Genomic DNA, 113164 nt, shown 5'->3' on the forward strand with positions numbered 1-113164 from the left:
AGAGCGGAGAGGCCGGAAGGCCCCGCACCCCTCAAGCAGTGAACACCTCCCATCTCCACCACGATCCGATGTCTTCATCGGTCTCCGAAGTGGTAGCATGGGACGTCCAGCCCGAGGGCGGCGTGTCGAGTCGAGATGCCGTGCGGACTGGGTATGATTGGGAAGTTGCCCTGCGCGATGGATTTTGTCCGGGTTGTGGGTGCGTCCGGTCTTTGAGAACTCAACAGCGTGCACTTGTCAAATGCCAAATTTTATCCTCGTCGGTTGACCATTTGTTTGGTCGGCTGGTGAGATTCCTTTGGATCAATTTATGGATTGTCAGTGATGGCATTTCTGTTGGTCATGGTTGAACTCGCTGCAGCGTCTGCCGTTTTCCCGGTGGTGTTGTGGCATCGTTTTTTTACGGAGAGTTTGATCCTGGCTCAGGATGAACGCTGGCGGCGTGCTTAACACATGCAAGTCGAACGGTGAACCAGGTGCTTGCACTTGGGGATCAGTGGCGAACGGGTGAGTAACACGTGAGCAACCTGCCCTGGACTCTGGGATAAGCGCTGGAAACGGTGTCTAATACTGGATATGAGCTGTGGCCGCATGGTCTGCAGTTGGAAAGATTTTTCGGTCTGGGATGGGCTCGCGGCCTATCAGCTTGTTGGTGAGGTAGTGGCTCACCAAGGCGTCGACGGGTAGCCGGCCTGAGAGGGTGACCGGCCACACTGGGACTGAGACACGGCCCAGACTCCTACGGGAGGCAGCAGTGGGGAATATTGCACAATGGGCGGAAGCCTGATGCAGCAACGCCGCGTGGGGGACGACGGCCTTCGGGTTGTAAACCTCTTTTAGCAGGGAAGAAGCGGAAGTGACGGTACCTGCAGAAAAAGCACCGGCTAACTACGTGCCAGCAGCCGCGGTAATACGTAGGGTGCAAGCGTTATCCGGAATTATTGGGCGTAAAGAGCTCGTAGGCGGTTTGTCGCGTCTGCTGTGAAATCCCGAGGCTCAACCTCGGGCCTGCAGTGGGTACGGGCAGACTAGAGTGCGGTAGGGGAGATTGGAATTCCTGGTGTAGCGGTGGAATGCGCAGATATCAGGAGGAACACCGATGGCGAAGGCAGATCTCTGGGCCGTAACTGACGCTGAGGAGCGAAAGGGTGGGGAGCAAACAGGCTTAGATACCCTGGTAGTCCACCCCGTAAACGTTGGGAACTAGTTGTGGGGTCCTTTCCACGGATTCCGTGACGCAGCTAACGCATTAAGTTCCCCGCCTGGGGAGTACGGCCGCAAGGCTAAAACTCAAAGGAATTGACGGGGACCCGCACAAGCGGCGGAGCATGCGGATTAATTCGATGCAACGCGAAGAACCTTACCAAGGCTTGACATATATGGGAACGGGCCAGAAATGGTCAACTCTTTGGACACTCGTATACAGGTGGTGCATGGTTGTCGTCAGCTCGTGTCGTGAGATGTTGGGTTAAGTCCCGCAACGAGCGCAACCCTCGTTCTATGTTGCCAGCACGTTATGGTGGGAACTCATGGGATACTGCCGGGGTCAACTCGGAGGAAGGTGGGGATGACGTCAAATCATCATGCCCCTTATGTCTTGGGCTTCACGCATGCTACAATGGCCGGTACAATGGGCTGCGATACCGTGAGGTGGAGCGAATCCCAAAAAGCCGGTCCCAGTTCGGATCGTAGTCTGCAACTCGACTACGTGAAGTCGGAGTCGCTAGTAATCGCAGATCAGCAACGCTGCGGTGAATACGTTCCCGGGTCTTGTACACACCGCCCGTCAAGTCATGAAAGTCGGTAACACCTGAAGCCGGTGGCCCAACCCTTGTGGAGGGAGCCGTCGAAGGTGGGATCGGTAATTAGGACTAAGTCGTAACAAGGTAGCCGTACCGGAAGGTGCGGCTGGATCACCTCCTTTCTAAGGAGCATCTGGAGATCTTCGGGTCTTCCAGGCGCCAGGTCATCACCGGATGTGTGGTGCTGGTTAGCTCATGGGTGGAACATTTGACATGGCATCAGCGCAGCTGATTCTTGCTAGTACGCCGTTTTCGGATGGTTGGAAGGTGGGGGTTGGGGAGCGGGGTGTCTGCACGTTGTTGGGTCCTGAGGGACTGGCCGTGGCTGCCTTTCGGGGTGGTTGGTGGTTTCCTCGTGGGCTCGTTCCTGTCGCCGGTTGGTGGTGGGGGCGGGTGCCGCCCGTACTTTGAGAACTACACAGTGGACGCGAGCATCTTAAAGAAATAATTTGGCCGACCCTTTTTGGGGGTTGGTCTGCTCATGTGATTTCAAGTCTTTAAGAGCGAACGGTGGATGCCTTGGCATCTGGAGCCGAAGAAGGACGTAGCAATCTGCGATAAGCCTCGGGGAACTGATAAGCAAGTTTTGATCCGAGGGTGTCCGAATGGGGAAACCCCGCCAGGCGGCGTGCCGACCTGGTGACTCCCGCCTGAATGTATAGGGCGGGTAGAGGGAACGTGGGGAAGTGAAACATCTCAGTACCCACAGGAAGAGAAAACAACCGTGATTCCGTGAGTAGTGGCGAGCGAAATCGGAAGAGGCTAAACCGTGCACGTGTGATATCCGGCGGGAGTTGCGTGTGCGGGGTTGTGGGACTTTCCTGGCTGTTCTGCCGAGCAGCCGGCGTGACAAGAGAGTATAGGCGAATCGTCTGGGAAGGCGAGCCATAGCAGGTGAGAGCCCTGTAGCCGAAATGCTTGTTCTTGGCGCGGAGAGTATCCCAAGTAGCACGGGGCCCGAGAAATCCCGTGTGAATCTGTCAGGACCACCTGATAAGCCTAAATACTCCCAGATGACCGATAGCGGACAAGTACCGTGAGGGAAAGGTGAAAAGTACCCCGGGAGGGGAGTGAAATAGTACCTGAAACCGTTTGCTTACAAACCGTTGGAGCAGCCTTGGTAGCTGTGACAGCGTGCCTTTTGAAGAATGAGCCTGCGAGTTAGCGATATGTGGCGAGGTTAACCCGTGTGGGGTAGCCGTAGCGAAAGCGAGTCTGAACAGGGCGTTCAGTCGCATGTCCTAGACCCGAAGCGAAGTGATCTATCCATGGCCAGGCTGAAGCGACGGTAAGACGTCGTGGAGGGCCGAACCCACTTAGGTTGAAAACTGAGGGGATGAGCTGTGGATAGGGGTGAAAGGCCAATCAAACTTCGTGATAGCTGGTTCTCTCCGAAATGCATTTAGGTGCAGCGTTGCGTGTTTCTTGCCGGAGGTAGAGCTACTGGATGGCCGATGGGCCTCAACAGGTTACTGACGTCAGCCAAACTCCGAATGCCGGTAAGTGAGAGCGCAGCAGTGAGACGGTGGGGGATAAGCTTCATCGTCGAGAGGGAAACAACCCAGACCACCATCTAAGGTCCCTAAGCGCGTGCTAAGTGGGAAAGGATGTGGAGTTGCTTTGACAACCAGGAGGTTGGCTTAGAAGCAGCCACCCTTGAAAGAGTGCGTAATAGCTCACTGGTCAAGTGATTCCGCGCCGACAATGTAACGGGGCTCAAGCACGCCACCGAAGATGTGGCATTGACACTTGTGGTAGGCCTTCGTGGTCCAGCCGTGTTGATGGGTAGGAGAGCGTCGTGTGGCCGGTGAAGCGGCGGGGTGACCCAGCCGTGGAGGCCACACGAGTGAGAATGCAGGCATGAGTAGCGAAAGACGTGTGAGAAACACGTCCTCCGAAAGACCAAGGGTTCCAGGGTCAAGCTAATCTTCCCTGGGTAAGTCGGGACCTAAGGCGAGGCCGACAGGCGTAGTCGATGGACAACGGGTTGATATTCCCGTACCGGCGAAGAACCGCCCCAGTCAATCCAGTGGTGCTAAGAGTCCTAGCGTGGCGTTGCCGGATCCCTTCGGGGTGATGGTTGCTGCGTGAACGCTCGACCCCATGCTGGTGCGGCTAGCGTATTAACAGGTGTGACGCAGGAAGGTAGCCCAAGCCAGGCGATGGTTGTCCTGGTGCAAGTGCGTAGCCCGAACGGTAGGCAAATCCGCCGTTCATGAAGGGTGAGACACGATGCGGATGAAAAGTGGGTGATCCTATGCTGCCAAGAAAAGCATCGACGCGAGGTTCCAGCCGCCCGTACCCCAAACCGACTCAGGTGGTCAGGTAGAGAATACCGAGGAGATCGAGATAATCGTGGTTAAGGAACTCGGCAAAATACCCCCGTAACTTCGGGAGAAGGGGGGCCATCCACTTATACCGCCTTGCGTGGGAAAGGGTGTGGTGGCCGCAGAGACCAGTGGGTAGCGACTGTTTACTAAAAACACAGGTCCGTGCCAAGTCGCAAGACGATGTATACGGACTGACGCCTGCCCGGTGCTGGAAGGTTAAGAGGAGCGGTCAGCCGCAAGGCGAAGCTGCGAATTTAAGCCCCAGTAAACGGCGGTGGTAACTATAACCATCCTAAGGTAGCGAAATTCCTTGTCGGGTAAGTTCCGACCTGCACGAATGGCGTAACGACTTCCCAACTGTCTCAACCACGAACTCGGCGAAATTGCATTACGAGTAAAGATGCTCGTTACGCGCAGCAGGACGGAAAGACCCCGTGACCTTTACTATAGCTTGGTATTGGTATTCGGTGTGGCTTGTGTAGGATAGGTGGGAGACGGTGAAGCCCGGACGCTAGTTCGGGTGGAGTCATTGTTGAAATACCACTCTGGTCACTCTGGATGCCTAACTTCGAACCGTGATCCGGTTCAGGGACAGTGCCTGGTGGGTAGTTTAACTGGGGCGGTTGCCTCCCAAAGAGTAACGGAGGCGCCCAAAGGTTCCCTCAACCTGGTTGGCAATCAGGTGTCGAGTGTAAGTGCACAAGGGAGCTTGACTGTGAGACTGACAGGTCGAGCAGGGACGAAAGTCGGGACTAGTGATCCGGCAGTGGCTTGTGGAAGCGCTGTCGCTCAACGGATAAAAGGTACCTCGGGGATAACAGGCTGATCTTGCCCAAGAGTCCATATCGACGGCATGGTTTGGCACCTCGATGTCGGCTCGTCGCATCCTGGGGCTGGAGTAGGTCCCAAGGGTTGGGCTGTTCGCCCATTAAAGCGGTACGCGAGCTGGGTTTAGAACGTCGTGAGACAGTTCGGTCCCTATCCGCTGCGCGCGTAGGAAGTTTGAGAGGATCTGACCCTAGTACGAGAGGACCGGGTTGGACGAACCTCTGGTGTGTCAGTTGTTCCGCCAGGAGCACCGCTGATTAGCTACGTTCGGGATGGATAACCGCTGAAAGCATCTAAGCGGGAAGCCGGCCTCAAGATGAGACTTCCATACCTTCGGGTGAGAGGCTCCCAGCCAGATTACTGGGTTGATAGGCCGGATGTGGAAGCGCAGTAATGCGTGCAGCTGACCGGTACTAATAAGCCGATGACTTGATAACACACGCCCTTTTTCCTGCGGGTGCTTGCGTCCACTTTGTGGTTCTCGACGTACGGTCGGGCACCGCACACCAGAACAAGACTTTTGTTGTGCAGACTGAAACGTCAATAGTGTTTCGGCGGCCATAGCGAGAGGGAAACGCCCGGTCCCATTCCGAACCCGGAAGCTAAGCCTCTCAGCGCCGATGGTACTGCAGGGGCGACCCTGTGGGAGAGTAGGACACCGCCGGACTTCCATTCCAGAAATGGCCACCCATCTTGGGTGGCCATTTCTGCGTTACGGGGTCCACAATGGCAGGGCAAGGGAGAGATATGGCTGATCGAGAGGACCGTCACGACGAGCGTCGGGATGGTGGACGACCGTCCTTTGACGTTCCCCGCCGGGATGGCGCGGGGGCCGGCAAGGACAGGAATCCGACGCAGCGGAGCAAGCCGGCGCATGGCGACCGCGCACCTCGCGGCGATTCCGCGGGCGAGCGCCCCTATCGGGGACGCGACGAACGTCCGCACCGCGACACCGGATCCCGGCCCCAGCGCTCGAACGAGGGCGGTGACCGCCCGTATCGCGGTGGTGGTTCGACTGGTGGGGATCGTCCGTATCGCGGTGGTGGTTCTTCTGGTGGGGATCGTCCGTATCGCGGTGGTGGTTCTTCTGGTGGGGATCGTCCGTATCGCGGTGGTGGTTCTTCTGGTGGGGATCGTCCGTATCGCGGTGGTGGTTCTTCTGGTGGGGATCGTCCGTATCGCGGTGGTGGTTCTTCTGGTGGGGATCGTCCGTATCGCGGTGGTGGTTCTTCTGGTGGGGATCGTCCGTATCGGGGTGGTGGCTCGTCTGGTGGGGATCGTCCGTACCGGGGTGGTGGCTCGTCTGGTGGGGATCGTCCGTACCGGGGTGGTGGCTCGTCTGGTGGGGATCGTCCGTACCGGGGTGGTGGCTCGTCTGGTGGGGATCGTCCGTACCGGGGTGGTGGCTCGTCTGGTGGCGATCGTCCGTACCGTGGCGGCGGCTCGTCTGGTGGCGATCGTCCGTACCGTGGCGGCACCTCGGGAAGCGGTGACCGGCCGAATCGGGCCGGCTCCGAGCGCAGCGGCCGACCGTATCAGGGCGGTTCTGCACGTGATGATCGGCCGGCTCGGGGAAGCGCCGGCGATCGTCCGTACCGCGACCGCGGCTCTGATCGACGTGATCGCCCGTACAGCGGGGCGGGTTCCGACCGGAGCGACCGCACCGACAGAGAGCACCGGCCCTATCGGGATGACCGACCCCAGCGGGACGATCGGCCCCGTCGGGACGATCGACCCTATCGAGACGATCGGCGCCGACCCGACAGCCATCGTGGACAAGACTCGGACCGTCGCTCTTCGCGTCCCCCGCAGGACGTGCGCGAGGATCGCCCGCGCGATCCCCAGCTGCCGGACGAGATCACGCCGAAGGACCTCGCCCCGGCAGCCCGCAATGAGCTGAAGACGCTGAGCAAGGAGAATGCGGAGCGCGTCGCGCGGCATCTCGCGATGGCGGCGCAGCTCATCGACGACGATCCGGCGCTGGCGCACGAGCATGCGCTGGCCGCATCGCGGCATGCCGGACGCATCCCCGTCGCACGGGAGACCGTGGCGATCACGGCCTACGCGCTCGGCGACTACGCGCTGGCGCTGCGCGAACTGCGCACGTACCGGCGGCTGTCCGGCCGCGAAGACCAGATCGCTCTCATGGTCGACAGCGAGCGCGGGGTCGGTCGGCCGGAACGTGCTCTCGAGGTCGGGCGGTCGGTCGAGCGGTCCACGCTGCCCGCCGATGTGCGCGTGCAGCTGGCGATCGCGATGTCCGGGGCATGGCTCGACCAGGGGGACGCGAGCCGTGCCCTCCAGGAGCTCGAGATCCCCGAGGCCGATCCCGACCACGCCTACGAATGGAGCCCGGCGCTGTTCGCCGCGCGGGCCACGGTCCTCGAAGAGCTCGGCCGGACGGATGAGGCCACCCGCTGGCAGCGACTCGCCGATGTCGCGGCCGACGCGCTGGACGAGGCATCCGGTGTCGGACAGGACGAGACCGTGTACGTCGAAGATCTCGAAGAGGATCTCGACGAGGCGGGAGAAGACCCGCCTGCGGATGCCGCGGATGCCGACGACCAGGCGGTGCCCGACGACCAGGCGGATGCCGGCGACCGAGAGGATGCCGACGACCAGACTGAGGTCGAGCCTCAGGATGACGACCTCGCGGCCGACGAAACCGAGGACGGGGCCGGCACAATCTCGGCGGACCGAGGACAATCTCGGCGGACCGAGGACAATCTCGGCGGACCGACAACAACAACCTCCGCGGACGGAGGACAACCTCGGCGGACGGAGGACAACCTCGGCGGACCGGGGACAACCTCGGCGGAGGGGGACGGGGAGTGAAGGGCGTGTTCGCGCGGCTGCGCGGGGAGGCGCCCGCGGAGAGCACGGCGACGCCGCTCGACGGGATCGACACGGTGCTGGCCGACCTCGACGGCGTCGTGTACACCGGCGCAGGGGCGCTCGCGCATGCCGTGGACAGCCTGAACCGGGCGGCATCCGAGGGGCGCAGGCTCGGCTACATCACCAACAACGCCTCGCGCACCGACGCGAACGTGGCCGCGCATCTGCGCGACCTGGGCCTGAATCGCACGGTGCCCGAAGACATCGTGACCAGCCCCCAGGCCGCCGTGCGGCTGCTGCGCACGAAGATCGCCCCGCCGGCGACGATCCTGGTCGTCGGCGGCGAAGGGCTTGTCACCGAGGTCGCCCGCGCCGGCTACACCGTCACCGCGAGCGCGGAGGACGCGCCGGCGGCGGTGCTGCAGGGGTTCTCTCCCGACATCGCCTGGACCCAGCTGGCGGAGGCCGCGTACGCGCTGCAGACGCCCGAGGAGGAGGGCGGCATCCCCTGGATCGCGACCAACACCGACTGGACGCTGCCGCAGGAGCGCGGGATCGCTCCCGGCAACGGCACCCTCGTCTCGGCTGTGCACACCGCGGTGGGACGACTGGCCACCGTGGCCGGCAAGCCGGAGACGCCGATCTTCCACGAGGCGGTGGCGCGCTTCGAGGCACGTCGGCCGCTGTTCATCGGCGACCGTCTCGACACCGACATCGCCGGGGCGCAGGCCGCCGGCATCCCGTCCGCGTTCGTGCTGACCGGAGTCGACCGCCCCAAGCACCTGTTGGCCGCGCCGCCCACCAGCCGCCCGGACTACATCGTCGCGGACCTGCGCCAGCTGTTCGAGCCGTATCCGACCACCCGCACCGAGGGCGACCGTACGCAGGTCGGCGACGCCGTGGTGCAGATCGACGGTGCCGAGCTGCGCGTGGTGCAGGCGGGTCCGCATCCCATCGATCTGGTCCGCGCAGGCGCGGCAGCCGTGTGGGACTCGGGGCGGGCCATCTTCGGCTTCCACGTGCAGGAGGAGTTGTACGCCGACCCGTTCCGCCCCTGAGCACGGCGGGGTGCCCGGCGCTAGCATGGGGACCATGGAGGACGTGGAGCACGACGAGCTGATCAGCCGCCTGCGGGTGATCGAGGGCCAGCCGCTCGCCGAACGGGCCGACGCCTACGCGGCGCTGCACGAAGAGCTCGCACGCGTGCTGGACAGCGGCCCGGCGACCCCTCCGACCGCATGACGCAGCGGCTCGATCAGGCGCTGGCCGCCCGGGGACTGGCCCGCTCGCGCACGCACGCCCAGACCCTCATCGCGCAGGGACTGGTCACCGTCGACGGGCGCGCCGTGGTCAAGGCATCCGCCCCCGTCGACGACGCGGCCGAGATCGGCCTGGCCGGCGCCGACCATTACGTGAGCCGCGCTGCGCACAAGCTCCTCGCCGGACTGGATGCCTTCGCCGTGCCGGTCGCCGGACGTCTCGCGCTGGACATGGGCGCCTCCACCGGCGGATTCACCCAAGTGCTGCGCGAGCGCGGCGCCGCTCCGGTGATCGCCGTCGACGTCGGCCACGACCAGCTGGCGGCCGAGATCGCCGCGGACCCCGGCGTGATAGCGATCGAGGGGTTCAACGTCCGGTACATGACCGCCGCATCCCTGCGCGAGGCGTCGGGGATCGAGGCCGCGCCGCAGCTGATCTGCGGCGACCTGTCGTTCATCTCGCTGCACCACGTGCTCCCGGCCGTCGCGGCGGTCGCCGCACCCGCCGCCGATGTCGTCCTGCTGGTCAAGCCGCAGTTCGAGGTGGGGCGCACCGCGGTCCGGGGCGGCCTGGTGACCGATCCGGCGCTGCGGTCCGAGGCGGTCGCCGACGTGCTGTGGGCCGCCTGGGACGTCGGCCTCGGCACCCACGGGGTCATCCCGTCGCCGGTGGTCGGCACCCACGGCAACCGGGAGTACGTGGTCCACCTGATATCGGGATCCGAGGGGAATCCGACAGAATGGACGGGCATCGTGAACGCGGCGACGGGAAGCACATGACGACGGATCAGCGCAGCATCCTGGTCGTCGCGCACGCCCAGCGCGAGGACACGGTCGAGGCGGCGGCGCACGTCATCGACGCGCTGCACACCGCCGGTGCGCGGCCCGTGCTGGCCGCCGACGACCGGGAAGAGCTGATCGGCCTGCGGCCGGAGCTGCGCCGGACCTCGACGCTCGGCACGGACGTGGCCGTCTCCGACATCGAGCTGGCGATCGTGCTCGGCGGCGACGGCACGATCCTGCGGGCCGCCGAGCTCGTGCGCGGCGGGACGGCGCCCGTCCTCGGGATCAACATGGGGCATGTCGGCTTCCTCGCCGAGATCGAGCGCGACGACATGGACAACGCCGTCCGGCGCGTCATCGACCGCGACTACCGCGTCGAGGAGCGGCTCGCACTGTCGGTGCGCGTCAAGGACGTCAGCGGCGCGGTCATCTACTCGACCTGGGCGCTGAACGAAGCCACCGTGGAGAAGGCGAGCCGGGAGCGGATGCTGGAGGTCGTCGTCGAGATCGACGGCAGGCCGCTGTCGAGCTTCGGGTGCGACGGCATGGTCGTGTCCACCCCGACCGGCTCCACCGCCTACAACTTCTCGGCCGGCGGCCCCGTCATCTGGCCCACCGTGGCCGCGATCGCGGTGGTGCCCCTGTCGGCGCATGCGCTGTTCGCGAAGCCGCTGGTGCTGGGGCCCGAGACGGCGGTGGCGATCGAGGTGCTGGAGCGGACGAACGGCACCGGCATCCTCTGGTGCGACGGCCGACGCTCGCACGAGCTCCCTCCGGGAGCCCGGGTGGTCGTGCGGCGCTCCGAGGAGCCGGTGCGCCTGGCGCGACTGCACCCGGCGGCGTTCACCGACCGGCTGGTGCGGAAGTTCCAGCTTCCGGTCGCCGGGTGGCGGGGGAACGGGGACGGGCCGGGAGCCCGGCCGTGATCGAGCACATGCAGCTGCGCGACCTCGGTGTGATCGCCGAGGCGACCCTGCCCATGGGTCCGGGCTTCACCGCCATCACCGGCGAGACCGGGGCGGGAAAGACCATGGTGGTCACCGGCCTCGGACTGCTGCTGGGCCAGCGCGCCGACTCCGGGGCCGTTCGCGCCGGGGCCGCGCAGGCGTCGGTGGACGGAGTGTGGATCGTGCCCGATGCCGGCCCGGTCGCCGAGCGGGTGCGCGACGCGGGCGGCGAGGTCGAGCCGATCGGCGACGGGCGGGCCGAGCTCTATCTGGGACGGACGCTGTCGGCCGAGGGCCGCAGCCGGGCCACCGTCGGCGGCCGGACCGCCCCGGCCGGGGTCCTGGCCGATCTCGCGGACCGGCTCGTCGTGGTGCACGGGCAGTCCGAGCAGCTGCGGCTGCGGTCATCCGCCGCGCAGCGCGATGCGCTGGACCGGTTCGGCGGCGACCCGGTCGCCGGCGCTCTGCGGGAGTATCAGCAGCGCTACGATCACTGGCGCACGCTGGATGCCGAGCTGACCGCCCTGATCACGGACCGGGATGCTCGGGCCGCCGAGGCCGAGGCGCTGCGCGCCGCCCTCGCCGAGATCGAGCAGGCCGACCCGCAGCCGGGCGAGGACGTCGAGCTGAACCGTCGGGCCGAGCGGCTGGCGAACGCCGAAGCACTGCGCGAGGCCGCCGCGACCGCGCACGCCGCCCTGTCGTCCGAGGATGACGAGCCCGACGTGACCGCGCTGGTGGCGCACGCTCGGCGTGCGCTGGAGCGGGCCGCGGAGGACGATTCCACGCTGCGGGCGCTGGCCGAGCAGGCCGCCGACATCGGCTACCGGGCGGCCGATCTGGCAGCCGGCATCTCCGGGTACCTCGCCGACCTCGACGAGTCCGGCCCGCACGAGCTGGCCGCCGTTGAAGAGCGGCGTGCGGTGCTCGGCGGGCTGGTGCGCACCCATGGGACGCTCGAGGCTGCGCTCGAGCTGCTGCAGACCGGCTCGGCGCGGCTGGCCGAGCTCGATGACGACGACGACCGCATCGAGCGGCTGACCGCCGAGGGCCGGGCCGCGGCATCCGACCTCGATGCGGCGGCCGCGACGCTGACCGAAGCGCGCCGCGGGGCCGCGCAGCAGCTCGGCGACGCCGTGACCGAAGAGCTGCACGCGCTCGCGATGCCCGACGCCCGCGTCGAGGTCGCGGTGAGCGACGCGCCCGCCTCGACGCACGGCCGGGACGAGATCGCGATCCTGCTGGCCCCGCACCCCGGCGCCCCGGCACGACCGGTCTCACGCAGCGCATCCGGCGGAGAGCTGAGCCGGGTCATGCTCGCGATCGAGGTGGTGATCGCCGCGACCGACCCCGTCCCCACGTTCGTCTTCGACGAGGTCGACGCCGGCATCGGCGGCGCCGCGGCCATCGAGGTGGGGCGCCGGCTCGGCCGGCTCGCGCGGTCGGCGCAGGTCATCGCCGTCACCCATCTCGCCCAGGTCGCCGCGTTCGCCACGAACCACCTGAGCGTGGTGAAGTCGAACGACGGGACGGTCACGTCCTCGAGCGTGCGGCGGCTGGAGGGCGCCGACCGCGAGGCCGAGATGGCGCGGCTGCTGTCCGGGCTCACCGACTCGGATGCCGCGCTCACGCACGCCCGGGAGCTGCTGGACACGGCTCGCGGGGCCGCGTGAGCTCCGACGACCCCGGCGGCGGCCTGCCCGACGCTCCTGTGCCCGACGGACCCATGCCCGACGGCGCCGTCCGGGTGGAGCAGCGCCGTCCCACCCCGCTGTACCGGTGGCTCTCGGCGCGCCTGCTGCGCCTGGAGGCATGGGTGCGCTCGCACGGCTCGGCGAACATCCGCTGGGCCACCCGGGTCGGCTGGGCGCTGGTGATCGGCATCGGCATCCTGCTGCTGGCGGGTCCCGTGATCAACAGACCGATCGGCTTCGACGACATCACCGCCTCGGCCGAAGGCGCCACCGACACCTGGATCGCCCGCTCCTTCGCCGCCGACTGCACCCTCGCCCGGTCGGCGGACGGTCGCCTGCACGTCGAGGTCACCGAGCGGATCACCGCCTTCTTCCCGGATGATGTGGACGAGGATGCCGTCGAGCGCGTCATCCCGTCGCAGTACGAATCGCACGACCTGGACCCGACCCTGGTCTCGGCCACGTTCGACGGGGCCGAGACCGGCGTGGACACCGTGCGCGCGCCCACGCGCACGACGTTCCGCATCCAGCGCGATGCGCCGCTGACCGGCGACCACGAGCTCGTGCTGCGGTACACGCTGCGCGATCTGGCGTACCCGGCAGAGAACGTTTCCACCGGGCGGATCGAGGACCTCCTGGAGTGGAACGTCTTCGGCCCGGACTTCCCGCACGGCGTGGCGCACTCGGCGCTGACCGTCACCGTGCCGCGCGCACTGGTGGCGGACTACTCCCGGCAGCCGCACGGCGGCATCTCCTGGCTGCTGCTGAGCGACTCCTCACAGCTCGAGCCCGACACCCAGACCGCCGCCGCCGTCACCTACTCGCTGGTCAACGACCAGAACATCCCGCCGTACGCGACGTTCTGGTTCCGGTTGCCCTTCCAGCAGGGGACGTTCACCATGCCGGCCCCCTCGTTCCTGTACTGGGTGCAGGTGATCGGCCCGTTCGTGCCCCTGCTCCTGCTGGCCGCGACGCTGCTGTTCGCCCTGGCCGCACGGGCGGTCGCGTGGGCGGATGCCCGGGGTCGGGCCTGGTACGTCTACCAGGAGCAGCCGCCGCCCGGCGTCGAGCCGGCTCTCGCCGCCCGGCTCTGGCGGGCCGTGCTCACCTCGGGTCTGGCCGGGGCCGTGGCCGACCATCGCGCCGCGCCGAAGTCGGCGGCAGCGCGGCGGGCCCTGGGGCGCGCCGCGGCGCGCACCGGCCGGATCGGAAACCTCTTCACCGCGTGGTCGCGCTACCTGTCTGCGCCGGCGTGGCGTGAGCAGTTCACGCGGGGTCTGCGGCGGGTGCCCACCGGCTTCGTGCGCGACTCGTTCATCGGTGCGGCCCTGGCCTGGACCATGCTGCAGTGGGGACTGGTGCGTCAGCTGTCATACCAGGTGCCGCTGTCCGTGTACTGGTGGCCGCTCGCGATCGTGGTCGTCACCACGGCCCTGGCCGTCGTCATCCTCGTCCTCGCGCTCAGCGCGCGACCGCTCACTCGACAGGGCGCGCTGGTCAAGGAGCACCTGCTGGGTCTGCGCCTGTTCGTGCAGCGCACCCGCGGCGACGAGCGCACGTCGCTGTCCGATCCGCTGCTGCCGTATGCGGTGATGTTCTCGCCCTCCCGGCGCGCCGGGCGGCTGGTGCGGCGCCTGCTCGCCGACGAGGGCATGCGGGCCAAGGCCGAGGCCGATCCGCAGTTCGTCACCGGTGGACGACTCGTCGTCCGGACGGCGGCGGTGGTCGCGGTGATGGCGGCGATCGCCATCGCGGTGTGGGTTCCGGCATCCACCGCCCGTCCGCCCGACGACGCCGTCTACGACGGCGACCTGCCCGGCGACTACGGCGTGTTCGTCACCGACTTCTCCTCCGATGCGACGGCGACCGTCGGCCCCGGCGAGCGGGTCCGCCTCGACGTGCAGGAGACGATGACCGCGACGGTCGGGGGCGACTACCAGGACGTGCCGCAGGTGCTGCGGCAGTGGCACGACGACGTCGCCGGTCACCGGATGGCGCTGACCGTGGCATCCGTCACCGTCGACGGGGCCGCCGTCCCGTTCACCCAGCGCCGGATGCAGGGCCAGGCGCTGCTGCAGACGAAGATCCCGGACGACTGGCCGGGGGAGCATGCGATCGTCATCCGCTACCGCATCGATGATCCGGTCGCCACCGTCTGGGAGGACGGGGAGTGGCGCCAGCAGCTGCGCTGGACGGCGCTGAATCCGGGGTGGGACTTCGGCTGGGCCGGCACGGATGCCGCCCCCGCGCACATCGCGGTCGGTCTCACCGTGCCCGCCTCGATGAGCAGCGCCGCGTCAGGCGCGTCGGGATGGCTCGGCGACCAGTCGTGGCCGGACACCGGGCTGCGCGCGGTCGGCACGACGGCGGGGCCGGGCGGCACGGTGCGGTATCAGCAGGAGTACGCCGTCGACGAGGACGGGATGTGGCAGGCCGTCGAGGACGAGAACGGGCCGTTCCTGCCGGACGACGACTTCCAGGGCGTCCAGCTGCAGTTCGCCGACGGCACGTACGCGGCCGGATCGCCGATGGTCTACGTGGGCGACGCTCTGGCGCGCGCGCTGCCGATGATCCTCGCCGTCGCGCTGACCCTGGGGACGCTGGTGTGCGCGGCGATCGGAGTCGTGCGCGCACGTCGCGGGCCGGTGCAGGGGCTCGCACGGGATGTCGCGCGGTGGCTGCCCGTCGGGTTCACGCTCGCCCAGGGCATCCTGTTCGTCTGGATGACGCAGGACCTGTACGGCGACGAGGCGACGTTCCTGGTGCCGCTGCTCCTGCTCGGCATCAGCGTCGCCGCCACGGTGCTCGTCCTGGTGTGGACCCGCACGCGCCGTCGGCATTCGCACAGCGGACCCGGCCGAGTCACTGATAGGATTAAAGCCCGTGATGCATAGTTCAGACGCAGGCAGTTTCGATCCCGTCTCCGACACCACGAAGTCCGACACCACGGAATCCGACGACACCACCAAGCACATCTTCGTGACCGGTGGTGTCGTCTCGTCTCTGGGCAAGGGACTGACCGCCGCGAGCCTGGGGAATCTGCTCACGGCGCGCGGACTGCGCGTGGTCATGCAGAAGCTCGACCCGTACCTGAACGTCGACCCCGGGACCATGAACCCGTTCCAGCACGGCGAGGTGTTCGTCACCGACGACGGCGCCGAGACCGACCTGGACATCGGGCACTACGAGCGCTTCCTCGACGTGAACCTGAATCAGGCCGCCAACGTCACCACCGGGCAGATCTACTCGCGGGTGATCGCGCGCGAGCGCGCCGGGGAGTACCTCGGCGACACGGTGCAGGTGATCCCGCACATCACCGACGAGATCAAGCGCCGCATGCGTCTGCAGGCCGACGCCGTTCCCAAGCCGGACGTCATCATCACCGAGGTCGGCGGAACGATCGGCGACATCGAGTCGCAGCCGTTCATCGAATCGGCCCGGCAGATCCGGCACGAGCTGGGGCGCGACAACGTGTTCTTCGTGCACGTGTCGCTGCTGCCCTACATGGGCGCGTCCGGTGAGCAGAAGACCAAGCCCACCCAGCACTCCGTGGCCGCGCTGCGCTCGATCGGCATCCAGCCCGACGCGCTGGTGCTGCGCAGCGACCGGCCCGTCACCGACGCGAACAAGCGCAAGATCGCGCTGATGTGCGACGTGGACGAGCGCGCGGTCGTGAACGCGGTGGACGTGCCGAGCATCTATGACATCCCGTCGATGCTCAACGACCAGGGCCTGGACGCCTACATCGTGCGGGCGCTGGGGCTGACCCGCGCCGCCGAGGTCGACTGGTCGCGCTGGCAGAAGGTGCTCAACGCGGTGCACAACCCCAAGCACGAGGTGACGATCGGGCTGGTCGGCAAGTACATCGACCTGCCGGACGCCTACCTGTCGGTCACCGAGGCGCTGCGCGCCGGCGGGTTCGCACAGGAGACGCACGTGAAGATCCGCTGGATCCCCTCCGACACGTGCGAGACGCCGGAGGGCGCGCAGGCGGCGCTGGCCAGCGTCGACGGCATCATCGTGCCCGGCGGCTTCGGCATCCGCGGCATCGAGGGCAAGCTGGGCGCGCTGCGCTTCGCGCGCGAGCAGGGCATCCCGACCCTCGGGATCTGCCTCGGACTGCAGTGCATGGTCATCGAGTACGCCCGCCACGTCGCGGGGATCGCCGGGGCGTCCTCGAGCGAGTTCGACCCGGACTCGTCCGATCCGGTCATCGCCACGATGGCCGAGCAGGTGGACATCCTGGCCGCCGGCGATCTGGGCGGCACCATGCGACTCGGGCTGTACCCGGCCGATCTGGCCGAGGGGTCGCTGGCTGCCGAGCTGTACGGCTCGACCAGCGCATCCGAACGGCACCGCCACCGCTACGAGGTCAACAACGCGTACCGGGATCGGCTCAGCGAGGCCGGGCTGGTGTTCTCGGGGCTGTCGCCGGATCGCAACCTGGTCGAGTACGTCGAGCTGCCGCGCGACGTGCACCCGTATTACATCGCCACCCAGGCCCACCCCGAGCTGCGCTCGCGTCCCACCCATGCGCATCCGCTGTTCCGCGGTCTGATCGAGGCGGCCGTGGAGCGTCACCGCGCCAGCGAACTGTTCGACGTCGACAATGGCGACTGATCCGGCGGCGCTGCGGGACGAGCCGTTCACCCCGGAAGCCGTCTCGAGCGAACTCGTCTTCGACGGCAAGGTGTGGGACGTGCGCCGCGACACGTTCGGCTACAACGGCGACGAGCTGGTGCGCGAGTACGTCGCCCACACCGGAGCGGCGGCGGTCGTGGCGATGGACGAGGACGACCGGGTGCTGCTGATCCAGCAGTACCGCCATCCCATCCGGTACCGGGACTGGGAGATCCCCGCCGGACTGCTGGATGTCTCCGGCGAGCCGCCCGAGCACGCGGCGCGCCGCGAGCTCGCCGAGGAAGCCGACATCGCCGCGACCGAATGGTCCGCGCTGGCCAGCGTCTTCACCACTCCCGGGGGCAACGACGAGGTCGTGCACATCTTCCTGGCGCGCGGGCTCAGCCCGGTGCCGGGCGGGTACGTGCGCGGCGCGGAAGAGGCCGACATCCGGGTCGAGTGGGTTCCGATCGCGGATGTCGTGACCGCCGTCCTGCAGGGGCGGATGCGCAACGGCATCCTGTCGGTGGGGGTCCTGGCGGCGGCCGAGCATCTGCGGCGGGCCGCCTCCGGGGTGTGACATGCGCCTGGATCGGGCGGTGGACGCGTACCTGCGGCACGTCACGGTCGAGCGCGGGCTGTCGGCGCACACCGTCGCCGCCTACCGTCGGGACCTCGCCGGCTATGCCGAGTGGCTGACGGCGCGGGGCATCGACGACACCGCGGCGATCACGACGGAGCTGGTGACCGGGTTCATCGCCGATCGATCCGGCGCGCGGCCGCTGCCGGCGGCATCCTCTCTGGCACGCCTGCAGTCCTCGGTGCGCGGGCTGCACCGCTTCCTGGTGCGGGAGGGGCTGGACGAGGCCGATCCGACCGGACGGATGCGGCCGCCCAAGCTGCCGCAGCGTCTGCCGAAGGCGCTGACGATCGACCAGGTCGAACGGCTTCTGGCCGCGCCCGACCCGACCGAGCCGCTGGGGCTGCGCGACCGGGCGCTGCTCGAGCTGCTCTACGCGACCGGCGCGCGGGTCTCGGAGGTCGTGCAGCTGGATGTCGACGACCTCGCGCACGGAGACGTGCTGCGCGTGCGCGGCAAGGGGTCGAAGGAGCGCATCGTGCCGATCGGCGATTATGCCCGCGACGCCGTCGACGCCTACCTGACCCGGGTGCGGCCCACGCTGTCGGCCCGGGGCAGGGCGACGCCGCGGCTGTTCCTGGGCGCGCGCGGGGCTCCGCTGTCGCGGCAGAGCGTGTGGCTGGTGATCCAGGCGGCCGCCGAGCGCGCCCAGCTGAGCGCGCACGTGTCGCCGCACACGCTGCGGCACTCGTTCGCGACGCACCTGCTGCAGGGCGGCGCCGACGTGCGCGTGGTGCAGGAGCTTCTCGGCCACGCCTCGGTGGCCACCACCCAGATCTACACGCACGTGAGCGTGGATGCGCTGCGGGACGTGTACGCGACATCGCATCCGCGGGCGCGGTAGAGACGGGGATGCTGCCCCCGCGGGCTCCGGCTCACTCCGGCGGGGAGACGAGCACGTAGCCGCACGGCGGATGCGATCAGTATCCGATCGCGACGACGCCGTCCAGCCGCAGCTGTTCGTATTGCAGCCGGCGCGCCTCGGCGCTGTTGGCCCACAGGTTCGCGACCCGTCCATCGGTGATGGCCGCGGCACTCACGCCGGCCGTGCCCCAGTTCACGAGTTGGTACTCGGGCACTCTCGACCCGGTGCCCGCCGTGTGCGTGGTGACGGCGCCGGCCGGAGGGATCGTCAGCGTGGTGCCGTCGGGCAGCCGCATCGACGAACCGGCGAAGTCGCAGTCCGGTTCTCCCGCGGTGGGGGTGGGTTCAGAAGGGTGGGGGGTCGGCGGGGGTGAAGTGGACTGTCGGGGTGGGGTGGTCGTGGTAGATGCGGCCGGTGGGGCTGGTCCATTCCAGGATTCCGCGGGGTAGTTGTCGGACGGTCCACCGGGTGTGGTGTTTGAGGACGTGGTGTCGGCGGCAGAGGTGTTCGAGGTTGTCGTGCGCGGTGGTTCCGCCGAGGGCGTGGTCGTGGGTGTGGTCCAGGTCGCACCGGTGGACGGGTTGTCGGCAGCCGGGGAAGCGGCAGTGCTGGTCGCGGGCGTCCAGGAGTCGGGCCAGGGCGGGGTGGGGTCGGTACCGGTCGGCGCTGATGGGGATGCCGGTGTGCGGGTCGGTGAAGATCCGGGTCCAGCTGGTGGTGGCGGCGGCGAGGATGCGGGCGGTGTGGGTGTCGATCGGCCCGTACCCGGTCAGGATCGCGGGGGCTGGGTTGCTGGTGTCGTCGGGGGAGTCGGGGTGGAGCAGGGTGGCGGGGATGGTGACCTGGAGCTGCGCGGTGATGCCGGCGAACGCGTCGGCGGGGCCGTGGCCGGTGGGTGCCGCTGTCAGGAGCAGGTCGGTGAGCACGTCCGCGCGCAGCTGGTCCAGGGTGCGATCATCGCCCACGGGGAGCCCGTCCTCGTGTTCGGGGGTGGTCGTCGCGTCCGGGTCGGGGCCGGTGGCGGCCTGTTGCACGGTGCGGGCCATCTGGGTGGCGCGGTCGAAGATCGCGTGGATCAGGGTCGCCGGTCCGTCCAGCAGCAGCCGGGACATGTCATCGTCCAGATCGATCACCCGGGTGGTGCGCGACTGCCGGGCTTGCTTGTGCCGGGTGCTGATCGAGTCCGGGTGGACCCGGTCCGCGACCGTCCGGCACACCGGGCGCAACCGGCCCGGGGTCAGTTCCGCCGCCCGTGGAAGCACGGTCTGCTCGTAGACGGTACGGGTCTGGGCATCGGGCAGGGTGGCGCCGACCTCCACGATCACCCGCACCCGGGACTGGTCCAGCAGTCCGTCCGCCCAGGCGGTGTGCGTGGCCGGGAACCGGGTCACCAGCACGGCCGCCTCCCCGAGCCGGGCCTGCACGGTCCGATCGCTCATCCGCAGCGCGGCACCGATCTCGGCCGAGACCTCCCGCCAGGGCAGCTCCCGGTCATCATCGACCCCGCGGGCCGCGGCACACGTGGCCACGACATCCACCGTCGAAGACAGCAGCGACGCCTCGAACGCCTGCAACCGCGCGATCGCCCGCCGCGTCTCCACCAGCCCCGTGACCAGCGCGTCGATCCCCGGCAGATCCAGGTCCTCCGCGCTCAGCTCGTCCATACCTCCATCATGCCCACCACCACCGACACTCTCGAAGAAAAATACGCGGTTCCGGGTGACGATGGCAATTCTCTCATCTCCGGATTCTGAGATCTCTCGCGTCCCGTCGCGAGCACCGTCACAGAGACATTCGCGAGCACGCGGCTCGCCACGGAACGACCGCTCGGCGAGGCGCGGGCGAGCATGCCGCGCGGCCGGTCCGCGACATCCCCGGCCGGCGCCCCGTGCCGCGGCCGCGAGATCGCTAGAATCGACCGGACAGCATGGACGAGAGCAGGAGACCGGTGGCGGGCAGCGCGACGAAGAAGACGACCAAGGCGAAGGGTCTCAACGACGTCCCCATGGGCCCGACCGGCCGTCCGTACCACGGCTTCCCCACCCCTGCGCCGCTGAAGGGCCACGGCCCCGGACGCATCATCGCCCTGTGCAATCAGAAGGGCGGCGTCGGCAAGACGACGACCACGATCAACCTCGCCGCCGCGCTGGCCAGCTACGGCCGCCGCGTGCTCGCCGTCGACTTCGACCCGCAGGGCGCGCTGTCGGCCGGTCTCGGGATCGCGACGCACGAGATCCCCACGATCTACGACCTGCTGCTGGACTCCAAGCGCGACCCGCACGAGGTCATCGTGCACACCTCCGTCGAGAACCTGGACGTCATCCCCGCCAACATCGACCTGTCGGCCGCCGAGGTGCACCTGGTCAACGAGGTCGCCCGCGAGCAGATCCTCTCTCGTGCACTGCGCGGCGTCGCCGGCGAGTACGACGTCATCCTGATCGACTGCCAGCCGTCGCTCGGACTGCTGACCGTCAACGCGCTCACCGCCAGCCACGGCGTGCTCGTCCCGCTGGAATGCGAGTTCTTCGCGCTGCGCGGCGTCGCGCTGCTGATCGAGACGATCGACAAGGTCCGGGACCGGCTCAATCCCGCCATCACCCTGGACGGCGTGCTCGCCACCATGTACGACCCGCGCACGCTGCACTCGCGCGAGGTGCTGGAGCGCGTGGTCGAGGCGTTCGGCGACGACGTGCTCGAGACCGTCATCGGTCGCACGGTGAAGTTCCCGGACGCATCGGTGTCGGGGATGCCGATCACCGAGTTCGCGCCGGAGCATGCGGCCGCACAGGCCTACCTGCGGCTCGCGCGGGAGCTGGTCGCCCGTGGCGCCGTGGCCTGACGACGAAGCGCGCTCGTCTGAGGAGGATGTCGCAGACGACGGCCCTTCGTCTCGGTCGCTGCGCTCCCTCGCTCAGGGACCTGACGGGGCGGACGGCCCTTCGTCTCGGTCGCTGCGCTCCCTCGCTCAGGGACCTGACGGAGAGCCGGAGGGCGAGGCCCAGGATGCCGGATTCCGCGTCTCGCTGGGAGTGTTCGACGGACCGTTCGACCTGCTCCTGACGCTTCTGGGCAAGCACGAGCTGGACATCACCGAAGTCTCGCTCTCGCGCGTCACGGGCGAATTCATCGCCTACCTGCGCGAGCTGCAGTCCGACGACCAGCTGGACGAGGCATCCGAGTTCCTGGTCGTGGCCGCGACCCTGCTCGACATGAAGGTCGCCGGCCTGCTGCCGCAGGGCGAGCTGGTCGACGCCGAGTCGGTCGCGCTGCTCGAGGCGCGCGACCTGCTGTTCGCCCGCCTGCTGCAGTACCGGGCGTTCAAAGAGGTCTCGGTGTGGTTCGCCCGCTGCCTGCAGCGTGAGGACCACCGGCAGGCGCGGGCCGTGCGGCTGGACGAGAAGTACCGGCGCGCCGCCCCGGAGCTGGTCTGGACGCTGTCGGCCGACGACTTCGCCGCGATCGCAATGCTGGCCTTCGCGCCCAAGGAGATCCCCGTCGTCGGGCTGGACCACCTGCATGCGCCGCTGGTGAGCATCCGCGAGCAGGCCGCCGTGGTGGTGACGCTGCTGCGCTCCTCCGGAACGCTGTCGTTCCGCGAGCTCGTCTCGGGCGTCACCCAGACCGGCATCGTGGTGGCACGGTTCCTGTCCGTCCTGGAGCTGTACCGTCATTCCGCCATCTCGTTCGAGCAGCTCGAGCCGCTCGGCGAGCTGACCCTGCGGTGGACCGCCGAGCGCTGGTCCGAAGAGAATCTCGCGTCCCTGGGAGCCGACTATGACCGATGAGCCGACCGCGACCGCCGGGCCGAACGTCGCCCGCCAACTCGAGGCGATCCTGATGATCGTCGAGGAGCCGCAGAGCCTGGTGGCGCTGGCCACCGCCGTCGGTGCGCCGGTGCCGGCCGTGCGGCAGGCGATCGAAGGACTCGTCGCCGACTACGACGGCGAGACCGGCGGGCCGCGTCGCGGGTTCGAGCTGCGCGAGGTCGGCGGCGGCTGGCGGCTCTACGTGCGCGAGGACTACGACGACCTGGTCGCCGAGTTCGTCAACACCCAGGCGCCGTCGCGCCTGTCGCAGGCGGCGCTGGAGACCCTCGCGGTGATCGCCTACAAGCAGCCCGTCTCGCGCGGGCAGGTCGCCGCGATCCGTGCGGTGAACGTCGACTCGGTGGTGCGGACGCTGCTGGCGCGGGGCCTGGTCACCGAGGTCGGCAACGACGCCGAGACCGGCGCGATCCTCTACGGCACCACCGACGCGCTGCTGGTGAACCTCGGCATCAACTCGATCGACGAGCTGCCGCACATCTCGCCGCTGCTGGATGACGTCGACACCGTCGGCAGCGTCGTGGACGAAGGGATCGGACGATGACGGATGCCGAGGGCGTGCGGCTGCAGAAGGTGCTGGCCGCCGCGGGGGTCGCATCGCGGCGGGTCGCCGAGGACATGATCGTGGCCGGACGGGTGCGGGTCAACGGCGCCGTGGTCGACCAACTCGGCTCGCGGATCTTCCCCGAGACCGACCTGGTCGACGTGGACGGCGTGGCCGTGCAGCTGGACGCGACCAAGCGCTACGTGATGCTGAACAAGCCCACCGGCGTGGTCAGCTCGATGCGTGACGACCGCGGCCGCCGCGACCTGCGCGGGTTCACCGATGCCTGGCCGGAGCGGCTGTTCAACGTCGGGCGATTGGATGCCGAGACCAGCGGCCTGCTCGTGCTCACGAACGACGGCGAGCTCGCGCACGTCCTGGCCCATCCCTCGTTCGGGGTGACGAAGGTGTACATCGCGAAGGTCTCCGGACGCGTCTCGCCGCAGACGATCGGGCGGCTCACGCGCGGCGTCGAACTGGAGGACGGACCGATCGCCGCCGACCGCGCGCGACTGCTGGACACCTCGCAGGACACGAGCCTGGTCGAGCTGACCCTGCACTCGGGGCGCAACCGCATCGTGCGCCGGATGATGGCCGAGGTGGGGCATCCCGTCGACGAGCTCGTCCGGCGTCGATTCGGGCCGCTCCACCTGGGAAGTCTCCCGGCGGGGGAGGCCCGTGAGTTGACTACAGTGGAGCGTGGCGCGCTGCTGACTCTGTCGCGCCGCGCGCCGGGGGAGACGACACCGCCGGGAGCCGATCAGGAGACCCCGTGAGCCAGAACACGACCGTGCCCGCACGCGCGGCCGCGCGCACCTCGGGGACGGTCCGGGTCGTGGGCACAGGCCTGCTCGGCGCCAGCATCGGCCACGCCCTGACCGCACTGGGTGTGGACGTCGCCCTGTTCGACACCTCGCCGGCGCAGCTGCGGCTGGCGATCGACTACGGCGCCGGCCGTGCGCCCCGCGACGACGACGCCCCGCGACTGGTCGTGGTGGCGGTGCCGCCGGATGTCACGGCCGACGTGATCGCGCATGAGCTGGCCGCCTACCCGGACGCAGTGGTGACGGATGTCGCCAGCGTCAAGCTCGAGCCGCTGCGCGCGCTGCAGGACCGGGGCATCGACCTCACGCACTACATCGGCTCGCACCCGCTGGCCGGGCGCGAGCGCGGCGGCGCCGTCTCAGCGCGCGCCGACATCTTCATCGGTCGCCCCTGGGTGGTCTGCCGCGACGACGAGACCAGCCCCGCCGACCTCGCGGTCATCGAGGGGCTGGCACTGGACCTCGGCGCGATGCCGCTGGAGATGGACCCGGCCGAGCACGACCGCTCGGTGGCCCTCGTCTCGCACGTGCCCCAGCTGGTCGCGAGCCTCCTCGCCGGCCGCTTCGTGACCGCACCCGAGGGCTCGCTGCGACTCGCCGGCCAGGGGGTGCGCGACACCACGCGGATCGCGGCATCCGCCCCCGAGCTGTGGGTGCAGATCCTCGGATCCAACGCGGCACCGGTGGTGGACGTGCTCGACCAGCTGGCATCCGACCTGACCGGGGTCGCCGACGCGCTGCGCCAGCCCGACGCACCCGGCGCACGCCGCACGGTCGCCGATGCCATCCGCCGTGGCAACGAAGGCGTCGAGCGCCTGCCGGGCAAGCACGGGCAGAACCGCCGGTTCGCGCAGGTGGTCGTCATGGTCGACGACACCCCGGGCCAGCTGGGCCGGCTGTTCGGCGAGCTCGGCGAGCTGGATGTGAACGTCGAAGACCTGCGCCTGGAGCACTCGCCCGGCGCCCAGTTCGGCCTGGCCGAGATCAGCATCGACCCGGGCGCCGTGCGCCGTGCGGTCGACGGCCTGGTCTCGCGCGGCTGGCGGATGGCGAGCACCCCGAATGACTGACGTGACCATCATCGCCATCGACGGACCGGCCGGTTCCGGCAAATCGAGCGTGTCCAAGCAGACCGCCCGCGCGCTCGGCTACGGCTACCTCGACACCGGCGCGGCCTACCGGGCCCTGGCCTGGCACGTGCTCGACCGGGGTGCCGACACCGCCGACGCCGATGCCGTGCTGGCCGCGGCATCCGACTTCCCGTACGCGATCTCGCTGGATCCCGACGAGTACTGGGTGCGGGTGGGCCAGGTCGACGTGACCGACGCGATCCGCGAGCCGCGGGTCTCGGCAGCGGTCAGCGGCGTGGCCCGCGTGCCCGCGGTGCGCGTGCAGGCAGGCGAGCTGTTCCGGGCGCTGGCGGCGGCATCCGACCGCCCGGGCGTCATCATCGAGGGGCGCGACATCACCACGGTGGTCGCCCCGGACGCCCCGGTGCGGATCCTGCTGACCGCCGCGCCCGAGGTGCGCGCCGCGCGGCGCAGCGCCGAACTGACCGATCAGGACGCCGCGGCCGTCGCGGCGGCCCTGCACAAGCGCGACGCATCCGACGCCCAGGTGGTGGACTTCCTGTCCGCCGCGCCGGGCGTCGAGGTGGTCGATTCGACCGACCTGGATCTCGCGCAGACCGTCGACGCCGTCCTCGGCGTCGTGCATCAGAAGCTGGAGGCCCGTGATGGGCACTGAAGACGAATACGAACCCGGTCCGGACCATCTGGCCGAGCGGCTCGCCGACATCGACGAGGAACTCGCCGATCAGCGGGCCGAGGCCCTGCGCACCTCGCTCGGAGACTACGAGCTCGAGGACGAGGATGCTGCGCTGCTGGCCGGCGTCGGACTCGGCGAGGACGGGGTCGAGTACCTGCCTGCCCTTCCGGTCGTCGCGATCGTGGGACGGCCGAACGTCGGCAAGTCCGCCCTGGTCAACCGCATCCTCGGGCGCCGCGAGGCCGTCGTCGAGGACACCCCGGGCGTCACCCGCGACCGGGTGACGTACAAGGCGGAGTGGCTCGACCGGCGCTTCACCATCGTCGACACCGGCGGGTGGGAGCCCGACGCGCGCGGCATCGACCGCTCGGTCGCGGCGCAGGCCGAGATCGCCATCGACCTGTGCGACGTCGTGCTGTTCGTCGTGGACGCGAAGGTGGGCGCCACCTCGACCGACGAGCACGTCGTGCGGATGCTGCGCCGGGCCGGCAAGCCGGTGTTCCTGGTCGCCAACAAGATCGACGACGCGCGGCAGGAGCCCGAGGCCGCCGCCCTGTGGGGCCTCGGCCTCGGTGAGCCGCTGGCCGTGTCCGCCATCCACGGACGCGGCGTCGCGGACCTGCTGGATGCCGTCATGAAGGTGCTGCCGGATGTCTCGGCCGTCGCCAAGCAGGAGATCGGCGGCCCGCGCCGGGTCGCCATCCTGGGGCGCCCGAACGTCGGCAAGTCGTCGCTGCTGAACAAGGCCGCCGGCGAAGAGCGGGTCGTGGTCAACGAGCTGGCCGGCACCACCCGCGACCCGGTGGACGAGATCGTGGACCTCGGCGGGCGACTGTGGCGGTTCGTCGACACCGCCGGCATCCGCCGTCGCGTGCACCTGCAGCAGGGCGCGGACTTCTACGCCTCGCTGCGCACCTCGGCCGCGCTCGAGAAGGCCGAGGTCGCGGTGGTCGTGCTGGACGTGTCGCAGTCGATCAGCGAGCAGGACGTGCGGATCATCGACATGGTGCTCGAGTCGGGCCGCGCCCTCGTGCTCGCGTTCAACAAGTGGGACGTGCTGAACACCCCCGAATTCGAGGACCAGGAGCGCCGCCGCTACCTCGAGCGCGAGATCGAGCAGGACCTGGCCCACGTCTCGTGGGCGCCGCGGGTGAACATCTCCGCGCGGACCGGCCGGCACCTCGACAAGCTGGTGCCGGCGCTGGAGACCGCGCTGGACAGCTGGGACACCCGCATCCCCACCGGCAAGTTCAACGCGTTCCTGGCCGAGCTGGTGGCCGAGCACCCGCACCCGCTGCGCGGCGGCAAGCAGCCGCGCATCCTGTTCGGCACGCAGGCCGGCACGCGCCCGCCGACGTTCGTGCTGTTCACGACCGGATTCCTCGACCCCGGATACCGCCGGTTCATCCAGCGGCGGCTGCGCGAGCTGTACGGCTTCGAGGGCTCGCCGATCGTGGTCAACATGCGGGTGCGCGAGCGTCGCCAGCGCTGACGGCGATAGGTCCCCGAGGGCCCTTCGTCTCGTCGATGCGCTCCGGTCCCTGAGCGAGCGCAGCGAGACGAAGGGCCGGAGGCGGCTTCCCTCTGTGACGTGGTCGGCCCCGGCATCCGCCCACTGTGACAGTCTGGGAGGGTGACGATCCAGTATCCGCGACCGGGCGAATTCCGTCGCCCGCGCGGACCGCGGGATCCGGGGGATGCCTGGGTGATCGCGGACTCGGGGGAGCGGTACTGGGGGCGCTACGGCGCCGCCGGGCTGCTGGCCTACGATCCCGCGCGGGGCGTGCTGTTGCAGCACCGGGTGGAGTGGAGTCACCACGGCGACACCTGGGCGCTGCCCGGCGGTGCGCGACACCAGGGTGAATCGGCGCAGGACGGCGCCGTGCGCGAGGCGCAGGAAGAGGCCGGGGTGCCCGACGGCGCGGTGCGCGCTCGGGTCGAAAGCGTGCTCGATCTGGATGTCTGGACCTACACGACCCTGATCGGCGATGTCATCGCCCCATTCGAGCCGGTCATCAGCGATCCGGAGAGCCGGGCCCTGGAGTGGGTGCCGGTCGCCGAGGTCACGGGGCGCCCGCTGCATCCGGGCTTCGCGGATTCGTGGGCGCGCCTGCGCGGCCTGCTCGACGTGCATCCGGCGATCGTGGTGGATGCCGCGAACGTCGTCGGCTCGGTGCCCGACGGCTGGTGGCGCGATCGTGCCGGGGCCGCCGGCCGGCTGATCGCGGACGTCGCCGGCCTCGTGCGCGGCGGGGTGGACGCCGACGCGCTGGGCCTGGCCGAGCATCGCTGGTTCCCGGAGGTGTCGGTCGTGATCGAAGGACAGGCCAAGGCCGCGGCCGACCATGCGGACGTGCGCGTGGTGCGGGCCGAGGCATCCGGCGACGACGCGATCGTCGCGGAGGCGCAGCGCCGGGTGGATGCCGGTGCCACGGTCACCGTCGTCACGAGCGACCGTGAGCTGCGCGACCGATGCACGGCGCTGGGTGCCGAGGTGCACGGCCCGAAGTGGCTGCGCGCTCTGCTGCCCGCGTGACAGCTCCCTGAGCGCCCTTCGTCTCGCTGCGCTCGCTCAGGGCCCCGGTTCAGTGCCCGCGGAAGCGATCGATCTCGCGGCGCTCGCGCTTGGTCGGCCGCCCGGCGCCGCGGTCGCGCTGGGCCACCACCGGCATCGGATCGCGGGCCGGGGTGCGATCGTCCACCGCGGTGGCGGCCAGCGCCGCGCCCACGCGCTTGGCGATCGGCTGGCGCACGACCAGGATCCGGTCGAAGCCGGCGACGCGCACGCGCAGCTCGTCACCGGGCCGCACCGGCTGCGCGGCCTTCGCCTTCTCTCCGTTCACCCGCACATGCCCCGCTCGGCATGCCGTCGTGGCCGCCGACCGGGTCTTGTACACGCGCACCGCCCAGAGCCAGGCATCCACTCGTGCAGAATCGCTCACCCTGCGATCCTCGCACGCGGCTCACGGCGCAGGGCCGCCAGGGCGCCGGCGGCGATGAGCCCTTGCCCGGCCGTGTAGGTGAGCATGACCACCGGACTCGTCCAGCCCGGCATCGCGTCCGGCAGGAACAGCCGGAAGGCCAGGAGCGTGTCGCTGGCCAGGAACAGCAGGGCGCCGATCGCCACCGTCGGCGGGCAGCGCAGCGCGAACGCGGCCGTCGCCCCGAGCAGTATCCCGTAGATCGCGACGGCCGGGAGCAGCGCTCCGGTCTGTCCGGCCAGCAGCACCAGCATCCCGACCCACCACGCGACGAACACGACGACCCACCAGCCGAAGCGGCGCCGCCGCAGGTGGCGGGCGAACAGCACGATGTAGGCGAGGTGCGCGAGGGCGAAGAACAGCAGCATCATCGGCAGCGTGGGCAGGAACGGCAGGAACGCGCCCACACCGTCGCCGAGCCAGGAGAACCCGATGGCCGTCAGCAGAAGGACGACCGGTGCGCTCGCGCGCACCCCGGCCGCCCCCGCGAGGACGGCGAATGCCAGCAGCGGCATGAGCAGCAGCTTGGTGGGCGCGGCGATGGCGTCGCCGTCCAGCGCGAGCGCGACCACGTGGACCGCCGCGACGACGATGTACGGGAGGAAGGCCCAGCGGGCGACACGGGTGCCCGGCCGGCGCCGGTCGGCATTCACCTCGACGGACATGGCCCTCCTTCGGGTCGTGAACACATCGTATGCTCGCACTGTGACACCTGCCCGCGGCTCGCTCGGCCTGCTCCGGATGTCGTCGCGCGACAGCGGCGAATCGCATCGCGTGGCGTCCTCGCTCGAGCTGCTGTTCGACCTGGTGTTCGTGATCGCGGTGTCCCAGGCATCCGAGAATCTGCACGAACTGCTGCGCGAGGGCAGCGTGGGGCAGGGTGTGCTCGCCTACCTGATGGTGTTCTTCGCGGTGTGGTGGGCGTGGATGAACTTCACCTGGTTCGCGTCCGCGTTCGACACCGACGACTGGGCGTATCGCGTCCTGACCATCGTGCAGATGGGCGGCGTGCTGGTGCTGGCCGCCGGCGTGCACGATGCCATGACCGCGTTCGACTTCACGTTGGTCACCTGGGGGTACGTCATCATGCGGCTCGCGATGGTGGCGCAGTGGCTGCGGGCGGCGGCGTCGGATGCCGCGGTGCGGCGCACCGCCCTGACCTACGCGGTGGGCGTGGTGATCGTGCAGGTGCTGTGGGTCGCCCGGCTGGCCGTTCCGGGTACGACCGCGCAGTTCGTCTCGTTCTTCGTGCTCGTCGCGCTCGAGATCGCGGTGCCGGTGGTCGCCGAGCGACGCGGACGGCGCACCGCGTGGCATCCGCATCACGTCGCGGAGCGGTATGGATGCTTCACCCTGATCCTGCTCGGAGAGAGTCTGCTGGCCTCGGCCACCGGGGTGTTCGCCGCGCGCGGGAGCGCGCACGTGGGGGAGCTGGTGGGCCTGGCCGCGGCCGGACTGGCCATCACTGCCGGCATGTGGTGGGTGTACTTCGTGCGCGAGCAGGGGGCGCGGCTCGCCCGCGCCGGCACGGGCTTCGGGTTCGGATACACGCACTACGTGATCTTCGCGGCGGCGGGTGCCGTCTCGGCGGGGATCGGGGCGTGCGTGGACGTCGCCGCCGGCCAGGGTGAGCTCGCGCCGCAGGCGGCGGTGCTGGCGCTGACGCTGCCGGTCGGCGTGTTCCTGCTGGCGGTGTGGGTCGTCATGCTCCGCCCGCTGATCTCGACCGCCGCGTCGGCGGTGATGGTGATCGCCGCGCTCGCGATCGTGGCGAGCGCGCTGATCCCGGCAACGGCCGTCGCTGTCACGGTCGTGCTGCTGGCGCTGGTCGTGGTCGTGCTCGAGGTGGACCGGGCACGTCATCCGGACTGACTCCGCTCGAGCCGATGCCGCCCGTCAGGCGGGCTGGGCGAGGTCGAGCTCGACGATGGTCCGGTGCGGCTTCGGGCGTGCGACTTCGCGGAACCCGGCGGCCAGGAACACCGACAGGATGCCGATGTAGAGGTCGTTGACCGGCGTCTTGCCGACGGTCGTGTCGGTCGGATACGCCTCGAGCACACGGGCGCCGTTCGCGCGGGCGTGGGCGATGGCGGCGTCGAGCAGCTTCGCGTTCAGCCCCTGCCCGCGGTACTCCTTGCGCACGACGAAGCAGGTGACGGCCCAGACATCCGGGTCGTCCCAGGCGTGGGGGGTGGCGGCGAAGGCGCGGGTGTGCGCCAGGCGGGGCTGGCGCACACGGGGTCCCACACGCACCCAGCCGGCGGCCTCGCCGTCGACGTACGCGATGAGGGCAGGGGTCGGGGCGCTCGCCAGTTCGTCGTGCAGCATCTGCTCGCGTTGCGGGCGGGTGGTGACATCCCAGTCTTTGCCGCGCATGAGCCACCACTGGCACTGGCAGCTGGCACCGTCGCCGCCACCGCTGAGCGCGTGCTCGGCGTCTTCGAACCGGCTCTGCGTCGCGGGTTCAATCGTGATCGTGGACATGCACGCGACGCTAGTTGACGCATCCGACATCATCAACGGGGCGGTTCGCCGCCGTGATCGCGAGCGGGTAGGATGAGGGAGTTGTCCGCTTCGGCGGGCATCGGGATGTGGCGCAGCTTGGTAGCGCACCTGACTGGGGGTCAGGGGGTCGCAGGTTCAAATCCTGTCATCCCGACGGAAGAGCCCAGGTAAGAGGAAACTTTTACCAGGGCTTCGTCGGATCTGGACGTGGTCACTGGCTGGTCCCCTCGCTCGGTCTGCTCACTCCGGCCGTCGCGGAAGTGGACCAAGGGGACTGCTGCACGGATAGCCCTGCGCTGGGGTCACCCAGCGATGATCCTCGCGATCCCGTACCTTCTCGCCGTCTACTGGTGCGTGACGACCATTGAGGCCGGCGGACCCAGATGGCTCAACCTCGTGGTGCTGATGTGCGCGTGGAACTCAGTCAAGCTGACCCTCAATGGACCGATCACCGTGGTCCTGCTCATCCGCGCCCATATCCGGGACACCGTCGCCCGGCGCCGTGCTCACGCAATCACATCTGAGCCGCTGGGTATCAACGCTTCGCGCGTCATAGCTTCGAAATACGTACACGCACGTCGTTGGGTTCCAGCGTCACGAGACGCAAGATCACGATGCGACTCCTGCGCACCGTCTGTCATCATGACGACATGGATCTTGACGTGGTGCGCGCGCTGCCGATGGCCGACCAGATGACCTACCTGCGCGGACGGATTCTTGAAGCGGCGTTGAGCATGGAGGCGGTCGCGCGTTACCTCCATGTGAGGCTGAGCGGCGGCTCAGATCTGGAAGAGGCCCTTCACACACCCCAACAGTTCCAAGTGCTCATCGCCGAATGTGCTGAGCACGCTGCGCGATGCGCGCGATTCAGCGACCGGACGCGGTCGCTCGCGATGGATGCGATCCACCAGGCGGCCGGGCTTTACGAACGACGCAATCGCTTTGTACACGACGCACTCCGACTCAGTCTCGTATCAGAGCAACGTTGGGAGCGATCCAAGCTATGGCGCCCCAAGCGCGAGGTCGGCGAGCCGCTGCCAGACCCCGAACCGGTGTCCGCCGACGAAATGGTCGACTTGGTCTTCGACCTCATCCGAACGACGTGGAGGCTCCGTGGTGCGCTCTGGTGCTTGATCGGTTCGTCGCAGGAGGCCTCGCCGTATCTCACCCATCCGTTCGAACCACAATGGGACGGCTCGTTCAGTCCTGTGCGCGATGCTTCGGCCGAACCAACGCGCTCGGGGGGCCAGTGACGGACGGCCCTTCTTTTCAGGGAGGGGCGCGTCTCCGGATTCGCGTACGCGTATTGACGCCAGGCAGCGTCCTTCTTAACGGGCCGAGAGTAGTCCGGCGCCGCGGCGGCATGCGCGTCGTCATCTCGATCCTGCAGCTCTATGCGTGTCGGCGGCGCTCGAAGACTGGACAGTAGCGCCGGGCACGCGTTGTCCACAGATGTCGATGCGTTAGCCAGGATAGTCACAGATTCGATATTGAAGGGCAGGGTTGCTATGCCGGAGTGGGTCAACGACTGGGTGCCGGTACTTCAGGTTCTCTTGAACGCCGGGGCGTTGGTGGGCGGTGCGGTCATCTGGAAGCTCTATGTCGAGAATCTGAAGGCAGCCAGCGCAGTCAAAGACGCGACCATTGTCAATGTAGAGAAGAGTCGCGATCTCTGGAAAGAGAAGGCTGAAGATCTCGAGAAGCGTTCTCCGGAGGTCATGGAGAAGGTGCTCGCCGAGCGTATCCAGATTCGCGAAGGAGAGATCGCTCGCTTGGCGGCGGATTCCCAAACGCACCAAGCCGAGATCGCGCAGCTCCAGCGTCAGAAGGGCGAGCTGGAGACCGACATGGTTCGTGCGCGCGGGTTCCGCCTGATGCTCTCGATGGAGGACGCCGCGGACGAGGAGTACGAGCGTGAGCATCCGGCGTCGGAGCTTCCCCAATTGGCGCCCGAGATGGAGGCGATGCTGTCTCCTAAGCAGAAGGAGGTCGACGTTGAACTCGTGTATCTCGGAGAGGTTGGGGTAGACAGCGGGCAGTTGATGATCACAGACCCGAGTTACATCGACAGTGAGTGGCTCGACGAACCCTTCAACATGCACGGTCCCGCTGAGTCGTCCGCGATGGTGAAGGAACGAGAGGTTCTGATGTCGTACTCATACGACGGAGCGAGCCACGCGTCGCTGCGCGGGGGAGGACAGTTAGCGTTCAGAATGGGGCACGCTGGTGCGGGTGTCTCATTCCCCACTGCCTGGGGCGACGGGGTCTATCCGGTGTACGCAGAGCAGCACAACGGCCACACAGTCCGGGTCTTCATCAACGTTGGGTGAGCTCTGCGAGGATGATGGCGTGGCTTACTGGGACTGGCTGTGGGTTTGGACGCGCGATCCGGTCGTATGGGACTGGGTGCGAACCACTGGCGCCGCGCTGCTTGGTGCGCTCATCGGTGGTCTGTTTACACTCTGGGGTCAGCGCCAATCTGCAGCCCAGCAGATCGCCCGAGAGAGCGAGGCAAGCGTCCGTCAACGACATGACGCTCTGCGAGACCAGTCGATCGCAGATGCCAAGCTCTTGTTCGCGGAGTTCACAGCGCTGCATCGCGACATCCAGGTCAGTGAGCTGGAGCTGGGCAACTACATCGACGGACACACTTGGCTGCCCTCGTGGAACAAGCTCTGGACTAAGGCGCGCAGCCTGGACATGGACGTGAGGGCGCGCCTATTGACCGACGAGCTGATTCGCGATCAAGTGCAGCGGCTGGTTGGGTACCTCGACCGCGCGCCAAACTACTCAGACGGAGGCTATGCGGACTTCAGCTCTCCGCTGGAAACCAATCTTCACTACATGGTGGGACAGCTTTCGGCTGAGGGCGTGGAACTTCTAGGTGCGTATCTCCGTGGCGACGCCCACTCGACTCTGCGACAGCAGATGTGGGATGACCTTGAGCGAGCCGATGAAGCGCATGCGGAGTACGAGGCATACATAGTCGCCCGGATGGAGGCACAGGCCGACGGGTATGAAGAGGAATTCCTGCGCGACAACAAACGCCCGACGGACTAACCGCCGAACTGTCGCAGGGGAGCGGCCGGCACGCTGGCAGCCGAGATGTGTGCCGAGAACGCGGGTTCCTGCAGCAGTCCCATTTGTGTTGTCGTGTGAATCGGCGCGCTACGATCGCGCCGTCGCCGCGCTGAGCCTCACTACTCTCACTGCCAAAGAGTCTTGGATTCGCGCGGAGTCTCAGAGCTCTGCGATGCCGAAGAAATTGCCGTCCGGATCCTTGAACCACGCCATGTGGTCCTCGCCCATCGTCGCGATGCCGCGAGCATCGGTCTTGAGCCGTTCGCCGTCGTAGTGCTCGAAGACGACACCGGCGGCGGTGAGTTCGTCCACGGTCTTCGCAAGGTCCTCGACCTCCCACGCGGCGATCGTGCCCCCCGATGCCCCGGCATTGGCCGGAGACGGGTAGATGTGCAGCTCACGCCCAGACCCGACCGGGTAGGTGATGCCGCCGTCGCCGATCGGCCGGCCGCCCGACAACCCGAGCTTCCCCTCGTAGAACTCGCGCGCCTTCGTCATGTCGGACACCGGAATCGCCGGCTCGACCTTCGCGTTGGACAGCCCCATGTCAATCCGCCGTTCTTCCCCAGGACCACGAGCGCCGTCGACTCGGATGCCGGACGGGTCACCTCATCGGTCTTGCCGCATCCTACGCCCTGAGATGGGCCGGTGGGTCGGCAAGAGCGGCCGCCCCCACGTTCCTCCTCGTTCCCCGACGGGCGTCTCCGCGGCGTGCGGTGGCTGTACACCGCGGACGCCTCAGCCCGCGGGTGGGGTGAACAGATTGACGAGGTTGCCGTCAGGATCCCGGAAGAGTGTGGATCGGTTGCCCCACGGCATCGTGGCGGGCTCGAGCACGACGTCATCGAGCTGGTCGCGGAGACGCGCGAACTCGGCGTCGACGTCGGTCACTTCGAACTCGATCAGGATCGATCGATTGGATGCCGGACTCGCCGCGTCGCCCAGCATAGCGACCGTCGCGGGCGCGGCGATCGCGAGATTGGCACCCGGGCCGGAGAACTGTGCGAACACCGGCGCCGGCCGGATCGCCGCCGTGCCGGTGACGAGCTCGTAGAAGCTCACCAGTCGATCGACGTCGTCGGTGATGATGCGAATGGAAGCGAAGGGCATGAGGACCTCTCTGTGGTTGGGACCGGTCCAGTCTGCTCGGCCCCGCCGACATCCCACCCGCCGCTTGCCCCCTCGCCCGCTGATCGTCTCTTGAACAGCTCGCCGAATCTGGATACCTTCCGGTGAAACGCATTGCGCGGATCAAGGGAGACCGGCCAGATGAGACCACTTCGATACTCGATCAACGTCACGCTCGACGGCTGCTGCCATCACGAGGCGGGGCTTCCCCCGGACGAGGAGTCGATGCGCTACTGGGCCGCGGAGATGGAACGAGCCGATGCCCTGCTGTTCGGCCGGGTGACCTACGAGATGATGGAGTCGGCGTGGCGGCGGCCGGCCACCGGCACCTGGCCGGAGTGGATGGACGAGTGGGAGATCCCGTTCGCCGAGTCGATCGACCGGACGAAGAAGTACGTCGTCTCGAGCACGCTGGGCGCGGTCGACTGGAACGCCGAGCTGGTGCAGGGGGACCTGGGCGAGGCGGTTCAGCGGCTCAAGCAGCAGCCCGGTGAGGGACTGTGGGTGGGCGGCGTGACGCTCCCCTCGGCGCTGGCGGATCTGGGACTGATCGACGAGTACGAGTTCGTGGTGCAGCCGGTCCTCGCCGGGCACGGACCGACGCTGCTCGCCGGTCTGCGCGAGCGCATCCAGCTCGAGCTCGTGGATCGGCGCGAGTTCAGGTCGGGCGCGGTCGCCGTGCGATACCGACCCGCGCAGGCAGCGACTCAGACCGCATAGAAGGTCGTGGCGATCGAAGGAGACATATAGTGCTCGACGAGCTGCTCGACCTCGAACATCGGGGATGGGAATCCCTCTGCACCAGCACCGGCGCGGACTTCTACGGCCAGATCATGACCAGCGACGCCGTCATGGTCCTCGCCCACGGCCAGATCTTCGATCGCGAGGCGGTCATCGCCTCACTCAACGACGCGCCCCCGTGGCGCGCCTACGAGATCGCCGATGAGCGTCTCATCGCGTTCGGCGACGACCACGCGATCCTCATCTACACCGGTCGTGCCTACCGCGATGAGGATGAACCCGCGTTCATCGCGCTCATGTCGAGCGTGTACACCCGGCGTGAGGGCAGCTGGCGCCTCGCCCTCTACCAGCAGACGCCCGTGCCGGCCCAGCCGTAGCACCTGGCAGCTTCCGACATCCCGCCGAGGGTCGTCGCCGCGCCGCGTACGCTCGGATCATGCCTCCCCGTTCCCCGCTGCCGCAGCGACTGGGGCTGGATGCCGCGTGGGCGCGCACTCCGGATCGGGACCGAGATCCGGGCAGGATGCCGCAGCCGACCACGATGGGCGGGTGGCTGTGCGAGCGGTTCGGTGCGCGTGGACGTCAGCGCCCTCCTGGCGGAACTGCGGTTCGTGTACGAGAGCGGCAGCCCCGTCAGAGGCGACGACCCCTACCGGTCGAACACGTTCGTCTGGTTCCATCGGGATCTTCCCGACGAAGCGGTCGTCCCGGGTCGCATCCGGATCGTCTACCGCGACGAGCGGATCGTGGTGGTCGACAAGCCGCCGTTCCTGTCGACGATCCCGCGCGGCCAGCACGTGCGGCAGAGCGTGGTGGTGCGGATGCGCGACGAGCTGGGACTGCCCGAGCTCTCTTCGCTGCATCGGCTCGACCGGGTGACCTCGGGCCTCGTGCTGCTGGCGACCGAGAAGCGCTGGCGCGGGCCGTATCAGTCGCTGTTCGAGCGACGGGAGGTCGGCAAGGTCTACCGGGCCATGGCGGCCCACCGGCCAGACCTGGCCCTGCCGGTCACCGTGCGCAACCACCTGGTCAAGCACCGCGGCCGGATGCAGGCCGAGGTGGTGCCGGATGCCGCACCCAACGCCGAGTCTCTGGTCGAGCGGGAGAGCATCCTCGCCGACGGCGCCGTGTACCGGCTGACACCGCACACCGGGCGAACCCATCAGCTGCGGGTGCACATGCTGGGCCTCGGCATCCCGATCTTCGGCGACCCGCTCTACCCGACCGTGCAGGATATCGCGGTGCACGATTTCCGCACGCCGCTGCAGCTGCTGGCCGACGAGCTGAGCTTCGTCGATCCGGTGGACGGACGTCCGCGCCGGTTCCGCAGCACCCGGAGCCTGCCGCTGCGCAGCGAGATGGCCGAGTCCTGACCTCGGCCAGCACGGGCGGCGCCTCGGCTACCTGGCCGGCAACGACGCCGGCAGGTCGAACCGGGGGAGCAGGCCGGCCTCGAACCGGACCATCCTGGAGATCCGCTCGCCGGCCAGGCTGAGCACGATGAGTCCGGTACCCCGGCCGGTGCCCTCGGGAGTGCGGACGTACAGGCCGAACGCGGGCTGTCCGCCGTTGGCGCGGGTCGGGACGAGCTCGAACCTGCGGCCCGAGCCGAACAGGAGCGCGCAGAACTCCGCCACGAGATCCCGCCCCTCGTACTCTAGCGTCATCGGCGGCATCGACATGAACACGTCGTCCGTCAGAAGCGCCACCAGCGCATCGAGGTCGCCGGACTCGTACGCTGCGACGAACCGGGAGACCAGCGACCTCTCCTCCGCCGAGCCTGGGTGCGGAGGACGTCGGTCCCCGTCGTTCCTGGCGCGCCGAGCCAGCGTCGCGCGCGCCCGCTTCAGCGCACTGGTGACGGACTCGACCGTGGAATCCAGCATCCCCGCGACATCCTTCGCCCGGAAACCGAGCACATCGCGCAGGATCAGCACGGCGAGCTGACGCGGCGGGAGGGACTGGAGCCCCGTCACGAACGCGAGCGAGATCGACTCGCTCTGCTCATAGCGGGCCTCGGGACCCAGCGGCCCCGGCGCACCGCCGCGGTCGAGGAGGCCGTCGGGGTACGGTTCGAGCCAGACCGCCTCGCCATGCCGGGTCGGCGTCGGCGGTCGGACGCCCGGGATGTCCCACTCCTTGGCGCGCCGGCGGTTCGTCGACCGCAGGACGTTGAGGCAGCGGTTGGTGGCGATTCGGTACAGCCAGGTGCGCAGCGAGGCGCGTCCGTCGAATCCGCCCAGCCCCTTCCACGCGGCCAGCAGCGTCTCCTGCAGCGCATCCTCGGCGTCCTGCAGTGAGCCGAGCATCCGGTAGCAGTGCACCTGCAGCTCACGCACGTGCGGCGCCACCATCTCGCGGAACGCATCGTCGTCGCCCGCGCGTGCCTGCACGATCAGCTCTTCCACCACAGTCGTCATGATCGCATCTCCCATGATCGTCCGCTGTCCTCTCTGCTCCGGCACGCCCGGTCAGCTATGAGGGGCAGAGCGTCGCCGCGCTGTATGGACACCGGCGCCGACGGAAACTGGGCGGCCGAACCGTGCCCGGTTTCCGGATGCTGCGGTGTCCATATCCGGGAAGCACGACACAACACGATGGAGGAATGACATGGCCACACTGGTGATCAGTGAGAACGTCACGCTCGACGGCGTCGTCGAGGACCCGACCGGCGAGCGCGGCTTCGCCCACGGCGGCTGGTTCGAGGAGTACATGGGGGCCGACCGCGGCGCCTGGGCGGGCGTGGAGTTCGCCGAGGCGCAGGCGGCGTCGGCGCTGCTGCTCGGCCGCACGTCGGACGCGTATTTCGGGGAGCGGTGGAACGACGCGAGCGGCGAATGGCCGGAGCGGCTCAACGGCCTGCCCAAGTACGTCGTCTCGTCGACCATCACCGAGCCGGTGTGGCGCAACTCGACGGTGCTGCCGGGCGACGTGGTCGAGGAGGTGACCCGACTCAAGACGCAGGTGCCGGGCGAGATCGTCGTCTACGCCAGCCGTCGGCTCGTGCAGACGCTGATGGAGCACGGTCTGGTCGACGAGGTGCGGCTGGTCGTGTTCCCCGTGGTCCTCGGCTCGGGCGAGCGCCTGTTCGGCGGAGCCCACGGCAAGATGCCGCTGCGCCTTCTGGCCTCGCGAGGCGTCGGCCAGGGACTCGTGCACCTCACCTACGAAGTGCTCCCGGCTGCCGGCGCCGACCCGGCACGCGGCACCGCGAGATAGCGCCGCGCTCGGCCGTCCGGACCAGCGCGCATCGACCGGCGGCGACGCGGCGACCACCCGGTGTTACGGTTCAGACATGGCAGGGATCCTCGCGTGGATCGCGCAGTCCGGTGTGGTGCAGGGGATCATCATCGGCGCCACGCTCGCGTTCCTGACGGCGATCCTCACCCTGAACCTCGTGGCCAGGCGGCTGACCACCACGGACAACGGATGGAGCAGCATCCGCCGCTGCGGCCGGCTCGACAACGGCGTGCTTGCGCGGGCGGCCTGCGCGAAGGCGCTGCCGGCCGTCAACGTGTTCGAAGAGGCCGCGTACTGGAAGACGACACGGGATGCCGCGGGCCGGCCGCTCACCGGAGCGCAGAGCTACCTGCTGCACTTCCCGCCGGGGCAGCTGCCGCCCCACCGCGCCTTCTGGTCGCTGACCGTGACCGACACCGTCGGATACATGGTGGCGGATGCCGCCGGGCCGGCCGGCATCGACGATCGTGTGGAGCTCGCGCAGGGGGCGGACGGCGCGGTCGACATCGTGCTCCGCCACGATCCGCCGCCCGGTGCGCCGCAGAACTGGCTGGCCGTGCCGTCGGGACGGTTCTCGCTCATGCTCCGGGTCTATCTGCCGGGGTCCGGGATCCTCGACGGCAGCTACCGGGTGCCCCCGGTGGTCCGCGCGGCCGAACTCGCGACGGCGGTGTGAGATGAACCGCCTGATCCTCAAGTACGCGGTCCCGGTGGTGATGGTCATCCTCGTGATCTTCGCGTGGGTGGTGTACCGCCGGCTCGCCGGCGGATGGCACGACATCGTCCCGCTCGCCGTCGCGGCCGCCGTCGTCTGGGTGGCGGGGACCGTCGTTTTCATCGTCTTCTGGCCGCGGATCACCATCGGCGGCTTCAAACGGGCCATCCTGAAGCGCGGAATGGGCGACGGTCCCATCCCGGTCAACACGCTGTACGCGGCGCCGCGCACCTCGTCCGCATCGGCCGCCGGCGGCAGCCTGCTCGCGACCGGCACCGACGACGTGCTCTACGTCGCCGGCTGGCTCGATGTGACACGCGGCCCGCAGGTGCTGCACACCCCCGCCATGGCGGATCGCTACTACAGCGTGCAGTTCACCGAGCCGTCGACGAGCGCGAACTTCGCCTACGTGGGAACCCGGACGACCGGCAGCCGTGCGGGGGACTACCTGATCACCGGTCCGGGCTGGACCGGAATCGTCCCCGCCGACATGACCCGCATCTCGGCGCCGGGTCACGCGATGCTCGTGATCGGGCGCGTATTCGTCGCCGACGACGCGGACGTCCCTGCCGCGCACGCACTGGCGACACAGCTGCGGGTGACGCCGCTCGACGGTCGCGCCGCCGGATAGCGGGAGCCGCCAGGGGGAGTCGCGGGAGAGCCCTGCGCGGCCCCATGCCTGCCATGCTCCGGCTCTGGGCGCAAGGGCCTGACGGGACGGCGACGGCCGACGTACCGTGAGAAGAACGGAAGGGAGATCTCATGCCCGCATCGAAGGAAATGCCCGACACGCTCAAGCGCTCGCCGAAGCACGCCCAGGAGATCTGGTCGAAGAGCCACGACTCCGCCGTCGACGAGTACGGCGAGGGCGAGCGCGCCCACCGCACCGCGTTCGCCGCGCTCAAGCATGAGTACGAGAAGGTCGGCGATCACTGGGAGAAGAAGGACAACGCCGGCCCGAGCGACAGCAAGGCGAAGAGCAGGCGCGGCTCGTCCGGCACCTCCCATGGCGGCGTCGACGCGAACGCCTCGAAGGAGCACCTGTACGACGTGGCGAAGAAGCTCGACATCAACGGACGCAGCTCGATGTCGAAGGATCAGCTCGTCGACGCCATCGAGAAGGCGAACAAGCGCGAGACGCGCGAGGCGCGCCAGAAGTAGGCGCGGCGTGCCGCATGAGGCAGCGGGCCGCCTCATGGGGGGAGCAGCGGCAGCTGAGTGATCTCGCGCGTGGCGAGGCCGACCATCGCCGCGCTGTCGGGCGGAACCGGCGTCCACCCCTCGACGTCGAGCCCGCTGGACGACACTCTGCTGCGGGCGGATCCGTACCCGGCCGGGTGACCGAGCCGTCTGCCACACTGGCGGGATGAAGCTGCTCCTCCTCGGCGGCACCGCCTGGCTCGGCCGCACGGTCGCCGCGGCGGCGCGCGACGCGGGTCACGACGTGACCTGCGTGGCGCGCGGCTCGGACGTCCCCCCGGGCGTCGCGCTGGTGCACGCCGACCGCGACCGCGACGACGCACTCGCCTCCCTCGCCCGGACGAGGTGGGATGCCGTCATCGACGTCGCCCGGCAGCCCGGGCAGGTGCGCCGGGCGGTGCGGGCGCTCGAACCGGCGGCCGGCATCTCCGTGTTCGTGTCGACCGTCAGCGTGTACGCGTCACACGCCGAGCGCGGTGCGGATGAGAGCGCCGAGACCCTCGCGCCGCTGGATGCCGACGTGATGGACGGGCCGGAGCAGTACGGGCCTGCGAAGGTCGCCTGCGAGCACGCCGTCCTGGCCGGCTTCGGGCCCGAACGCAGCGCGATCGTGCGTCCCGGGCTGATCGGCGGGCCGGGCGACGGCAGCGGCCGCACCACGTACTGGGTGAGGCGCTTCGCCCATCCGTCGACTCCTGCGGGCACGGTGCTGGTGCCGGATGCCCCGGACCTGCCGACATCCGTCATCGACGTCCGCGACCTGGCCGACTGGCTCGTGCGGCTGGCCGCCGAGCGGACGGCCGGCACCTTCAACGCCGTCGGCGACCTGATGCCGTTCCCCGCGCACCTGCAGACCGCCCGCGATGTCGCCGGCCACACCGGCGCGCTCGCCGCCGCCTCGCCCGAGTGGCTGCGCGCGCACGACGTGAACGAGTGGGCCGGGCCGCGCTCGCTGCCGCTGTGGCTGGCCGATCGGGACGCCTACGGCATGGGCGACCGATCGAACGCCCGCGCCCGGGCGGCCGGCCTCGCGCTGCGGCCCCTGGCCGAGACGCTCGCCGACATCCTCGCAGCGACCGCCGGGCAGGACGCACACGGCCTGGAGGTGCACGGCGCCGGCCTCACCGACGACGAGGAGCGCGCGCTGCTCGCCGCGCGCGCCGCAGGCTGAATCGACCCGAGCACGGCAGACCCCGACCGCGCCGGCGGCCCGTCGGCGCGGCGACCCGCGGCGATACTGTGTACGGATGACCGACGCGCGGGGATCAGACCAGTACACGCCCGACCCGCGCCGCTGGCGCGTGCTCGGCGTCCTGGTCGTCGTGCTGTTCATGTCGCTGATGAGCGTGAGCAGCATCAACGTCGCCCTGCCCACCATCGAGCACAGCATCGGCGCCACCCAGTCCGAGCTGCAGTGGGTGCTGTCCGGGTACGCGCTCACGTTCGGCATCGGGCTGGTCATCGCCGGCCGCGCCGGCGACATCTACGGGCGCGGCCCGCTGTTCATGATCGGCGTCGCGATCTTCACGGCCACCTCGATCTGGTCGGGCCTGGCCGCCGACCCGCTCTCGCTCAACCTCTCCCGGGCGCTCATGGGCATCGGGTCGGGACTCGTCAGCCCGCAGGCCGTCGGCATGATCCAGCAGTACTTCCGCGGCGCCGAACGCGGGCGGGCGTTCGGCATCTTCGGCAGCGTGGTCGGGGTGTCGGTCTCGATCGGCCCGCTGCTGGGCGGGCTGCTGATCCAGGCCGGGGGGCCGGATGCCGGGTGGCGGTGGATCTTCTTCGTCAACGTGCCGATCGGCATCATCGCCCTGATCCTCGCCGCGATCTGGATCCCCAAGCCGCTGCTGAACCGCAACCTCCCCGCCGATCCGCTCCGCCCGGCCACGGGCCACGACCTCGACCCGATCGGGTCCGTCCTGCTCGGGCTCGCCGTCCTGGCGGTGATGCTGCCGTTCCTGGAGACCCGCAGCACGCCGCTGGTCTGGCTCGCGCTGCCGGTCGGCATCGGCATCCTGCTGCTGTGGGTCTGGTGGGAGAACCGGTACAAGGATCGCGGCCGCGAGCCGATGGTCGACCTGCACATCTTCCGGGTGACGAGTTTCGCGAACGGCACGCTGCTGGTGAGCCTCTACTTCCTCGGGGTGACCAGCGTGTGGATCCTGGTCGCCCTGTACATGCAGGAGGGGCTCGGCCACACCGCCCTGGAATCGGGGCTGGTCGGGCTGCCCAGCTCCATCCTGTCGGCGTTCGCCGCGCTCTGGGCGGGGCGCAGCGTCGCCAAGCTCGGCCGCAAGGTCGTGATCGGGGGCCTCTACAGCGCGATCGTCGGACTGGTGCTGAGCATCCTGGTCGTGTGGCTGCACGCGCGGGGGCTGGCCAGCGAGTGGTGGCTGCTGGGCAGCCTCGTCTTCGTCGGGATCGCGCAGGGCGCGGTGATCAGCCCGAACCAGGCGCTCACCCTCGCCGAGGTGCCGCTGCAGTACGCGGGCAGCTCGGGCGGCGTCATGCAGACCGGGCAGCGCGTGGGCACCTCGGTCGGGATCGCCGTGATCACGGCGCTCGCGTTCGCCGTGCTGGCCGTGAGCAACTGGTCGGTCGCGTTCATGCTCGGGTTCACCGCGATCGTCGTGATCGTGGTCGTCGCACTCGCGGTCGCCTACCGCGATCTGCGTCAGCGGCACGGCAACGCCTGGCTGTAGTGCTCAGCCCTGTGTTCCACCGAGCGCCCGGATGGCGTCGCGGATGTCGCGGTACGTGCGCTCGTCGAATCCGACCAGACGCACCTCGGCCACGCGGGTCGAGGCGGCACTGACGGTCTCGACGGCGGCGGCCACGGCATCCTGCTTCGGCCAGCCGTAGACGCCCGCGCTGATCAGCGGGAACGCGACGCTCACAGCCCCCAGCTCCTCGGCGACCTCGAGGCTGCGCCGGTAGCACGAGACCAGCAGCGAGCGGTCGCGCTCGCCGGCCGCGTGGTTCGGCCCGACCGTGTGGATCACCCAGCGGGCGGGCAGCCTGCCGGCGGTGGTCCAGCCGGCGTCTCCGGTGGCCAGACCATGCGGGAAGCGCGCGATGCAGTCGCGCAGGATATCGGGGCCGCCGGCCCGATGGATCGCGCCATCGACGCCGCCACCGCCGCGCATGGCGTTGTTCGCGGCGTTGACGATCGCGTCCACGTCCTGCCGGGTGATGTCGCCGTGCACGGCGATCAGCTCAGGCATCCTTCTCCTCCGGGTAGGTGATCGTCTGTCCGTCGGCGTGCGCGAACGAGGTGAGGGTCTCTTCCCGTGCCGGCCCCGGCCCGATGATGTCGAGCACCGCCACGCCCCGCACGATCAGCGCGTCGCCGATCAGCGACCGGTGGCAGCGCCACGGCACCGCCTCGGCGCACATGATCGCCGTCGGGCGCGCGTGCGCGATGCGCAGCAGCTCGTCGAGGCCGGCCTCGAACTCCGGTGTCTGCATGTGGTCGGCGTAGCCGCGGAAGCTCGCGTTGCGCCAGCCGGTGTTCACCGATGCCTTGGTCGTGTGCCGCAAGCCGCCCAGGGCGGCCAGATGCTCGTATGCGATGCCGCGCTCGGCCAGGGACGCACCCAGTGCGTCCTGGTTGAACTGCGGCGTGTGCCGCGAGCGGGGGACGGTGCGCACATCGACGACGCCGCGCACTGAGTTCGCTTCCAGCAGCGCGACGAGCTCGTCCACCGAGCGGGTCGAATGGCCGATGGTCCACACACGCAGAGGAGCCATGGGCTCGACTCTAGGACGGCCGACGACCCTCCGGGCGGCTCCGGCCCGTAAAATGGCCCACATGGCATCCGGCATCCGGGCCAGCAGACGTGAGGACGTCCTGCGCCTCCTCGACGAAGCGGGGGAGCCGCAGACGATCGCGGCACTGGCCGACCGGCTCGGCGCTCACCCGAACACGGTCCGCTTCCACCTCGAGCGGCTCCTTGCCGACGGTCAGGTCGAGCGCACCGTCGACGACCGGGGCCTGCCGGGCCGCCCCGCGCAGCTGTTCCGACGGGTGCGGAAGATGGACGGCGCGGCCGCCCGCCGGTATCGGATGCTGGCCGAGATCCTGGTCGACGAGCTCGCCCGCACCCCCGAGCCCGCCGGTTCGGCGATCGCCGCCGGACGACGCTGGGGCCGGCGTGAAGCGGCCCAGACGCCGACCGACGATCCGGTCGGCGGGCTGGTGCTGATGCTCGAGCGGGTGGGATTCTGCCCCACCCGCGGCGAGGCCGCCGACGAGCTGAGCGTGTGCCACTGCCCGTTCCTCGAGCTCGCCCAGCAGCATCCCGAGGTCGTGTGCTCGGTCCACCTGGGACTGATGCAGGGCGCGCTTCAGGAATGGGATGCCTCGACCGAGGTGGAGCGCCTGGTCCGGCACGAGCGCCCCGACGTGTGCGTCGCGCACCTGTCCGGCCGCACCGAGGTCGAGGAGCGCACCCCCCACCCATGACCGACGCCTCCGCGCCGCCGGTGGGGACCACCCTCCTGCGCCAGACCGGCCTGCCCTACTTCGTCGTCGCGTTCATCGCGCGGCTGCCGTTCGCGATGATGGTGGTCGGCGTGCTCACGCTGGTCGTCTCGGCGCGCGGATCGCTGTCGCTGGGCGGACTCACCTCGGCCGCCGTGGGCCTGGGCACCGCCTGCTTCGGTCCGCTGCTGGGCGCGGCGGCCGATCGCTTCGGGCAGCGGGCGGTGCTGCTGCTGGTCGGCACCGCGAACGGCATCGTGCTGGCGCTGTTCGCCTGGATCGCGTACAGCACGCTGCCCGATGCGGCCATGCTCGTCTGCGCGTTCCTGATCGGGGCGACCGCACCCCAGGTGGCGCCGCTGTCGCGCTCGCGACTGGTGACGATCATCGGCGCCCGCATCGCCCCGGACCGCCGCGACCGCGTCTTCAACGCGACGATGGCCTACGAATCGGCGGCCGACGAGACGGTGTTCGTCATCGGGCCGTTCATCGTCGGCGTGCTCGCCTCGCTGATCGCACCGTGGGCGCCGCTGGTCGGGGCGGCCGTGCTGACGGTCGTGTTCGTCGGAGCGTTCGCCCTGCATCCCACCGCGCCGCCGCCGCAGACCCGCTCGCACGGCGCCGCCGTCGGCCCGGTGTCGGAGCTGTTCCGGCCCACGCTGCTCGTGGTGGTGGTCGGCATCCTCGGGGTCGGGCTGTTCTTCGGCTCGATGCTCACCTCACTCACCGCGTTCATGGACGATCGCGGCGCGCCCGAGCGGGCCGGGCTGCTGTACGGCGTGATGGGGATCGGATCGGCGACGCTCGCGCTGGCGGTCGCGGTGTTCCCCGAGTCGTTCCGCCGGTCCGTTCGCTGGCTCGTCTTCGGCGCCGTGATCCTGGCGGGCACGCTCGCGCTGCCGTTCGTGACCGGCGTCGGGACGATGATCGCCGCGCTCGCCGTGATCGGCATCGGGATCGGGCCGACCCTGGTCACCCAGTACAGCTTCGGCGCCGAGCGCAGCCCGGTCGGCCGTTCGGCCACCGTGATGACGATCCTCGGCTCGGCCGTGATCGTCGGCCAGGCCATCGGCTCGGCGGTGACCGGCGAGGTCGCTGCGCGCGCCGGCACCGAGGCATCCCTGCTGCTGCCGATCGTCTCGGCGGCCGTCGTGGTGGCCACCGGGCTGGTGAACGCGTTCCTGTCCCGCACGCGCGCGATCGTCGCGTGAGCCGCGCAGGTCGCTGGCCGGCCCTTCGTCTCGCTGCGCTCGCTCAGGGACCTGCCTTCGTCTCGCTGAGCGAGGAGCGCAGCGACGAGACGAAGCGCGGTGGCTGCTGGCCGGCCCTTCGTCTCGCTGCGCTCGCTCAGGGACCTGACTGCAGGTCGCTGCGCTCGCTCAGGGACCGGCCTTCGTCTCGCTGCGCTCGCTCAGGGACCTGCTGATCAGGCCTTCGCGCACACCCAGCCGTCGGGAATCGTCCCAGCGTCCAAAAACCGGGCCAGCTGCTCCCGCTGCTCCGCCGACAGATCGGCATCGGCGCGGGGGTAGACGATCGGCTCCTCCTTGCTGTTGTGGCTGTCCAGCAGCGCCAGCAGCTCGCGGGATGCCTGCTGCGCCGCGTCGGCCGCGGCATCCGTCAGCAGGTCCTCGAGGCTGTCCATCTGCCGCCACAGCTCGCCGTGCTCGCGCTCCATCACCAGGATCGGCATCATCATGCCGGCGGCCCGCAGCGGCGGGAAGAGGAACTCCTCCTCGAGGTAGATGTGGCGGCGCAGGGCGGTCATCGCCTCGCGCAGGGGGCCGGGGCCGGCATCGGGGCCTGCGAGGGAGGCCTCGATGCCGGCGTCGATGGCGTGGTGCTCGCCGGTGAGCGCATCGGCGAGCTGCGTGCCGTCGGACATCAGTCCTCGAGCTGCGCGTCCACGGTGATCGTCGCGCCCGCGAACAGGCGTGAGACCGGGCAGAGCGCCGCGGCCTCGTCGACGATCGATGCGAAGGTCGCGGCATCCACGCCCGGCACCTGTCCGCGCACGGTGATCTTCGAGGTGGTGATGGTGGGCACGCCGTCGACCGGGTCGAGGGTGACCTCGCTGGAGACGACGAGTCGCTGCGGGGGAGTCTTGTGCTCGCCCAGCGTGAGCGCCAGTGCCATCGAGAAGCAGGAGGAGTGCGCGGCGGCCAGCAGCTCTTCGGGGCTGGACTTGCCGCCCGGCGCCTCGGTCCGTGATGCCCAGGTGACCTGCTGGCCGTCGAGGGCGCCGCTGCTGGTGTTCCCGAACGTGCCGGTCCCGGCGGCCAGGCTGCCGTCCCATGTCGTCGTCGCATTGCGTACCGCGAGGCTCATGTCGCTCCCATCGTCTGCGTAATTTCCACACGAATTCGTGTGTAAAAACACTATCGCGTTCGGACCGGGTGCGGCACGGTTCATCTGAGTAGGCTTCCGTTCGTCGGACGAGCAAGGGAGTGCACATGCCAGCGCAGGGACGAGCGGCCACGGCCGGCACGGAGTCCGTCCGCGAGGCGAGGGACTTCCTGTTCGCGCACGCCACCGACTACGACGGGGCGGTGAGCGGGTTCGCCTGGCCCGAGCTGTCCGAGTTCAACTTCGCGCTCGAGTGGTTCGACGTGGTCGCCGGCGAGCATCCCGACCGGGCGGCGGTCACGATCGTCGAGGCCGACCTGTCGGCGCAGTCGTGGTCGTACGGCGCGCTGTCGGCACGCAGCGACCAGGTGGCCAACTGGCTGCGCACCCTCGGCGTGCAGCGCGGCTCGCACGTGATCGTGATGTTGAACAACACGATCGAGCTGTGGGAGGTGATGCTGGGCATCGCCAAGATCGGCGCCGTCTCGATCCCGACCTCGACGCTGCTGTCGGCCGCCGACGTGGCGTATCGGGTCTCGAAGGGCGCGGTCGACGCGATCGTGACGCTGACCGCTCTGGCCGACCGGCTGTCGGAGGTCCCGGCATCCGTCGCCCGCATCGGCATCGGCGACGATCTGCCCGAAGGGTGGACGGGGTGGGATGCCGCAGCCGACGCCGCGACGGACTTCGAGCCGGATGCGCCGACGCCGGCGGCCGACACGGGGCTGCTGTACTTCACCTCGGGCACCACGAACCGCCCCAAGCTGGTCGCGCACACGCAGGTGTCGTACCCGATCGGGCACCTGTCGACGATGTGGTGGCTGGGCGTGCGGCCCGGCGACGTCCATCTGAACATCTCGTCTCCGGGCTGGGCCAAGCATGCGTGGAGCAGCTTCTACTCGCCGTTCCTGGCGCAGGCGACGGTGTTCGTGTTCAACTACGACCGCTTCGACGCGGGGGTGCTCATGCAGGTGATGGAGACGCACCACGTCTCCACGCTGTGTGCGCCGCCGACGGTGTGGCGGATGCTGATCCAGGCCGATCTCGGCCAGCTCACGCACCCGCCGCGCGAGCTGGTGGGTGCGGGCGAGCCGCTGAACCCCGAGGTGATCCATCGGGTGCGGGATGCCTGGGGCTCCACGATCCGCGACGGATACGGCCAGACCGAGATGACCTGCTGCGTCGGCAACTCGCCCGGGCAGCCGGTCACAGACGGGTCGATGGGGCGGCCGCTGCCCGGCTACCCGGTGGTGCTGGTGGATCCGGCGACCGGCAAGATCGCGGCAGACGAGGGCGAAGTGTGCCTGGATCTGTCGCGGCCGGTGCTGGGTCTGATGGCCGGGTACTACGAGGATGAGGAGGCGACGGCATCCACGCGTGCCGGCGGGTTCCACCACACCGGCGACATCGCGTCGCGCGACGCCGACGGGTATCTCACCTATGTGGGTCGGGCCGACGACGTGTTCAAGGCGTCGGACTACAAGATCTCGCCGTTCGAGCTCGAGTCGGTGCTGCTCGAGCACGATCTGGTCATCGAGGCCGCGATCGTGCCCAGTCCGGACGAGCTGCGGCTCGCGGTGCCGAAGGCCTACATCTGTCTGACGGCCGGTGCGGCGACGGATCCGGATGCCGCAGCTCGGGCGATCTTCGCCCACGCGCGTGAGCGGCTCTCGGCGCATCAGCGGGTGCGGATCATCGAGTTCGTCGACGATCTGCCCAAGACGATCTCGGGCAAGATCCGCCGGGTGGATCTGCGTGCGCGCGAGGCTGAGCGGGTCGTGGCGGGGGATGCCGCGGGTCAGCACCTCGATCGCGACTACCGCTGACCCCCAGCTCGCTGAGCGAGGAGCGCAGCACACTCCCAGGTCGCTGAGCGAGGAGCGCAGCGACGAGACGAAGCGCCGGGAGATGACAGCTCGCTGAGCGAGGAGCGCAGCACCCTCCCAGCTCGCTGAGCGAGGAGCGCAGCGACGAGACGAAGCGCCCGGACCCACGGTTCACCTGTCGCCGTTGCACGCGATCCCGCCTCATCATGCGCAACAGCGACAGTTCAACCGTACGAACTGACGCCGCCCGGCGATGTGCGGCACTTCGATCCGCTGTGCCAGGCTGGATCCATGCGACACAACTCCCTGGCGCGCACCGGGCGTGACGTCTCGGCGATCGGACTGGGCACCTGGCAGCTGGGCGCGGACTGGGGAGATGTCAGTGAGGATGACGCGCTCGCCGTGCTCGCGGCATCCGCCGATCATGGCGTCACCCTGTTCGACACGGCCGACGTCTACGGTGATGGGCGGTCCGAGGCGCTGATCGGGCGCTTCCTCGCGGCGCGGCCGGGTCACGGCATCACGGTGGCGACCAAGATGGGCCGCCGCCTCGATCAGCGGCCGGAGAACTACTCGGCCGAGAACTTCCGCACGTGGACCCATCGCAGCCGGCGCAACCTCGGCGTCGACACGCTGGATCTGGTGCAGCTGCACTGCCCGCCCACCCAGGTGATCGAGGATGCCGCGACCTACGACGCTCTGGAGTCCCTGGTCGCCGACGGCGCCATCGCCGCCTATGGCGTCTCTGTCGAGACGTGTGCGCAGGCGCTGACCGCGATCGCGTACGGCGTGACGAACGTGCAGATCATCGTCAACCCGTTCCGGCTCAAGCCGCTCGACGAGGTGCTGCCGGCCGCCGCCGCTGCCGGCGTGGCGATCTTCGCGCGAGTGCCGCTGGCGTCGGGGCTGCTCAGCGGCAGGTACACGGCCACGACGAGCTTCGCGGAGAACGACCACCGCAGCTTCAACCGGCACGGTGAGGCGTTCGACCGCGGTGAGACGTTCTCGGGGGTCGAGTACGAGACCGGGCTGATCGCCGCGGGTGAGCTCGCGGCCGCTCTTCCGGAGGGCGTGAGTCTGCCGGTGGCGTCGCTGGCGTGGATCGCGTCGCGTCCCGGCATCACGGCCGTGATCCCTGGTGCGCGCAGCGTGGCCCAGGCCACGGCGAATGCCGAGGCGGCCGCTCTGCTCGAGCCGGGCTCGGCGCTGGACCTTTCGGCGTTCGACGCCGTCGTGCACGATGTGTACGACCGGCACCTGCGGGAGCAGATCCACCCGCAGTGGTGAGGCCGTGCTGCGGCCGCGGCGAGTCTGCTCTGAGTCCGCGATGAGGCGGCGAGTCTGTGCAGGGTCGGCGATGACGCGGTGCTGAGAGGGCGGCGGCGCGGCGGTCACGCTGAGTCACGGAGACGGCGCTGAGACGGCCGCGGCGCGGCGCAGGCACACCCCACCCCCGGCATCAGGCGGCGTAGTCGAACCGGGCTCTGCCGCCCAGACGCGGAGTGCGTGACGAGTCGACCGTCGGCGGCGGGATGAACCAGACCCGCGCGGTCACGCCGCGGCCTTCGATCTCGATCTCCCAGCCGTTGTCGTGGATCCGATGATGACACGACTCGCAGAGCAGCACGCCCTCGTCGATGTTGGTTCTGCCGCGATCTCGCAGCCACCAGTTCAGGTGATGCGCCTTGGTCATGTGCACCGGGAGGTTGCACATCGCGCAGCCGCCGTCCCGCTCGGCCAGAGCCAGACGCTGCGCCTTGGTGAAGAGGCGCTTCTCGCGACCCCAGTCCATGACCTCGGAGGCTCCGTCGAGGACGACCGGGATGATTCCCGAGGTCGCCGCGAGATGACGGGCCGCATTGGGAGAGATGGGCTTGTCGACGCCGTCGATCTGTGCCAGCCCCAGGCCGTCGGTGAGCGTCTGGAGCGTCATCCGAACGACCACCGTCGCTCCGTTCAACGGCAGGTCGTCGTGCTCGCATCCCAGCGCGTGCTCGGCGAGGAGGAGGAGGGCATCCGCCTGCAGCTGCGCCACCGTGGGGCGGATCGCATCGTCGTCGCCCTGGACCACGTCCTGCTTGGTCGCACGGAACGCCGCCGAGACGAGTTCTTCGACCGCCGTCTTCAGGGGTGCGCCGGAGACGATCTCGACCTTGCCGTCGAAGTACAGGAAGCCGTCGCGTTCGTACATCCGCAGGAAGCGTTCGCCGTGCTTCTCACGCTCAGAGGGCGCGGCGCCGTCCTGGTCGAGCCAGGCCTCGGCATGGACGACGAGCTTGCGCAGCTGATCGAGCGAGAGCCCGGGCGCCCGCTCCACCAGGGTGCGTTCGGCGACCTCGCGCTCCTCCGCTGACGATCGCACCGCCACGCGCTCCAGCATCCCGATGATCATCGAGGCGGCCTGCTGCCCGAGTCGACCGGCCTTCACGCCGGCGGCGACATGCGGATGCCGGGCGGGGAGCGGTTCGCCGGTGAGTGTCTGTCGCGGGGCGATGGCCTTACCCACGGTCACGAGCCGGTTGGCGTCGCCGGTGCCGATTCCCGTGGTGGCGGCGATCATCGCGGCGGGGCTTCGATATCCGTGCTGCTTGGCGAGGGAATCGGCGCCGAGTTCGGGCCGCGACTCACGATCGATTTCGGTCGCGACCTCGGCCCGGACGCTGTCGAGCCGGCGCGACATGTCACCGAGGCGATCGAGCACCTCGACCAGCTGCGGGCGGGTGAGCTCGGATGCCGGGACCGCGCGGTTGCCCGCCCACGCCGCCTGCAGCGCGGCGAGGTCGGTGGCGAGTCCGCTGAGCCCGTTTTCCATACTTCAATAGTACAGAGCTACGAGACAGGATCAAGGAAATCCGCAAATCTGTGGATAACCAATTTCAGCCTCCGCCTGGGGAGGAAGCGATGCAATCCGAACGCAGCTACGTCACTCGTGGTACACGGCACGCTCGAACGCCGGGGCCCTCCGAGACTGAGTCATACCGGGTTATACTTGGATTGTGAAGACTGCGATCTCGCTCCCTGACGACGTGTTCCGTCGGGTGGAGCAACAAGTCGAGCGTCTCGGAGTGAGCCGCTCGGCGTTCTTCGCGACCGCCGCACAGCGGTATCTCGCCGAGCTTGACGGCGACGACGTCACGGCGCGACTGGATGCGGCCATCGCCCGATCTGGGGTACGTGCCACCGAAGAACGGCGGGCGTGGGCCGCCGATGCCGCCGCTGTGTTCGGCGTGCTGGACGACGACGCGTGGTGAGGCGCGGTGAGGTCGTCATCGTCGATCTGGGAGCCGTCATCGACAGCGGACCTGCCAAGCGGCGTCCGGCCGTGATCATCCAGGACGATCGGTTCAACGCATCGCGGCTGGCTACGACCATGCTGGTTGCGCTCACATCGAACCTCGATCTGGCTGAGTATCCGGGAAACGTCCTGCTGCAATCGGCCGTGACCCGGTTGCGCCGCGATTCGGTCGCTGTGGTCACCCAGCTGGCGACAGTCGATGTCACCCGCATCCTCGAGACGGTCGCCGTGCTGCCTCCGGCATACCGTGATGAAATCGCGGCCGGGCTTCGTCTCTCACTCGCTCTCTGACACCCGCTGCGTGCACGCGCTGACGGCACCACCTACGCATACACGGCACGCTCGAACGCCGCGACGCCCTCCTCGGCCACGGGATCGAAGAAGGGCAGCAGCTGAGCGGCCCAGACCGCAGCAACGCCCGAGGCGCGGTCGATCCAGTAGAAGACGTTCGGCAGGCCGGCCCACGTAAGCGAGCCGGCCCGGCGCCCGCCGAGCACGTCGTCGTCGTTGCGCAGGAACGAGTACGCCCACGACTTGCGCTGCCCCGGGAAGAAGTCGGCCTCGCGCGTCAGCGCCGGAATCGCCGAGGGCAGGGGAGTGGGGTGAATCCCGGGCGCTCCCTGCACAGCCCACCGGATGGTCTCGGGCCGGAGCACCTGCCCGCCCGGTGCCGAGCCGTCGCCGAGCCACACGCGCAGCAGTGCCAACAGGTCGGGAACGGTCGAGAACAGTCCCTGGCCACCCATGTCGAGCTCAGGCGTATCCGGCGGCGACACCTTCGTCGGCACGATCGACCCGTCGCGCTGTCGACGGTGGACCGTCGCCAAGCGGGCGCGCATGGCGGGCGTCACGTCGAACGAGGTCGAGGTCATGCCGCAGGGAGCATAGATCCGCTCGGCGAAGACATCCTCCAGCCGTTTTCCGCGCACAGCCGCGACGATCAGGCCGATCCAGTCCATGGATGTGCCGTACGTCCACCGCTCGCCCGGGTCGTGGAGCAGCGGCGTGTGGAGCGAATCCCGCAGCGGAGTGGCGGACGGATGCCGCATCCGCTCGCGCGCGAGGATCGCATACCGCTTGTCGAACATGTCGTACGCAAGGCCGGAGGTGTGCAGCAGCAGCATCCGCGGTGTGATGTCGCGCACCGGGGGCCGCGTGCGGACCGCGCCGTCATCGTCGAGCTCGGTGAGCACCTGCAGCTCGGCGATCTCGGGGACGTACTCGCGGGCGGGGGCGTCGAGGTCGATGAGCCCGTCTTCGACGCACTGCAGCGCGGCCGTGGCGGTGAACGCCTTGGTCGCCGAATACAGCGCGATCACCGTGTCGGCGGCGGCATCGGCGCCGGCCGCGTGCAGGTAGGTGGTGGCATCCGGATCGGTCAGGCCGGCGATGACGAGCGGGGCTCCGGCGGTGACGGACGCGTCGACGACGCGGTCGAGTTCTTGTGCACGCATGCCTTCACTGTGTCACGACCGCACGGGATGCTGGCGCCCGGACTCGAAGATGAGAAACCGCTCACGTGAGGAGCGATCTCCTTGCCTGGGCGGATTTCTTCGGGCGCCAGAAGTAGCAGTTGAACAGGCATTTATGAGCCGTTATGGAATCGTTACCATGGAATCGTTTGACGGTTAACATGAGAACGCTCTAATGTTCAGCGTCAGAGGGCTGGTCATGGGGAGCAGCTCTGGATGCCATTTCTGGCTGCGGTTGCGTTCGCTTTGGCGCGCCCGTGGTCGGCATCGACCTACACCAATCAGGAGCATTCCATGCGCACCATCCACAACATGATCGAGGCCGACAAGGCCCGCAAGGAAGACGGCGAAGCCGGCTTCTCGCTCATCGAGCTCATCATCGTCGTCGTGATCCTCGGCATCCTCGCCGCGATCGCCATCCCGATCTTCCTGAACATCCAGGGCAATGCGGCTGACAACGCTGTGAAGACAGCTGCGGCCAATGGCGCTTCATCCGCCGCCGCGCAGTTGGCGCAGGCACCGGACGCGGCTCCGTCGCTGACCGCTCTCAACAAGGACGGCATGGTGGTGACCGTGGGGTTCACCGCCGGGACGACGACAACCGACAACTTCTGCGTTAGTGCCTACAACCCGGACGCACCGACGTACAAGGCGGCAGCCTCAGCCGCGACCTCCGGCCCCGGCTGCTAGCAGCCCACCACTTCCCGGGGCCGGCGACCCGAACGCCGACCCCGGGATAAGCCAGCACTGCCTTGTGGGGAGGGGGTGAGCGCAATGCGTCAACACGAACATCGTCGCGGCACGGCCGACGGCTTCAGCATGGTCGAACTGATCATCGCGATGTTCCTGCTTGCGGTCATCGCACTCGCCCTGCTCCCTCTGCTGGTGGGAGTGACCCGGACAAGTTCCACGAACAAGTCGCTGGTGGCGGCGACGAGCCTCGCGAACGCGCAGGTCTCGGCCATCCGCACCTTGTATCCCAACGACTCGACGACGTCCACCTGCACGGCGCTCGCGCAGAGCATCGTGAAGTTGAAGACGGGGGCGGATGCCACGGGCATCACGCTCGCATCGTCTCAGCCGCTGATCTCGGGCATTCCCGGACCGACCGGGAGTGGCCTGTCGGCGAAGGTGACCACGTCCGGGTGCCCGAGCACGCTGCCGGGAACGGTGGCGATGACGGTGGCGGTGACGGACAAGGGCGGTCACACGCTCGTGTCGCTGCCCACGCTGATCGTGGTGAACGCGACATGACCAGCTCGAAGACGGCGCCGCGCGGCTGGGACGCGGGCATCACACTCGTCGAACTCATCATCTACATCGCCGTCGGGGCCCTGTTCGCAGGGATTCTCGCTTCACTGTTCATCTCGGGGATCACGTCGCAGACGAACACCCGTGATCGAGATGTGGCGACAGGAAAGGCTCAGGTCGTAACCGACATGCTGCAGGCATCCATCCGCAACGCGGACGCCGTCCACGTGGACGGCCGGATGCTGGTGGCACGAGTCGCGACCGGAACAACGGGGTGGGAGTGCCGAGCCTGGGCTCTCACCGACCAAAAGGCGATCGTCTACAAGCACGGCACGGCCGCGCTCGGGACGGTCGACACAACATGGACTCCGCTGATCGGTCCAGCGGATGCTCAAGGGGACAACGCGTCGGTGAGCGTGGAGGGCGGGGGAGTGCCCTTCACGCTCACCGGCACGCAACTGGACTATCGATTCACCGTGACGGCGGGGACGGTTTCCCTGCCGATCACCGGATCAGTGATCGCACAGGCCAAGACAGACGGCGTGGTGAGCTCGTGCTGGTGAGAGAGAGTGCCATGCGACGCATACGTGAGGACAGCGGCTCGACGCTCGTCGTCGTGCTCATCATCATGATGGTGCTGAGCATCGGCGGCCTCGCCCTTGCCGCCATCGTGACGAACACGACGAGCGGTCTTGCCCACAGTCGTGGGACGGTTCAATCCCGCGCTGCCGCCGACGCCGGCATGGCCGCGGCCATCACCGGCGCGCACCGCACGGGCGCCGTCTGCGATGTGCACCTTTCCGGCACCGTCCCCGTTTACTCCGTCACGAGCACCTGCGAAGGTGGGAAGGTGACCTTCCGCTCGGTCGGTACGGGTGCCGATGGTCGTACGACCACATTGCAGGCGGTCTACGACTACACGACATCGCCGGCGATGTCAGGCGAGGCAGAGCTCGTCTTCTTCAACTCCGGCTCGGATTCGGTGTACTTCACCAATCACGTCATGGCACAGACCGGTGGGGATCTCGCCACGATCCTGTTCCCCGGCGGTGGGCTGTTCGAGTGCAAGACGGTCGTGCCGGGCAACATCATCACGAAGGGGTCGATCCAGGGTCAGTCAGGATGCACCATTCAGGGCAGCGTGTACGCCGGCGGGCTGAACCCGGCGAGCGGATACGCGCTCTACCTCAACAACAGCGATGTGGTTCAGGGAGGAGCGGCAGTGGTCGGAAACGTGCTGGTCGCGGGTTCGCCCGGGATCACGGGGTCGCTCACGGTGCCCTCCACGGCGACGGTGACGGCCGGCTGGGGCAACAACCTGAAGTCGCCGGCATCCGAGAACACCCACGTCAAGGGCGGCATCCTCTGGTCGACGACACTGGGCCAGCCGAGCCTCGAGCCGTGGTTCGACTACCCGGCTTCGACGCTCAGCGCCGATTGGCCGGGGTATGACATCGTCACGCTGACGAGTACGTCTACTCCGTACAACTGCACCAACTGGACGGGCAAGTTCAACACGTTCTGGACCTCGTATGTGACGGGCCTGACGAAGAACACGGTCGTCGACGCCCGCGCCTGCAGCGGCGGGATGGACACCGCGCAGGGCGCGAACTCGACGGCCACGCTCGGCGTCAACCTCGTCTTCATCGCGAACCACTACACGCTGGGCACGCTCAATCTCTCGCCGAAGCCGGGTACGGACCCGCAGTCCTGGTTCATCGTCCCGGACACGACGGCCGACAACACTCCGACCTGTGCGGCCACGGGCAAGAAGAACACGCCCGACTACAAGATCGTCACGGACGCCTCCATCTCGGTGACGGTGAACACGATGATGTACACGCCGTGCGACATCACCGTCGGCAACGGCGGCACGTGGACCGGAGCGATGTACAGCGGCAGCCTGAACGACGGCGGCGACATCACGATCTACACGTCGAAGATGGCGCTTCCCGGGCAATGGGGCACGGGCCCTGGCGGCTCGGGATCCGGCGCCACGATGACCGTGCTCGGTGGCCTCATCTCCCAGCGGGACATCCCATGACCACCCCCGTCCTCGCCTTCACCCTGGTCTTCGCCGGCCTGTTCGGCCTCGTGATCGGGTCGTTCTTGAACGTGGTCGCATACCGCGTCCCCGCCGGCATCCCGCTCACGCGCGAGAGCCGCTGCCCCAACTGCGACGCCACGGTCAAGCCCTGGCAGAACATCCCCGTCGTCTCGTGGTTCGCGCTGCGCGGCAAATGCTCCGACTGCGGACAGCGGATCTCAGCCCAGTACCCGGCGATCGAACTGGCCACCGGCATCGCCTTCGTCGCGGTGGCGTGGTGGATGCTGGGAGGTCTCGGCCCTTCGTCTCGCTTCGCTCGCTCAGGGATCTCGCTCGCTGAGCCGGCGGTGTGGCTGGTGCTCGTCGCCTTCCTCTACCTCGCCGCGATCAGCATCGCGCTCACGCTGATCGACCTGGACGTGCACCGGCTGCCGAACAGCATCGTGCTGCCCAGCTATATCGTCGCGATCGTGCTGCTGGGCGCGGCATCCCTGTTCACCGCCGACTGGGACGCGCTCATCCGCGCGGGCGTCGGCATGGTCGTGATGTACCTCTTCTATGCGCTGCTCCGATTCATCCGCCCCGGCGGCATGGGCGGCGGCGATGTCAAGCTTGCCGGCGTGCTCGGCCTCTACCTCGGCTGGCTCGGCTGGGCGAGCCTGATCGTCGGCGCATTCGCCGCGTTCCTGCTCGGCGGCATCTTCGGCATCGCCCTGCTGGTCAGCCGACGCGCCTCGCGGCGCACCGCGATCCCGTTCGGGCCGTGGATGCTCGCCGGCGCCTGGGTCGGCATCTTCGCCGGCCCCGCCCTCGGCGCCTGGTATCTGGGACTGCTGCATGGATGACGTGAGGCGCCACAGCGCCGGAAGGGACGTGTGAGATGGCGAAGACGATCGTCGGCGTCGAGATCACCGAAGAGAGCGTCCGCGCGGTCGAGCTGACCCGCGGCGGCAACCCGCGCATCGTCGCGGCGGGAGAGATCCCGCTGCCGCCCGACGCCGCGAAGGACTCCGAGGTCCTCGACCAGGATGCCGTGGCCCTCGCGCTCCGGCAGCTGTGGAGCCGCGCCGGCATCAGTGCGCACAACGTCACCCTCGGCGTCGGCAGCCGCCGCATCATCGTGCGCGAGCACTCCACCCAGGCGATGAGCCCCCAGCTGCTCAAGCAGGCGCTGCCGTTCCAGGTGCAGGAGCTGCTGCCGGTGCCGGTCAACCAGGCCGTGCTCGACTTCTACCCGATGGCGCAGGCAGACGGGATGCTGCACGGCCTGCTGGTCGCCGCGGTCTCAGAGACGATCGAAGACCTCATCACCACGCTCGCCAAGGCCAAGCTGCACGTGGATGCCGTCGACCTGGTGCCGTTCGGACTCGCCCGCGCCGCGAAGGTCCTCGCCGAACCGGGGGAGTGCCTGGCCGTCGTGCACATCGGCGACCACACCAGCTACGTCGTGGTCACCGTCGACGGCGCCCCGCAGTTCGTGCGCATCATCCCCGCCGACCTCGAGACGGCCGCCGTCGCGGCCCGCATGCAGGCGGTCGCCGAGGCCGACGCCATCCTCGAGACGGTGCCGCCGGAGCAGACCCCGCTGCGCGGCCGGGCCGCCCTGCGCGCCGCATCCGCCTCGGGCGCCGCGATCACCGACCTCGCCGCCCGCATCCGCAACACCCTCGAGTTCCACGCGAACCGCCCCGGCGGGGCGCGCGTCGACACCGTGCGCCTGTGCGGCGCCGGCGTCGCGGTGCCCGGAGTCGTGGACGCCCTCGCCTCGGCGATCGATGCGCGACTGGCGCCGGTCACCGCCGAAGAGGTGGTCCACTCGCGCTCGATCGAGCTGGGCTCGGCCGACCTCGCCCTCAACCTCGTCGGCACCGCCGGCATCGCTCTGGACGGAGGACGCTGATGGCCTTCTCACGTGCCGCCGCCCTGCCCGGCTTCAATCCGGTCCCGCGCGTCAATCTGCTGCCGCGCAGCGAGATCGAGCGCCGCGACCGCTCGGGGCTGGCCCGCCGCTGGCTCGGCGGCGTCGTCCTGGCCGTCGTCCTGGTCGCCGCCGCCTCGGCCGGCACCTATGCGCTGAACGTCCTCGCCGATCAGCGGCTGGCGACCGAGAACGCCCGGACCACCGATCTGCTCGGACAGCTCTCCGGCCTCTCGGACGTGAGCAAGACCCGCGCCCTGCAGAAGGACCTCGAGACGTACCGCACCCAGGCGATGGGGACGGATGTCGCATGGGCGCCGGTCTTCGACAAGCTCGAGCACCTCGTCCCCGGCAACGCGCAGGTCACCGGGTGGGACATGACGACCGGCGCGCTGCCGGCCGACGGCGACGCCCCCGACACCCAGGCCGGGGTCACCGCGACCCTTACCGTCACCAGCACCACGCCGATAGACATCGTCGCGACGGTGCGCGGGATCCGCAGCGCCGAGGGCGTCATCGACGCCGACGCCGTCGACCTCACCGCGGCCACCGCCGACGGTGAGAAGCCGACATACACCTACCAGCTGTCGGCCACGCTCGACCAGACCGCCTACACCGGCCTGTACGCGAAGAAGGAGAAGTGATGTCGCTCCCCAAGCAGCTCATCAACCTCCTCGGTCTGCTCGTCGTCCTCGCGGTCGTCGTCATCGGGGTCGTCGCGGTCGCCCTGCCGCTGTATTCGCAGTCCGTCACCACCGACGGCCAGACCGCCCAGGTGACCCAGACCAACCAGGGCTACGACATCCAGGTGCAGGCGCTGCAGGCGGCCAAGAAGAACCTGCCGCAGACCCAGCAGGAGGTCGCCCAGCTGCGCCGGCAGATCACCGCGCAGGGCCGGCTGGACGACGCCTTCGAGATCGCGATCACGGCCGCCGCCGCCACCAAGTCGACCATCACGCAGATGACGGCCGCCGACACCGAGTCGTTCGCGCCGCGCACCACCGTGGGCGAGGACGGCAAGGCCGCCGCACCGACCCCGGCGCCCGCCGCCGACACCGCCTCCACCGACGCGGCAGCATCCGGCTCTTCCGGAACCGATACGGCGACGACGGATGCCGCGGCCGCCGGCGGCGCGGCGACCCCGGCGCCGGCACCCGCCGCCGACCCGCGCAGCCAGGCGCCGTTCACGATCACCGTCACCGTGCCGTCTCCGGATGCGGCGGCGAGGTTCCTGGACGAGCTGCGCAAGGGGCCGCGGCTGATCGCCGTCACGCACTCGGCCCTGACCGGGACGGCGGCATCGGGCGACACCGCCGCCACCTACACGCTGACCGTCGACGCCCTCGCCTTCATCAGCCGGGCCGAGTGAGGAATCCCATGTTCGAGACCGTCCCCCCCGTCGACCTGCTGCTGAAGGCCGCCGCCGAGGCGCGCGCCTCCGACGTGCACCTCACCGAGAACCAGCCCGCGCTGATGCGCGTGGACGGCGACCTGGTGTCGATCCCCGAGTTCCCCGACGCCCTCACGATGGACTGGCTCGAGCCGGCCCTGTCGCGCATCATGCCGCGCGAGCGGTTCACCGAGTTCATGGAGTCCGGTGAGGTCGACCTGTCGTACTCCGTCGCCGGGGTCGGCCGGTTCCGCGTCAACGTGTTCCGGCAGCTCGGGGCGGTCGCGGTCGCGCTGCGCCTCATCCCGAGCACGGTGTTCTCGCTCGACGCGCTGGGCGCCCCGCCGATCATCCGCGAGTTCGCGCTCAAGCCGCGCGGACTGGTCCTGGTCACCGGCCCCACCGGCTCGGGCAAGTCGACCACCCTCACCGCGATGGTCGACATCATCAACTCGTCCCTGCCGGCCCACGTGATCACGGTCGAGGACCCGATCGAGTTCCAGCACTCCAGCCGCACCGCGCTCATCCACCAGCGCGAGATCGGCTCGGACACGGCATCCTTCTCCGAAGCCCTGCGCCGCGTGCTCCGCCAGGACCCCGACGTGATCCTGGTCGGCGAGCTCCGCGACCCGGAGTCCATCGCGACCGCCCTGTCGGCCGCCGAGACCGGCCACCTGGTGCTGTCGACCCTGCACACCCAGGGCGCCACCAAGAGCATCAACCGCATCGTCGACGCGTTCCCGTCGCACCAGCAGGACCAGGTGCGCTCGCAGCTCGGCGACACCCTGCAGGGCATCATCAGCCAGACCCTGCTGCCGCGTGCGCAGACCACCGGACGCACGATCGCGACCGAGGTGCTGGTGAACACCCCCGCGGTGGCGAACATGATCCGCGAGGGCCAGATCGCCCAGCTGTACTCGGCGCTGCAGTCCGGCTCGGCCCTGGGCATGCACACCCTCGACCAGGACCTGAAGCGCCTGGTCGAAGAGGGCACGATCTCGCGCCAGGTCGCGACCGCCTACGCGGTCGACCCGTCCTCGCTGGAAGGGGTCCGCATGCGCGCACGCGACTTCGACGCCGAGGCATGGTCGAGCAACGCCGACAGCTGGCAGCTCACCCGGGGGCAGTGAGGCAGGATCATGGCACTCATCCAGGAGTACTCCTACCGGGCGCACGACGCCGCGGGCGGCGGCATCGTGAAGGGCACCCTCGAGGCGGCCAGCGAGACGGCCGTCGCGAACAAGCTGCGCGCGCAGGGGCTCACCCCGCTGGACGTGGCCGCGGTCTCGAAGACCGGGCTGAACATGGACATCTCGATCCCGGGATTCCGCCGCAAGGTCAAGTCCGAGACGCTGGCCGTGTTCACCAAGCAGATGGCCGGGCTGATCAACGCCGGACTGCCGCTGATGCGGACCATCGGCATCCTGGTCGAGCAGTCCGAGGACAAGCGGCTGCAGTCGGCGCTGGTCGCGGTGCAGGCCGACGTCGAATCGGGCGCCGCGTTCTCGGCGGCCCTCGCCCGTCAGCCCGAGGTGTTCCCGCCGCTGCTGGTGAGCCTGGTCCGGGTGGGTGAGACCGGCGGCTTCCTCGGGGACGCGCTGACCTCGGTGGCCGAGACGTACGCCAAAGAGGCCGACCTGCACAACAAGATCAAGTCGGCCACCACCTACCCGATGGTCGTGCTGATCATCGCGATCCTCGGCGTGGTCGCGATGGTCACGTTCGTGGTGCCGGTGTTCGAGGGCATGTTCGCCGGGATCGGCAAGTCGCTGCCGCTGCCCACGCAGATCCTGGTCGTGACCTCGCACAACATGGTGTGGATCCTGCCGCTGCTGATCGTCCTGGTCATCGGCGGCTCGGTCTGGTGGCAGGCCAAGAAGGACACCGAGGCCGTGCGGCGCCGGGTCGACCCGATCAAGCTGAAGATGCCGGTGTTCGGGCCGCTGGCCACCAAGATCGCCGTCGCGCGGTTCTCGCGCAGCCTGTCGATGATGCTCGATGCCGGCGTTCCGCTGCTGAACGCCCTGTCGATCGTCGGCCAGGCCTCGAACAACTGGAAGATCGAGCGGGCCGTCGCCGACATCCAGGACTCCGTGCGCCAGGGCAAGTCGTTCGCCGGCCCGCTGGCCAAGGCCGAGGTCTTCCCGCAGATGGTCGCCCAGATGGTCGCGGTGGGCGAGGAGTCCGGCACGCTCGCCGAGATGCTCGCCAGCATCGCGGACTTCTACGAGAACGAGGTCGAGACGGCGGCCGCCCAGCTCACCTCCACCATCGAGCCCGTGCTGATCGTCGGCATCGGCGTGATCATCGGCGGCATGGTCATCTCGCTCTACCTGCCGATCTTCACCCTGTACGGCGACCTCAGCCAGACCGGCTGACCTCGCGCCGACGGGCGACGCTCACCGACCGGCGGCCGGCAGCTCCACGCGCAGGCGGGCCCCGCCCCGCGGCGACGCCTCCAGCACCGCGCGGCCGCCGTGCCGCTCGAGGCGCTCCGCGAGGCGGGCCAGGCCGTTCCACCGGGGGAGTGCCGGCAGGCCGGCACCGTCGTCGTCGACGGTGAGGATGACGCGCTCGGCCCCGGGCGCGCCGTCGAGCCGGATGAGGATGTCGATGCCGGTCGCCGCACCGTGCCGGAGCGCGTTCGTGATGCCCTCCTCCACGGCGCGCACCAGGGCGATGCGCGCGCTGACGGCATCGGCGTGATCGCCGTCCAGGGCGTGATCGGCCTCGGGCGCGACCTGGGCCGTCACGGCGATGTCGGCGGGCACCCGACGCACCAGGCTGCGCACCGCGTGCGCGAGGCTCACATCGACGCCGACCGGGTACACGAGCTGGCTCAGCTCGCGGACGTCGTGCTCACGCATCGTGTCGAGGTCACGACGGATGCCGTCGAGCCGATCGAGTGCGGCAGCATCCCATCCCTCGTCCCGGCCGTGGTCGATCAGCCCGCCGAGCGCGGTCTGGGTCAGCACCAGCCGGCCCTGCAGGGTGCCGTGCAGTCCCTCGGCGACCTCGCGGCGCACGCGCATCTCTTCGGCGGCCAGCTCGGCGAGGGCGACCGAGGCGCGCGTGCGCTGCTCGGCGGCGGCGCGCTCGTGCTCGCGCAGGCGCACCCGGGCGCGCACCTGCAGCAGCGCCAGCAGGAGCGAGACGATCACGACCACGAAGACCGAGGCGATCTCGGTGACGCCGGCGTTGACCGACGGCTGCGCGTAGACGCCGATCCACAGCTGGACGAGGTGACGCCAGACGCCGGCGATGACGGCGGTGCCCACGAGCAGGGTGAACACGGCACCGAGCCGGCGCTCGGGCAGGCGCACGAGCGCGCACACCAGCAGGACGAACCCCACGGTCGCCAGGCCGATCAGCAGCCGGGTGGGCAGGAGCGCGTCCTGCGCGGCGAGCTGCGCGGCGCTGAGCCGCAGGGGGCGGAACACGAAGACCGCCTGCACCGTCGACCCGATCGCGAACGTGGTCAGCAGCGCGCCCGCCGTCAGCAGCAGCACCCGGAGGTCTTCGCGACGGTCGCGGTCGGCGGCGGCCCGCGGCGACGCGGGGCTCATCCCGACCGGCCGGTCGTGCTGGCGCCGTCGCGCACGAGCTGCAGCGCGGCGGCGACCCGGCTGTTCAGCTCGCCGTCGTTGCGCACCCCGAGGGCGGTGTAGACCGCGTTCAGCAGGTTGTCGACCGAATGCGCCGAGATGCCCATCTCGCGGGCGATGGCCGCGTTGGACAGCCCCTCGGCGACCAGCCGCAGGGCATCCAGCTGACGCGGGGTGAGGGCTTCGAGGGCGCTGCCGCGTCGCGGAGCCAGGCGGGCGATCAGCTCGGGGTCGAGCACGCTGGCGCCCCGTGCGCTCGCGTGCAGGGCGCGCAGCAGCAGGGGTCGGGACGTGGATGTCGTCTTCGACAGATAGCTCCATCCGGCCCGCTCGGACTCGGGCAGGGCCAGCAGCAGGTCCATCACGTCGTGGCCGCTCAGCAGCACGATGCCCAGCTCGGGGCGGGCGGCGCGCAGCGAGCGGGCCAGGGCGAAGCCGTTCCCGTCCGGAAGCTCGACGTCCATCAGCATCACGTCCACCGCGCGGGTGGTGGCCAGAGTGCGCGCCTCGGAGACGCTTCCCGTTGCCGCCACCAGCGCGAAACCGTCCTCACGACGGATCAGATCACCCAGCAGCGAACGGAAAAGCGCCTGGTCCTCCACGAGGATCACCCGTATGACGTGCTCGGCTTCCATGCTCGAGCATCAGTGTACGGATGCGCGGGCGCTTTCCAGCGGCGCCGCGCGGATGCGGTGGCCGGGTTCGCGCCCGCGCGGGAGAGACCGGGCGCGGACCGACGCGGCGAGATCTCCCCACTCCTCCGCGTCGGTCACATGCCGGTGCCGGTCCGTGGGCCGCGCGTAACACGCATCACGGGACGATCCGGCGCCTGCTCCCCAGTTGCATGACCGTGACGGTCCCGATGCTGGTGACGACGCTGCCTCCGGCGGTGACGCCTCACTCTACGAACGCCCGGCGCGCGGCGGAAGGGAGAAAACTCCCCGGCGTGCGACAGTGACCGGGATGCGGCATCCGCCCCTCGTCAGACGCTGACGCGGAGCACCTCGTCGATCGTCGTGAGGCCCTGCGTGACCTTGCTCCAGCCGTCGTCGCGCAGCGACACCATGCCCTGATCGAGGGCCACCTGGCGCAGGGCGGTGCCGGTCGCGTGCGTGGTGATCAGCTGCTGCAGCTCGTCCGACATCGTCATCACCTCGTGCAGCGCGATCCGGCCGCGGAAGCCGGTGCCCGAGCACGACGGACAGCCGCCGGCCTTGTACAGCTGCGGCGGATCGTTGTGCTCGTGCGGGAAGCGCAGCTGCCGCAGTGTCTCGGAGTTCTCGGTGTACGGCAGCTTGCAGTGCGTGCACAGCTTGCGCGCCAGCCGCTGCGCGACCACCGCCTGCAGCGCGGTGGCGACGAGGAACGGCTCGCATCCGATCTCGGTCATGCGGGTGATCGCGCTGGGCGCGTCGTTGGTGTGCAGCGTCGACAGCAGCAGGTGGCCGGTCAGCGCCGCCTCGATCGCGATCGTCGCGGTCTCGTTGTCGCGGATCTCGCCGACCAGCACGACGTCCGGGTCGGCACGCAGGATCGACCGCAGCGCGGCCTGGAACGTCATCCCGGCCCGCTGGTTCACCTGCACCTGGTTGATCCCCGCGATCCGGAACTCCACCGGGTCCTCGACCGTGATCACATTGACGGTGGGATCGGCGACCGTGCGCAGCGCGGTGTACAGGGTCGTCGACTTGCCCGACCCGGTCGGACCGGTGACCAGCACCATGCCGTGCGGGCGGGTGATCGCGGCGGTGAACCGGCGCTCGTTCGTGACCGAGAACTCGAGGTCGCTCATCGCGAGGGCCTGGCCGGTCGTGTCGAGGATGCGCAGCACGATCTTCTCGCCCCACACCGTCGGCAGGGTCGCCACCCGCAGGTCGATCTGGCGGCCGTCGTGCCGCACCGACAGGCGTCCGTCCTGCGGCTTGCGGCGCTCGGCGATGTCGATCGACGACATGATCTTCAGCCGCGAGATCACGCCGTCCTGGATCGCCGGATCGGCCCGCTGCATCTCGTGCAGCACCCCGTCGATGCGGAACCGCACGGTCAGATACTGCTCGCCCGGCTCGACGTGGATGTCGCTGGCCCGGTCGTTGATCGCCTGGGCGATCAGCAGGTTCACGAACCGGATGATCGGGGTGTCGTCGCCATCGTCCAGCGACTCGGTGTGCGCGGCCGACGAGGCCGGTGCTATCGCCTCGCCGATCTGCACCGACAGGTCGCTCAGCTCCTCGTCCGAGCGCAGATACCGCTCGAACGCCTGCTGCAGCGCGTCGGCGGCCACCACGACCGGCTCGATCTGCGTGTCGGCCACGCTGGTGACGTCGTCGATGGCGATGAGGTCGGTGGGATCCAGCATCCCCACGATGAGGCGGTTGCGCAGCCGCTGCAGTGGGATCAGCTGATACTTGCGGCACAGGGCTCCGGGGACCACTGCGATGGTGTCGGGGTCGAGAGTCGCGCCGGTCAGGTCGACGAACCGGTGGTTGCTGTGCAGGGCGATCGCCTCGGCGATCTGCCGGTCGGTGACCAGGCGCGCCTCCAGCAGCTTCTCGCGCAGCTGGTCGCCGTCGCCGACGTCGCGCACCAGCGTCGACATCCGCGCGGCATCCACGGCCCCAGCCTCCACCAGCGTCTGAGCAAGATCCCTCACGGTGAACCCCCGTTCCCCATTCCCCGACGCTCATCTTACCGGTCAGCCCCCGGCGCGGATAGGGCACGATGGGACCGCCGAACCTCGTGGTTCGCTGTGAACCGGCGCGGGGTCCTGCCGCCGGGCGCCGCCGATCGGCTAGGGTGAAGCCGCACCGCCGAACTGGGGAGGCGGGTGCCGCGGCGTAGCGGTGTGGCCGTTCTTCTGGGGGGCCGCACGAGGCGCTCGACACCGCACTTTCGAGTGCGAGAGGTGCGTGGGTGTCGCGCGCGCCGACTCGCGACACGTTGCGGCACCCACGCACGGTTGACGGCCGTGACGACCCGTCTGGGGAACGAGCGCATCATCGGGCTGGGGGCCCGGCTGTCGACGGCCGCGTGCAACCTCCGCCAGCCTAAGCGACACGGATCCCGTCGACGTGCGTCGCGGGTGGAGACGCGTCGGCGTGTCGCGGTTAGGGTGGGGCCGTGCGCGAGCGGATGCGGAAGATCACGGCGTGGGCACTCAGCCTGAAGCCGGTGCGCGCCCTCCTGCACTACACCGAGCACCGCGGGCCGCAGCTGGCGGACGCCATCACCTACCGCACGCTGTTCAGCGTATTCGCGGCGGTGCTCCTCGGCTTCAGCGCCGCCGCGGCCTGGCTCGCCGGCAACCCCGACGCGATGCGGCGGCTGGAGACGACGGTCAACGCCGTCATCCCGGGACTGGTGGGCAGCGGCGGTCTCGTCGACCCGTCCACGATCACGGCCCCCACCGGCCTCACGATCGCCGGGATCGTCGGCCTGGTCGGCCTGGTGGGCGCCGCGTTGGGTGCCATCTCATCGACCCGGACCGCGCTGCGGACGCTGGCCGACCAGATCCACGACGACGTGTTCTTCGTCTGGGTGCTGCTGCGCAACCTGGGGCTGGCGATCGCGATCGGCGTCGGGTTCGCCGCCTCCGCCGGTGCCACGTTCCTGGTCTCCCAGCTCGCGGACGGGGTGCGCGAGTGGGCGGGGCCGGCCTCTGCCGGGGTCGCGGTCGTCCTGACCCAGGTGGCCTCGGTCGTGATCGTGTTCGTCCTGGACGCGGTGATCGTCGCGCTGCTGTTCATCGTGCTGGCCGGGGTCCGTGCGAACGCCCGCGCGATCATCCCCGGGGCTCTGATCGGCGGCGTCGGCCTCACCGTGCTGCAGCAGCTGTCGTTCCTGTTCGTGCGGGGCGCGTCATCCAACCCGCTGCTGGCGTCGTTCGCGTCGCTGATCGCGCTGCTGCTGTGGCTGAACCTGTCTGCGCAGGTGCTGCTGATCGCCTGCTCGTACATCATCGTCGGCGTCGCCGAGCAGCAGGACCGGGTGCGCGCCCGCCACGGCAGCCCCACGATGGCGCACCGGCGGGTGCAGCGGGCCGAGGATGCCGTCCGCACCGCGGTCGCCGAGCTCGACCACGCGCGCGCCGGCGAGCAGACGCCCGGAAACTCAGGGCAGCCCCGCCACTGACCGCACGCGCTCGTGCACCGCGTCCAGCGTCGCGGCCATCGCGGCGTTGCGCGGCCCCTCGTCGCGGACCACCGCCCAGTACGACAGTGGGTGCGCGTACGCGTCGCGCAGCACCGGGACCAGCCGGTCATCGAGATCGGCCAGGAAGTCCGGCAGCATCCCGATGCCGGCGCCGGCGGCCGTGGCCTCGACGTGGGCGAACACGCTGGTGGACCGGATCGACGGGGGAGAGGTCGGCAGCGACTGCACCGCCCGGTCGAGCTCGTCCACCTGCAGCGACGACTCGACGTAGTAGATCAGCGGATGCTGCGACAGCTCGTCCAGGGCGGCGGGGGTCCCGCAGCGCTCCAGGTACGCCGGGCTCGCGTAGAGCCGCAGCGAGTAGTCGCACACCGGCGTGGCGAACGCGCGGTGCACGGCCGGTCGTCCCACGACCACCTCGAGGTCCACGCCCGAGCGGTTCTGCCGCACTCGCTGCGTCGCGGCCAGCAGCTCGACCGCCAGCCCCGGGTGCCGGTGCTGCAGCGCGGTCACGGCCGGCACGAGGAACGCCGAGGTGAACGCCTCGGGCGCGGCGATGCGCACCATCCCCTGCACCGGGTCGCCGCCGGTCTCCTCGCCGAGCGCGCGTAGCGACGCCTCGATGCTCTCGGCGGTGGTCAGCGCGCGCCGGCCGAGGTCGGTGATCTCCCACCCTCCGGCCGTCCGCACCAGGATGCGTCCGCCCATGGCCTCCTCGAGGGCGGCGATCCGCCGCGACACGGTCGAGTGGTTGACCCCGAGCACCTCGGCGGCGGCCGTGTAGCGCCCGAGGCGCGCGACGGCGAGGAACGTCATCAGCGCCTCGGGCTGCGGTTCGCGAACCATGGGACAAGCGTGCAGGAATGCACACTCAGGGTGCAAGGATGCCGCATCTTCGTGCATTGATCTGCAGTGCCTGTCGTGCCTATCCTGGCTTCGACGCGGCATCCGCATCGCCGGGATGTCGCGTGGACACCTTCGAGGAGGCAGGATGTCGACGATCGCGTGGATCGGACTCGGGCACATGGGTGCGCCGATGAGCGGGAACCTGGTGGCTGCCGGACACACCGTGCGCGGCTACGACATCTCCGAGGAGTGCGCCGCCGTCGCGGCCGCGCGGGGCGTGACCACGGTCGGCTCGATCGCCGAGGCGCTCGAAGGCGCCGAGGCGTGCTTCACCTCCCTCCCGATGCCGCAGCATGTGCGCTCGGTGTACGACGGTCCGGACGGGATCTGGGCGCACGCGGCGGCCGGCACCCTGCTGATGGACACCTCGACGGTGGATGTCGCGACCTCGCGCTGGTGCCACGACGAGTCGACCGCGCGCGGCTTCACGTTCGTCGACAGTCCCGTCTCGGGCGGCACGGCGGGAGCCGAGGCGCACTCGCTGGCCTTCATGCTCGGCGGCGCCCCCGATGACGTGGAGCGCGCCCGGGGGTACGTCGCTCCGATGGCAGGCAATGTGATCGCCTGCGGCGAGGCGACGGCGGGCATCGCCGCAAAGCTGGTGAACAACATGATGCTGTTCATCTCCACGATGGCGGTCGCCGAAGGCTCGCAGCTGGCCGAGCAGCTGGGCCTGGACCACGCCGTGTTCTGGAACGTCGCGAATGCGGCGTCCGGTCAGTCCTGGGCGCAGCGCACCTGGTATCCGGTTCCCGATATCGTGCCCACTGCGGCGGCCAACCACGACTTCGACGCGACCTTCTCGGTGGATCTCGCCCGCAAGGACTGCGCGCTGGCCGTGCAGGCCGGCGACACGACGGGCGTCCATCTGCCGGCCGCGAAGCTCGCGCTCGGGCAGCTTGACGAGCTCGTGTCCGAGGGCTTCGGCGGCAAGGACTGCACCCTGGTCACGAAGTTCGCCTCGCCCGACGGCACGCTGCGCGGCTGGAGCGGTCACTGAGCCCGAGCACGCCATCCCCGCAGCATCCCGAACCCCGGCATCCCGAACCCCGGCATCCCGAACCCCGGCATTCCGAACCCCGGCATCCCCACGAAGGAACATCATGAGCACCACCATCGACACCCCCACCCTCACTCAGATCCCGCACGTCATCGGCGGCAGGCGCGTCGAGCCCGGCCCGCGGCGCGGCGCGGTCTACAACCCGTCGCTGGGCGCGCCGATCGGCGAGGTCGGTCTCGCGTCGGCCGAGACGGTCGCCGAGGCCGCCCGCACCGCCGCCGCGGCGCAGAAGAAGTGGCGGGATGTCGGACTGGTCAAGCGTGCGCAGCTGATGTTCCGGCTGCGCGAGATCATCACGACCCGTGCCGAAGAGCTGGCCCGGATCATCACCGCCGAGCACGGCAAGACGGTCCCCGACGCGATGGGCGAGGTGGCCCGCGGGCTGGAGAACGTCGAGTTCTGCACGGGCCTGATGCACCACCTGAAGGGCGAGTACTCCGAGCAGATCGCCACCGGGCTGGACGTGCACCAGGTGCGGCAGCCGCTGGGCGTGGTCGCCTGCATCACTCCGTTCAACTTCCCGGCGATGCTGCCGCTGTGGATGGTGCCGACCGCGATCGCGGCCGGCAACGCCGTCATCCTCAAGCCCAGTGAGCGCGACCCGTCGGCCGCCGTCTGGCTCGCCGACGCGTTCTCCGAGGCCGGCCTGCCCGATGGAGTGCTGAACGTCGTGCACGGCGACAAAGAGGCGGTCGACGCGATCCTGGCCGACCCGATCATCAAGGCCGTGTCGTTCGTCGGGTCGACCCCGATCGCGAAGTACATCTACACCGAGTCCGCCGCGCACGGAAAGCGCGTGCAGGCCCTCGGCGGCGCGAAGAACCACATGGTGGTGATGCCGGACGCCGACCTGGATGCCGCGGCCGACGCGGCCGTGTCGGCCGGGTTCGGCTCGGCCGGCGAGCGCTGCATGGCCATCTCGGCCGTGGTCGCCGTGGGCGGCGTGGGCGACGCCCTGGTGGCCAAGGTCGCCGAGCGGATGAAGAACCTGCGCATCGGCGACGGCTTCGACCCGGACAACGAGATCGGCCCGCTGATCACCGCGGCGGCCCGCGACCGCGTGCGCGGATTCGTGGATGGCGCCGAGGGGGAGGGCGCGCGCCTCGTCGTGGACGGGCGCGAGCAGGAGTTCGACTCCGAGGGCTTCTTCCTCGGGGCATCCCTCGTCGACGAGGTGAAGCCCGGGATGCGGGTGTACGACGAGGAGGTGTTCGGCCCGGTGCTGTCGGTGCTGCGCGTGGACACCTACGACGAGGCGGTGCGGATGATCAACGAGAACCCGTACGGGAACGGCACGGCCGTCTTCACCCGGGACGGGAAGACCGCCCGGCAGTTCGAGTACGACATCGAGGTGGGCATGGTCGGCATCAACGTGCCGATCCCGGTGCCGGTCGGGTCGTTCTCGTTCGGCGGGTGGAAGAACTCGCTGTTCGGCGACACGCACATGTACGGGTCCGAGGCGTTCAACTTCTACACCCGCCGCAAGGTGGTCACCAGCCGCTGGCCCGAGCCGAGCGAGAGCCAGATCAGCCTCGGCTTCCCGACGCACTGAGGGCGCCGCCTCGCGCGGGCCGCGAAGTACGCGGCGATCGGCCGCGAGCGCACTACGCTGTGAGCATGGCCATCGCACGTCTTTCCGGGGGCCCGCTCGACGGGCAGATCATTCCGCTCGAGCCGGGAGCGTCAGACTCGCTGATCATGCCGTACGGCGAGGGACAGCTCATCTACGAGCGCGCCGGCGCCGACACGAACACCGGCGCGCATGACGGCCCGACGGCCGCCACGTTCGTGTACGTCGAGGCGACGGCCGACATCGACCCGGATCCCGACCAGCGCGACGAATGACCCGGCCGACGCACTCCCTCGAGATCGAGCGCAAGTACGACGTCGACGAGGGTACGGCGCTGCCGGACTGGACGCTGCTGCCCGACGTGGCGCGGGTGGACGAGCCCGAGCACCGCGCGCTGGACGCGCGCTACCTGGACACGGCCGAACGCACGCTCGCCCGGCAGCGCATCGCGGTGCGCCGGCGTGAGGGCGGGCCGGACGCCGGCTGGCACGTGAAGGCGTCGGCGGCCGAGGGGCGGCATGAATGGCATTGGCCCCTGGGGGCGGATGCCGAGGAAGGCGTCCCCGCCGAGGTCGCGGCGATCCTCGCGGAGTGGTCGGCCGGCCCGTTCCAGCCGCTCGCGCGCATCCGCAACCGGCGCACGGCGTACGCGCTGCGGGATGCCGAGGGTGCGCTGGTGGCCGAGGTCGTGGACGACCAGGTCAGCGCCCGCGACGAGCGTGCCGGCACCGAGTCGTCGTGGCGCGAGTGGGAGGTCGAGCTCGGCCCCGCGGCCCCGGCCGACGTCGACGCGTTCTTCAGCGCGGTGGACGCACTCGTGGCTCGCGCCGGCGGCCGCCCCGCGGCATCCGATTCGAAGCTCGCCCGCGCCCTCGGAGCCTGACCCGCCCGCCTGCCCAGGCCCGCCCCGGCCCGCCCGCCTCTTCCTCGAAATCGTACGATCTGGCCGAGTGCACATCAATTTCGGCCAAGTTTCATGTGCACTCGGCCAGATCGTACGATCCCGACGGGAAGCAGGGCGCGAAAGCAGGGAGGGGGAAGCAGTGACGCCGCCCTCGGCTTCGATCCAGGGCGGCGTCACGAGTTCCCGGAAACCGGGAGACTGGCCTTCAGTCTAGAGGTTGATCATGTGCCCGACCAGGCCGTGGAAGCCCTCCTGCAGCGCCTCCGACAGCGTCGGGTGGGTGTGCACATTGCGGGCCGCCTCGAGCGCGGTCAGATCCCACTTCTGCGCGAGGGTCAGCTCGGGCAGAAGCTCCGACACGTCCGGGCCGATCAGGTGCCCGCCGAGCAGCTCGAGGTGCTCGCCGTCGGCGATCAGCTTCACGAACCCGACCGGTTCGCCCAGGCCGTTCGCCTTGCCGTTCGCCGAGAACGGGAACTTCGCGACCTTGACGTCGTAGCCCGCATCCCGCGCCTGCTGCTCGGTGAGGCCGAACGACGCGACCTGCGGGCTGCAGAACGTCGCGCGCGGCATCATCCGGTAGTCGCCCAGCGTCATGGTCTCGGCCTTGCCGATCGTCTCGGCGGCCACGACGCCCTGCGCCTCGGCCACGTGCGCGAGCTGCAGCTTGGCGGTGACATCGCCGATCGCGTAGATGTGCGGCACGTTCGTGCGCATGTGGTCGTCGATGTCGATGGCGCCGCGCTCGGTGAGCTTCACCCCGGTCTTGTCCAGCCCGAAGCCCTCGACGTTCGCGGCGAACCCGACCGACATGAGCACCTTGTCGGCCTCGAGCGATCCGGTCGATCCGTCCTTGGCGGTGTAGCTGACGGTGACCTTGTCGCCGGCGTCCTCCACCTTCTCGACCTTCGTCGAGGTGAGGATGTCGATGCCGTAGCCCTTGTACTGCTTGGCGATCTCCTTCGAGACCTCGGCGTCCTCGTTGGGCAGGGCGCGATCGAGGAACTCGATGATCGTGACCTCCACGCCGTAGTTGCGCAGCACGAAGGCGAATTCCATGCCGATCGCACCGGCGCCGACGATGACGATCGAGCCGGGCAGGTCGCGGGTGAGGATCTGCTCCTCGTACGTGACGATGTTGCCGCCGATCTCGACGCCGGGCAGGCTGCGCACCTTCGAGCCGGTCGAGATGATCGCGTTGTCGAACGTGACCTCCTCGGTGGAGCCGTCGGCCTTGGTCACCGTGATGGCGTTCGGGCCGGTGAACGAGCCCCGCCCCTCGAACTCGGTGATCTTGTTCTTCTTCATCAGGAAGTGGATGCCCTTGACATGGGTATCGGCGACCTTGCGGCTGCGATCCCACGCGACCCCGAAGTCGAAGTGCACGTCGCCGGAGATGCCGAACAGGTCGGCCTTGTGCATCACCTGGTGGGCGAGGTCTGCGTTCTTCAGCAGCGCCTTGGAGGGGATGCATCCGACGTTCAGACACACACCGCCCCAGTACTTCTCTTCGATGACTGCGACGGAAAGCCCGAGTTGGGCACTGCGAACGGCCGCGACATAACCGCCGGGGCCGGCGCCGAGGATGACGACGTCGAAATGTGGCATGGTCCCCAGCCTAATGGTCGTCGGTGCGGCGCGAGCGGGTCACCAGCAGATAGGCGACTCCGGCGATCACGATCACCACGACGATTCCGCCGATGATCCAGGGCAGCGGCGTCACGCCCTGTCCGGCGGTCGGCGCGGGGGCGGCGGATGCCGCGGTGTCGCACGTGCGGGAGGGCTGGGGTGCGGATGCCTCGCCCCCGGCGACCGTGAAGGTGAACTCGCCGGAGACCGGGTGTCCGTCGCGGGAGACCACCCGCCACAGCACGTGCACCGGGCCGGTGGCCGACCCGCTGACGGCCTGCGAGACGACGTTGTCCTGGATGCTGAGCGCCCCGTCGTCCAGGACCTGGCAGGAGGCGTCCAGGACCCGCACCTGATTCGCCTCACCCCCGGCATCCGTCACGGTGTCGTTGAAGGTCAGCGTCACCTCCGCCGGCAGGGCATCGACCGAGGATCCGTCCGCGGGCGTGGTGGACAGCAGCTGATCGTGGGCGGATGCCGGTCCGGCGACGCCGAGCACGGCGACGGCGGCCAGCGCGAGGGCGGCGGCAGCGGTACGGATTCTCACGGCCGTGAGCCTACCCGCCGCCTCTATGACCGGGTCTGCCCGGGGGTGCGGACCCGGGTTCGCCGAGTGGACACGGACCCATCCGGTTCAATAGTGTCGAACCCGGTGCTTTCGCTCTCACAGGCAGTGCCGTATCGGTTAGTCTGGGGGAAAGGGAGGACGACCGTGGACGACAACCGCCGACCCGGAGCGGGCGACATCCGGCGCGACGGCGCCGCGCACGGCCGCCCCGTCTCCAGCGACTCGACGCAGACCTTCGGTCACGATTCCGACCTCTCGTTCGTGCCGTTCGGCAGCGATCTGAGCAGCGCCGAACTCGACGCGATCGAGGCGCTGCCGGCGGGTTCTGCGCTGCTGATCGTGCGGTCGGGTCCGACCGCCGGTGCACGCTACCTGCTCGACAACGACGTGATGACCGTGGGCCGGCATCCCGAAGCCGACATCTTCTTCGACGACGTCACCGTCTCGCGCCGCCATGCCGAGATCACCCGCGAGCGCAGGCGATTCGAGATCGTAGACCAGCGATCGCTCAACGGCACCTATGTGAACGGCGAGCGGGTCGACCGCTCCGAGCTGGTCAACGGCGCCGAGGTGCGCATCGGAAAGTTCCGGCTGAACTTCTTCGTGTCGCCGGCCGACCTCGCCGGGTCCGCGGACAGCTGATGCCCGCCGCCCCCGCCCCCCGCCGCGCACGCGCGAACGGGGGAGTCCTGAGCATCGGTCAGGTCCTCGCGCGGCTCAGCCCGGAATTCCCCGCGCTGACGGCCAGCAAGCTCCGCTTCCTCGAGATGCAGGGCATCGTCACCCCGCTGCGGACCGAGTCCGGCTACCGCAAATTCACCCCCGAGGATGTCGAACGGCTGCGCCTGGCCCTCACCCTGCAGCGCGACCACTATCTGCCGCTGGCCCGCATCCGCGACTACATCGAGGATGTCGACGCCGGCCGCGATCCGTCGCCTCCGGCCGCCGTGCCCCCGTCGATCACCCCCGCTCCCCGCCGGTACCGCCGGGCCGAGCTGCTGGCCGCGGCCGGCGCGGGCCCGCAGCTGCTGAACGACGCCATCAGCACCGGGGTGATCATCGCCGCCGACAGCTACAGCGAGCAGACGCTCGGGGTGCTGCGGGCGCTGGTCGCGCTGGAGCGGCACGGCATCGAACCGCGGCACATGCGCACGCTGCGACAGTCCGCGGAGCGTGAGGTGGCGCTGATCGAGTCCGCGCTGGCGCCGCTGCTGCGGCGGACGGATGCCGCGTCCCGCGGCCGTGCCGGCGAGCTGGCCCCCGAGATCGCCGCCCGCATCGGCGACGTGCGCGGACACTTCGTGCGCGCCGCGCTCGAGCGGCTCGTCCGGTGAGAGTCGCGGACGACACGCCGCGACCCTGCATGCGGATGTCATTGCCGGAGGGGGGTTGCTCCCGTACCGTGGAGGCAACGCCATTGGACTCCGGCGAAGGGGGATGTCGATGACCGACGACGATTCGGCAGGCGAGCGGTTCGCTGTGGACCTCCTCTTCACCGACGGCCTTCCGGCCATGGACGACGAGGTCGGCTACCGTGGCGCCGTCGCCGCCCGCGCGGCCGGCATCACCTACCGCCAGCTGGACTACTGGGCGCGCACCGAGCTCGTCGAGCCCACCGTGCGCGGTGCCAGCGGCTCCGGATCGCAGCGGCTCTACGGCTTCCGCGACATCCTGGTCCTCAAGCTCGTCAAACGGCTGCTGGACACCGGCATCTCGCTGCAGCAGATCCGCACCGCCGTCGAGCAGCTGCGGGTCGCCGGCATCCGCGACCTCGCCGGCACCACGCTGATGAGCGACGGCGCCTCGGTCTACCTGTGCACGTCGAACGACGAGGTCATCGACCTCGTCAGCCGCGGCCAGGGCGTGTTCGGCATCGCGGTGGGCAAGGTGCTCACCGAGGTCGAGTCGACGCTGCTGGATTTCGACCCGCAGCGTCCCGATCCGGTCGACGAGCTGGCGGCGCATCGCGCCAAGCGCACGGCCTGACCCGCTGGCGCGGATCGGTGGGGATGCCGGAATCCCGACCGTGTGACGGCGGATGCCGCGACCGGCTCAGGTGGCGGAGGACGCCGTCACTTCGCCCGGGATCGGGATGCGCCCGGTGCGCATCACCCGGTCCAGCAGGGCGTCGAAGTCGGCTGCCAGCTCCTGTGCGGAGTCGCCCGGCCAGATGTGCAGAGGCTTGGCCGCGCCCTGCGCCTGCTGCAGCGAGGTGCGCTCGGGCAGCTGCGGGGAGAGCACCAGCGGGCCGAACATGTCGCGCAGCTCCTTGATGCGGAACTGGTGCTCGATCGACTGCGGGCGCACCCGGTTCACGACGATCCCCAGCGGCTGCAGTCGCGGACTCAGGCCGCGGCGGATCTCCTCGATCGCGCGCAGCGCGCGATCGGCGGCGGCGACCGAGAACAGGCCCGGCTCGGTGACCACGATCACCCGGTCGCTGGCGGCCCAGGCGGTGCGGGTCAGCGCGTTCAGCGAGGGCGCGCAGTCCACGAGCACGAGGTCGTAGTCGGCCTCGACCGCGGCCAGCGCCTCTTCGAGCTTCCAGACGTCGCGCACGCTCGGGTGCGGACCGTCGAAGTTGATGGCCGACGGGCTGCCGATCATCACGTCGATGATGCCGGGGTGCACCTTGGCCCAGCCGCTGGAGGTGATCGCCTGACGGACCACCTTCTCCTTGGGATTGGCCAGGACGTCGGCGATGTTCAACCGCCCCGCGACTTGGATGTCCATGCCCGTGGACACGTCGGACTGCGGGTCGAGATCGACGACGAGGGTCTTCACGCCACGCGCGAAAGCGGCGGAGGCAAGGCCGAGCGTCACGGTCGTCTTGCCGACGCCGCCCTTGAGTGAGCTGACGGAGAGGACGTGCACAAGGCTCTACGTTACCGTCCTCTAGGCTGAGAACACACTCAGCCACGTCGGTCGGTCGCCTGCGCCTCGGGCGATCGCCTCCCATTGGGGGTCGCATGTTCCGAAAGATCCTGGTCGCCAACCGCGGTGAGATCGCGATCCGCGCGTTCCGTGCGGCGTATGAGCTCGGAGCGCGCACGGTCGCGGTGTATCCCTACGAGGATCGCCATTCGCTGCACCGGCTGAAGGCCGACGAGGCGTACCAGATCGGCGAGCCGGGACATCCGGTGCGGGCCTACCTCGACGTCGACGAGATCATCCGCGTGGCGCGGGAGTCCGGCGCCGACGCCATCTATCCGGGGTACGGATTCCTCTCCGAGAACCCCGAACTGGCCGAGAAGGCCGCCGCGAACGGGATCACGTTCATCGGTCCCGACGCGTCGGTGCTCGAGATGGCCGGGAACAAGGTGGCCGCCAAGCATCACGCGATCGACGCCGGTGTTCCGGTGCTGCGCTCCACCGAGGCATCCGACGACGTGGACGCTCTGCTCGCGCAGGCCGACGAGATCGGGTTCCCTCTGTTCGCCAAGGCGGTCGCCGGCGGCGGCGGGCGCGGGATGCGGCGGGTCGACGAGAAGGGCGAGCTCGCACCGGCTCTGGCCGAGGCCATGCGCGAGGCCGGCAGCGCGTTCGGCGACGCCCGCATGTTCCTCGAGCAGGCGGTCATCCGCCCCCGGCACATCGAGGTGCAGGTGCTGGCCGACCTTCAGGGCAGCACCGTGCACCTGTTCGAGCGGGACTGCTCGATGCAGCGCCGCCACCAGAAGGTGGTCGAGATCGCGCCGGCCCCCAACCTCGACGACGGCATCCGACAGGAGCTGCACCGGCACGCGGTCGCGTTCGCCCGGTCGATCGACTACCAGAACGCCGGCACGGTCGAGTTCCTGCTCGAGACGGCGGGGGAGCGCGCCGGCGAGGTCGTCTTCATCGAGATGAACCCGCGCATCCAGGTCGAGCACACCGTCACCGAAGAGGTCACCGACGTCGACCTGGTGCAGTCGCAGATGCGGATCGCCTCGGGCGAGACGCTCGACCAGCTCGGGCTGCGTCAGGAGGACATCCACCTGCGCGGCTCGGCGGTGCAGTGCCGGATCACGACCGAGGACCCGTCCCAGGGCTTCCGGCCGGACACCGGCAAGATCACCACCTACCGGTCGCCGGGCGGCGCCGGCATCCGCCTGGACGGCGGGACCACCGCGGCCGGCTCGCAGATCAGCCCGCACTTCGACTCGATGCTGGCCAAGCTCATCTGCCGGGGCAGCGACTTCCGGCAGGCGGTCGTCCGCGCCCGCCGCGCCCTCGCCGAGTTCCGCATCCGGGGCGTGGCCACCAACATCCCGTTCCTGCAGGCGGTGTTCGACGACCCCGAGTTCCTGGCCGGCGACGTCTCGACGCTGTTCATCGAGGAGCGTCCCGAGCTGCTTCGCGGCCGGGTGTCCAAGGACCGCGGCACCAAGATCCTGAACTGGCTCGTGGACGCCACGGTCAACAAGCCCAACGGCGTGAATCCGCTGAGCATGGAGCCGGCCGTCAAGCTGCCGCACGTCGACCTGACCGTGCCCGCGCCGGACGGGTCGCGTCAGCGGCTGCTCGCCCTGGGTCCCGCCGGCTTCGCCGCCGACCTGCGCGGGCGCACCGAGCTGGCCGTCACCGAGACCACCTTCCGCGACGCGCATCAGTCGCTGCTGGCCACCCGGGTGCGCACCAAGGACCTGGTGGCGGTCGCGCCGTATGTGGCCCGGCTCACCCCGCAGCTGCTGTCGGTCGAGGCGTGGGGCGGGGCGACGTACGACGTCGCCCTCCGCTTCCTCAGCGAAGACCCGTGGGAGCGGCTGGACAAGTTGCGTGAGGCCATGCCGAACATCGCCATCCAGATGCTGCTGCGCGGGCGCAACACGGTCGGCTACACGCCGTACCCGACCGAGGTCACCGACGCGTTCGTGCGTGAGGCCGCGGCATCCGGCATCGACATCTTCCGCATCTTCGACGCCCTCAACGACGTCTCGCAGATGCGGCCGGCCATCGACGCCGTGCTGGCGACCGGGACGGCGGTCGCCGAGGTCGCCGTCTGCTACACCGGAGACCTGCTGAACCCGGCCGAGGACCTGTACACGCTGGACTACTACCTGCGCCTGGCCGACCAGATCGTCGAGGCCGGCGCGCACATCCTCGCGATCAAAGACATGGCGGGGCTCCTGCGTCCGTCCGCGGCCGCCACGCTGGTCGCCGCGCTGCGCGAGCGGTTCGACCTGCCGGTGCACGTGCACACGCACGACACGGCCGGTGGGCAGCTGGCCACCCTGCTGGCGGCCAGTGGTGCTGGAGCGGACGCGGTGGATGCCGCGGCCGCCCCGATGTCGGGCACCACAAGTCAGCCCTCCCTGTCGGCGCTGGTCGCAGCCCTCGCGCACACCGAGCGCGACACCGGCCTGTCGCTGGATGCCGTCTCGGACCTCGAGCCGTACTGGGAGGCGATGCGCCACCTGTACCACCCGTTCGAGTCCGGGCTGCCCGGCCCCACCGGCCGCGTCTACCACCACGAGATCCCGGGCGGGCAGCTGTCGAACCTGCGCCAGCAGGCCATCGCGCTGGGACTGTCCGACGACTTCGAGCTGATCGAGGACATGTACGCCGCCGCGAACGACATCCTCGGCCGCGTGCCCAAGGTCACCCCGTCCTCGAAGGTGGTCGGCGACCTGGCCCTGCACCTGGCGGCCGTCAAGGCCGACCCGGCCGAGTTCGAGGAGCACCCGGAGCGCTTCGACGTGCCCGACTCGGTCGTCTCGTTCATGGCCGGCGAGCTCGGCGATCTGCCGGGCGGGTGGCCCGAGCCGTTCCGCAGCAAGGTGCTGGCCGGCCGTGACGTCAAGATCGGGTTCACCCCGATCGACGCCGCGCAGGAGGCGTCGTTGAACGGCGAATCCGGTGAGCGTCGGCGCATGCTCAACGAGCTGCTGTTCCCGGCCCCGACCCGGGCGTTCCGTGACAGCCGCGAGCAGTACGGCGACCTCAGCGTGCTCGACACGGCGGACTATCTGTACGGTCTGACCCCGGGCACCGAGCACGTGGTCGAGCTCGAGCGCGGCGTGCAGCTGTTCGTCGGTCTGGAGGCCATCGGCGAGGCCGACGACAAGGGCATGCGCTCGGTGATGACCACGCTGAACGGGCAGCTGCGCCCGGTGTTCGTCCGCGATCGCAGCGTCGAGGTCGAGGCCCGCCAGGCCGAGCGCGCCGACACGTCCCGGCCCGGGCAGGTCGCGGCCCCGTTCTCCGGTGCGGTCACCATGAAGGCGGCCGAGGGGGACGAGGTCGAAGCCGGTCAGCCGGTCGCCTCGATCGAGGCGATGAAGATGGAAGCGGCCATCACCGCGCCCGTCGGCGGCGTCGTGGAGCGGCTCGTGGTGACCGGGACGGCACAGGTGGAGGCGGGCGACCTTTTGGTCGTCATCCACCCTCGGCAGTAACCTGAAGGGCGGGTTCGCCCGGCCCGCCCGTTCTGGAGAGTTCTGCCTTGACGCCTGATCACCCTGATTCCACGCCCGATCCCACCGAGGATCGGGGCGTGCTGTCCGACGCCGCCAGCTCCGACACCGCGGTGCTGGGCATCCTCGGCGGCGCCACCGCACAGGTGAGCGTGTCGCTGCCGGTGACCGCCGATGACGACCTGCTCGACGACGATGTCGTGGACGACGAGGTCGACTTCGGCGCCGTCGACGGCGCCGACGACGACGGTGCGGCCTACGACGGCGCCGTCGTCGACGACGCACGAGAGGCCGAGGCGTCCGCCGGCGACGCGCCGGACGACCAGCCGGTCGACGACGGATTCGAGGCGGAGGTCATCGAGGCCGAGGTCATCGAGGACGAGGTCATCGAGGACGACGACGCCGAGGCCCTCGAGGACGATGTCGTGCCGGATGCCGCGACGGGCGATGTCGCTGATGACGGCGTCGCCGATGACGACCTCGCTGATGACGACGCTGCCGATGACGACGAGGACGAGGACGCCGGGGCGGATGCCGCGGCCGGTCCGCTCGCCGAAGACGCCGACGCCGATCCCGCCGCCGCCCAGGATGCGGCGGCCGCGGCCGACGGATCCGCCGACAGCGACATCCCGCCCGCCACCCGACTGCACACGGTCGGCTCCGCGTCGGACGCCTCGGAGCAGGTCGTCGATGCGGATCCGGTCGAAGCAGAGCAGACTGGGTCCAGTGCGAAGGTCACCGGCGACCGGTTCGCGACCGCCGCAGAGGAGGCATCCATGGACGAGACCCGCTCCGGGCGCGCCCACGAACGCGCCCGCACGCATGAGGTGGAGCGCGTGCACCCGCCCCGGTTCGAGCAGACGCTGACCTCGAAGCGGCTCGACCAGTTCGAGGTCGGCAAGGAGACCTCCGACCTGCTCACCGCGGATCGCCTGCTCGAGCACGGGACCGCCGGCGGCGAGCCCGAGGGCACGTGGCAGCACTTCGTCTACTCCCTGTCCGGCGGCCGGATCAACCTCGGCGACGGCAAGCGGGCGCGGGCGCGCAAGGAGCTGACCCGGCGCATCGCGGCGCCGCTCAACGGCGGCGCGCGGTTCGTGCCGGTGCTGTCCCGCAAGGGCGGCGTGGGCAAGACGACGATCACGACCCTGCTCGGCATGGCGCTGGCCGACGCGCGCGACGACCGGGTGATCGCCATCGACGCGAATCCGGACCGGGGCACGCTCGCCGAGCGGATCGCCCGGCCGAGCGGCAAGACCGTGCGCGATCTGGTGCGCATGAAGGGCGCCGTCAACGGCTACAACGACGTGTCCACCGTGGTGGCGCGCGACGAGACGCGGCTGGACGTGCTCGCGTCCGATGCCGACCCGAACGTCTCGGAGGCGTTCAGCGACGAGGACTACGAGGATGTCGCGGCGCTCGCCGCGCACTACTACTCGATCGTGCTCACCGACACCGGGACCGGCATCGTCCACTCGGTGATGGGGGCCACGCTGGGACTCGCCGATCAGCTGGTGATCGTGTCCGGACTCAGCATCGACGAGGCGCGTCTGGCGTCCGAGACACTGACGTGGCTCGAGGCCAACGGGTACGCGGACCTCACGCGGAGCGCCGTCGTCGTGCTGAACAACGCCCGGCCGGGCACACCGCTGGTCAGCGAGGACGAGCTGGAGGCGCACTTCAGCACGCGCGTGCGCACGGTGGTGCGAATGCCGTACGACCCGCTCATCGCGACCGGCAGCGCCATCAGCTTCCGCGACCTGCAGCCGGCCACCCGGGAGGCCGCCCGCGAGCTCGCGGTGACGGTCGTCGAGGGCCTGCGCTCGCTGGCCGCGGCCGCCTAGCCGATGACGGTCCGACAGATCCGCCTCTTCGGCGACCCCGTTCTGCGCAGCACGAGCGAGCCGATCGGCGACATCGACGACGGCATCCACGCCCTCGTGCGCGACCTCGTCGACACGGTCGAGCTTCCGGGGCGGGCCGGCGTGGCGGCCCCGCAGATCGGGGTCGGCCTGCGGGCGTTCAGCTACAACGTGGACGGCGATATCGGCTACGTGCTCAATCCGGTGCTCACCGAGGTGTCGGGCGAGCCCGAGCGGATGGGCGAAGGATGTCTCTCGGTGCCCGGCCTGTGGCACGAGGTGCTGCGCTACCCGCATGCGACGGTCACCGGGGTCGACGTCGACGGCGAGCCGATCACCGTGAGCGGGGACGGGGTGCTCGCCCAGGCGCTCCAGCACGAGACGGACCACCTGGACGGGACGCTCTACATCCACCGGCTCGAGCCCGCCGCCCGCCGCCAGGCGATGCGCGAGATCCGCGAGTCCCCCTGGTTCTGACCCGCTCCTCTGCCCGCCTCTTCTGCGCGAAATCGTACGATCTGGCCGAGTGCACATGAAACCTGGCCGAGTTTGATGTGCAGTGGGCGAATTGATGTGGTTGGAAGCGGGCCTGGCCGGCGACGGGGTCGGCATCGGAGACCGGACGCCGCTTCCTCCCCAGACACGGCATCCGCGCCCGTTGTCCACGGATTCACTGGCGGCATGCCCGGAGGCCCGTGGGCCAGGCCATCATCGAAGCCATGCGCACCGCCCAGGATCCGACCACCATCCACTCCTCGGTGTTCTCCCGCGCGACGCTGATCGCCGAGGGATGGACGGACGACGGCATCCGCGCCGCCGTTCGCGATAAAGTCGTGCGGCGCCTGCACCACGGCTGGTACATGGCGTTCGAGCTGTGGGAGTCGCTGTTCTGGGAGCAGCAGCATCTCGCGCACGTGGCCGCCGTGGTCGCGGATGCCGGCGATCCCGGCCCGATCATCGCGAACGAGTCGGCGGCCGTCGCGCATGGGCTCCCGCTGTTCCACTACCTGCCCGACCGCGTCCACGTCATCTGCGAGAAAGGCGTGCGCGTCTCCAGCACCCGCGACGTCGTGCGCCACTTCGGTCCGCTCGAGGCCTCCGAGATCGTCGAGGTCGACGGCATCCGCTGCACTTCCCTCGCGCGGACGGTGGTGGACGTCGCGCGGACCTGCTCGACCGAGGTCGCCGTGGCGGCCGCGGATGCTGCGCTGCGCTCGGTCGCCGCGGGGGAGGGACCATGGGACTATGACGAGGATGCTGCAGAGGAGCTGCGTCTGGCGATGCACGGGATCCTCGACCGGATGCCGCGGGCACGCGGGGCGCGTCGGGCACGATGGGTCATCGCCTTCGCGGACGGCCGGGCGCAGCTGCCGGGGGAGAGCGTGACCCGACTGCGGATGTCACAGCTGGGCTTCGTCATCACCGGGCTGCAGGTCGCTGTGGCGGGACCGAACGGGACCATGCTGTACATCGACCTCGCCACGGACGAATGGTGGCTCGAGTTCGACGGGAAGACGAAGTACCTCGACGAGGCGATGCGCGACGGAGCACCGCTGGAAGAGGTGCTGCTGGACGAGAAGAAGCGTGAGGACTGGATCCGCGCGCAGACCGACCGCCGCGTGGTGCGCGTGGGCGACGAGCACATCGTGACGACCGGGGAGTTCCGGCGCAGGCTCGCCGTCTACGGCATCCAGCCACCTCAGTGCCGGCCGTCGCCCGACCCGGGCCCGATCTTCCGGTAGTACTCGGGGCGGCACGCGGGCCGCGCGGCGTGGCGCAGCCGGTGCGCGGCCGACGTGCTGGAGCCCGACCCGCCCCGCCGCGCCGCGCCCGCGCCCGCGCCCGCCACCGCGCCCGCGCGCCCCACCCGGGGGAGCGCCCCGCCACGCGACTGCACATCAAACCCGCGACTGCACATCAAACCCGGCCAAGTTTGATGTGCACTCGGCCAGATCGTACGATTTCGCGTTACTTGAGGGAGGTGTTGGTGGTCGCGACGGGGACGTTGTAGATCTCGTCCACGTCGGCGGCGAAGTCCGCCATGATCACGTTCCGCTTGATGCTCAGCTTCGGGGTGAGATGGCCGCTGGCCTCGGTCCACTCGGTCGGCAGGATCGTGAACTTGCGGATGGACTCCGCCCGCGACACGGTCTTGTTCGCCTCGTCGATGGCCCGCTGCACCTCGGCACGCACCTGCGGGTGGGCAGCGGCATCCGCCAGCGACATGTCCGCAGACAGGCCGTTGTTGCCGAGCCAGGTCGGGAGCATCTCGGAGTCCAGCGTGATCAGCGCCGCGATGAACGGGCGCTGCTCTCCCACCACCACGACCTGCCCGACGACCGGGTTGGCCCGGATGGGATCCTCCAGCGACGCCGGGGCGACGTTCTTGCCGCCCGCGGTGACGATGATCTCCTTCTTCCGCCCGGTGATCGTGAGGAACCCGTCCGCGTCGAACGCGCCGATGTCGCCGGTGCGGAACCAGTCGCCCTCGAACGCGGCGGCGGTCGCCTCGGGATTGTGCCAGTACTCCTTGAACACGTTGATGCCGCGCACCTGGATCTCGCCGTCGTCGGCGATGCGCACGCCCACTCCGGGCAGCGCCGGTCCGACCGTGCCGATCTTGGTCTTCAACGGCTGGTTCACGGTGGCCGGGGCGGTCGTCTCGGTCAGGCCGTACCCCTCGAGCACGGTGATGCCCAGGCTCGCGAAGAAGTGGCCGAGCCGGTCGCCGAGCGGCGCCGATCCCGAGATCGCGTAGACGACGTTGCCGCCCATGGCCGTGCGCAGCGTGCTGTACACGAGCCGGTCGAACACCTTGAACTTCAGCCCGAGGAGGAACGGGACCTTCGTGCCGTCCTGCACATGCCGCGAGTGCTCGATCGCCGTGCGCGCGGCGGTGCGGAAGATCTTGCCCTTCCCACCCGACTCGGCCTTCTGCTCCGCGGAGTTGTAGACCTTCTCGAACACCCGCGGCACCGCCAGCAGGAACGTCGGCTTGAACGAGCCGAGCGCCGGCAGCAGCTGCTTCGTGTCGGGCTGGTGCCCCGTCTTCACCCCTGCGTGCACGTCCAGGATCGAGATGAACCGGGCGAACACGTGCGCGGTCGTGATGAACAGCAGGGTGGACGCGCCGGGGGTCTCGACCACCTCGTGCAGCGACCGCGCGGAGTTGCGCGCCAGCTCGACGAAGTTGCTGTGCGTGAGCACGCACCCCTTGGGGCGGCCGGTCGTCCCGGCGGTGTAGATCAGCGTGGCGATGTCGTCGCCGTCGGCCAGCTGCCGACGGCGCTCGATCTCGGCATCCGGGATGTCGGTGCCCTGCGTCCGCAGCGCGTCCAGGGCGCCGTCGTGCATCTGCCAGGCGCTGCGGATCAGCGGGAGGTCGCCGCGCGCCTCCGCGAGCCGCTCGGAGTGCTCCGGGAGCTCGGTGATGCACGCGATGGCGCCGGAGTCGGACAGATTCCACTGGATCTGCCCCGCCGAGCTGGTCTCGTAGATCGGCACCATCACCGCGCCGGCGTAGAACAGCGCGAAGTCGACGAGGGTCCACTCGTAGGTGGTCCGGGCGATGAAGCCCACCTTGTCGCCGGGCTCGATGCCGGCCGCGACCAGTCCCTTGGCGAGGGCGATGACCTCGGCGCGGAACCGGGTGGCCGAGACATCCCGCCACCCGTCGCCGTCGGGGACCGCGAACAGTGCGAGGTCGGGCGTGGCCTTGACCCGCTCTTCGAGCAGATCGGCGATGTTGGCCTGCGGGTCGGCAGGGACGAGCGCGGGTATGTCAAACTCGACGGGGACCATGTTCGGCATCTCCTTCGGTACCGTTCGGGTTGCTGAGCTTCGAGTCTATCCGGGCCGCCTCGGGGGTCAGCCTCGCCGGTCCGCACCGCCGCCGGCCCCCGCCGATAGACTGCAGCGGTGCACGGGGGAGGGGATGCGACATGTTCTACTGGCTGATGAAGTACGTGTTCATCGGACCGGTGGTCAAAGCCGTCTTCCGGCCCTGGATCGTGGGGCGTCGCAACGTGCCGGCCTCCGGGGCGGCGATCCTCGCCAGCAACCACCTCTCGTTCGCGGACTCGGTCTTCCTTCCTCTGATGGTCGACCGGCCCGTCGCGTTCCTGGCCAAGAGCGACTACTTCACCGGCCGCGGCCTGCGCGGCTGGGCGACCCGGGTGTTCATGAAGGGCACCGGCCAGCTGCCGATCGACCGCTCCGGCGGCCGGGCGTCGGAGGCCTCGCTGAACACCGGGCTGCAGGTGCTCGGTCGCGGGGAACTGCTGGGGATCTACCCCGAGGGCACGCGCAGCCCCGACGGCAAGCTGTACCGCGGGCGCACCGGCATCGCCCGGATGGCGCTGGAGGCCAAGGTGCCGATCGTGCCGGTGATCATGGTCGACACCGACACCATGATGCCGATCGGCCGGCGCCTGCCCCGCATCGTGCGGATCGGGGTCGTGATCGGCGAGCCGCTGGACTTCTCGCGTTTCGCCGGCATGGAGAACGACCGCTACATCCTGCGATCGGTGGTCGACGAGATCATGGTCGCGCTGCAGCGGCTCGGGCAGCAGGAATACGAGGATGTCTACGCCTCGACGGTGAAGGACCGTCTGGCGTCATCTGCGAGAGCATGACCGAGGCCGCCCAGTAGACTGAGCGGATGCTGCTTCCCCTCGACGACCTGGACCACTGGCGCACGCTTCCCATCAAGCAGCAGCCGCAGTGGAACGATCCCGAGGCGGTGGCCGCGGCATCCGCCGAGATCGCCTCCATGCCGCCGCTCGTCTTCGCCGGCGAGGTCGACCAGCTGCGCGACAAGCTCGGCCGCGCAGCGGCGGGAGAGGCGTTCCTGCTGCAGGGCGGAGACTGCGCCGAGACGTTCGCCGGCGCCACGGCCGACAAGATCCGCAACCGCATCAAGACGGTGCTGCAGATGGCCGTGGTCCTCACCTACGGTGCCTCGCTGCCGGTGATCAAGATGGGCCGCATGGCGGGCCAGTTCGCCAAGCCGCGCTCCAGCGAGGACGAGACCCGCGGCGACGTGACCCTGCCGGCCTACCGGGGCGACATCGTCAACGGCTACGACTTCACCGAGGGCTCGCGCACGCCGGACCCGCAGCGCCTGCTGCGCGGCTACCACACCGCCTCGGCCACGCTGAACCTCATCCGCGCGTTCACCCAGGGCGGGTTCGCCGACCTGCGCGAGGTGCACAGCTGGAATCAGGGCTTCGCGAAGAACCCCGCCAACCAGAGGTACGAGCGGCTCGCCGGCGAGATCGACCGGGCGATCAAGTTCATGCAGGCCGCGGGCGCCGACTTCGAAGAGCTGCGGCGCGTCGAGTTCTACACCGGCCATGAGGGCCTGCTGATGGACTACGAGCGGCCGATGACCCGGATCGACTCGCGCACGAGCCTGCCGTACAACACCTCGGCGCACTTCCTCTGGATCGGGGAGCGCACCCGCGACCTGGACGGCGCGCACATCGACTACTTCTCGCGCATCCGCAACCCGATCGGGGTCAAGCTCGGCCCCACGACCAGCCCCGACACGGCGCTCGCGCTCATCGACAAGCTCGACCCGAACCGCGAGCCGGGCCGGCTGACCTTCATCACGCGGATGGGTGCGGGCAAGATCCGCGACGCCCTCCCGCCGCTGCTGGAGGCGGTCAAGGACTCGGGCGCGACGCCGCTGTGGGTCACCGACCCGATGCACGGCAACGGCATCACCACCCCGACCGGCTACAAGACCCGCCGCTTCGACGACGTGATCGACGAGGTGCGCGGCTTCTTCGAGGCGCACCGGGCGGTCGGCACGTTCCCCGGCGGCATCCACGTCGAGCTGACCGGCGACGACGTGACCGAGTGCCTGGGAGGGTCGGAGCACATCGACGAGGCGACCCTCGCCACCCGGTACGAGTCGCTGTGCGACCCGCGGCTGAACCACATGCAGAGCCTGGAACTGGCTTTCCTGGTCGCCCAGGAGCTCGAGCAGCGGTAAGGGATGCCTCGGGGGCGCGTCAGAACCCCGAAGACTTCACCTTCACGTCCGAGCCAGGGAGCAGGTAGGTGTGGGCGGCGGGGTCGGTCTCGGTCGCAGTGAAGAATCCCCAGAGCGCCTCGGGGATCGACGACTGAGGGTTCAGCCGTGCAGCCTTGAGCGTGGCCATGGCGTCGGACAGCTTCTGTCCCGCAACATCCGGCACCTCCACGGGCTGCGGCCCCTTCGAGACCACGAGCGTCGTGGAGTCGCCGGGGCGCCACCATCCCGCCGGGCTGCGCGCGGCCATGCTGATCACGGAGCCCTTCGCGACGCCGTCGCTGTACGCCTCGCTCTGGGATGAGACCGAGATGCCGGCGTCCTTCAGCGTGGCGACCGCGTCGTCCGCCGGCATCCCGACGACGCTCGGCAGCGTGCCGAGCGAGACCCACAGCGTCGCCGAGTCGCCTTCGTGCGCGGTGCAGCCCTCGCCGCACTCGATGTCCTTGCCGCCGCCGGCGGGATGCACGAGCGTGCCGACGACTGTGTCCTTCGCGCGATCCGTGTAGAACGTGGTGCTCTTGTCGTCGACGGACACGTGCTGCGCGGCGAGCTGGGAGCGCGCGTCGCCCTCCTTCTTCCCGATGAGCGTGCCGATCGTCACCTCGGCCGGCCCGAGCGAGACCACGACGTCGACGCGGGTGTCCTTGTCGACCCGCGTACCCGGATCCGGCCGCGTGCGGATCACCGTGCCCTTCTCGACGTCGAGGCTGGTCTCGCTCTTGCGCACGGCCGTCAGCGAGTCCTCCTGCAGGAGCTGCGCGGCCTGGGCGAACGTCTTGCCCGCGACATCCGGCACCGCGATCAGCGACCCCGGTCCCGAGCCGAACCACCACCCGGCCCCGGCCGCGCCGCCGGCCAGCAGCAGCACGAGCACCAGCATCCAGATGCCGGCGGCACGCCGCTTGCGGGTGCGCCGTCGCAGCCGGGTGGCGTTGTCGTCGTCCTCGGCGGGAGGGGCCGCGGATGCCGCGACCGCCGACGGCAGGACCTTGGTGACCTCATCCGAATCCAGCCGATCCGTGGCCACGGCACCCGAGACGGCCAGGGTGCGCTGCACCTGCGGCGCGATTCCCAGCTGCTGCTCGATCTCGCGCAGTCGGCGCAGCATCTCGTCTGCGTCCACCGGCCGCTCGTCCGGGACCTTCTCGGTCGCCCACAGGACGAGCTCGTCCAGCGGCTCGGGCACGCCGGGGTTCTTCGCGCTCGGGCGCGGCACCGAGTCGGTGGCGTGCTGGAACGCGATCTGCATCGGCTGCTCGCCCTTGTACGGCTGTTCGCCGGTGAGCATCTCGTAGAGCATGATCCCGAGCGCGTAGATGTCGCTGCGGGCATCCGCCGTGCCGCGGGTCACGAGCTCGGGCGCGAGGTAGGCGATCGTGCCCAGCAGCAGCTGGCCGCTCGCGGTGTTCGCGGTGGTCGCGCGGGCCAGCCCGAAATCGCCGATCTTGATGCGCCCGTCCTCGGCCAGCAGCACGTTCTCGGGCTTGACGTCGCGATGCACGATGCCGGCGCGGTGGGCCGCGGCCAGCCCGGACAGCACCGCGTCCATGATCGTGACCGTCTGCGGGACCGTGAGCCGTCTCTGCTCGCGCAGCAGCTCGCGCAGCGTGATGCCGGGCAGGTACTCCATGACCATGTAGGCCATCTCGCCCTCTTGGCCCTGATCGAACACGTTCACCACGTGCGGATCGGCCAGGCGGGCGGCCGCCCGCGCCTCTTGGATGAACCGGCCCTGGAACACGGCGTCGTCGCTGAGATGGCTGTGCATCACCTTGAGCGCGACCCGCCGTTCCAGCCGCAGGTCGGTGGCGACGTACACGGTCGCCATGCCGCCGCGCGCGATGCGCGCGCGCACCCGGTATCGGCCGTCGACCAGACGTCCGATCAGCGGGTCGGCCTGCTGACTCGTGCTCACCCTGCGAGTCTACGGACGAGAGGCATCAAGCCCGGGGAGCGGCTCACCTGCAGAGCGCACCGGTGCGGCGGGGCGGGAGCCTCAGCCGACGGCCTTCAGCCACGCGTACGCGGGCTTCTCCCACTGCGCATAGGCGTTCGGGTACGCCGAGATCTGCACCGCCTGCGCGGCCTCGGTGAACGCCATCTTCTCCCAGCCGGGGATGTCGAGCAGACCGCGGGTCTTCGACCCGTTCGGGTCGCCCGGGCCGCCGAAGAACGCGCGGATCGAGCGCTCGGCGTTCCGCACCTGTGCGGCCGTGCCCCAGCCGGTGCTCGGCCGCTGCTGGAACAGCCCGAGCGAATCGCGGTCGCCGAAGTCGAGGTTGCGCAGACCGGACTCCTGCATCGCCGTGCCGAGGGCGATCGCCACACCGCGGTCCGAGACGCCCAGCTGCCGGCCGACCCGCACGATCAGACGCACGTTCGCCGCCTGCTCGGTGCTGAGCCCGGCGATCCCGCTGGTCGGGATCTTCACCTTCTGCCCGGGGTAGACGATCGAGCTCCAGTCCATGTTGTTGGCGTGCAGCAGCGCGGTGACGCTGACGCCATGCCGGGATGCGACCGCCGACATGGTGTCGCCCGCACGGATCACGTACGACGCGCCGGGCGCGACCGTCACGGCCGAGGACCCCGTGGAGGCGGGCGCCGCCTTGGCTGGACCCTTCGTCGCCGGCTTCGGCGTGGTCTTGACCGGTGTCTTGGCGGCCGTCTTCACCGGCCGAGAGGATGTCGCGGCCGTGGCGGCCCCGGGAATCACCAGCTTCTGTCCCGGGTAGATGATCGAGGACCACTGCAGTCGGTTCGCGGCCAGCACCGCCTGGGTCGACTGGCCGTGGCGCTGCGCGATCGCGCTGACGGTGTCGCCGGAGCGGACCGTATAGCTGGCCCCCGCACGCGCCGTGGTCGCGGCCCGCGGGGCGGCCTTCGCCGCCGGCTTCGCGGTCGACTTCGCGGGAGCCTTGGCCGCGGGCGCCTTCGCCGCCGCGGCGCCGCTCGGCGGCTTCAGGCGCAGCGCCTGGCCCGGGTAGATGACCGTGGACCAGCCCAGCCGGTTCCAGGCGAGGACGTCGGCGGTGCGCAGCCCGTAGCGTGCGGCGATGGCACTGACGGTGTCGCCGCGGACGATCCGGTATGTCGCCGGCACTCGCCGGGCCGTCGGCGCGGGCGCCGCGATCGCGGCGGCACCGGCGCCCAGGATGGCCGCCGCGCTCGTGCCATGGGCCAGCAGCGCCGCGGGCGAGACCGGCGGCAGCGCCGAGGCCGGTGACTTCGGCGCGAGCGGTGCGCGGCTCTGCGGCTCGGCGGCGTGCGCGGGTGCGCCCACCAGCGAGAGCGCGAGCGACCCCACGATGGCAGCGGGCAGCGCAGCGGATGTGCGGCGAATGAAGTTGTGCGAGATCGGCACGAGTTTCCCCCCTCGGTGACCATGACACCGTGTCACGGATGAGCATTCGTGTCAACTGGTGATATAGGAGGGATGCTTGTGGCTTATGTGAATGATGTGGTCCTCGATCGAGCGTGAGATAGTGGGCTGGTGACCGGTGAGAACGCAGCATCCGCTCCGATCGAATGGCTGACCCTGCCCGAGCTGGCGGAGGCGGTCGGCGAGACCGTCGGGCGCGTGCGACGAATGCTGGACGACCGCCAGTTCGCGGCCGTCCGTCGCGACGGCGTGCTGCGGGTCCCCGCCGCGTTCGTCGTGGAGGGGCGTCCGCTGTCGTCCCTGCGCGGGACGCTGTTCGTGCTGCACGACGCCGGATTCACCGACGACGAGGCCATCGACTGGCTGTTCGCGCCGGAGGAGACCATCGGCGTCCCACCGATCGACGCCCTGCGTCAGGGACGCAAGAGCGAAGTGCGCCGCGTCGCCGCCACCCTGGCCTGAGCGCCGGTCAGGCCGCGCGGACCGCGGCGGCGCGGGCGAGATCGCGCAGGCGGCCGACCGCCGCGTTCCCCAGCCGGGCGCCGGACAGCGCCCGGTCGGCGCGGCGCACGTAGTCGGCGATGAGCGTCTCGACCCGCTCCAGCGCGCCGCTGTCCTGGATGGTGCGCTGCAGCATCGCGATCTGCGCGTCGTCCAGGTCCGGATCGCCGACCAGCTCGTCGATCACGCGGCGTGAGCCGAGGGGAAGCGCCTCGCGCGCGTACGCGATCAATACAGTGCGCTTGCCCTCGCGCAGGTCGTCGCCGGACGGCTTGCCCGTGACCTGCTCGTCGCCGAACACCCCGAGCACGTCGTCGCGCAGCTGGAAGGCCATGCCGACGGGATGCCCGAACTCCGACAGGGCGCGGAGCTGCTGCTCTTCGGCGCCCGCCAGCCGGCCGCCGATCAGCAGCGGCTGTTCGACGCTGTAGCGCGCGGACTTGAGGGATGCCACCCGCAGTGCGCGTCGGGCGTGCTCGTCGTCCGCGGCCCGGACGTGCGCGGACTCCTCGGCGACGTCCAGGAACTGGCCGATGGTGACATCGCGGCGCATCAGGGCGTACTGCGCGCGGGCGGCGCCCGCGCGATCCGCGGCGACCGGGCGCAGCGCCTGTTCGAACAGGTCGTCGCTGAGGGCGACCAGCAGGTCGCCGAGAAGGATGCCGCCGGCCCGGCCGAAGGCGGCGGCGTCCCCGCTCCATCCCGCGTCGCGGTGGGCCGACTCGATCCGGCGGTGCGCGGAGCGGCCCCCGCGGCGGGTGTCGGAGTTGTCGATGATGTCGTCGTGCACGAGCGCGGCGGCGTGGAAGACCTCCAGGGCCGCCGCCGCGGTGATCACCGCGGCATCCGGCGTCGCGGTCGCGGTCGATCCGGCCTCGGCGACCGCCTGCCATCCGCTCAGGCAGAACTGGGCGCGCAGGCGCTTTCCCCCGGCCACCGCGTCGGCCGCGGCATCCATCAGCATCGCCGCTTCGGGACCGAATTCGGCGGTGTCGGCGCGCTGCGATGTGAAGAAGGCATCCAGTTGCTGGGAAAGCGCCGCGATCAGCTCAGGGGAGGATGCCACGGGCCTAGCCTAGTGATCGGAGCCACGAGTAGACTGGTGGGAACAGGTTCACCCGAGGGGGATGCATGCCACTCTCCGAACAAGAGCAGCGTCTGCTCGATGAGATGGAACGCCATCTCATGCACAACGATGCCGACGTCGTGCACACATCGCGCGACGGCCGGTCCATCAGCTACCGCAATATCGTCTACGGCACGGTGCTCGTGCTGATCGGACTCGGCGGTCTGATCGCGGGCGTCGCGGTCCCGCTCGTCTTCCTGGGCGTTCTCGGCTTCGTCGTGATGCTCGCGGGGGTCGTGCTCGCCGTCACTCCGACCCGCGGCATCGCCCGCGGCGAGACCGAGAACCGGCGCCCCGCATCCGGAAAACCGTCCGCATCCTTCATGGACCGGATGAACGACCGTTGGGATCGCCGCCAGCAAGGGCACTGATCTCCATCGGCAGTCGATGAACACCGACCTTCGGGTCGGTGTTTTTTTGTGCCCGCGAACCGCCTCCGCCGGAGGCGGTTTCGTCGTTCGGGGAGGACCGGTGGAGGAAACGCACGTCAGGTGGTGGTGAAGTGGAGGATAGTGGAGTAAAGTGGCGGACAACCTCACGGGGGGCCGGACGAAGGGGGGTGATCGGCGATGTTGCTCGGAACGCATACCCCGAAGCTGGACGACAAGGGGCGGGTCATCCTGCCGGCGAAGTTCCGCGACGACCTGGGCGCAGGCGTCGTCATCACCCGCGGCCAGGAGCGCTGCCTCTACGTCTTCGCGGCCGAGGAGTTCGAGCGCATCCACGAGCGCATCCGCGAGGCACCCCTGACCAACAAGCAGGCGCGCGACTTCCTGCGCATGTTCCTGTCCGGAGCGAGCGCCGAGCAGCCCGACGGACAGAATCGCGTCACCCTGCCGGCGCCGCTGCGCGCGTACGCCGGCCTGCAGAAGGAGCTGGTCGTCACCGGCGTCGGCGCCCACGCCGAGATCTGGGACGCCGACGCCTGGAACGCCTACGCCGAGGACAACGAATCGACCTACGCCGAGATGGAGCAGGAGGTGATTCCGGGACTGTTCTGATCCCTGTTCGTGATGCCCAGCCGCTCACGCCCTGCCGCACCTTCCCCGGTGTCAGGTAGAGCGGATGGGGATCAGGATCCGGGAACCGGACCCCTTCTGCTCATGGACATCCGCGACATCCACACCCCTGTCATGCTCGACCGCTGCGTCGAGCTGCTGGCGCCGGCCATCGACCGCGACGGCGCGGTCATGGTCGATGCGACGTTGGGCATGGGCGGCCACGCCGAGGCGTTCCTGGAGCGCTTTGGCCGGCTGCACCTGATCGGCCTGGACCGCGACCAGGACGCGCTGCGCATCGCCGGCGAGCGCCTGGCCCGCTTCCGAGACCGGATCACGCTCGTGCACGCCGTCTACGACGAGATCGCGGATGCCGTGGCCGACCGGGGCGCCGTGGACGGCATCCTCTTCGACCTCGGCGTGTCGTCGCTGCAGCTGGACGAGGCCGACCGGGGCTTCGCCTACGCACAGGACGCCCCCCTGGACATGCGGATGGACCAGTCGACCGGGATGACCGCGGGCGATGTGCTGGCCACCTACGGCGAGGGAGACCTGCGCCGCATCTTCGAGCGGTACGGCGAGGAGAAGCTCGCCGGTCGATACGCTCGGGCGATCATCGCGGCGCGCCAGGAGACGCCCATCCTGCGCTCCGGTCGCCTCGTGCAGATCCTGGTCGCGGCCACCCCCGCCGCGGCACAGCGCGCCGGCCACCCGGCCAAGCGGGTGTTCCAGGCGCTGCGGATCGAGGTCAACGGCGAACTGGCCGCGCTCGAACGGGCGATCCCGGCCGCGCTCGGCGCGCTCGCCGTGGGCGGCCGCATCGTCGTCCTGGCCTATCAATCGCTGGAGGATCGTCTGGTCAAACGGGCGATCGCACAGGCATCGGCATCCACCGCCCCGGCCGGCCTGCCGGTCGAGCTGCCCGAGCACGCCCCCCGATTCCGTGCCCTCGTCAAGGGCGCCGAGCTGGCGACCGACGCCGAACGCGCGCGCAACCCGCGCGCGACGCCGGTGCGGCTGCGCGCGGCCGAGCGCCTTCGACCCGACGGGAAGGAGAGGGCATGAGCACCGACGCCGCCCTCGCACGGTCGCTGCCGTCCCGCGACCCGGAGCCGCAGCACCGCCTGCGCGCGCTAGAGCTGCCGCGGCGCCGTCGTCGCCCGCGGCTGATGTACGGCCTCGTCGCGGTCGCCGGCGCCCTGTCGATCGTCGGCGCGCAGATGGTCCTGTCGGTGATGAACACGCAGAGCTCGTACGAGATCTCGCGGCTCAGTTCGCAGCAGCGGCAGCTCACCTGGGAGAAGCAGATCCTGGGCGACGAGATCACCGGCCTCAGCTCACCGCAGTACCTCGCCGCGAACGCCTCGGCGCTGGGCATGGTCATCGACGAATCGCCCAGCTACCTGCGACTGAGCGACGGCAAGCTGCTCGGAGCGGGCAAGGCGGCGCCCAACCGGTCGTCGGTGAACCCGCTGAGCCAGGGTGCCGTGGCCAACCGGCTGATCGCCCAGACCCCACTGGTGACCGACACCGACGCGACCATCGACGGAGCCAAGAACGCGACGAAGACCACCACGGAATCGGTGACACCCGTGCCCGTGACCGACGGACTGCCCAGCGTGCGCACACACTGAGACCATGACGAGCCGAAGCACCCGAAGCCCCCGCCGCCGCACCGTGGTCGCGCTCGTCGTCGTCCTCGCCGTCCTCAGCGCCTTCGTGGTGCGCCTCATCGACATCCAGGTCGTCAACGCGCAGGAGAACATCTCCAACGCGATGTCGCACGGACTCGGCGTGGAGCAGAAGCTCACCGGCACCCGCGGCTCGATCGTGGACGCGGCCGGCCAGCCCCTGGCCACCAGCGTGCTCACCTACGACTGCCAGTTCACCCCGGTGAACGTGCGAACCATCACCCGGCAGACCGCGGACGGCGAGAAGGTCAAGGTCCCGTGGCCGCAGCTGGCCGACGAGATCGCGAAGATCACCGGGCAGACCGGTGACGAGGTGCGTCAGATCGTGTCGGACGCCCTCACCTCGGACCCGCACTCCCAGTACGCCCTGCTGAAGAAGAGGCTCAGCACCGAGCAGTACCGCGCCCTGATCGAGCTGGGCGCCGACTTCATCAGCTGCACCGCCCAGCCCTCGCGCACGTACCCCAACGGCGCGGTCGGGGGCAATCTGATCGGGTACGAGTACGGCGACGGCGACTTCGCCGGGCTGGAGGGGACCGAGAACTCCTGCCTGGCCCCGACCGACGGCACCCTCAGCTTTCAGGCCGGCAAGGACGGCGTGATCATCCCGGGCACCGAGACCGAGAAGCCGGCGGTCAACGGCGGCACCGTCACGCTCACGATCGATCGCGACCTGCAGTGGTACATGACCCAGCTGGCCAAGCAGGCCAAGCAGGAGATGCACGCCCAATACGCCACCGCCACCGTGCTCGAGGTGAAGACCGGCAAGATCAAGGCTGCCGCGGAGTACCCCACGGTCGATCCCAACAACATCACCGCCTCGGGCACCTTCCTGAACAGCCACATCTTCGGCAGCCGGTTCGAGCCCGGATCGACGTTCAAGGGCATCACCGCCTCGACCCTGATCGATGCCGGCGGGCAGACGCCGCTGTCCACCGCTGTGGTGCCCAGCACGGTGCACTTCAAGAACGGCGCGGTCGTCCGCGACGCGACATCCCACCCCACCTACGACTACACCCTCGCCGGCGTGCTGATGGACTCTTCGAACGCGGGGGCGTCGGTGTTCAGCCAGCGGGTGAGCGCGCAGACGCGGTACGACTACCTGAAGAAGTTCGGGATCGGATCCGGCAGCGCCGTCCACTTCATGGGCGAGCAGCACGGGCTGGTCCACCCGGTCGGCCAATGGGACAACCAGATGCTCTACGACACCGCGTACGGGCAGGGTCTGACCACCACGATCCCCGAGCTGCTCGGCGCCTACGACGGGATCATCAACGACGGCGTGAAGATGCCGCTGCAGCTGGTGGAGTCGTGCACGAAGGCCGACGGCACGGTGGTCGCCCCCACCGAGCCCAAGCCGACCCGGGTGATCAGCGAGAAGACCTCCGGGCAGATGCGCGAGATCCTGGAGAACGTCGCGCTGCAGGCCACCTACAGCAGCATGATCAAGATCCCCGGCTACCGCATCGGGGTCAAGACCGGCACCGGGCAGATCGCCGAGAACGGCCGGTACAAGAGCGGCGTCTACTACACCACGATGATCGGCTTCGCGCCCGCCGACGACCCGCAGTATCTGGTCGCGATCACGCTGAACGAGCCCACTAAGGTAAGGTCGTCTTCGGCCAACGCGCCCTATTTCCAGAAGGCGATGACCCAGGTCCTGAAGACCTACCGGGTGATGCCCTCCACGACCAAGCCGACGATGCTGCCGAAGTTCGGCTGACTCGCACCCGCACCCATGATCGCTCTCACCCTCGCCCAGATCGCCCATGCCATCGGCGGAGAACTCCGCACGGCCGACGGCGACACCGACCAGACGGTCGTCGCCGGCGACGTCGACACCGACTCCCGACAGATCCGGTCCGGCGGGATCTTCGTCGCCAAGCCCGGCGAGGCCACCGACGGCCACCTGTTCGTCGACGCCGCGGTCGCCGCCGGCGCCGTCCTGGCGATCGTCGAGCGCCCGGTGGACGCGCCGGTCTCGCAGATCGTCGTCCCCGACGCGGTGCAGGCGCTGGCCGACCTCGCCCGCGAGGTGGTCGCCCGCGTGCGCGAGCGCGGCGATCTGCGCATCGTCGGCATCACCGGGTCCAACGGCAAGACCACGACCAAGAACCTGCTCGCCCGCATCCTGCAGGACGAGGGTGAGACCGTCGCACCGCGCGCCTCGTTCAACAACGAGGTCGGCGCGCCGCTGACGATGCTCCGCGTCACCGAGTCCACCCGCTATCTGGTCAGCGAGTTCGGCGCGAGCGGGCCGGGGGCGATCGCGCGCCTGGCCGGTCTGGTCGAACCCGACATCGGCATCGTCCTGATGATCGGGATGGCCCACGCCGGCGGGTTCGGCGGGATCGACGGCACGGTGAAGGCGAAGTCCGAGCTCATCCGGGCCGTCCGGCCGGGCGGACTGGCCGTCCTGAACCGCGACGACGCGCGCGTCGCGTCGATGGCGCAGATCGCGGCCGAGCGCGGCATCCGGGTCGTGTGGTTCGGCACCGGAGAGGACGCGGACGTGCGCGCCGCCGACATCGAGACGGATGCCGCAGGCACCCGGTGCCTGGTCACCGTGGACACCGCGACCCTGCCGCTGCGACTGCGGGTGCTCGGCGCCCACCACGTGATGAACGCCCTGGCCGCCCTGGCGGCCGCGGTCGCCCTGGGCGTCGCCCCCGGCGACGCCGTGGCCCGGCTGGAGACGGTCGAGCTCGCGGAGCGGTGGCGGATGCAGCCGCTGGGCAGCGAGCGGGTGCGCATCATCAACGACGCGTACAACGCCAGCCCCGATTCGATGGCGGCCGCGCTGCGCACGCTCGCCCAGATCACCGGCCCCGGCGAGCGCACCGTCGCGGTACTCGGCGCGATGAGCGAGCTGGGGGAGTACGCCGGCGAGGAGCACGACCGCATCGGCGAGCTCGCCGTCCGGCTGCGCATCCAGCGCATCGTCGTGATCGGCGCCGACGCCCGGCGGCTGTTCCTGGCCGCCGTCGGCGAGGGGTCGTGGGATGACGAGGCCGTCTGGTTCGCGACGGCCGACGAAGCCTACGACTATCTGCTCACCGAGCTGCGCGACGGCGACCGGGTGCTGGTGAAGTCGTCCAACTCGGCGGGACTGCGGTTCCTCGGCGATCGTCTGGGAGAATCGTTCTCGTGAGATCCCTTCTGACAGCGGCGGCGGTCTCCCTGGCCTTCACGCTCTTCCTCACCCCGGTCTTCCTGCGGCTGTTCCGCCGCTGGGGCTGGGCCCAGGTGATCCGCACCCCGGACGACATCCACAACCCCAGCCACTCCGCGAAGCGCGGCACCACGACCATGGGCGGGACGATCTTCATCGTCGGGGCCATCGTCGGCTACCTCGTCGGCTGCTTCGTCGGGAACAACCCGCCCACCATCTCGGGTCTGCTGGTCATCTGGATGATGGTGGGCTTCGGCGCGGTCGGCTTCATCGACGACTTCATGAAGGTGCGCCGCCAGCGCAGCCTGGGCCTGACCGGCTGGCGGAAGATCGTCGGACAGGTGGCGGTCACCGTGCCCTTCGGCATCCTCGCGCTGCAGTTCCCCGACGCGTACCACCAGACCCCGGCATCCGGCTACGTCTCGGTGTTCCGCGACATCCCCGTCCTGAACCTGTTCGCGCTGGGCGTGGTCGTCGGGTGGATCCTGTACCTGATCTGGATCACGTTCATCGGCGTGGCCTGGTCGAACAGCACGAACGTGACCGATGGCCTGGACGGGCTGGCCACCGGCATCGGGATCTTCACCATCGCCGCGATCAGCCTGTCCACGTTCTGGCAGTTCCAGCAGACCTGCGTCGGGCAGGCGCTGGTGCCGAACTACCAGCCGGCCTGCTACACCACGCGCGACCCGCTGGATCTCACCATCATCGCGGCCTCGTTCGTGAGCGCCCTGGTCGGGTTTCTCTGGTGGAACGCGCCCAAGGCCAAGGTGTTCATGGGGGATGCCGGGTCCATGGCGATCGGCGGGGTGATCGCGGCCCTGTCCATCCTGTCGCACACCGAGCTGCTGGCCGTGCTGATGGCGGGCGCGTTCATCATCGGCCCCGGCTCGGTCATCCTGCAGCGGCTGTACTTCAAGCTGAGCCGAGGCAAGCGGCTGTTCCTGATGAGCCCGTTCCACCATCACCTGGAGATGCGCGGCTGGCAGGAGATCACGATCGTGGTGCGGATGTGGATCATCGCCGGGATGCTGGCGGTCACCGGCATCGGGCTGTTCTACGTCGAATGGCTCTCCCGCACATGAGCGGCCGGCCGGAATCCCTGACCAGCTGGTACGCCGACTGGTCCGGGCTGCGGGTCGCGGTGCTCGGGCTCTCGGTCACCGGCTTCTCGGTCGCCGACACGCTGGCCGAGCTCGGCGCGGAGGTCCTGGTGGTCACCGAGGACGCCGCCCCCGAGTACGAGCGGCTGCTGCCGGTGATCGGCGCGGCGCTGCACACCGGCCCGCTCGACCAGGTGCCGACGGCGCTGATCTCATTCGCCCCCGAGGTGGTCGTCGCGTCGCCGGGGTTCGCACCGCAGCATCCGCTCGTGCAGTGGGCCCAGGCATCCGGCATCCCGCTGTGGGGGGATGTCGAGCTGGCCTGGCGCGTGCGCGACAAGGTCACCCGCCCCGACGGCGCGCCGGCCGACTGGATCCTGATCACCGGGACCAACGGCAAGACCACCACGACGCAGATGACCGCCGCGATGCTGGTCGCCGGCGGCCTGCGCGCGGCGCCGTGCGGGAACATCGGCATCCCGGTCCTGGACGCCGTGCGCGACCCCGCCGGCTTCGACGCGCTCGTCGTGGAGATCTCCAGCCATCAGCTCTGGTACCTCTCGCATCAGGTCGACTCGCCGGATCCGGTGTCGCCGCACGCGAGCGTGTGCCTGAACCTGGCCGCCGACCACCTCAAGTGGCACGGCTCGTTCGAGGCGTACCGCGATGCGAAGGCCGTCGTCTACGCCCACACCAGGGTGGCGTGCGTGTACAACCGGGCGGATGCCGCGACCATGCACATGGTCGAAGACGCCGAGGTGGTCGAGGGCGCGCGGGCCATCGGCTTCGGACTGGACGTGCCCGGGCCCAGCGACCTGGGGCTGGTCGAGGGCATCCTCGTCGATCGCGCGTTCCTGGACGCCCGCCGGACCAGCGCCCTCGAACTCGGCACGGTCGCCGAGCTCGCCCGGCAGGGGCTGGCCGCCCCGCACGTGGTGGCCAACGCGCTCGCCGCGGCGGCGCTCGCGCGATCGCTGGACGTGGACCCGACGGCCGTGCGCGGAGCCCTGCGCGGCTTCCGGCTGGACGCGCACCGGATCGAGGTGGTCTCCACCACGGGCGGTGTGACCTGGGTCGACGACTCGAAGGCGACGAATCCGCACGCTGCGGCATCCTCGCTCGCCGCCTATCCGGGCGCGATCTGGGTGGTCGGGGGACTGCTGAAGGGCGTGGACATCGCCGCACTGGTGGCCGGCCGCGGCAGCACCGCGAAGACGGCGGTCGTGATCGGCGTGGATCGCGCCCCCATCGTCGCGGCGTTCGCGCGACACGCGCCGTCGGTCCCGGTGATCGAGGTCGACCCCGGTGAGACTGAGGATGTCATGGCGCGGGTCGTGCAGATCGCGGCCGGGGTGGCGCGTGACGGGGACGTGGTGCTGCTCGCCCCCGCCGCGGCGTCGTTCGACCAGTTCTCGTCCTACGCCGACCGCGGCGAGCGCTTCGCCGCCGCGGTGCGGGAGCTGAGCACGAGGGGGGCCGATGACGAGCACGACGACCCGGCCTCCGGCGGGGGCGCCTGACGCCGAACCGCGCCGATCCGGGCTGACCGCCCGCGTCGTGCTGGGCAAGGTGTTCGCGCCGGTGCCCAGCGAGTTCCTGCTGATCGCCTCGACCGCACTGCTGCTGACCGGCTTCGGGCTGGTGATGGTCCTGTCCGCCACCTCGGCGGTCGGCACCGCGAACGGCGACGCGCCGTACGAGTCGCTGATCAAGCAGTCCGTGTTCGCCGTCATCGGCATCCCGCTGATGTTCATCGCCAGCCGGTTCACGATCGGGTTCTGGAAGCGGATGGCGTGGCCGGTGCTGATCGGCGCGACGGCCTTCCAGATGCTCGTGTTCACGCCGCTGGGCGTGGACAACGACGGCAACACGAACTGGATCAAGATCGCGGGCCTGCAGGCCCAGCCCTCGGAGTTCCTCAAGCTCGCCCTGGCGCTGTGGATGGGCTACGTCCTGTTCCGCAAGCAGACGCTGCTCGGGCTGTGGCGGCACGTGTTCATCCCGGTCGTGCCGGTCTCGGTCGCGGTGATGGCCACGGTGCTGGCCGGGCACGACCTGGGCACCGTGAGCATCCTCGTCCTGGTGGTGCTGGCCGCGCTGTTCTTCTCCGGCGTCAAGCTGCGCATCTTCGTGATCCCGCTGATCCTCGCCGCCGGCGCGCTGGTCGCGTTCGCGGTGACCAGTCCGAACCGCATGGGCCGGATCATGAGCTTCCTCGACCCGGTCTGCACCGACTACTACAACGCCTGCTATCAGCCGCTGCACGGCATCTGGGGCCTGGCCAGCGGCGGCGTCTTCGGCCTGGGCCTGGGCAACTCGAAGCAGAAGTACGACTGGCTGCCGGCCGCCTCCAGCGACTACATCTTCTCCATCGTCGGCGAGGAGATGGGGATGATCGGATGCTGCGTCGTGCTCCTGCTGTTCGCGCTGTTCGCCGTCGGCGCGTTCCACATCGTCCGCAAGACCGACGACCCGTTCGTGCGCATCGTCGCCGGTGCCATCACCGTCTGGATCGTCGGCCAGGCGCTGCTGAACGTCGCGGTCGTGCTGCGGCTCGCCCCGGCGCTCGGCGTCCCGCTGCCGTTCATGTCGCAGGGCGGCACGTCGCTGGTCTCGGTGCTGATCGCCTGCGGGGTGCTCCTCTCGTTCGCCCGGACGATCCCGACGCGCACGACCGCCGCCGGTCGGTGACGCCGGTCGGTCGGCGTCGGGTGGTGGGGTCCGGGCTCCGGGTGGCCGGCGGCGGCACCGGTTAGGGTCGATGGGTGACGACGTACCTCCTGGCCGGCGGCGGCACCGCCGGGCATGTGAATCCGCTGCTCGCGGTCGCCGACGGTCTGCGTGAGCGTGAGCCGGACGCCGACATCCTGGTGCTCGGCACCCGCGAGGGACTCGAGGCGCGGCTGGTGCCCGAGCGCGGGTACGAGCTGCTGTTCGTCGACAAGGTGCCGTTCCCGCGTCGGCCGAACCGGGCCGCCGCCGCGTTCCCGGCACGGCTCCGTCGGGCCGTCGGGCAGGTCCGCGCGCACATCCGGGAGCGCACCGTGGACGTCGTCGTCGGCTTCGGCGGCTACGCCGCCGCGCCCGCGTACCTGGCCGCGCGGCGCGAGAGGGTGCCGTTCGTCGTGCACGAGGCGAATGCGAAGCCGGGCCTGGCGAACGTGCTGGGCGCCCGGCGCGCCGCCGCGGTCGGGGTCGCGTTCGAGGGCACCCGGCTGCGCGGCGGCGACGTGGTCGGCATGCCCCTGCGGCGCGAGATCGTCGACCTGGATGCCGCGGCCGCCCGGGCCGAGGCATCCGCCTTCTTCGACCTCGATGCCGACAAGCCCACGCTGCTCGTGTTCGGCGGGTCGCTGGGAGCGCAGCGGCTGAACGAGGCGTTCGCCGGATCATGGCGCGACGTCCTGGACGCGGGCTGGCAGTTGGTCCACGTCACCGGTGAGCGCAGCGCCCTGCCCGACCCCGAGGTTCCCGGATACTCGCTGCGCCGGTACGTCGACCGGATGGACCTCGCATTCGCCGCCGCCGACCTGATCGTGTCGCGGTCCGGGGCGGCCACGGTCAGCGAGATCAGCGCCCTCGGCATCCCGGCCGTCTACGTGCCGTACGCCGCCGGCAACGGAGAGCAGGCGCTGAACGCCGCCTCCAGCGTGCGCGCGGGAGCCGCGCGCACCATCCCGGACGGCGAGTTCACCGCCGAGCGGGTGCGGTCCGAGATCGTGCCGCTGCTGGACGATGCCGACCGGATCGATGCGATGCGGCGGGCCGCGGCATCCGTCGGCACCCGCACCGGCACCGCGAACGTCATCGCCCTGATCGACCGGGCGCTCGGCCGCGCCTGACGCCGTTCACGGCCCGGGCGATCAGAACTCCGGAGATCCGTGCACTCGCGCGGGCGAACGCCGCGGAATCTCGCGAGACGGCGCGGACTCGGGCGCCCGATCTCCGGAGTTCTGCACAGCCGGCTCTCACGCACCCGCGCGCAGAGCTGCCGCGGCGATCGCGAGCGCCTCGTCGGCGGCCAGTCCGAGTCCGCGGACCTGCTCGGCGAACGCAGCCGCCGCGCGCTGAGCCTGCTGCCGCACCGGGTCGCGATCCAAGGTCACGAAGGTGCCGGCGCGTCCGCGGGTCTCGATGACGCCGGATGTCTCGAGCTCGCGGTACGCGCGGGCGACCGTTCCCGCTGCGAGGCCGAGGTCCTCGGCCAGCCGGCGCACCGTGGGGAGCCGTTCGCCGGGCGCGAGCTCGCCGGTGGCGACGGCCTCGACCACCCATGCACGCAGCTGCTCGAACGGCGGGGTCGGGCTGGTGGGATCGATGGTGATCATGGCGCTCTCGCTGCACGTCGGACGCGGTCGGCGCGGCGGCGGCCGACACGCGAGCGGAGTCGGATGGGGAACGCGACATGTGTACCAGCGATTGTGTGAACGTGTCAATACAGATCCGCCGGGTGCATTGCTCGCGCGCCCGTTTCCGGCATCCGCGCATGAAAGGTTCGGGCGCGGATGCCGGAAACGGCAGCGCGAGCCGGGCGAAGGCCCTGGGTGCGCGACGTGACCCGCTACGCGGACGCCACCCGGTGCCCAGGGACCTCCCAGCGCGCCGAGGCCGGCGCCATCGGGCCGCCAACTTAGGATGGGAGCCGACATGATCAGACCCGACTTGAGCCTTCCCGTCCCCGAGCACATCCGCTCCGCGCACTTCATCGGCGTCGGCGGCTCGGGGATGTCGGGGCTCGCGCGGATGTTCCTGGAGGCCGGGATCCGGGTCTCGGGCTCGGACCGCGCCGACAGCGCGAACCTGCGGGCGCTGGCCGCACTCGGCGCCGACGTGCACATCGGCCACGACGCCGCCCACCTCGGCGACGCCGACACGGTCATCCACACCGGCGCGATCTGGCCGACCAACCCGGAGTACGTGGCGGGCAGGGAGCGCGGCCTCGCCGTCATCCACCGCTCCCAGGCGCTGCACTGGCTGATCGGCGGGCGCCGCCTGGTCTCGGTCGCCGGCGCCCATGGCAAGACCACCTCGACCGGCATGATCGTCACCGCCCTGCAGGAGCTGGACGCCGACCCCACGTTCGTCAACGGAGGCGTGATCGCCGGTCTCGGGTCCTCCAGCGGCACCGGATCGGATGACCTCGTCGTGATCGAGGCGGACGAGTCCGACGGCACGTTCCTGATCTACGACACCGCGATCGCCCTGGTCACGAACGTCGACCCCGACCACCTGGACCACTACGGCACCGACGAGGCGTTCTACGCCGCGTTCGCCGAGTTCGCGAACCGTGCGCGCGAGGCGGTCGTGATCTCGGCGGATGACGCGGGCGCGCGCCGGGTCGCGGCCGAGATCGCGCACCCGAACGTGATCACCTTCGGCCTTGCCGCCGACGCCGATGTTCGGCTGAGCGCCGTCCGCGCCGAGGGCCCGGTCGCGTTCACCCTGACCCATGCCGGCACCACCGTGGACGCACGGCTGGCGGTCCCGGGTGCGCACAACGCGGTCAACGCGGCCGGCGCGGTCGCCGTGCTGCTCACCCTGGGTTACGGACTGGATGCCGCGGTCCGGGCGGTCGAGCACTTCACCGGCACCGTCCGCCGCTTCGAACTGCACGGCGTCCAGCGCGGCGTCAGCGTGTACGACGACTATGCCCACCACCCCACCGAGGTCGCCGCCGCGCTCGCGGCCGCCCGCACGGTCGTCGGGAACGGGCGGATCATCGCCCTGCACCAGCCGCACACGTATTCGCGCACGCAGCAGATGCACCGCGAGTTCGCCCACGTGCTCGAGTCCCACGCCGATCACACCGTCGTGCTCGACGTCTACGGCGCGCGCGAGGATCCGATCCCCGGTGTCACCGGCCGGCTGGTCAGCGACGACTTCGCCGACCCGGCGCACGTGCACTACGTCGCCGACTGGCAGGATGCCGCGGACTACACCGCCTCGGTCGCGCGGGACGGCGACTACATCGTGACGCTCGGCTGCGGGAACGTGTACCAGATCATCCCGCAGGTCCTGGACGCGCTGGCGCGCGGCACGGAACGGGTCGCGGGGGAGTAGCCCGTGCGCCGGCCCTCTCCGCTGCCCGCCGCGCCCCGCGCGGAGCGACCGCGCGAGCCGAAGCGGTCCGCCGACCGGAGTCCGTCCGCTCCGTCCGCCATCGATCCCGCGTCGCCCGCGTCGGAGCGTCTCGAGCGGACCGCCGTCGATCCGTCCGACCGGCACCGCGCCGCTCCGGTGATCCCGTTGGCCGACGCCCGCAGCGACGCGTCGGCATCGGATGCCTCGTCCCCGCCGGTCGCCGGGCCCGCCGCATCCCGTCCCACGGCGTCCGACCCGACCGCATCCGACCCGACCGCATCCGATCCCGCCGCATCCGACCCCATCGCATCCGGCCGCGCGACATCCGCCGGCGCGGATCCGGACGGGGACGTCGGCGTCCGGGATGTGTGGAAGGCGGCCCGGGCACGGCGCCGGGCGCTGCGCGCCGAGATGCGCCGGTTCACCGTGCAGCAGCGCCGGCGGCGCACGATCTGGATCACCGTGGCGGCCGCGATCGTCCTGCTGGTGGCGGGGTCGTTCGGCGCCGCGTACAGCCCCCTGTTCGCGGTGGAGACGATCAACGTCGTGGGCACCCGAAGCCTGGACGCCGGTGAGGTCGAGCACGCGCTGAGCGGCCAGCTCGGAACGCCGCTGCCGTCCGTCGACGCCGGCGAGGTCAAGGCGGCGCTGGTCGCCTTCCCCCTCGTGCAGTCGTATTCGCTCGAGGCGCGCCCGCCGCACGAGCTCGTGGTCCGGATCGTCGAACGCGCACCGGTCGGGGTGATCAAGGGCCCGGCCGGCTACACGCTGGTCGACGCGGCCGGCGTCGCCCTGGCGACCACCGCCACGGCGCCCAAGGGCCAGCCCACGATCACAGTGGGCGCCGGGACCACGTCCGAGGCGTTCCGCGCCGCCGGCCAGGTGGTGCGCTCGCTGCCGGCGAGCATCCGCACGAAGGTGACGGCCGTCACGGCCACCACCCCGGACGACGTCACGCTCACCCTCGGCGGCACCGGCAGCAAGATCCGGTGGGGCAGCGCCGACGACTCCGCGATGAAGGCGCTGGTCCTGCAGAAGCTGATGAAGGGCAAGCCCGCATCGAAGACGTCGTTCTACGACGTCTCATCGCCGCGCGCGGTCGTCGTCCGCTGACCCGGGCCGTCACCTGGATGCCGGGAACCGGTGAATCCGTCGCGACTTGCACGACACGCCCAGCGGGTTGCGGGCTGCGCGCCCTCGGCCACGTAGCTTCAGTCTCAGGAATTGCATACCGGGCAATTCTTTAAACTTCTAGATGAAGTTGAAGGTTTAAGAGCTTGGTTCGGAACGAGACGGAGGCCGGAATGAGCCAGAACCAGAACTACCTCGCAGTGATCAAGGTGGTCGGGGTCGGCGGCGGCGGTGTGAACGCCGTGAACCGCATGATCGAACTGGGGCTGCGCGGCGTCGAGTTCATCGCCATCAACACCGACGCGCAGGCGCTGCTGATGAGCGACGCCGACGTCAAACTCGACGTCGGACGCGAACTCACCCGCGGACTCGGCGCGGGGGCCGACCCCGAGGTGGGCCGGCGTGCCGCCGAGGATCACGCGGAGGAGATCGAGGAAGCGCTCGCGGGCGCCGACATGGTCTTCGTGACCGCCGGCGAGGGCGGCGGCACCGGCACCGGCGGCGCCCCCGTGGTCGCGAAGATCGCGAAGTCGATCGGGGCGCTGACGATCGGCGTGGTCACCAAGCCGTTCTCGTTCGAAGGACGTCGCCGGCAGAGCCAGGCCGAGACCGGCGTGGGCAAGCTGAAGGAAGAGGTCGACACCCTCATCGTCGTGCCGAACGATCGGCTGCTGGAGATCAGCGACCGCGGCATCTCGATGATCGAGGCGTTCGCGACGGCCGACCAGGTGCTCCTGGCCGGCGTGCAGGGCATCACCGATCTGATCACGACCCCCGGCCTGATCAACCTCGACTTCGCCGACGTCAAGTCGGTGATGCAGGGCGCCGGATCCGCGCTGATGGGCATCGGCTCCGCTCGCGGAGCCGACCGGGCGATCAAGGCCGCCGAACTGGCGGTCGAATCGCCACTGCTGGAGGCATCGATCGAGGGCGCGCACGGCGTGCTGCTGTCGATCCAGGGCGGGTCCAACCTGGGCATCTTCGAGATCAACGACGCCGCGCAGCTGGTCAAGGAGGCGGCCCACCCCGAGGCGAACATCATCTTCGGCACCGTCATCGACGACACGCTCGGCGACGAGGTGCGGGTCACCGTGATCGCTGCCGGCTTCGACGGCGGCGAGCCGATGCAGCGGATCGAGCCGATGGTCACGTCCCGGTCGGCCGGCGCCCCGGCGCTGCCGACGACCCCGGCCGAAGAGGCCGCGGTGCGTGCCCCGGACGTCGACGCCGAAGAGGAGAAGGTCGCCGGCATCCCGGTGCCGGTCGTCGCCGAGTCCGGATTCGACTCGGCGTTCGGCGAGGACGACCTGGACATCCCGGACTTCCTGAAGTAAGTGGACGATCTCGCCTCGCGGCTGGCCGACGTCGACGCGCGCATCGCGGATGCGGCGCGGGCGGCGGGGCGGGATCCGTCCACCATCACCCGGATCGTGGTCACCAAGTTCCACCCGGCGTCGCTGGTCGCCGACCTGCACCGCCTCGGAGTCCGGGATGTCGGCGAGAACCGCCAGCAGGAGCTGACGGCCAAGGCCGGCGAGCTCACCGCGCTCACCGACCTGCGCTGGCACTTCATCGGCCAGGCGCAGACCAAGAAGGCCCGCGCCATCCGGGCCGCAGCATCCGTCGTGCATTCCGTCGATCGCGATCGGCTCGCCGATGCGCTCGAGCACGCCGGCGAGGGCGCGGACACCCTCGATGTGCTGCTGCAGATCAACCTGACCGACGACCCCGACCGCGGCGGGGCGACGCCGGCCGAGATCGAGCGACTGGCCGCGCACGTGGCGGGATGCCGCACCCTGCGCGTGCGCGGGGTCATGGCGGTCGCGCCCCTCGACGAAGCGCCGGCGGCCGCGTTCGAACGTCTGGCCGGCTACGCCGACCGGGTGCGCACGGTGGTCCCGGACGCCGACTGGATCTCGGCGGGCATGACCGCGGACTTCGCCGAGGCGATCGCCGCAGGCGCGACACACCTGCGGATCGGCACGGCAATCACGGGTCAGCGCCCCACGCGCAATTAGCCTCGAATCAGACGAGCAAACGGAGGATGCGATGTCGAACCCGCTCAAGAAGACCATGGTGTACCTGGGCCTGGCCGATGAGGAAGAGATCTACGAGGACGAGCCCGTGCACCAGCCGGCCGCCCGCAGCTCCTCGAAGAGCGTCGAGAAGCCGGCGGCTCCCGTGACGCCCATCCACCGTCCGGCGGTCGTGCGTCAGCCCGCGCCGAGCGTGGTCAGCGAGATCCTCACGGTGCACCCCAAGCAGTACCGCGACGCGCAGCTGATCGCCGAGAACTTCCGCGAGGGCATCCCGGTGATCATCAACCTGTCGCAGATGAGCGACGCCGACGCACGTCGACTGGTCGACTTCGCCAGCGGACTGTCGCTCGGCCTGTACGGGCGCATCGAGCGCGTCACCAGCAAGGTGTTCCTGCTCTCGCCGGAGAACGTCGCGCTCTCCGGTGACGGGACTGTCGCCCAGGCGGATCCCGAAGTGACGCCCTTCGCGCAGTCCTAGCCGACGTGGGAGCAGTCCACCTCGTCGCGACGATCCTGAACGGGATCCTCCTGCTGTATGTCCTCGTGCTGCTCGCCCGGATGGTCCTGGATTACATCCCGATTTTCAACCGTGGATGGCGCCCGACCGGACCGTGGCTGATCGTCGCCGAAGTCGTCTACACGGTCACCGACCCGCCCATCCGATTCCTGCGTCGCTTCCTCAAACCGGTGCGGATCGGACCGGTCGCGATCGACTTCGCGTTCACCATCGTGCTCCTGGCCTGCTTCGTGCTGCTGTCCATCACCCGGGTCCTGATGGTGGTGTGACGGCCGCGGCGCGCCCCCGCCGACCTCGCACGGCGAGAGCACGGCGGCTATGCTTTCCTGGTACGACCGGTCGACAACGCCGGTTATCCTGACATCGGCCAGCATCATGTTGGAGAACGAGCCCCGAAAGAGGAAGAAATGCCTTTGACTCCGGATGACGTCGTCACCAAGCAGTTCCAGCACGTCCGGTTCAAGGAGGGCTTCGACCCCGATGAGGTCGACGACTTCCTCGACGAGATCGTGGTCGAGTGGCGCAAGACGATCGCCGAGAACGACGAGCTGAAGGCGAAGCTGGCCGCCTACGAGTCCGGCGCCGAGGCGCCCGCCGCGGCCCCGGCCGAGGCCCCCGCCGCCGAGGCGGCCGAGGCACCCGCGCCCGCGCCCGCCCCGGTGGCCGCCGAGCAGCCGGCAGCACAGGCCGCCGCACCGACCGACGGCGCCAACCAGAGCGCCGGGATCATCGAGCTCGCCCAGCGTCTGCACGACGAGCACGTCGCCGAGGGCAAGGCCCAGCACGACAAGCTCATCGCCGAGGCGCAGGCACAGGCCACCGCCATCGTTTCCGAGGCCGAGGCACGCGGCCGCGAGGAGATCGCCCGTCTCGACAAGGAGCGCACCACCCTTGAGGGCCGCATCACGCAGCTGCGCGATTTCGAGCGCGACTACCGCGCTCAGCTGCGCAGCTACATCGAGGGCAAGCTGCGCGACCTCGAGACCACCGCGACGTCCTCGGGCGCGACGCCCGTCTCGGCCGTCGGGCTGTAGGCCCGGCCGTTGAGCGGCCGCTCGCCTCTGCGTACGGCGGCGGCCGGCACGATCGTCGTGATCCTGGCGACCGTCGTGCTGGCCGCCGACCAGTTCACGAAGTACCTCGCGCTGCAGAATCTGCCGCTCGAGCAGCCGGTGCACGTCATCGGCAACTTTCTGATCTTCTTCCTCATCAAGAACGCCGGGGCGGCGTTCTCGCTCGGCAGTGACGTCACCTGGCTGTTCACTATCGCACTGGCGGTGGTGGCGCTGGTGATCATCTGGCTGGTCGGCTCGCGGGTGCGCTCTCGGGCGTGGGCGATCATCCTCGGGCTGCTGCTGGGTGGCGTGCTCGGGAACCTCTCCGATCGGCTGTTCCGAGAGCCGGGCTTCGGGGTGGGCCACGTCGTCGACTTCATCAACACCCCGTGGATGATGCCCGCGACCTACAACGTCGCCGACATGTTCATCACGACGATGATGGTCAGCGTGGCGATCCTCGTGCTGCTGGGCGTGCGACTGGACGGCACCCGCGACA

107 protein-coding genes, 1 tRNA gene and 3 rRNA genes (1 of these 111 cut by a window edge) are annotated in these 113164 nt (G+C 69.8%); 85 read left to right on the forward strand and 26 right to left on the reverse strand.

Annotated features, from left to right (window positions below; genetic code table 11):
• Positions 1-399 precede the first annotated feature (399 nt).
• The 14 genes from AC0L6F_RS00005 (at position 400) to xerD (ending at position 18582) form a co-directional block, all read left to right on the forward strand.
• Positions 400-1924 (forward strand): 16S ribosomal RNA (locus AC0L6F_RS00005).
• Positions 1925-2289: 365 nt separating this feature from the next.
• A 23S ribosomal RNA gene (locus AC0L6F_RS00010) occupies positions 2290-5397 on the forward strand.
• 113 nt (positions 5398-5510) lie between these two features.
• Positions 5511-5627 (forward strand): 5S ribosomal RNA (gene rrf, locus AC0L6F_RS00015).
• Together the 16S, 23S and 5S rRNA genes form the textbook arrangement of a ribosomal RNA operon.
• A gap of 318 nt (positions 5628-5945) precedes the next feature.
• A complete protein-coding gene (locus AC0L6F_RS00020) occupies positions 5946-6860 on the forward strand; it encodes a hypothetical protein (protein ID WP_473538715.1) in 915 nt (304 codons plus the stop codon).
• A complete protein-coding gene (locus tag AC0L6F_RS00025; RefSeq protein ID WP_473538716.1) occupies positions 6776-7795 on the forward strand; it encodes a hypothetical protein in 1020 nt (339 codons plus the stop codon). The genes AC0L6F_RS00020 and AC0L6F_RS00025 overlap by 85 nt, the downstream gene beginning before the upstream one ends.
• Positions 7792-8853: an HAD-IIA family hydrolase gene (locus tag AC0L6F_RS00030; RefSeq protein ID WP_473538718.1), complete on the forward strand. Its 1062-nt coding sequence runs from the start codon at positions 7792-7794 to the stop codon at positions 8851-8853. Before AC0L6F_RS00025 ends, AC0L6F_RS00030 begins: the two co-directional genes overlap by 4 nt.
• Positions 8854-8887: 34 nt before the next feature.
• Positions 8888-9037 (forward strand): hypothetical protein, encoded by a 150-nt coding sequence (locus AC0L6F_RS00035; RefSeq protein WP_259611671.1) that lies wholly within the window; start codon positions 8888-8890, stop codon positions 9035-9037.
• Positions 9034-9834: a TlyA family RNA methyltransferase gene (locus AC0L6F_RS00040; protein WP_473538719.1), complete on the forward strand. Its 801-nt coding sequence runs from the start codon at positions 9034-9036 to the stop codon at positions 9832-9834. Before AC0L6F_RS00035 ends, AC0L6F_RS00040 begins: the two co-directional genes overlap by 4 nt.
• Positions 9831-10763 carry an NAD kinase gene (locus AC0L6F_RS00045; protein ID WP_274635872.1) on the forward strand — a complete coding sequence of 311 codons (933 nt, stop codon included), beginning with the start codon at positions 9831-9833 and terminating at the stop codon, positions 10761-10763. The genes AC0L6F_RS00040 and AC0L6F_RS00045 overlap by 4 nt, the downstream gene beginning before the upstream one ends.
• Complete coding sequence (gene recN, locus AC0L6F_RS00050; RefSeq protein ID WP_473538721.1) at positions 10760-12457, forward strand: DNA repair protein RecN; 1698 nt, start codon at positions 10760-10762, stop codon at positions 12455-12457. Before AC0L6F_RS00045 ends, recN begins: the two co-directional genes overlap by 4 nt.
• The gene (locus AC0L6F_RS00055; RefSeq protein ID WP_473538722.1) at positions 12454-15372 is read left to right on the forward strand and encodes a hypothetical protein; all 2919 of its coding nucleotides are present in this window, start codon (positions 12454-12456) and stop codon (positions 15370-15372) included. Before recN ends, AC0L6F_RS00055 begins: the two co-directional genes overlap by 4 nt.
• Positions 15365-17098: a CTP synthase gene (locus AC0L6F_RS00060; protein WP_259613374.1), complete on the forward strand. Its 1734-nt coding sequence runs from the start codon at positions 15365-15367 to the stop codon at positions 17096-17098. Before AC0L6F_RS00055 ends, AC0L6F_RS00060 begins: the two co-directional genes overlap by 8 nt.
• Complete coding sequence (locus tag AC0L6F_RS00065; RefSeq protein WP_259611678.1) at positions 17088-17678, forward strand: NUDIX domain-containing protein; 591 nt, start codon at positions 17088-17090, stop codon at positions 17676-17678. The genes AC0L6F_RS00060 and AC0L6F_RS00065 overlap by 11 nt, the downstream gene beginning before the upstream one ends.
• Position 17679: 1 nt before the next feature.
• Entirely contained in the window at positions 17680-18582 is a 903-nt protein-coding gene (xerD, locus tag AC0L6F_RS00070) for a site-specific tyrosine recombinase XerD (protein ID WP_473538723.1), read from the forward strand.
• A gap of 76 nt (positions 18583-18658) precedes the next feature.
• Here the strand turns inward: xerD and AC0L6F_RS00075 are convergent, their stop codons facing one another.
• Positions 18659-18898: a hypothetical protein gene (locus AC0L6F_RS00075; RefSeq protein WP_473538724.1), complete on the reverse strand. Its 240-nt coding sequence runs from the start codon at positions 18896-18898 to the stop codon at positions 18659-18661.
• A gap of 49 nt (positions 18899-18947) precedes the next feature.
• A complete protein-coding gene (locus tag AC0L6F_RS00080; RefSeq protein WP_473538725.1) occupies positions 18948-20267 on the reverse strand; it encodes an HNH endonuclease signature motif containing protein in 1320 nt (439 codons plus the stop codon).
• Between the two features lie 341 nt (positions 20268-20608).
• On the opposite strand from AC0L6F_RS00080, the gene AC0L6F_RS00085 reads away from it, so the two are divergent.
• The 8 genes from AC0L6F_RS00085 to AC0L6F_RS00120 all read left to right on the forward strand — a co-directional run bounded on the left by AC0L6F_RS00085 (position 20609) and on the right by AC0L6F_RS00120 (position 28098).
• Positions 20609-21442 carry a ParA family protein gene (locus tag AC0L6F_RS00085; RefSeq protein ID WP_259613375.1) on the forward strand — a complete coding sequence of 278 codons (834 nt, stop codon included), beginning with the start codon at positions 20609-20611 and terminating at the stop codon, positions 21440-21442.
• A 112-nt stretch (positions 21443-21554) separates the two neighbouring features.
• A complete protein-coding gene (locus tag AC0L6F_RS00090) occupies positions 21555-22388 on the forward strand; it encodes a segregation and condensation protein A (RefSeq protein WP_473539918.1) in 834 nt (277 codons plus the stop codon).
• Positions 22378-22971 carry an SMC-Scp complex subunit ScpB gene (gene scpB, locus AC0L6F_RS00095; RefSeq protein ID WP_274635864.1) on the forward strand — a complete coding sequence of 198 codons (594 nt, stop codon included), beginning with the start codon at positions 22378-22380 and terminating at the stop codon, positions 22969-22971. The genes AC0L6F_RS00090 and scpB overlap by 11 nt, the downstream gene beginning before the upstream one ends.
• Positions 22968-23747, forward strand: coding sequence for a pseudouridine synthase (locus AC0L6F_RS00100; RefSeq protein ID WP_473538728.1), 780 nt, complete (start codon positions 22968-22970; stop codon positions 23745-23747). Before scpB ends, AC0L6F_RS00100 begins: the two co-directional genes overlap by 4 nt.
• Positions 23744-24865: a prephenate dehydrogenase gene (locus tag AC0L6F_RS00105; protein WP_274635862.1), complete on the forward strand. Its 1122-nt coding sequence runs from the start codon at positions 23744-23746 to the stop codon at positions 24863-24865. The genes AC0L6F_RS00100 and AC0L6F_RS00105 overlap by 4 nt, the downstream gene beginning before the upstream one ends.
• Positions 24858-25541 carry a (d)CMP kinase gene (cmk, locus tag AC0L6F_RS00110; RefSeq protein ID WP_473538730.1) on the forward strand — a complete coding sequence of 228 codons (684 nt, stop codon included), beginning with the start codon at positions 24858-24860 and terminating at the stop codon, positions 25539-25541. The genes AC0L6F_RS00105 and cmk overlap by 8 nt, the downstream gene beginning before the upstream one ends.
• The gene (gene der / locus AC0L6F_RS00115) at positions 25531-27054 is read left to right on the forward strand and encodes a ribosome biogenesis GTPase Der (protein ID WP_274638450.1); all 1524 of its coding nucleotides are present in this window, start codon (positions 25531-25533) and stop codon (positions 27052-27054) included. Before cmk ends, der begins: the two co-directional genes overlap by 11 nt.
• 141 nt (positions 27055-27195) lie before the next feature.
• Entirely contained in the window at positions 27196-28098 is a 903-nt protein-coding gene (locus AC0L6F_RS00120; protein WP_274635860.1) for an NUDIX hydrolase, read from the forward strand.
• A gap of 49 nt (positions 28099-28147) precedes the next feature.
• On the opposite strand, the gene AC0L6F_RS00125 is transcribed toward AC0L6F_RS00120, so the two are convergent.
• Positions 28148-28504: an RNA-binding S4 domain-containing protein gene (locus AC0L6F_RS00125; protein WP_473538733.1), complete on the reverse strand. Its 357-nt coding sequence runs from the start codon at positions 28502-28504 to the stop codon at positions 28148-28150.
• Positions 28501-29208: a lysoplasmalogenase family protein gene (locus AC0L6F_RS00130; RefSeq protein WP_473538735.1), complete on the reverse strand. Its 708-nt coding sequence runs from the start codon at positions 29206-29208 to the stop codon at positions 28501-28503. Before AC0L6F_RS00130 ends, AC0L6F_RS00125 begins: the two co-directional genes overlap by 4 nt.
• Positions 29209-29248: 40 nt before the next feature.
• Between AC0L6F_RS00130 and AC0L6F_RS00135 the strand changes: the two genes are divergently transcribed.
• The gene (locus tag AC0L6F_RS00135) at positions 29249-30415 is read left to right on the forward strand and encodes a low temperature requirement protein A (protein ID WP_473538737.1); all 1167 of its coding nucleotides are present in this window, start codon (positions 29249-29251) and stop codon (positions 30413-30415) included.
• Between the two features lie 24 nt (positions 30416-30439).
• Here AC0L6F_RS00135 and AC0L6F_RS00140 read toward each other — a convergent pair whose 3' ends face one another.
• Positions 30440-31027 (reverse strand): GNAT family N-acetyltransferase, encoded by a 588-nt coding sequence (locus tag AC0L6F_RS00140; protein WP_473538739.1) that lies wholly within the window; start codon positions 31025-31027, stop codon positions 30440-30442.
• 101 nt (positions 31028-31128) lie between these two features.
• Here AC0L6F_RS00140 and AC0L6F_RS00145 point away from each other — a divergent pair.
• The 4 genes from AC0L6F_RS00145 (at position 31129) to AC0L6F_RS00160 (ending at position 34108) form a co-directional block, all read left to right on the forward strand.
• A tRNA-Pro gene (locus AC0L6F_RS00145) sits at positions 31129-31202 on the forward strand.
• A 496-nt stretch (positions 31203-31698) separates the two neighbouring features.
• On the forward strand, positions 31699-32301 hold the full coding sequence (locus AC0L6F_RS00150) for a hypothetical protein (protein ID WP_473538741.1): 603 nt from the start codon (positions 31699-31701) through the stop codon (positions 32299-32301).
• A 141-nt stretch (positions 32302-32442) separates the two neighbouring features.
• Positions 32443-33378, forward strand: coding sequence for a hypothetical protein (locus tag AC0L6F_RS00155; RefSeq protein ID WP_473538743.1), 936 nt, complete (start codon positions 32443-32445; stop codon positions 33376-33378).
• 19 nt (positions 33379-33397) lie between these two features.
• Positions 33398-34108 (forward strand): hypothetical protein, encoded by a 711-nt coding sequence (locus AC0L6F_RS00160; protein WP_473538745.1) that lies wholly within the window; start codon positions 33398-33400, stop codon positions 34106-34108.
• A gap of 180 nt (positions 34109-34288) precedes the next feature.
• Here the strand turns inward: AC0L6F_RS00160 and AC0L6F_RS00165 are convergent, their stop codons facing one another.
• Complete coding sequence (locus AC0L6F_RS00165) at positions 34289-34675, reverse strand: VOC family protein (protein ID WP_473538747.1); 387 nt, start codon at positions 34673-34675, stop codon at positions 34289-34291.
• A 192-nt stretch (positions 34676-34867) separates the two neighbouring features.
• Entirely contained in the window at positions 34868-35239 is a 372-nt protein-coding gene (locus AC0L6F_RS00170; protein ID WP_473538749.1) for a VOC family protein, read from the reverse strand.
• 159 nt (positions 35240-35398) lie between these two features.
• Between AC0L6F_RS00170 and AC0L6F_RS00175 the strand changes: the two genes are divergently transcribed.
• The 3 genes from AC0L6F_RS00175 (at position 35399) to AC0L6F_RS00185 (ending at position 37371) form a co-directional block, all read left to right on the forward strand.
• A complete protein-coding gene (locus AC0L6F_RS00175; RefSeq protein WP_473538751.1) occupies positions 35399-35977 on the forward strand; it encodes a dihydrofolate reductase family protein in 579 nt (192 codons plus the stop codon).
• A 29-nt stretch (positions 35978-36006) separates the two neighbouring features.
• Positions 36007-36375 (forward strand): nuclear transport factor 2 family protein, encoded by a 369-nt coding sequence (locus AC0L6F_RS00180; RefSeq protein ID WP_473538753.1) that lies wholly within the window; start codon positions 36007-36009, stop codon positions 36373-36375.
• Positions 36376-36567: 192 nt separating this feature from the next.
• Entirely contained in the window at positions 36568-37371 is an 804-nt protein-coding gene (locus AC0L6F_RS00185) for a pseudouridine synthase (protein WP_473538755.1), read from the forward strand.
• 27 nt (positions 37372-37398) lie between these two features.
• On the opposite strand, the gene AC0L6F_RS00190 is transcribed toward AC0L6F_RS00185, so the two are convergent.
• Positions 37399-38418 (reverse strand): sigma-70 family RNA polymerase sigma factor, encoded by a 1020-nt coding sequence (locus AC0L6F_RS00190; RefSeq protein WP_473538757.1) that lies wholly within the window; start codon positions 38416-38418, stop codon positions 37399-37401.
• 190 nt (positions 38419-38608) lie between these two features.
• On the opposite strand from AC0L6F_RS00190, the gene AC0L6F_RS00195 reads away from it, so the two are divergent.
• The 6 genes from AC0L6F_RS00195 (at position 38609) to AC0L6F_RS00220 (ending at position 43858) form a co-directional block, all read left to right on the forward strand.
• Positions 38609-39217 carry a dihydrofolate reductase family protein gene (locus AC0L6F_RS00195; RefSeq protein ID WP_473538758.1) on the forward strand — a complete coding sequence of 203 codons (609 nt, stop codon included), beginning with the start codon at positions 38609-38611 and terminating at the stop codon, positions 39215-39217.
• Positions 39218-39293: 76 nt separating this feature from the next.
• Positions 39294-39914 (forward strand): DUF1214 domain-containing protein, encoded by a 621-nt coding sequence (locus AC0L6F_RS00200; RefSeq protein WP_274635845.1) that lies wholly within the window; start codon positions 39294-39296, stop codon positions 39912-39914.
• 1 nt (position 39915) lies between these two features.
• A complete protein-coding gene (locus tag AC0L6F_RS00205) occupies positions 39916-40584 on the forward strand; it encodes a DUF1254 domain-containing protein (RefSeq protein ID WP_473538759.1) in 669 nt (222 codons plus the stop codon).
• Between the two features lie 131 nt (positions 40585-40715).
• Positions 40716-41114, forward strand: coding sequence for a ChaB family protein (locus AC0L6F_RS00210; protein ID WP_473538760.1), 399 nt, complete (start codon positions 40716-40718; stop codon positions 41112-41114).
• 205 nt (positions 41115-41319) lie between these two features.
• On the forward strand, positions 41320-42324 hold the full coding sequence (locus AC0L6F_RS00215) for an NAD-dependent epimerase/dehydratase family protein (RefSeq protein WP_473538761.1): 1005 nt from the start codon (positions 41320-41322) through the stop codon (positions 42322-42324).
• 76 nt (positions 42325-42400) lie between these two features.
• Complete coding sequence (locus AC0L6F_RS00220; RefSeq protein WP_473538762.1) at positions 42401-43858, forward strand: MFS transporter; 1458 nt, start codon at positions 42401-42403, stop codon at positions 43856-43858.
• Between the two features lie 3 nt (positions 43859-43861).
• On the opposite strand, the gene AC0L6F_RS00225 is transcribed toward AC0L6F_RS00220, so the two are convergent.
• Positions 43862-44380, reverse strand: a complete 519-nt coding sequence (locus AC0L6F_RS00225) for an O-acetyl-ADP-ribose deacetylase (RefSeq protein WP_473538763.1) — start codon at positions 44378-44380, stop codon at positions 43862-43864.
• Entirely contained in the window at positions 44373-44906 is a 534-nt protein-coding gene (locus tag AC0L6F_RS00230; protein WP_473538764.1) for a DUF488 domain-containing protein, read from the reverse strand. Before AC0L6F_RS00230 ends, AC0L6F_RS00225 begins: the two co-directional genes overlap by 8 nt.
• Before the next feature lie 61 nt (positions 44907-44967).
• On the opposite strand from AC0L6F_RS00230, the gene AC0L6F_RS00235 reads away from it, so the two are divergent.
• Complete coding sequence (locus AC0L6F_RS00235; protein WP_473538765.1) at positions 44968-45621, forward strand: helix-turn-helix transcriptional regulator; 654 nt, start codon at positions 44968-44970, stop codon at positions 45619-45621.
• Positions 45618-46850 (forward strand): MFS transporter, encoded by a 1233-nt coding sequence (locus AC0L6F_RS00240; RefSeq protein ID WP_473538766.1) that lies wholly within the window; start codon positions 45618-45620, stop codon positions 46848-46850. Before AC0L6F_RS00235 ends, AC0L6F_RS00240 begins: the two co-directional genes overlap by 4 nt.
• A gap of 215 nt (positions 46851-47065) precedes the next feature.
• On the opposite strand, the gene AC0L6F_RS00245 is transcribed toward AC0L6F_RS00240, so the two are convergent.
• On the reverse strand, positions 47066-47524 hold the full coding sequence (locus AC0L6F_RS00245) for a hemerythrin domain-containing protein (protein ID WP_274635836.1): 459 nt from the start codon (positions 47522-47524) through the stop codon (positions 47066-47068).
• Complete coding sequence (locus AC0L6F_RS00250) at positions 47524-47967, reverse strand: OsmC family peroxiredoxin (RefSeq protein ID WP_259611719.1); 444 nt, start codon at positions 47965-47967, stop codon at positions 47524-47526. The genes AC0L6F_RS00245 and AC0L6F_RS00250 overlap by 1 nt, the downstream gene beginning before the upstream one ends.
• Positions 47968-48092: 125 nt before the next feature.
• On the opposite strand from AC0L6F_RS00250, the gene AC0L6F_RS00255 reads away from it, so the two are divergent.
• Together AC0L6F_RS00255 and AC0L6F_RS00260 are read left to right on the forward strand one after the other, a co-directional pair.
• Positions 48093-49811: an AMP-binding protein gene (locus AC0L6F_RS00255; RefSeq protein WP_473538767.1), complete on the forward strand. Its 1719-nt coding sequence runs from the start codon at positions 48093-48095 to the stop codon at positions 49809-49811.
• A gap of 291 nt (positions 49812-50102) precedes the next feature.
• On the forward strand, positions 50103-51098 hold the full coding sequence (locus AC0L6F_RS00260) for an aldo/keto reductase (RefSeq protein WP_473538768.1): 996 nt from the start codon (positions 50103-50105) through the stop codon (positions 51096-51098).
• A 172-nt stretch (positions 51099-51270) separates the two neighbouring features.
• Here the strand turns inward: AC0L6F_RS00260 and AC0L6F_RS00265 are convergent, their stop codons facing one another.
• Positions 51271-52623 carry an HNH endonuclease signature motif containing protein gene (locus AC0L6F_RS00265; protein ID WP_473538769.1) on the reverse strand — a complete coding sequence of 451 codons (1353 nt, stop codon included), beginning with the start codon at positions 52621-52623 and terminating at the stop codon, positions 51271-51273.
• 184 nt (positions 52624-52807) lie between these two features.
• On the opposite strand from AC0L6F_RS00265, the gene AC0L6F_RS00270 reads away from it, so the two are divergent.
• Together AC0L6F_RS00270 and AC0L6F_RS00275 are read left to right on the forward strand one after the other, a co-directional pair.
• The gene (locus AC0L6F_RS00270; RefSeq protein ID WP_473538770.1) at positions 52808-53062 is read left to right on the forward strand and encodes a CopG family ribbon-helix-helix protein; all 255 of its coding nucleotides are present in this window, start codon (positions 52808-52810) and stop codon (positions 53060-53062) included.
• Complete coding sequence (locus tag AC0L6F_RS00275) at positions 53059-53397, forward strand: type II toxin-antitoxin system PemK/MazF family toxin (protein WP_473538771.1); 339 nt, start codon at positions 53059-53061, stop codon at positions 53395-53397. The genes AC0L6F_RS00270 and AC0L6F_RS00275 overlap by 4 nt, the downstream gene beginning before the upstream one ends.
• 32 nt (positions 53398-53429) lie before the next feature.
• Here AC0L6F_RS00275 and AC0L6F_RS00280 read toward each other — a convergent pair whose 3' ends face one another.
• A complete protein-coding gene (locus tag AC0L6F_RS00280; protein WP_473538772.1) occupies positions 53430-54560 on the reverse strand; it encodes a serine hydrolase domain-containing protein in 1131 nt (376 codons plus the stop codon).
• 234 nt (positions 54561-54794) lie between these two features.
• Here AC0L6F_RS00280 and AC0L6F_RS00285 point away from each other — a divergent pair, with 234 nt between their 5' ends.
• From AC0L6F_RS00285 to AC0L6F_RS00330, 10 genes are all read left to right on the forward strand, one after another.
• Entirely contained in the window at positions 54795-55268 is a 474-nt protein-coding gene (locus AC0L6F_RS00285; protein ID WP_473538773.1) for a type II secretion system protein, read from the forward strand.
• An 84-nt stretch (positions 55269-55352) separates the two neighbouring features.
• Complete coding sequence (locus AC0L6F_RS00290) at positions 55353-55832, forward strand: prepilin-type N-terminal cleavage/methylation domain-containing protein (RefSeq protein WP_259613376.1); 480 nt, start codon at positions 55353-55355, stop codon at positions 55830-55832.
• A complete protein-coding gene (locus AC0L6F_RS00295) occupies positions 55829-56392 on the forward strand; it encodes a type IV pilus modification PilV family protein (protein WP_473538774.1) in 564 nt (187 codons plus the stop codon). The genes AC0L6F_RS00290 and AC0L6F_RS00295 overlap by 4 nt, the downstream gene beginning before the upstream one ends.
• 11 nt (positions 56393-56403) lie before the next feature.
• A complete protein-coding gene (locus AC0L6F_RS00300) occupies positions 56404-57873 on the forward strand; it encodes a type IV pilus modification PilV family protein (protein ID WP_473538775.1) in 1470 nt (489 codons plus the stop codon).
• On the forward strand, positions 57870-58721 hold the full coding sequence (locus AC0L6F_RS00305; RefSeq protein ID WP_473538777.1) for a prepilin peptidase: 852 nt from the start codon (positions 57870-57872) through the stop codon (positions 58719-58721). The genes AC0L6F_RS00300 and AC0L6F_RS00305 overlap by 4 nt, the downstream gene beginning before the upstream one ends.
• A 35-nt stretch (positions 58722-58756) precedes the next feature.
• A complete protein-coding gene (gene pilM, locus AC0L6F_RS00310) occupies positions 58757-59776 on the forward strand; it encodes a pilus assembly protein PilM (protein WP_473538778.1) in 1020 nt (339 codons plus the stop codon).
• Positions 59776-60438 carry a hypothetical protein gene (locus tag AC0L6F_RS00315; RefSeq protein WP_473538779.1) on the forward strand — a complete coding sequence of 221 codons (663 nt, stop codon included), beginning with the start codon at positions 59776-59778 and terminating at the stop codon, positions 60436-60438. The genes pilM and AC0L6F_RS00315 overlap by 1 nt, the downstream gene beginning before the upstream one ends.
• The gene (locus tag AC0L6F_RS00320; RefSeq protein WP_473538780.1) at positions 60438-61163 is read left to right on the forward strand and encodes a hypothetical protein; all 726 of its coding nucleotides are present in this window, start codon (positions 60438-60440) and stop codon (positions 61161-61163) included. Before AC0L6F_RS00315 ends, AC0L6F_RS00320 begins: the two co-directional genes overlap by 1 nt.
• A gap of 8 nt (positions 61164-61171) precedes the next feature.
• Positions 61172-62314 carry a type IV pilus twitching motility protein PilT gene (locus tag AC0L6F_RS00325; RefSeq protein WP_473538781.1) on the forward strand — a complete coding sequence of 381 codons (1143 nt, stop codon included), beginning with the start codon at positions 61172-61174 and terminating at the stop codon, positions 62312-62314.
• Positions 62315-62323: 9 nt separating this feature from the next.
• On the forward strand, positions 62324-63562 hold the full coding sequence (locus tag AC0L6F_RS00330; RefSeq protein WP_259611737.1) for a type II secretion system F family protein: 1239 nt from the start codon (positions 62324-62326) through the stop codon (positions 63560-63562).
• Positions 63563-63583: 21 nt separating this feature from the next.
• Here AC0L6F_RS00330 and AC0L6F_RS00335 read toward each other — a convergent pair whose 3' ends face one another.
• From AC0L6F_RS00335 to AC0L6F_RS00345, 3 genes are all read right to left on the reverse strand, one after another.
• Positions 63584-64750, reverse strand: coding sequence for a sensor histidine kinase (locus AC0L6F_RS00335; protein WP_473538782.1), 1167 nt, complete (start codon positions 64748-64750; stop codon positions 63584-63586).
• Entirely contained in the window at positions 64747-65424 is a 678-nt protein-coding gene (locus AC0L6F_RS00340; RefSeq protein ID WP_473538783.1) for a response regulator, read from the reverse strand. The genes AC0L6F_RS00335 and AC0L6F_RS00340 overlap by 4 nt, the downstream gene beginning before the upstream one ends.
• A 347-nt stretch (positions 65425-65771) precedes the next feature.
• On the reverse strand, positions 65772-67439 hold the full coding sequence (locus tag AC0L6F_RS00345) for a GspE/PulE family protein (protein WP_473538784.1): 1668 nt from the start codon (positions 67437-67439) through the stop codon (positions 65772-65774).
• 467 nt (positions 67440-67906) lie between these two features.
• Between AC0L6F_RS00345 and AC0L6F_RS00350 the strand changes: the two genes are divergently transcribed.
• Complete coding sequence (locus AC0L6F_RS00350) at positions 67907-68917, forward strand: YihY/virulence factor BrkB family protein (RefSeq protein ID WP_473538785.1); 1011 nt, start codon at positions 67907-67909, stop codon at positions 68915-68917.
• Here the strand turns inward: AC0L6F_RS00350 and AC0L6F_RS00355 are convergent.
• Positions 68897-69784, reverse strand: a complete 888-nt coding sequence (locus AC0L6F_RS00355; RefSeq protein WP_473538786.1) for a LysR family transcriptional regulator — start codon at positions 69782-69784, stop codon at positions 68897-68899. The two genes, AC0L6F_RS00350 and AC0L6F_RS00355, sit on opposite strands and share 21 nt — an antisense overlap.
• 145 nt (positions 69785-69929) lie before the next feature.
• On the opposite strand from AC0L6F_RS00355, the gene AC0L6F_RS00360 reads away from it, so the two are divergent.
• From AC0L6F_RS00360 to AC0L6F_RS00375, 4 genes are all read left to right on the forward strand, one after another.
• Entirely contained in the window at positions 69930-70844 is a 915-nt protein-coding gene (locus tag AC0L6F_RS00360) for an NAD(P)-dependent oxidoreductase (protein WP_473538787.1), read from the forward strand.
• A 103-nt stretch (positions 70845-70947) separates the two neighbouring features.
• Positions 70948-72456: a CoA-acylating methylmalonate-semialdehyde dehydrogenase gene (locus AC0L6F_RS00365; RefSeq protein ID WP_473538788.1), complete on the forward strand. Its 1509-nt coding sequence runs from the start codon at positions 70948-70950 to the stop codon at positions 72454-72456.
• Positions 72457-72521: 65 nt separating this feature from the next.
• A complete protein-coding gene (locus AC0L6F_RS00370) occupies positions 72522-72749 on the forward strand; it encodes a response regulator (protein WP_274635816.1) in 228 nt (75 codons plus the stop codon).
• Positions 72746-73357: a CYTH domain-containing protein gene (locus AC0L6F_RS00375; RefSeq protein ID WP_274635815.1), complete on the forward strand. Its 612-nt coding sequence runs from the start codon at positions 72746-72748 to the stop codon at positions 73355-73357. Before AC0L6F_RS00370 ends, AC0L6F_RS00375 begins: the two co-directional genes overlap by 4 nt.
• Before the next feature lie 231 nt (positions 73358-73588).
• Here the strand turns inward: AC0L6F_RS00375 and lpdA are convergent, their stop codons facing one another.
• On the reverse strand, positions 73589-74986 hold the full coding sequence (gene lpdA / locus AC0L6F_RS00380; RefSeq protein WP_473538789.1) for a dihydrolipoyl dehydrogenase: 1398 nt from the start codon (positions 74984-74986) through the stop codon (positions 73589-73591).
• Positions 74987-74996: 10 nt separating this feature from the next.
• Positions 74997-75554: a copper resistance CopC family protein gene (locus tag AC0L6F_RS00385; protein WP_473538791.1), complete on the reverse strand. Its 558-nt coding sequence runs from the start codon at positions 75552-75554 to the stop codon at positions 74997-74999.
• A 165-nt stretch (positions 75555-75719) separates the two neighbouring features.
• On the opposite strand from AC0L6F_RS00385, the gene AC0L6F_RS00390 reads away from it, so the two are divergent.
• The 3 genes from AC0L6F_RS00390 to AC0L6F_RS00400 all read left to right on the forward strand — a co-directional run bounded on the left by AC0L6F_RS00390 (position 75720) and on the right by AC0L6F_RS00400 (position 77561).
• Positions 75720-76217 carry an FHA domain-containing protein gene (locus AC0L6F_RS00390; RefSeq protein ID WP_259611744.1) on the forward strand — a complete coding sequence of 166 codons (498 nt, stop codon included), beginning with the start codon at positions 75720-75722 and terminating at the stop codon, positions 76215-76217.
• Positions 76217-76909: a transcriptional regulator FtsR gene (gene ftsR / locus AC0L6F_RS00395; RefSeq protein ID WP_274635812.1), complete on the forward strand. Its 693-nt coding sequence runs from the start codon at positions 76217-76219 to the stop codon at positions 76907-76909. Before AC0L6F_RS00390 ends, ftsR begins: the two co-directional genes overlap by 1 nt.
• A gap of 109 nt (positions 76910-77018) precedes the next feature.
• Positions 77019-77561, forward strand: coding sequence for a MerR family transcriptional regulator (locus tag AC0L6F_RS00400; protein WP_274635811.1), 543 nt, complete (start codon positions 77019-77021; stop codon positions 77559-77561).
• A gap of 66 nt (positions 77562-77627) precedes the next feature.
• On the opposite strand, the gene AC0L6F_RS00405 is transcribed toward AC0L6F_RS00400, so the two are convergent.
• A complete protein-coding gene (locus AC0L6F_RS00405; protein WP_274635810.1) occupies positions 77628-78449 on the reverse strand; it encodes a ParA family protein in 822 nt (273 codons plus the stop codon).
• Positions 78450-78544: 95 nt separating this feature from the next.
• Between AC0L6F_RS00405 and AC0L6F_RS00410 the strand changes: the two genes are divergently transcribed.
• The 4 genes from AC0L6F_RS00410 to AC0L6F_RS00425 all read left to right on the forward strand — a co-directional run bounded on the left by AC0L6F_RS00410 (position 78545) and on the right by AC0L6F_RS00425 (position 85574).
• On the forward strand, positions 78545-81952 hold the full coding sequence (locus tag AC0L6F_RS00410; RefSeq protein WP_473538792.1) for a pyruvate carboxylase: 3408 nt from the start codon (positions 78545-78547) through the stop codon (positions 81950-81952).
• Between the two features lie 98 nt (positions 81953-82050).
• Positions 82051-83814 carry a MinD/ParA family ATP-binding protein gene (locus tag AC0L6F_RS00415; protein WP_274635808.1) on the forward strand — a complete coding sequence of 588 codons (1764 nt, stop codon included), beginning with the start codon at positions 82051-82053 and terminating at the stop codon, positions 83812-83814.
• Between the two features lie 3 nt (positions 83815-83817).
• The gene (gene def, locus AC0L6F_RS00420; protein ID WP_473538793.1) at positions 83818-84309 is read left to right on the forward strand and encodes a peptide deformylase; all 492 of its coding nucleotides are present in this window, start codon (positions 83818-83820) and stop codon (positions 84307-84309) included.
• 242 nt (positions 84310-84551) lie between these two features.
• Positions 84552-85574, forward strand: coding sequence for a hypothetical protein (locus tag AC0L6F_RS00425; RefSeq protein ID WP_473538794.1), 1023 nt, complete (start codon positions 84552-84554; stop codon positions 85572-85574).
• A 226-nt stretch (positions 85575-85800) separates the two neighbouring features.
• On the opposite strand, the gene AC0L6F_RS00430 is transcribed toward AC0L6F_RS00425, so the two are convergent.
• Positions 85801-87633, reverse strand: a complete 1833-nt coding sequence (locus AC0L6F_RS00430) for an AMP-dependent synthetase/ligase (RefSeq protein WP_473538795.1) — start codon at positions 87631-87633, stop codon at positions 85801-85803.
• A gap of 140 nt (positions 87634-87773) precedes the next feature.
• On the opposite strand from AC0L6F_RS00430, the gene AC0L6F_RS00435 reads away from it, so the two are divergent.
• Positions 87774-88466: a lysophospholipid acyltransferase family protein gene (locus AC0L6F_RS00435; protein WP_274635804.1), complete on the forward strand. Its 693-nt coding sequence runs from the start codon at positions 87774-87776 to the stop codon at positions 88464-88466.
• Between the two features lie 26 nt (positions 88467-88492).
• Positions 88493-89830: a class II 3-deoxy-7-phosphoheptulonate synthase gene (locus AC0L6F_RS00440; protein WP_473538796.1), complete on the forward strand. Its 1338-nt coding sequence runs from the start codon at positions 88493-88495 to the stop codon at positions 89828-89830.
• 19 nt (positions 89831-89849) lie between these two features.
• Here AC0L6F_RS00440 and pknB read toward each other — a convergent pair whose 3' ends face one another.
• A complete protein-coding gene (pknB, locus tag AC0L6F_RS00445) occupies positions 89850-91787 on the reverse strand; it encodes a Stk1 family PASTA domain-containing Ser/Thr kinase (protein WP_473538797.1) in 1938 nt (645 codons plus the stop codon).
• Positions 91788-91868: 81 nt separating this feature from the next.
• Positions 91869-93233, reverse strand: a complete 1365-nt coding sequence (locus tag AC0L6F_RS00450) for a LysM peptidoglycan-binding domain-containing protein (RefSeq protein ID WP_473538798.1) — start codon at positions 93231-93233, stop codon at positions 91869-91871.
• 129 nt (positions 93234-93362) lie between these two features.
• On the opposite strand from AC0L6F_RS00450, the gene AC0L6F_RS00455 reads away from it, so the two are divergent.
• The gene (locus tag AC0L6F_RS00455; protein WP_259611750.1) at positions 93363-93713 is read left to right on the forward strand and encodes an Rv2175c family DNA-binding protein; all 351 of its coding nucleotides are present in this window, start codon (positions 93363-93365) and stop codon (positions 93711-93713) included.
• A 7-nt stretch (positions 93714-93720) separates the two neighbouring features.
• Here the strand turns inward: AC0L6F_RS00455 and AC0L6F_RS00460 are convergent, their stop codons facing one another.
• On the reverse strand, positions 93721-94818 hold the full coding sequence (locus AC0L6F_RS00460; protein WP_473538799.1) for a polyprenyl synthetase family protein: 1098 nt from the start codon (positions 94816-94818) through the stop codon (positions 93721-93723).
• Between the two features lie 65 nt (positions 94819-94883).
• On the opposite strand from AC0L6F_RS00460, the gene AC0L6F_RS00465 reads away from it, so the two are divergent.
• From AC0L6F_RS00465 to AC0L6F_RS00510, 10 genes are all read left to right on the forward strand, one after another.
• The gene (locus AC0L6F_RS00465; protein WP_259611753.1) at positions 94884-95249 is read left to right on the forward strand and encodes a DUF3040 domain-containing protein; all 366 of its coding nucleotides are present in this window, start codon (positions 94884-94886) and stop codon (positions 95247-95249) included.
• 198 nt (positions 95250-95447) lie between these two features.
• The gene (gene mraZ, locus AC0L6F_RS00470; protein ID WP_259611754.1) at positions 95448-95879 is read left to right on the forward strand and encodes a division/cell wall cluster transcriptional repressor MraZ; all 432 of its coding nucleotides are present in this window, start codon (positions 95448-95450) and stop codon (positions 95877-95879) included.
• A 102-nt stretch (positions 95880-95981) separates the two neighbouring features.
• Positions 95982-96941 (forward strand): 16S rRNA (cytosine(1402)-N(4))-methyltransferase RsmH, encoded by a 960-nt coding sequence (gene rsmH / locus AC0L6F_RS00475; RefSeq protein ID WP_274635799.1) that lies wholly within the window; start codon positions 95982-95984, stop codon positions 96939-96941.
• Positions 96938-97510 (forward strand): cell division protein FtsL, encoded by a 573-nt coding sequence (gene ftsL / locus AC0L6F_RS00480; RefSeq protein WP_274635798.1) that lies wholly within the window; start codon positions 96938-96940, stop codon positions 97508-97510. Before rsmH ends, ftsL begins: the two co-directional genes overlap by 4 nt.
• Positions 97511-97514: 4 nt before the next feature.
• Positions 97515-99290: a peptidoglycan D,D-transpeptidase FtsI family protein gene (locus tag AC0L6F_RS00485; protein ID WP_473538801.1), complete on the forward strand. Its 1776-nt coding sequence runs from the start codon at positions 97515-97517 to the stop codon at positions 99288-99290.
• Between the two features lie 15 nt (positions 99291-99305).
• Positions 99306-100718, forward strand: a complete 1413-nt coding sequence (locus AC0L6F_RS00490; protein ID WP_473538802.1) for a UDP-N-acetylmuramoyl-tripeptide--D-alanyl-D-alanine ligase — start codon at positions 99306-99308, stop codon at positions 100716-100718.
• A complete protein-coding gene (gene mraY, locus AC0L6F_RS00495) occupies positions 100715-101824 on the forward strand; it encodes a phospho-N-acetylmuramoyl-pentapeptide-transferase (protein ID WP_259611756.1) in 1110 nt (369 codons plus the stop codon). The genes AC0L6F_RS00490 and mraY overlap by 4 nt, the downstream gene beginning before the upstream one ends.
• Positions 101806-103362 carry a UDP-N-acetylmuramoyl-L-alanine--D-glutamate ligase gene (gene murD / locus AC0L6F_RS00500; RefSeq protein ID WP_473538803.1) on the forward strand — a complete coding sequence of 519 codons (1557 nt, stop codon included), beginning with the start codon at positions 101806-101808 and terminating at the stop codon, positions 103360-103362. The genes mraY and murD overlap by 19 nt, the downstream gene beginning before the upstream one ends.
• Positions 103322-104533 (forward strand): putative lipid II flippase FtsW, encoded by a 1212-nt coding sequence (ftsW, locus tag AC0L6F_RS00505; RefSeq protein ID WP_259611757.1) that lies wholly within the window; start codon positions 103322-103324, stop codon positions 104531-104533. Before murD ends, ftsW begins: the two co-directional genes overlap by 41 nt.
• A 74-nt stretch (positions 104534-104607) precedes the next feature.
• Entirely contained in the window at positions 104608-105684 is a 1077-nt protein-coding gene (locus AC0L6F_RS00510) for a UDP-N-acetylglucosamine--N-acetylmuramyl-(pentapeptide) pyrophosphoryl-undecaprenol N-acetylglucosamine transferase (RefSeq protein WP_473538804.1), read from the forward strand.
• 126 nt (positions 105685-105810) lie between these two features.
• Here AC0L6F_RS00510 and AC0L6F_RS00515 read toward each other — a convergent pair whose 3' ends face one another.
• Complete coding sequence (locus AC0L6F_RS00515; protein ID WP_473538805.1) at positions 105811-106170, reverse strand: GntR family transcriptional regulator; 360 nt, start codon at positions 106168-106170, stop codon at positions 105811-105813.
• Between the two features lie 319 nt (positions 106171-106489).
• Between AC0L6F_RS00515 and murC the strand changes: the two genes are divergently transcribed.
• From murC to lspA, 8 genes are all read left to right on the forward strand, one after another.
• Complete coding sequence (gene murC / locus AC0L6F_RS00520) at positions 106490-107902, forward strand: UDP-N-acetylmuramate--L-alanine ligase (RefSeq protein WP_473538806.1); 1413 nt, start codon at positions 106490-106492, stop codon at positions 107900-107902.
• A 3-nt stretch (positions 107903-107905) separates the two neighbouring features.
• Positions 107906-109036 carry a cell division protein FtsQ/DivIB gene (locus AC0L6F_RS00525; protein ID WP_473538807.1) on the forward strand — a complete coding sequence of 377 codons (1131 nt, stop codon included), beginning with the start codon at positions 107906-107908 and terminating at the stop codon, positions 109034-109036.
• Between the two features lie 191 nt (positions 109037-109227).
• Positions 109228-110388, forward strand: coding sequence for a cell division protein FtsZ (ftsZ, locus tag AC0L6F_RS00530; protein WP_473538808.1), 1161 nt, complete (start codon positions 109228-109230; stop codon positions 110386-110388).
• Positions 110389-111072, forward strand: coding sequence for a YggS family pyridoxal phosphate-dependent enzyme (locus AC0L6F_RS00535; RefSeq protein ID WP_274635789.1), 684 nt, complete (start codon positions 110389-110391; stop codon positions 111070-111072). It begins immediately after the preceding gene.
• Positions 111073-111103: 31 nt separating this feature from the next.
• Positions 111104-111571, forward strand: coding sequence for a cell division protein SepF (locus AC0L6F_RS00540; protein WP_274635788.1), 468 nt, complete (start codon positions 111104-111106; stop codon positions 111569-111571).
• Between the two features lie 5 nt (positions 111572-111576).
• Complete coding sequence (locus tag AC0L6F_RS00545; protein ID WP_473538810.1) at positions 111577-111879, forward strand: YggT family protein; 303 nt, start codon at positions 111577-111579, stop codon at positions 111877-111879.
• Between the two features lie 138 nt (positions 111880-112017).
• Entirely contained in the window at positions 112018-112644 is a 627-nt protein-coding gene (locus AC0L6F_RS00550; RefSeq protein WP_274635787.1) for a DivIVA domain-containing protein, read from the forward strand.
• 9 nt (positions 112645-112653) lie between these two features.
• Positions 112654-113164: the 5' portion of a signal peptidase II gene (gene lspA / locus AC0L6F_RS00555; protein WP_473538812.1), read on the forward strand. It continues 59 nt past the right edge of the window; only the first 511 of its 570 coding nucleotides appear in the window; the start codon lies at positions 112654-112656; its stop codon lies off the right edge, out of view.

The organism is Microbacterium sp. G2-16M, from assembly GCF_055809115.1.

Bases quoted from the DNA above. Each gene is read 5' to 3' on its own strand.
- AC0L6F_RS00035 (WP_259611671.1), top strand. From the start codon at position 8,888: ATGGAGGACGTGGAGCACGACGAGCTGATCAGCCGCCTGCGGGTGATC.
- AC0L6F_RS00040 (WP_473538719.1), top strand. From the start codon at position 9,034: ATGACGCAGCGGCTCGATCAGGCGCTGGCCGCCCGGGGACTGGCCCGC.
- AC0L6F_RS00045 (WP_274635872.1), top strand. From the start codon at position 9,831: ATGACGACGGATCAGCGCAGCATCCTGGTCGTCGCGCACGCCCAGCGC.
- AC0L6F_RS00060 (WP_259613374.1), top strand. From the start codon at position 15,365: ATGCATAGTTCAGACGCAGGCAGTTTCGATCCCGTCTCCGACACCACG.
- AC0L6F_RS00065 (WP_259611678.1), top strand. From the start codon at position 17,088: ATGGCGACTGATCCGGCGGCGCTGCGGGACGAGCCGTTCACCCCGGAA.
- xerD (WP_473538723.1), top strand. From the start codon at position 17,680: ATGCGCCTGGATCGGGCGGTGGACGCGTACCTGCGGCACGTCACGGTC.
- AC0L6F_RS00075 (WP_473538724.1), bottom strand. From the start codon at position 18,898: ATGCGGCTGCCCGACGGCACCACGCTGACGATCCCTCCGGCCGGCGCC.
- AC0L6F_RS00080 (WP_473538725.1), bottom strand. From the start codon at position 20,267: ATGGACGAGCTGAGCGCGGAGGACCTGGATCTGCCGGGGATCGACGCG.
- AC0L6F_RS00085 (WP_259613375.1), top strand. From the start codon at position 20,609: ATGGGCCCGACCGGCCGTCCGTACCACGGCTTCCCCACCCCTGCGCCG.
- scpB (WP_274635864.1), top strand. From the start codon at position 22,378: ATGACCGATGAGCCGACCGCGACCGCCGGGCCGAACGTCGCCCGCCAA.
- AC0L6F_RS00100 (WP_473538728.1), top strand. From the start codon at position 22,968: ATGACGGATGCCGAGGGCGTGCGGCTGCAGAAGGTGCTGGCCGCCGCG.
- cmk (WP_473538730.1), top strand. From the start codon at position 24,858: ATGACTGACGTGACCATCATCGCCATCGACGGACCGGCCGGTTCCGGC.
- der (WP_274638450.1), top strand. From the start codon at position 25,531: ATGGGCACTGAAGACGAATACGAACCCGGTCCGGACCATCTGGCCGAG.
- AC0L6F_RS00130 (WP_473538735.1), bottom strand. From the start codon at position 29,208: ATGTCCGTCGAGGTGAATGCCGACCGGCGCCGGCCGGGCACCCGTGTC.
- AC0L6F_RS00140 (WP_473538739.1), bottom strand. From the start codon at position 31,027: ATGTCCACGATCACGATTGAACCCGCGACGCAGAGCCGGTTCGAAGAC.
- AC0L6F_RS00150 (WP_473538741.1), top strand. From the start codon at position 31,699: ATGGATCTTGACGTGGTGCGCGCGCTGCCGATGGCCGACCAGATGACC.
- AC0L6F_RS00155 (WP_473538743.1), top strand. From the start codon at position 32,443: ATGCGTGTCGGCGGCGCTCGAAGACTGGACAGTAGCGCCGGGCACGCG.
- AC0L6F_RS00165 (WP_473538747.1), bottom strand. From the start codon at position 34,675: ATGGGGCTGTCCAACGCGAAGGTCGAGCCGGCGATTCCGGTGTCCGAC.
- AC0L6F_RS00170 (WP_473538749.1), bottom strand. From the start codon at position 35,239: ATGCCCTTCGCTTCCATTCGCATCATCACCGACGACGTCGATCGACTG.
- AC0L6F_RS00175 (WP_473538751.1), top strand. From the start codon at position 35,399: ATGAGACCACTTCGATACTCGATCAACGTCACGCTCGACGGCTGCTGC.
- AC0L6F_RS00190 (WP_473538757.1), bottom strand. From the start codon at position 38,418: ATGACGACTGTGGTGGAAGAGCTGATCGTGCAGGCACGCGCGGGCGAC.
- AC0L6F_RS00195 (WP_473538758.1), top strand. From the start codon at position 38,609: ATGGCCACACTGGTGATCAGTGAGAACGTCACGCTCGACGGCGTCGTC.
- AC0L6F_RS00200 (WP_274635845.1), top strand. From the start codon at position 39,294: ATGGCAGGGATCCTCGCGTGGATCGCGCAGTCCGGTGTGGTGCAGGGG.
- AC0L6F_RS00205 (WP_473538759.1), top strand. From the start codon at position 39,916: ATGAACCGCCTGATCCTCAAGTACGCGGTCCCGGTGGTGATGGTCATC.
- AC0L6F_RS00210 (WP_473538760.1), top strand. From the start codon at position 40,716: ATGCCCGCATCGAAGGAAATGCCCGACACGCTCAAGCGCTCGCCGAAG.
- AC0L6F_RS00215 (WP_473538761.1), top strand. From the start codon at position 41,320: ATGAAGCTGCTCCTCCTCGGCGGCACCGCCTGGCTCGGCCGCACGGTC.
- AC0L6F_RS00220 (WP_473538762.1), top strand. From the start codon at position 42,401: ATGACCGACGCGCGGGGATCAGACCAGTACACGCCCGACCCGCGCCGC.
- AC0L6F_RS00225 (WP_473538763.1), bottom strand. From the start codon at position 44,380: ATGCCTGAGCTGATCGCCGTGCACGGCGACATCACCCGGCAGGACGTG.
- AC0L6F_RS00230 (WP_473538764.1), bottom strand. From the start codon at position 44,906: ATGGCTCCTCTGCGTGTGTGGACCATCGGCCATTCGACCCGCTCGGTG.
- AC0L6F_RS00235 (WP_473538765.1), top strand. From the start codon at position 44,968: ATGGCATCCGGCATCCGGGCCAGCAGACGTGAGGACGTCCTGCGCCTC.
- AC0L6F_RS00240 (WP_473538766.1), top strand. From the start codon at position 45,618: ATGACCGACGCCTCCGCGCCGCCGGTGGGGACCACCCTCCTGCGCCAG.
- AC0L6F_RS00245 (WP_274635836.1), bottom strand. From the start codon at position 47,524: ATGTCCGACGGCACGCAGCTCGCCGATGCGCTCACCGGCGAGCACCAC.
- AC0L6F_RS00250 (WP_259611719.1), bottom strand. From the start codon at position 47,967: ATGAGCCTCGCGGTACGCAATGCGACGACGACATGGGACGGCAGCCTG.
- AC0L6F_RS00255 (WP_473538767.1), top strand. From the start codon at position 48,093: ATGCCAGCGCAGGGACGAGCGGCCACGGCCGGCACGGAGTCCGTCCGC.
- AC0L6F_RS00260 (WP_473538768.1), top strand. From the start codon at position 50,103: ATGCGACACAACTCCCTGGCGCGCACCGGGCGTGACGTCTCGGCGATC.
- AC0L6F_RS00265 (WP_473538769.1), bottom strand. From the start codon at position 52,623: ATGGAAAACGGGCTCAGCGGACTCGCCACCGACCTCGCCGCGCTGCAG.
- AC0L6F_RS00280 (WP_473538772.1), bottom strand. From the start codon at position 54,560: ATGCGTGCACAAGAACTCGACCGCGTCGTCGACGCGTCCGTCACCGCC.
- AC0L6F_RS00285 (WP_473538773.1), top strand. From the start codon at position 54,795: ATGCCATTTCTGGCTGCGGTTGCGTTCGCTTTGGCGCGCCCGTGGTCG.
- AC0L6F_RS00290 (WP_259613376.1), top strand. From the start codon at position 55,353: ATGCGTCAACACGAACATCGTCGCGGCACGGCCGACGGCTTCAGCATG.
- AC0L6F_RS00295 (WP_473538774.1), top strand. From the start codon at position 55,829: ATGACCAGCTCGAAGACGGCGCCGCGCGGCTGGGACGCGGGCATCACA.
- AC0L6F_RS00300 (WP_473538775.1), top strand. From the start codon at position 56,404: ATGCGACGCATACGTGAGGACAGCGGCTCGACGCTCGTCGTCGTGCTC.
- AC0L6F_RS00305 (WP_473538777.1), top strand. From the start codon at position 57,870: ATGACCACCCCCGTCCTCGCCTTCACCCTGGTCTTCGCCGGCCTGTTC.
- pilM (WP_473538778.1), top strand. From the start codon at position 58,757: ATGGCGAAGACGATCGTCGGCGTCGAGATCACCGAAGAGAGCGTCCGC.
- AC0L6F_RS00315 (WP_473538779.1), top strand. From the start codon at position 59,776: ATGGCCTTCTCACGTGCCGCCGCCCTGCCCGGCTTCAATCCGGTCCCG.
- AC0L6F_RS00320 (WP_473538780.1), top strand. From the start codon at position 60,438: ATGTCGCTCCCCAAGCAGCTCATCAACCTCCTCGGTCTGCTCGTCGTC.
- AC0L6F_RS00325 (WP_473538781.1), top strand. From the start codon at position 61,172: ATGTTCGAGACCGTCCCCCCCGTCGACCTGCTGCTGAAGGCCGCCGCC.
- AC0L6F_RS00330 (WP_259611737.1), top strand. From the start codon at position 62,324: ATGGCACTCATCCAGGAGTACTCCTACCGGGCGCACGACGCCGCGGGC.
- AC0L6F_RS00335 (WP_473538782.1), bottom strand. From the start codon at position 64,750: ATGAGCCCCGCGTCGCCGCGGGCCGCCGCCGACCGCGACCGTCGCGAA.
- AC0L6F_RS00340 (WP_473538783.1), bottom strand. From the start codon at position 65,424: ATGGAAGCCGAGCACGTCATACGGGTGATCCTCGTGGAGGACCAGGCG.
- AC0L6F_RS00355 (WP_473538786.1), bottom strand. From the start codon at position 69,784: ATGGTTCGCGAACCGCAGCCCGAGGCGCTGATGACGTTCCTCGCCGTC.
- AC0L6F_RS00360 (WP_473538787.1), top strand. From the start codon at position 69,930: ATGTCGACGATCGCGTGGATCGGACTCGGGCACATGGGTGCGCCGATG.
- AC0L6F_RS00365 (WP_473538788.1), top strand. From the start codon at position 70,948: ATGAGCACCACCATCGACACCCCCACCCTCACTCAGATCCCGCACGTC.
- AC0L6F_RS00370 (WP_274635816.1), top strand. From the start codon at position 72,522: ATGGCCATCGCACGTCTTTCCGGGGGCCCGCTCGACGGGCAGATCATT.
- AC0L6F_RS00375 (WP_274635815.1), top strand. From the start codon at position 72,746: ATGACCCGGCCGACGCACTCCCTCGAGATCGAGCGCAAGTACGACGTC.
- lpdA (WP_473538789.1), bottom strand. From the start codon at position 74,986: ATGCCACATTTCGACGTCGTCATCCTCGGCGCCGGCCCCGGCGGTTAT.
- ftsR (WP_274635812.1), top strand. From the start codon at position 76,217: ATGCCCGCCGCCCCCGCCCCCCGCCGCGCACGCGCGAACGGGGGAGTC.
- AC0L6F_RS00400 (WP_274635811.1), top strand. From the start codon at position 77,019: ATGACCGACGACGATTCGGCAGGCGAGCGGTTCGCTGTGGACCTCCTC.
- AC0L6F_RS00410 (WP_473538792.1), top strand. From the start codon at position 78,545: ATGTTCCGAAAGATCCTGGTCGCCAACCGCGGTGAGATCGCGATCCGC.
- def (WP_473538793.1), top strand. From the start codon at position 83,818: ATGACGGTCCGACAGATCCGCCTCTTCGGCGACCCCGTTCTGCGCAGC.
- AC0L6F_RS00425 (WP_473538794.1), top strand. From the start codon at position 84,552: ATGCGCACCGCCCAGGATCCGACCACCATCCACTCCTCGGTGTTCTCC.
- AC0L6F_RS00430 (WP_473538795.1), bottom strand. From the start codon at position 87,633: ATGGTCCCCGTCGAGTTTGACATACCCGCGCTCGTCCCTGCCGACCCG.
- AC0L6F_RS00435 (WP_274635804.1), top strand. From the start codon at position 87,774: ATGTTCTACTGGCTGATGAAGTACGTGTTCATCGGACCGGTGGTCAAA.
- AC0L6F_RS00440 (WP_473538796.1), top strand. From the start codon at position 88,493: ATGCTGCTTCCCCTCGACGACCTGGACCACTGGCGCACGCTTCCCATC.
- AC0L6F_RS00465 (WP_259611753.1), top strand. From the start codon at position 94,884: ATGCCACTCTCCGAACAAGAGCAGCGTCTGCTCGATGAGATGGAACGC.
- mraZ (WP_259611754.1), top strand. From the start codon at position 95,448: ATGTTGCTCGGAACGCATACCCCGAAGCTGGACGACAAGGGGCGGGTC.
- rsmH (WP_274635799.1), top strand. From the start codon at position 95,982: ATGGACATCCGCGACATCCACACCCCTGTCATGCTCGACCGCTGCGTC.
- ftsL (WP_274635798.1), top strand. From the start codon at position 96,938: ATGAGCACCGACGCCGCCCTCGCACGGTCGCTGCCGTCCCGCGACCCG.
- AC0L6F_RS00485 (WP_473538801.1), top strand. From the start codon at position 97,515: ATGACGAGCCGAAGCACCCGAAGCCCCCGCCGCCGCACCGTGGTCGCG.
- AC0L6F_RS00490 (WP_473538802.1), top strand. From the start codon at position 99,306: ATGATCGCTCTCACCCTCGCCCAGATCGCCCATGCCATCGGCGGAGAA.
- murD (WP_473538803.1), top strand. From the start codon at position 101,806: ATGGCTCTCCCGCACATGAGCGGCCGGCCGGAATCCCTGACCAGCTGG.
- ftsW (WP_259611757.1), top strand. From the start codon at position 103,322: ATGACGAGCACGACGACCCGGCCTCCGGCGGGGGCGCCTGACGCCGAA.
- AC0L6F_RS00515 (WP_473538805.1), bottom strand. From the start codon at position 106,170: ATGATCACCATCGATCCCACCAGCCCGACCCCGCCGTTCGAGCAGCTG.
- murC (WP_473538806.1), top strand. From the start codon at position 106,490: ATGATCAGACCCGACTTGAGCCTTCCCGTCCCCGAGCACATCCGCTCC.
- ftsZ (WP_473538808.1), top strand. From the start codon at position 109,228: ATGAGCCAGAACCAGAACTACCTCGCAGTGATCAAGGTGGTCGGGGTC.
- AC0L6F_RS00540 (WP_274635788.1), top strand. From the start codon at position 111,104: ATGTCGAACCCGCTCAAGAAGACCATGGTGTACCTGGGCCTGGCCGAT.
- AC0L6F_RS00550 (WP_274635787.1), top strand. From the start codon at position 112,018: ATGCCTTTGACTCCGGATGACGTCGTCACCAAGCAGTTCCAGCACGTC.